This window comes from Pseudomonas sp. HMSC066A08 (assembly GCF_001813025.1).
Taxonomy (GTDB): domain Bacteria; phylum Pseudomonadota; class Gammaproteobacteria; order Pseudomonadales; family Pseudomonadaceae; genus Pseudomonas; species Pseudomonas aeruginosa.
In genome coordinates this window covers 1-115343 of the sequence record NZ_KV811178.1, presented here as the reverse complement: position 1 = coordinate 115343, position 115343 = coordinate 1, and the positions used below count along the sequence as shown (strand labels likewise).

The following is a 115343-nucleotide window of genomic DNA, read 5'->3' as shown; positions in this document are numbered from 1 at the left end:
CCAGCGGCGCCGCCTGGCTGATCTCCAGCTACGCGTTCTCCTATGCGATCGCCGCGCCGTTGCTGGGCTACTTCTCCGACCGCATGCAACGCAGGAAGCTGCTGCTGCTCGCCCTGGTCCTCTTCGCGGTCGATACTCTGGCCATCGTCATCGCCCCGACCCTGGAAATTGCCGTCGTCCTGCGGGTGATCGGGGGCATCGCCTCGGCAATCATCATCCCGACCACCTTCGCCCTGGTCGCGGAGGTGGTCGCCCCGCAAAGACAGGCCGGTGCCATGGGCCAGGTGATGCTCGGCATGACCCTCGGCATTGCCGCCGGCCCGGCACTGGCCGGCCTCCTCTCGGATTTCTTCGGCTGGGCGGCGCCCTTCCTGATGGTCTCGTGCGGTTGCGTGCTGGTCTTCCTGATGGCACGCCAGCGCCTTCCCGTGCAAGCCGTGGCACCGCGCGCCGAGGGCCATGCGCTGGGCTGGTGCAGGCAATGGAGCATCCTCAGGCCACTGATCGCCAAGGGTGCCTGGAACGGCACCGGGGTCGCCGGCCTGCTTCTCTCGGGAGAGGTGCTGCGCCAGCGCTACGGCTTCAGCACCGCGCAGATAGGCGTCAGCATCGCCGCCTTCGGCGTGGGCCTGGCCGTGGGCAACCTCGCCGCGGGTTACCTGCGACGTTATCTGAAGCGCGACGAAGACATGCTCCTGCTGGTGCTGGCGCTCCTGGTGCTATCGATGTCGACCTTCATGCTCCTGCCGCTACCGTTGCCCGTGGCGCTCTGCTGCCTGGGCGCCTGGGGCGCCGCGCTGGGCCTGGGCGCGCCGGCGGGCACGGTGGTACTCGCCTCGCGCTCCGGGCCGGACAAGGGCATGGTGCTGTCGTTCGCCGAGACGTTCAACAACATCGCCATTCTCGCCAGCGTGCCCCTGGCTGTGCGACTGCTGGAGCTGAAGGGGCCGCCCGCCACCCTGTGGGTATTGGGCATCGGCCTGGGGATCGGCGCCTGGCTCACCGTGCTGGACTGGTTCGCCAGCCGCAGGAGCGACGAGGCGCTGCCGTTGCGCGATTGACGGCGAGCGCCGCGAGCGCCGGGGCCGCATGCCTGCCCCGGCTTCTCGGGCACGCGGCCGGCGTTACTCGACGGTGACCGACTTGGCCAGGTTGCGCGGCTGGTCGACGTCGGTGCCCTTGAGCACGGCGACATGGTACGAGAGCAATTGCAACGGGATGGTGTAGAGGATCGGCGAGAGCACGTCGCCGATGTGCGGCATGCCCACCACATGGGTGCCCTCGCCAGCCTCGATGCCCGCGCCTTCGTCGGCGAACACCACCAGTTCGCCGCCGCGGGCGCGGACTTCCTGCAGGTTCGACTTGAGCTTCTCCACCAGCTCGTTGTTCGGCGCCACGGTAACCACCGGCATGTCGCTGTCCACCAGCGCCAGCGGGCCATGCTTGAGTTCGCCGGCCGGGTAGGCTTCGGCATGGATATAGGAAATTTCCTTGAGCTTCAGCGCGCCTTCCAGGGCCACCGGGAACTGCGCGCCACGGCCGAGGAACAGGGTGTGGTGCTTCTCGGCGAACAGCTCGGAAACCTTCTCCACCGTCCGGTTCATCGCCAGCGCCTCGCCCAGCCGGGTCGGCAGGCGACGCAGTTCGTCCACCAGCTCGGCTTCGACGCCATCGGCCAGGCGCTTCTGCACCTGGCCGATGCCCAGGGTCAGCAGCAGCAGGGCGACCAACTGGGTGGTGAAGGCCTTGGTCGAGGCCACGCCGATTTCCGGGCCGGCCTGGGTCAGCAGGGTCAGGTCGGATTCGCGCACCAGCGAACTGGTGGCAACGTTGCAGATCGCCACGCTGGAGAGGAAGCCCAGCTCCTTGGCGTTGCGCAGGGCAGCCAGGGTGTCGGCGGTCTCACCGGACTGGGAGATGGTGACGAACAGGCAATCCGGCTGCACCGCGACCTTGCGGTAGCGGAACTCGCTGGCGACCTCCACCTGGCAGGGAATCCCGGTCAGGCTTTCCAGCCAGTAACGGGCGACCATGCCGGCGTGGTAACTGGTGCCGCAGGCGACGATCTGCACGTTGCGGACCTTGGCGAACAGCTCCGCCGCCTGCGGACCGAAGCTTTCAACCATTACCTGGTTCTGCCCGAGGCGGCCTTCCAGGGTACGCTGCACGACGCTGGGCTGCTCGTGGATTTCCTTGAGCATGAAATGCCGGTACTCGCCCTTGTCGGCGGCTTCGGCGCCTTCGTGGTACTGCACGGTCTCGCGCTGCACGTCGTTGCCCTGGACATCCCACAGGCGCACGCTGTCGCGACGGATCTCGGCGATATCGCCTTCTTCCAGGTAGATGAAGCGGTCGGTCACCTGGCGCAGCGCCAGTTGGTCGGAAGCGAGGAAGTTCTCGCCAAGCCCGAGGCCGATCACCAGCGGGCTGCCGCTGCGAGCGGCGACGATGCGGTCCGGCTGCGCCGCGCTGATCACTGCCAGGCCATAGGCCCCGTGCAATTCCTTGACCGCGTCCTTCAGCGCCAGGGTCAGGTCGCCGATGGACTGCAGCTTGTGGTGCAGCAGGTGGACGATGACCTCGGTGTCGGTCTGCGAGGTGAACACGTAGCCCAGCCCCTTGAGCCGCTCACGGAGAGGTTCGTGGTTCTCGATGATGCCGTTGTGCACCACCGCCAGTTCGTCGCTGGAGAAATGCGGGTGGGCGTTGCCTTCGGTTGGCGCGCCGTGGGTCGCCCAGCGGGTATGGGCGATGCCCAGGCGGCCGAGCAGCGGAGTACCGGCCAGGCCTTCCTCCAGGCTGGCGACCTTGCCGACCCGGCGGCAGCGCTGCAGCCTGCCTTCGTTATCGAAGACCGCCACGCCGGCGCTGTCGTAGCCGCGATACTCGAGGCGCTTGAGGCCTTCGATAAGGATGGGGGTGATGTTGCGCTCGGCGATCGCGCCTACGATTCCACACATGGGGTCTTTCTCCTTTCAGGCCTCGACCGGGGTGCAGATCAGCGTGACGCCCCGGGCGGTTATCTGTTCGCGCGCGGAAGATTCCAGGCGCTCGTCGGTAATCAGGGTATGGATGCTGCTCCAGGGCAATTCCTGGTTGGGAATGCGCCGACCGACCTTGTCGGCCTCGGCCATGACGATCACCTCGCGGGCGACCTCGGCCATCACCCGGCTCAGGCCCAGCAATTCGTTGAACGTGGTCGTCCCGCGTTCGAGATCGATGCCGTCGGCACCGATGAATAGTTGGTCGAAGTCATAGGAACGCAGCACCTGCTCGGCAACCTGCCCCTGGAACGACTCGGAATGCGGATCCCAGGTCCCCCCGGTCATCAGCAGCACCGGCTCGTGCTCCAGTTCGCGCAGGGCGTTGACCACGTTCAGCGAGTTGGTCATCACCACCAGGCCCGGCTTGTGCCCGAGTTCGGGGATCATCGCCGCGGTGGTGCTGCCACTGTCGATGATGATCCGCGCATGCTCGCGGATGCGCGCCGCGGCGGCGCGACCGATAGCCTGCTTGTAGGGCGAGACGGGCTGCGCAGCTTCACCGATCAGTTCCTGCGGCATCGGCACCGCACCGCCGTAGCGACGCAACAGCAGGCCGTGGCTTTCCATGGCGGCGAGGTCCTTGCGGATGGTCACTTCCGAGGTGGAAAAGCGCTTGGCGAGTGCGTCCACGCTGACCTCGCCCTGCTCGGAAAGCAGCGCGAGGATGGCATGGCGACGTTGCGGCGTATTACGTTTCGAGATCACTTAAGTTTCGTTTCGAAAGAAAAGTGTGCGAATCAAAACTTATCCGGCGCTTCCCGTCAATGACTTTTCATCGGCTCGGCAGCACCGTATCGGGATCGAGGTAGAACATCTTCTTCCAACCCTGGGTGCTGTCGTCGGCCAGCCAGGGATAGGGCAGCAAGGTGATGATCGCGTAGTGCAGGTGGGCCGGCTTGCCGCGCGCGTTGCCGGTGGTGCCGACCGTACCCAGGCGGGAACCGGCAAGGACCGGCTGGCCCGGATAGGCGTCGAGGCTATCGAGATGGGCGTAGTAATGCAGGCGCCACTTGGGCGCCAGCACCAGGACGACCTTGCCGCCGAGGGCGATCTCCCCGCGATAGAGCACCAGGCCGTAGCTGGCGGAGCGTACGGGGGTGCCGCTGCGGGCGAAGATGTCGATGCCCTTGTGCACTCCGGAGCGCCCCCAGGGCTCGAACCAGAAGGTTCGCGGATTCCAGTCGCGGGCACTGGCGCCTTCGACGGGTATCCGCGGCCATTCGGGCAGCACCGCCCAGGCTATGAGCAGCCCCAGCACGATCCGTTTCGCAGGCTTCGGCATCCGTGCCGCTCCGTTACTTCTTGATTTTTTCCGGGCGCTTCCAGTTTTCCAGGTTCTTCTGCCGGGCGCGGCCGAAGGCCAGGTTCTTCGCCGGAACCTCATGGGTGATGGTGGAGCCGGCCGCGGTCGTCGCGCCATCGCCGATCTTCAGCGGCGCCACCAGCGAGTTGTTCGAGCCGATGAACACATCGTCGCCCAGCTCGGTGCGGAACTTGTTCGCGCCATCGTAGTTGCAGGTGATGGTGCCGGCGCCGATGTTGCAGTTGGCGCCCAACTCGGCATCGCCCAGGTAGCTCAGGTGGCCGGCCTTGCTGCCCTCGCCCAGGCGGGCATTCTTCAGTTCGACGAAGTTGCCGACATGGGCCCGAGCGCCGAGCACGCTGCCCGGACGCAGGCGGGCGAACGGACCGGCATCGCTACCCTCGCCCAGCTCCGCGCCTTCCAGGTGGCTGTTGGCCTTGATCACCGCGCCACGCCGCAGGACGCTGTCGCGAATCACGCAGTTCGGTCCGATGCGCACGTCGTCCTCGATCACCACGCGGCCTTCCAGCACCACGTTGACGTCGATCAGCACGTCGCGGCCGACCGAGATTTCGCCGCGGACATCCAGGCGCTGCGGATCGAGCAGGGTCACGCCCTGGCGCATCAGCTCCTCCGCGCGCAGGCGCTGGTAGTGACGCTCCAGCTGGGCCTGTTGCATGCGGTCATTGACGCCCTGCACTTCCATCGCGTCCAGCGGTTGGGCGCTGGCCACCACCAGGCCGTCGCCGACCGCCATGGCGATCACATCGGTCAGGTAGTACTCGCCCTGGGCGTTGTCGTTGGACAGGCGGCCGAGCCAGTCGGCAAGGCGCTTGCCCGGCACCGCGAGGATGCCGGTGTTGATCTCGCCGATCTGGCGCTGCGCCGGGGTCGCGTCCTTGTGCTCGACGATGGCCTGCACCGCGCCCTGGTCGTCACGGACGATGCGGCCGTAGCCGGTGGGGTCGAGCATGTCGACGGTGAGCAGCGACAACTGGTCCGGGGTGACTTGCGCCAGCAGGCGCTGCAAGGTGTCCAGCTGGATCAGCGGCACGTCGCCGTAGAGGATCAGCACCTGGTCTGCACTGAGGAACGGCAGGGCCTGGGCCACCGCATGGCCCGTACCGAGCTGTTCGGCCTGGAGCACGAAATTCAGGTCGTCGGCGGCCATCCGCTCACGCACCAGATCCGCGCCGTGGCCGATCACCACGTGGATCCGTTCCGGCTGCAACTGGCGCGCGCAGTCGATGACGTGGCCGAGCATCGGCTTGCCGGCAATGGGATGGAGGACCTTGGGCAGGGCCGAACGCATGCGGGTGCCCTGGCCGGCGGCGAGAATCACGATTTCAAGGGACATGGACTGGACTACCGTTCCTGGTGGTCACAGGCAAAACCTGTGAGTGAAGATGCAAAACGAAAAAAGGGTAGCCCACAGGCTACCCTTTTCCCTGACACCGCTAGAAGTACCGGCTGGAAATCAGCCGCCGAACTTCTTGCGCAGTTGCTGGACGGTGCGCAGCTGGGCTGCGGCTTCGGCCAGACGCGCGGCAGCGGCGCTGTAGTCGAACTCGGCGCCCTTGCCCTGCAGCGCCTTTTCGGCAGCCTTCAGGGCTTCCTGGGCGGCCGCTTCGTCGAGGTCGCCGGCACGAACCACGGTGTCGGCGAGGACCTTGACCATGTTCGGCTGGACTTCGAGGAAACCGCCGGAGATGTAGTACACCTCCTGCTCGCCGCCCTGCTTGACCAGGCGGATGGGGCCCGGTTTCAGGTCGGTGATCAGCGGCGCGTGGCCCGGGGCGATACCCAGGTCACCCAGAGCGCCGTGCGCGATAACCATCTCGACCAGGCCGGAGAAGATCTCCGCCTCGGCGCTGACGATGTCGCAATGGACTGTTATGGCCATACGCTTGCCTCACATGAGCGCCCGTCGCCGGGCGCACAGGATTACAGTTTTTTGGCTTTCTCGACCGCTTCTTCGATACCGCCGACCATGTAGAACGCCTGCTCCGGCAGGTGATCGTAGTCGCCGTTGAGAATGCCCTTGAAGCCAGCGATGGTGTCCTTCAGGGAAACGTACTTGCCCGGCGAGCCGGTGAAGACTTCCGCTACGAAGAACGGCTGGGACAGGAAGCGCTGGATCTTACGAGCGCGCGCCACCAGCAGCTTGTCGGCTTCGGACAGTTCGTCCATGCCCAGGATCGCGATGATGTCCTTCAGCTCCTTGTAGCGCTGCAGAACATACTGGACGCCGCGAGCGGTGTCGTAGTGATCCTGGCCGATCACCAGCGGATCGAGCTGGCGAGAGGTGGAGTCCAGCGGGTCGACCGCGGGGTAGATACCCAGCGAGGCGATGTCACGGGACAGCACGACGGTTGCGTCCAGGTGGGCGAAGGTGGTCGCCGGGGACGGGTCGGTGAGGTCGTCCGCGGGAACGTATACGGCCTGGATCGAGGTGATCGAGCCTTTCTTGGTGGAGGTGATGCGCTCCTGCAGAACGCCCATCTCTTCGGCCAGGGTCGGCTGATAACCCACCGCGGACGGCATACGGCCCAGCAGTGCGGACACTTCGGTACCGGCGAGGGTGTAACGGTAGATGTTGTCGATGAACAACAGAACGTCACGGCCTTCGTCACGGAACTTCTCGGCCATGGTCAGGCCGGTCAGTGCGACGCGCAGACGGTTGCCCGGCGGCTCGTTCATCTGGCCGTATACCAGGGCTACCTTGTCCAGTACGTTGGAGTCCTTCATCTCGTGGTAGAAGTCGTTACCCTCACGAGTACGCTCGCCCACACCCGCGAACACGGAATAACCGCTGTGCTCGATGGCGATGTTGCGGATCAGTTCCATCATGTTGACGGTCTTGCCCACGCCGGCGCCGCCGAACAGGCCTACCTTGCCGCCCTTGGCGAACGGGCAGACCAGGTCGATCACCTTGATGCCGGTTTCCAGCAGCTCGTTGCCGCCAGCCTGGTCGGCATAGGACGGAGCTTCGCGGTGGATGCCCCAGCGCTCTTCTTCGCCGATGGGACCGGCTTCGTCGATCGGGTTGCCCAGTACGTCCATGATCCGGCCCAGGGTCGCTTTACCGACCGGCACGGAGATGGCAGCACCAGTGCTGTCCACGTTCAGGCCACGCTTGAGGCCTTCGGTGGAACCCATCGCAATGGAACGAACCACGCCGTCGCCCAGCTGCTGCTGGACTTCCAGGGTGGTTTCAACGCCCTGAACCTTCAGGGCTTCATAGATGCTCGGCACGGCATCGCGCGGGAATTCCACGTCGATCACGGCGCCGATGATTTGAACGATACGTCCGCTACTCATGTCTGGTTCCTCTGAATTTTGAACCTGTTCTTACACCGCGGCAGCGCCGCCGACGATTTCCGAGATTTCCTGGGTGATCGCCGCCTGACGCGCCTTGTTGTAGATCAGCTGCAAATCGCTGATCAGCTCGCCGGCGTTGTCGGTAGCGTTCTTCATTGCAATCATCCGGGCCGCCTGCTCACAGGCGTTGTTCTCAACCACGGCCTGGTACACCTGGGATTCCACGTAACGCACCAGCAGCCCGTCGAGGAGCGACTTGGCGTCGGGTTCGTAGAGATAGTCCCAGTGGTGCTTCAGCTCCTGATCGTCATCGGCCACCAGCGGAATCAGCTGTTCCACGGTCGGCTTCTGGGTCATGGTGTTGACGAACTTGTTGGAGACCACGAACAGGCGATCGATACGGCCTTCGAGGTATGCGTCGAGCATCACCTTGACACTGCCGATCAGGTCGTTGATCGAAGGCTCTTCGCCGAGGTGGCTGATAGCTGCCACGACGTTGCCGCCGAAACTGCGGAAGAACGAAGCGCCCTTGCTACCGATCACGCAAAGGTCGATTTCCGCCCCTTGCTCGCGGTAGCCGCTCATGTCCTTGACGAGGGACTTGAACAGGTTGATGTTCAGACCGCCGCACAGACCACGGTCACTGCTCACCACGATGTAGCCGACGCGCTTGACTTCACGCTCGACCATGAACGGGTGACGGTATTCCGGGTTGGCGTTGGCCAGATGGCCGATCACCTGGCGAATACGCTCCGCGTAGGGACGGCCGGCCGCCATGCGCATTTGTGCCTTGCGCATCTTGCTCACCGCCACTTTTTCCATGGCATTGGTGATCTTTTGCGTGCTTTTGATGCTCGCAATCTTGCTGCGAATCTCTTTTGCGCCTGCCATTTGACACCTATCGGGTTAGCAGGCGGGAGCCTTGCGGCTCCCGCTGCGGCTTACCAGGTTTGGGTGGCCTTGAACTTCTCGATGCCGGCCTTGATACCTGCGTCGATTTCGTCGTTGAAGTCACCTTTCTCGTTGATCTTCGCCAGCAGAGCGGCATGCTCGCGCTGGAAGTAGGAGATCAACGCCTGCTCGAAGCTACCGACCTTGGCGATTTCGACGTCCTGCAGGAAGCCACGCTCGGCGGCATACAGGGACAGCGACATCTCGGCGATCGACATCGGCGCGTACTGCTTCTGCTTCATCAGCTCGGTAACGCGCTGACCATGCTCCAGCTGCTTGCGGGTCGCTTCGTCCAGGTCCGAGGCGAACTGGGCGAAGGCCGCCAGTTCACGGTACTGGGCCAGAGCGGTACGGATGCCGCCGGACAGCTTCTTGATGATCTTGGTCTGGGCCGCGCCACCTACACGGGATACCGAGATACCGGCGTTGACGGCCGGACGGATACCCGAGTTGAACATGGCGGATTCCAGGAAGATCTGGCCGTCGGTGATCGAGATCACGTTGGTCGGAACGAACGCGGAAACGTCGCCGGCCTGGGTCTCGATGATCGGCAGAGCGGTCAGCGAGCCGGTCTTGCCGGTCACGGCGCCGTTGGTGAACTTCTCGACATACTCTTCGGAAACGCGGGAAGCGCGCTCCAGCAGACGGCTGTGGAGATAGAACACGTCGCCCGGATAGGCTTCGCGGCCCGGCGGACGGCGCAGCAGCAGGGAGATCTGGCGATAGGCCACGGCCTGCTTGGACAGGTCATCGTAGACGATCAGGGCGTCTTCACCGCGATCGCGGAAGTATTCGCCCATGGTGCAACCGGAGTACGGCGCCAGGTATTGCAGGGCGGCGGACTCGGAAGCGCTGGCGGCGACCACGATGGTGTTGGCCAGGGCGCCGTTCTCTTCCAGCTTGCGTACGACGTTGGCGATAGTGGACTGCTTCTGGCCGATGGCCACGTAGACGCACTTAATGCCGCTGTCTTTCTGGTTGATGATGGCGTCGACCGCGAGGGCGGTCTTGCCGATCTGGCGGTCGCCGATGATCAGCTCGCGCTGGCCACGGCCCACCGGGATCATGGCATCGACCGACTTGTAGCCGGTCTGTACCGGCTGGTCTACCGACTTACGCCAGATCACGCCCGGAGCGACCTTCTCGACCGCGTCGGTGGCCTTGGCGTCGATCGGGCCCTTGCCGTCGATCGGGTTGCCCAGCGCGTCGACTACGCGACCCAGCAGTTCCGGACCGACCGGAACCTCCAGGATGCGGCCGGTGCACTTGGCGTTCATGCCTTCGGCGAGGCCCTGGTATTCACCCAGGACCACGGCACCCACGGAATCCTGCTCCAGGTTCAGCGCCATACCGTAGACGCCGCCCGGGAACTCGATCATCTCGCCGTACATGACGTCGGCCAGACCGTAGATGCGCACGATACCGTCGGACACGCTGACGATGGTGCCTTCGTTTCGTGCTTGGGAGGCGACGTCGAGTTTCTCGATGCGCCCCTTGATGATTTCACTAATTTCGGAAGGATTGAGTTGCTGCATGCCGCTGCCCCTTCAAACTCAAGATTTCAACGCTTCGGCCAGTTTCGCGAGCTTGCCGCGCACCGAGCCATCGATTACCAAGTCACCGGCGCGAATGATCACGCCGCCGATCAGGCTCGCGTCTTCCGACGCATGTAGCCGCACTTCGCGACTGAGCCGGGCGCTGAGAGCCTTGGCGAGTTTGTCCTGCTGTTCTTTGCTCAAGGTGAAGGCACTGGTGACTTCTACCTCGACCGACTTTTCCTGCTCGGCCTTCAACTGCTCGTACATCTCAGCGATGGTCGGCAGCAGTTCGAGCCGCTTGTTCTCAGCCACAGTCCGGACGAAGTTCTGGGCTGGTGCATTCAGCTTGTCGCCGCACACATCGATCAGGCTCTGGGCCTTGGCCGAAGAGGTCAGCTGAGGCTCTTTGAGCAGCTGGCGCACGGTGTCGTCCTGCGACACTGCGGCCAGCACACCCAGCGCAGCCGACCAATCGGCCAGTTGCTGATGAGCCTGGGCGTACTCGAAAGCCGCCTTTGCGTAGGGACGAGCCAACGTGGTCAGTTCTGCCATAGCGCCCTCGCTTAGATCTCGGCTGCCAGTTTGGAAACCAGCTGCTCGTGCGCGTTTGCGTCGATCGAAGCACCCAGGATTTTCTCAGCGCCGGTGACGGCCAGGGCACCCACTTGGGCACGCAGGGCGTCCTTGACGCTGTTCAGTTCCTGTTCGATTTCCGCTTGGGCCTGGGCCTTCAGGCGTTCGCCTTCGGTACGGGCCTGGTCGCGGGCTTCATCGACGATCTGGTTAGCGCGTTTCTTCGCCTGTTCGACGATTTCGGCTGCCTGAGCCTTGGCTTCGCGCAGTTGCTGGCCCGCTTTCTCGTGAGCCAGCTCCAGATCACGAGCCGCGCGGTTGGCAGCGTCCAGGCCGTCAGCGATCTTCTTCTGACGCTCTTGCAGAGCCGCGATGACCGGAGGCCACACGAACTTCATGCAGAACAGCACAAAGATGAAGAACGCAACGGACTGGCCAATCAGGGTTGCATTAATGTTCACGCCAACACCTCGCTCGTTCGTTGTCCGTCAAACACTCAAATCGAATGATTCGAGTGATTAGCCGGCGATTTGACCAACGAAGGGATTCGCGAAGGTGAAGAACAGGGCGATACCCACACCGATCATGGTCACGGCGTCCAGCAGACCGGCGACGATGAACATTTTCACCTGCAGCATCGGAACCATTTCAGGCTGACGAGCTGCGCCTTCCAGGAACTTGCCACCCAGCAGACCGAAACCGATGGCGGTACCCAGGGCACCCAGGCCAATCAGCAGAGCAACGGCGATAGCAGTCAGTCCAACTACAGTTTCCATTTTTCCTCCCGACTTTTTGTCGTGTTGGTTAAAGGTTGAAGCGAATCGATTAATGGTTGTCTTCGTGCGCCATCGACAGGTAGACGATGGTCAGCATCATGAAGATGAAGGCCTGCAGGGTGATGATCAGGATGTGGAACACGGCCCACGCCCAGTTCAGGGCTACGCCCAGGGCACTCAGCAGGAACATTCCGCTACCGAACATGACGGCGATCAGAATGAAGATCAGTTCGCCGGCATACATGTTGCCGAACAGACGCAGCGCCAGCGAAACCGGCTTGGCGATAAGGGTCACGAACTCGAGCAGGAAGTTCACCGGAATCAGCAGGATCTGAACGACGATGTTCTTGCTGCTGAAGGGGTGCAGGGTCAGTTCACCGAGGAAGCCGCCGATGCCCTTGACCTTGATGCTGTAGAAGACGATCAGGGCGAACACCGAGATCGACAGGCCGAGGGTGGCGTTCGGGTCGGTGGTGGCCACCGCGCGGAAGAACAGGTGCTCGTCGCCGGTGATCTTCGCGGCCAGCATCGGCAGGTAGTCCACCGGTACCAGGTCGATCAGGTTGAGCAGGAATATCCAGACGAACACGGTCAGGGCCAGGGGCGCAATCAACGGGTTGCGCCCGTGGAAGGTGTCCTTGACGCTGGTGTCGACGAACTCGACCATCACCTCGACGAAGTTCTGCAGTCCACCCGGCTGGCCGCTGGTGGCCTTCTTGGCCGCCAGGCGGAAGATGAACAGGAACACCACGCCGAGCAGTACCGACCAGCCCAGGGTGTCTACGTGGAATGCCCAGAAGCCCATTTCCTTGGCTTGCTCGGCGGTGTGGGCGAACCCCCAATCACCATTAGGCAGACGCCCGAAGGTCAGGTTCTGCAAGTGGTGCTGGATGTAACCCGAAGCGGTTTCTGCTGCCATGTTTGCCTCAATCGCTCTAAGGTCTTGTAAATGTTTTTCCCATCAGCAGGGGTGCACACCAGCTGACCATCAGGGTCAGCAGATAGACACCGAACAGAGCCGGCGCCATCAGTGGCTTCACGCCTGCGAACGCCAGTGCGAAGAGCACCGCCGTCAGAATCAGTTTCCCGGCTTCGCCCGCATAGAAAGAGCGAACGATTTCCCGGGCAGCCCGCGCTCCGCTGAAACGGAACGCCTTGTAGGCGAAATAACAATTCGGCAACCAGGCGATCATCCCTCCCAGCAGTCCGGAATATCCGGCTACCGGTCCCCAAGAAATCCACAGGGAGATCGCAGCAACAAGCACTACTACCAGTTGGACGAGCAGCAATCTGAATGCCGGCAGGCGACTTGGCATGCGGGACTCCATCGCGCTCTCAGTCTTCTGGTGTCGGCACTGCCAAATCAACGACTTGGCATAAAAAGTGCCCACAAAATAGCGCGCAGAGTATAGGGGGGGAGTCCCCCCTGTTCAACTGGCTGGTAGTGATTTCCGACTACCCGCTACAACCCAAAGTGTGTCAACGGATGTGGGCGAGAACGCCCTGCAGTTCATCCAGGGAGCTGTAGCGGATGACCAGCTGTCCCTTGCCCTTCTGACCATGCCGGATCTGCACCGAAGCGCCCAGGCGCTCGGCCAGGCGCTGTTCCAGGCGGGCGATGTCCGGGTCGCTCTTGACCGGTCCCGCAGGCTTGCCCGGGGCATGTGTCCACTGCCGAACCAGGGCTTCGGTCTGACGTACGGTCAGCCCATGTGCGACAACATGTCGCGCCCCTTCCACCTGCCGTTCTGCCGGCAGACCGAGGAGCGCACGGGCATGGCCCATTTCCAGGTCGCCATGGGAAAGCAAGGTCTTGATCTCTTCCGGCAGGCCGATCAGGCGCAGCAGGTTGGTAATGGTCGCGCGCGACTTGCCGACCGCTTCCGCGACCTGCTGCTGGGTCAGTTGGAACTCCTGCTGCAGGCGCTGCAGGGCGGCGGCTTCCTCGATCGGGTTGAGGTCCTCGCGCTGGATATTCTCGATCAGCGCCATGGCGATGGCCGCTTCGTCTGGCACGTCGCGCACCAGCGCCGGGATCTTCTCCAGTCCGGCCTGCTGGCTGGCCCGCCAGCGCCGCTCGCCGGCGATGATCTCGTAGCGGCCATTGGCGATCGGCCGCACCACGATGGGCTGCATCACGCCCTGGGCCTTGATCGACTGCGCCAGTTCCTCCAGCGCCTGCGGGTCCATGTCGCGACGCGGCTGGTACTTGCCGCGCTGCATCAGGTCGAGGGGGATCTGCTGCAACTCGCGGCGGTCGGCCTGTACGGCTTCTTCCTGCAGTTTGGCGGGACTCGAGCCGCCCAGCAGGGCATCGAGCCCGCGTCCCAGTCCACGTTTCTTGGCTGCCATGCGGGTTCCTTATGCGGTTGCGGCGCGGCCTTTGGCGCGCTGGCGGCGGACCAGCTCGCCGGCCAGCGCCAGGTAGGCGATGGCGCCGCGGGATTGCTTGTCGTAAACCAGCGCCGGCATGCCGAAGCTGGGGGCTTCGGCCAGGCGCACGTTACGCGGGATGACGGTGCTGTAGAGGGTGTCGCCGAAATGCTCCTGCAACTGCGCGGAAACATCGTTGGTCAGGCTGATGCGCGGATCGTACATGGTCCGCAACAGGCCCTCGATCTTCAGCGTCGGGTTGAGCAACTGGCCGATGCGCTGGATGCTGTTCATCAGGTCGGTCAGTCCCTCCAGCGCGTAGTACTCGCACTGCATGGGGATGATCACGCCGTCGGCGGCGGTCAGCGCGTTGACGGTGAGCATCGACAGCGACGGCGGGCAGTCGATGAGGATGTAGTCGTAGTTCTCGCGGATCGGCGCCAGCGCATTGCGCAGGCGATTTTCCTTCATGTCCATTTCCAGCAGCACCACTTCCGCGGCGGTCAGGTCGCGGTTGGCCGGCAGCAACTGGTAGCCGCCGTGTTCGGAGAACTGCATGGCCTCGGCGAGGTTGCACTCGCCGGTGAGCACGTCGTAGATGGAGTGCTCCAGGTTGTGCTTGTCGATGCCGCTGCCGGTGGTGGCGTTGCCCTGGGGGTCGAGATCCAGCAGGAGGACGCGGCGCTTGGTCGCCACGAGGGAGGCCGCGAGGTTGATACAGGTCGTGGTCTTGCCGACACCGCCTTTCTGGTTGGCGATCGCGAATACCTTAGCCATGGTTATCCCTGTTCCCCCTCATGCTGTGCGCCGCAGTATCAGCAGATGCCGCTGACCTTGGCAACCGGGTACCGCCAGCGCGTGCTCGGCTTCGACCCGGAAATCCTCCGGGAGTGCCGCCAGCTCTTCGTTCGGATGCACGCCCTTCATCGCCAGCCAGCGGGTTTCCTGGCCACCGAGGTGGCGGGTCCAGTTGGCGAAGTCCTCAAGGCTGCTGAAAGCGCGGGAAACGATGCCATCGAAGGGGCTCTCGGGACGGAAGGCTTCCACCCGGCTGTGCACGACTCCGAGGTTGGCCAGCTTCAGCTCGAGCTTCACCTGGGTCAGGAAGCGGGTCTTCTTGCCGTTGCTGTCGAGCAGGGTCAGGCGCTTTTCCGGGAACAGGATGGCCAGCGGCACGCCGGGCATGCCGCCGCCGCTACCGACATCCAGCCAGTTATCCCCAGCCTCGGCGTAAGGCACGATGCTCAGGCTGTCGAGCAGGTGGCGCGAAACCATCTCGTCCGGGTCGCGTACGGCGGTCAGGTTGTAGGCCTTGTTCCATTTGATCAGCAGGGCCAGGTAGGCCAGCAGCTGGCGTTGCTTGTCGGCGTCAAGGGTGACGCCGAGCTCGTCAGCACCGCGCGCGAGTTCGTCGGCGTGGTGTTGGGTTACCGCAGACATCAAGCGCTCTGCTCCAGTTGGCGGCCAGAGGCACGCTTCTTCAGGTGGATCAACAACAGCGAAATCGCAGCCGGCGTGACGCCGGGGATTCGCGAAGCCTGTCCGAGGGTTTCCGGACGGGCCTGGTTCAGCTTGTTCTGGATTTCCTTCGACAGGCCGGAAATTCCCAGGTAATCGATATCCACAGGCAGCCGGGTGTCTTCGCTGGCGCGCAGCCGGGCGATCTCCTCCTGCTGGCGGTCTATGTAGCCGGCGTACTTGGTGCGGATCTCCACCTGCTCGGCCACCTGGGGGTTATCCACAGCATCGCCGGTGATTTCCACCAGGCCGGCATAATCGATCTCGGGGCGGCTCAGCAGGTTGAGCAGGTTGTATTCATGGGTCAGCGGCGTACCGAAGCGCTCGGCGATGGCGTCGCCCTGCGGGGTATTCGGCCGCACCCAGGTGCTCTTCAGCCGCTGTTCCTCGCGCTCGATACCTTCGCGCTTGGCTTCGAAGGCAGCCCAGCGCCGATCGTCGACAAGGCCCAGCTCGCGCCCCTTCTCGGTGAGACGCAGGTCGGCGTTGTCCTCGCGAAGTATCAGACGGTATTCCGCCCGCGAGGTGAACATGCGGTACGGCTCCTGGGTGCCGAGCGTGATCAGGTCGTCCACCAGCACGCCGATGTAGGCCTCGTCGCGACGCGGGCACCAGCTGTCCTTGCCCTGCGAACGCAATGCAGCATTGGCACCGGCCAGCAGGCCCTGGGCGCCAGCTTCCTCGTAGCCGGTGGTGCCGTTGATCTGGCCGGCGAAGAACAGGCCGCCGATGACCTTGGTCTCCAGGCTGTACCTGAGATCGCGGGGATCGAAGAAGTCGTACTCGATCGCATAGCCCGGCCGCACGATGTGGGCGTTTTCCATGCCACGGATGGAACGCACGATCTGCAGTTGCACGTCGAACGGCAGGGACGTTGAAATACCGTTGGGATACAGCTCGTGGGTCGTCAGGCCTTCCGGCTCGAGGAAGACCTGGTGGCTTTCCTTGTCGGCGAAGCGATGGATCTTGTCTTCGATCGACGGGCAGTAGCGCGGGCCGATGCCTTCGATCACACCGGAATACATCGGTGAACGATCGAGGTTGGCGGCGATGATCTCGTGGGTCCGTGCGTTGGTATGGGTGATCCAGCAACTGACCTGCTCGGGATGCTGTTCCTTCGAACCGAGGAAGGACATCACCGGGATCGGCGTGTCGCCCGGCTGCTCGGTCATCACCGAGAAGTCCACGCTGCGTCCGTCGATCCGCGGTGGCGTGCCGGTCTTCAGCCGGCCGACCCGCAGCGGCAATTCACGCAAACGACGCGCCAGTGCGATGGACGGCGGGTCGCCGGCGCGTCCGCCGGAGTAGTTCTCCAGGCCGATGTGGATAAGTCCGCCGAGGAAGGTGCCGGTAGTCAGGACCACGTTGTCGGCATGGAAGCGCAGTCCCATCTGGGTCACTACGCCGCGGACCTGATCCTGCTCGACGATCAGGTCGTCGCAGGCCTGCTGGAATATCCACAGGTTCGGCTGGTTTTCCAGTGTATGGCGGATAGCGGCCTTATAGAGCACGCGATCGGCTTGTGCACGAGTGGCGCGCACTGCCGGCCCCTTGCGGCTGTTAAGGATGCGGAACTGGATACCGCCCTTGTCGGTGGCTTCGGCCATGGCGCCGCCAAGAGCGTCGATTTCCTTGACCAGATGGCTCTTGCCGATGCCGCCGATGGCGGGGTTGCAGCTCATCTGCCCCAGGGTTTCCACATTGTGGGTCAACAGCAGGGTTTTCACACCCATGCGCGCAGCCGCGAGTGCGGCTTCGGTGCCTGCATGGCCACCGCCGATCACGATTACGTCAAAACGGGTAGGGAAATCCACCACGCACCTCGGCCTGTTCAGAAGCAGGAATTCAGGAAAGCCGGACAGTATAAGGATTTAGCGAACCTGAATGAAGACTCCTGGACAAAAAATAGCCAATTCAGATGGAGGGAGCAAAACGGCTCGGCGGGCTTACAAAAAATAAAAGGAAAGGAATGTTTATATCTTTTTAGAACTTGTGTTTATTACTTGGCAGCGCCTTTTCTGTTGATAAGTACGTCAAGCCCAGTAAATACATAGCCTGTAGCGAATGATAAAGCTGTCCCAAACCCTATCTGGGCCCTGTTGATAAGCGATTTTTAGCTGTGGATGGAATGGATCGTTATCAACATGTGGACTTATGCACAGAGCTTCGGTGGGTTTATCTACCCTCCTGTCCCTGGGGTTTTCCACAGGTTTCAGGCGGGCATATCCTGGCCGCGGCAAGACCGCAGCCAGGTACGAAGAAGAAGATGGAAAGGTGTGGGAAAGGCTCAGTCGTTGCTGCTTTCCAGCGTATCGATGGACGACGACAGGCGCTCGAAGCGGCGCTTGGCGGATACCTGGAAATCCCGCTCGGAGCCCTCGCCAGCGGGTTTGCGCAGCAGTAGCCGAGCACTGAGCCCGCTAGTGCGGTCGTAACTGCCGAACCAGTCGATCATCTGTCCGACATGGCATTCGCCGCCGAGCCATACCGCCAGGTTGGCTACGATCTCCATGCTGTAGTGTCCGGGACCGAAGCCATGGTACTCGCCGCGGGACGCCTCGGGAGCCGAAGGCGGGATAGGACAGAGCGGCTCGCTGGAGGGCCCCGTGTCGTGAGCCTGGCCGGTATCGACGGAGTCCAGTGCCTGCAACAGCTCCTTTCGCAGAGTCTCTTCCAGGCTTGTGGATAAACCGCTTTCAGGGTTCTCTTGCGTGCGCGGGACGTCCAGCGTGTAGCGATAGCGCAGCGCCAGACGAGGCAACAGGACACGCCGTTCGAGAGGGTCGAGCAGATAGAGGTTGTCCACAGCGTAGCGGCTATCGCGGTAGAGCACGTAGATCCGACCGCGGATCGTCAGCCAGTAAGCATCCTGGTTCGCTCCCCGGCCGTTCAGCGAATACAGGTAGCTGTCCTCTTCCCAGGAGGGCTGATTGCCGACGAAATGTCCGCCCTGGCGGCGGCGTACGCCTACATGGGAGTACAGGCCAGTACCGCCGCTGTAGGCGTCGATGACGAGATCCCTAAGGCCGTCGCCATCGAGGTCGAGTAGACGGTAGGAGACGTTGCCGTTCTCCCCTTCAGTCTCGATCTCCGAGTGTAGCAGCGCGCTCCACTCATCCGTGCTGACGCCGTCGGGGCGCTGGCTGGGGAAGCGGGCTCCGCCTCCGTCCTCGTCGCGATTGGCGAAGTCGGTGGCCGCGGGAGGCTGTGGAAAAGCCGCAAGAGTCCTTTCCAGGGGAAACTCCGGATTCTCCCGCGCCGCCACTTCGAGGGTTCGTTGCAACTCGCCCATTGCGGCAACCGCTTCTTTCGCGGCCGGCGTCTGGATAGCGAGCAAAGCGTCGATGCGTTGCCGTTGGGAGTGCTCCAGGCATGCGCGCTCTTCGCCGCAGTCGTTACGTCGCTGCAGCCACTGCCGCTGGCTGTCGCGCAGCGCCTTCGCGGATGCCGGATCGTAGCGCAGTGCTTGTGCATAAACCTTCCCCAGGTGGGCATCCAACCCACGCAGACCGTCATCGGTGCAGATGGCTTTTTCCGGGACCGAAGCGGCGCGCCGGCAATCCATGCCTGCGCCGTGGAGCACCGGGGGCAAGAGGGACAGAGAAAGGAAAAGTACGGAAAACGGATGTTTCATCGAGCGATCCTTGCTCTGGTTTATCCACAACCCGGCTTGGGCCGAACCTCATTATTTGCCGATGCAGAAACTCGAGAAGATCCGGCCCAGCAGGTCGTCGGGGGTGAATGCGCCGGTGATTTCGCCCAGGTGCTGCTGGGCCTGGCGTAGATCCTCGGCCAGCAGTTCGCCGGCGCCATTGTGGATAAGTTGGCTGTGGCCATGCTCCAGCGCCTGCCCTGCCAGGCGTAGCGCTTCCAAGTGGCGCCGGCGGGCGCTGAAACCGCTTTCCGCGGTCTGTTCGAAACCCATGCAAGCCTTCAGGTGTTCGCGCAGCAGCTCCAGGCCGGCGCCGGTGCGCGCCGAGAGGGTGATGGTGACGTGGCCGTCCGCGCTTTCCTCGAGGCCAATGGACTCTGTGGACAAATCCGCCTTGTTGCGGATCAGGGTGACCTTGCCCGGTTCCGGTCGCTGGTCGAGAAACTCTGGCCATAGGGAAAACGGATCCGCTGCTTCCGGGGCGGTGGCATCCACCACCAGCAGCACGCGATCGGCTTCGCCGATGGCTTTCAGCGCACGTTCCACGCCGATCTTTTCCACATGGTCCTCGGTATCCCGCAGGCCTGCGGTGTCCACCACATGCAGGGGCATGCCATCGATGTGGATATGTTCGCGCAGTACATCGCGGGTGGTGCCGGCTATGTCCGTGACGATGGCCGCCTCGCGACCGGCCAGGGCATTCAGCAGGCTGGACTTGCCGGCATTCGGTCGTCCGGCGATGACCACGGTCATGCCGTCGCGCAGCAGGGCGCCCTGGGAAGCTTCGCGCTGCACTGTGGATAACTCTGTGCGTACTTTTTCCAGAAGCCCCAGTACGTGGCCATCGGCGAGGAAGTCGATTTCTTCTTCGGGGAAGTCGATGGCGGCTTCGACATAGATGCGCAGGGAAATCAGTTGCTCGGTCAATGCATGTACCCGGCGCGAGAATTCGCCCTGCAGGGAACGCAATGCATTGCGCGCGGCCTGCTCCGAGCTGGCCTCGATCAGATCGGCGATGGCTTCGGCCTGGGCCAGGTCGAGCTTGTCGTTGAGGAACGCACGCTCGCTGAACTCGCCCGGTCGCGCCTGGCGGGCGCCCAGTTCCAGACACCGCTGCACCAGCAGGTCGAGTACCACGGGGCCGCCGTGCCCCTGCAATTCGAGTACGTCTTCGCCGGTGAACGAGTTCGGGCCGGGGAAATACAGTGAAAGGCCTTCGTCGATCACCTGCCCACCGGCATCGAGGAACGGGCCGTAATGCGCATGCCGGGCTTTCAGCTGGCGTCCGCTCACGGCCACGGCCATATGTCCGGCGAGGGGTCCGGAGACGCGGACGATTCCCACGCCGCCGCGGCCCTGGGCGGTAGCGATCGCGACGATGGTTTCGGTGGCGGCTTGCATGTGGATATCTCCGGATAGCAAGACGCCCCTCGAGGGGGCGTCTTGTTGTGGACAGTTTTCGCGATAGACGTCAGGCGGACTTCGCGGCTGCCTCGATCTTGCGGGTAATGTACCACTGCTGCGCGATCGACAGGCAGTTGTTGACCACCCAGTACAGCACCAGACCGGCTGGGAACCAGAGGAAGAAGAAGGTGAAGATGATCGGCATCAGCTTCATTACCTTGGCCTGCATCGGGTCCGGCGGGGTCGGGTTGAGCATCTGCTGGATCAGCATGGTGCCGCCCATGACGATCGGCAGGATGAAGAACGGATCCTTCACCGACAGGTCGGTGATCCAGCCGAGCCACGGCGCCTGGCGCATTTCCACGCTTTCCAGGAGCACCCAGTAGAGGGAGAGGAAGACCGGCATCTGGACCAGGATCGGCAGGCAGCCGCCCAGCGGATTGATCTTCTCCTTCTTGTACAGTTCCATCATCGCCTGGGACATCTTCTGCCGATCGTCGCCGTGCTGTTCCTTGATCGCCTGCATCTTCGGCGACACCGCGCGCATGCGCGCCATCGAACGGTAGCTGGCGGCGGACAACGGGAAGAAGGCCAGCTTGATCAGGATGGTCAGGGCGATGATCGACCAGCCCCAGTTGCCGATCAGGCTGTGGATATGTTGCAGCAGCCAGAAGATCGGTTGGGCGATGAACCAGAGGAAACCGTAGTCGACGGTCAGTTCCAGGCCCGGGGAGAGTTCCTTCAGGTGCTTCTGAAGTTTCGGGCCGGCATACAGGGTCAGGTCGGTTTCCACCTTGCTACCCGCCGGAACGCTCAGGGTCGGCCCGGTGAAACCGACGATGTAGTTGCCCTGGCCGTCCTTGCGGGTCATGACCTGGTGCTGCTCGCCCTTGGTCGGAACCCAGGCGGTCACGAAGTAGTGTTGCAGCCAGGCGACCCAGCCACCCTGCACGGACTCCTTGAACTGTTCCTTGTCCATGTCCTTGGTGGAGATCTTCTTGTACGGCGAATCCGGGGTCCAGACCGCGGCGCCGAGGTAGGTGGACACCCCGGTGGCAGTGGTCGAGGACGGGTCGGCGCTGCCGTCGCGCTTGAGCTGGGCGAACAGGTTGCCGCTCCAGGTCTTGCCGCTCTGGTTGTCGATCAGGTAGCTGACGCCGACCTGATAGGCGTTTTCATTGATGCACTCGATCTTCTTCTGGGCCTTTTCCTTGTCCGAGCAATCGGCTTTCAGGCCACGGTGGAAGGTGAAGCGCTTGATGTAGTTGACACCGTCGTGGCTGAAGCTCAGGTCCACGACCAGTTCGTTCTGGCCGTCGGCCAACTGGTAGCTGCTCTGCGCACTGTGGAACAGCGGGCGTCCGGCGCTGCTGGCGTCCGGGCCGTCGGCACCGGTGAGGCCGCTCTGCGCCAGGTAGGTACGTTCGCGACCGTTGTCGAACAGCGGGAACGGCACGTCCGGACGGTCCAGGCGACGCGGATACTGCAACAGGCCAAGCTGGACGATATCGCCGCCACGGGGATCGATGGCCAGGTCGAGGACGTCGGTCTTCACCTGGATCAGCTTGTCGCTGACCGCAACCGGCTTGTCGGCGGCTTCGCTGCCGGCCGCGCTGCTCTGGGCAGTGGGAACGTCACTGCTGGTGCCCGAGACGGACGGAGTGTCCGGCAGGCCTTGCGTGGTGTTCATCGAAGCGCTGGCGGCGGGCAGCTCAGGCTGACCGTAATCCTTGTTCCACTGGAGAACCAGCAGGTAGGACACGACTGCAAGGGCGACGATGAGAATCGAGCGTTGAATGTCCATGGTTACTCGGCCATCGAGAAAGAGCGGGGCTTGAAGGAAACTGACAGTAGCAGATCGCGGCTACGGGATTGCCAGTGATGGAGCCGAGTGGAGGAAACCGCACTCGGGCGACCATTGCGTCGCGGGCCATGCTGCGCGATAGCCTCGTACGCTAGGGAAGTACAACTTGGCTGGGAACGACGGTGCCAGGTCATCGAAGGGGGGATGACACTACAGGGATCGGGATGCGCGGGCATCGACCTATGCATGAGTACCGTCGGCCACGCCAGGGGCGTCAGCAGGGTTTTCCGTGCGAGGTCGATTGCGCAACAGGCGTTTCCAGAGCTTGCCGAACTGCTGGTGCAGCTCCGGATTTTCCAATTCGCCCAGGCCTTTGCGCGCGATCACCACGATATCCCAGCCAGCCAGGGCTTCCTGGTTATGGCGGAACGATTCGCGGATCAGGCGTTTGAGGCGATTGCGCTGGACGGCGAGCTTGACGTTCTTCTTGCCGATCACCAGACCCAAGCGAGGGTGATCGAGACCGTTCTCGCGCGCCAGCAGCAGGACGTGCTTGCCGGGGACCTTGCCGGTCGGAGAGTCGAAGACTGCGCTGAATTGCCGGGCTGTCAGTAGACGCTTGTCCCGGTCGAAGTCCCGACTCACCACCCGTACCGGATAAATCAGACGGTCAGACGCTTACGGCCTTTGGCGCGACGACGCGACAGAACCTGACGGCCGTTCTTGGTGGCCATACGGGCGCGGAAACCGTGGACGCGAGCGCGCTTGAGGGTGCTGGGTTGGAAAGTACGTTTCATGATTCGGTACCTGGGTTGACGACTTGAGGTCGCAGTGACCCCGTTTAAAGAGACCGGCGATTCTAGTGAAATCGAACGGGCAGGTCAATTTCCAACCAGCGATGACGTAATAGATAGATACAAGGAAGTCATTTTTCTTTTAAAGGATAGAAACGGTTAATGCTCTTGGGACGGCACTCTTCTGTGCATAACTCGACGAAGCCCAGCAACTGCCTGTTTCTCCGGCAGGCAAAAGGTTGTCGAGAACCGGTGTCGAGGCTGTTTCCTTCCTGAGCGAAGCCTGGGGATGAACGAGATGGTTATCCACAGCGATTTTTTCCACACGGCTGTGCGCAGGGATGTACCCCCTTCAAAGCAAGGGTTATCCACAAAGTCCAGGACGACCGTCCGTCGGCCGGCCTGCTTTTATTAAGGTCTTGATTTGCTTGGGGCCTCAGCGCATCGGCATGTGGATAAGTACGGCCCGTCCGGCTACAATAGGCGCTTATTTTCGTTGTGCCGCCTTTCCAATCTTTGGGGGATATCCGTGTCCGTGGAACTTTGGCAGCAGTGCGTGGATCTTCTCCGCGATGAGCTGCCGTCCCAACAATTCAACACCTGGATCCGTCCCTTGCAGGTCGAAGCCGAAGGCGACGAATTGCGTGTGTATGCACCCAACCGTTTCGTCCTCGATTGGGTGAACGAGAAATACCTCGGTCGGCTTCTGGAACTGCTCGGTGAACGCGGCGAGGGCCAGTTGCCCGCGCTTTCCTTATTAATAGGCAGCAAGCGTAGCCGCACGCCGCGCGCCGCCATCGTCCCATCGCAGACCCACGTAGCTCCCCCGCCTCCGGTTGCTCCGCCGCCGGCGCCAGTGCAGCCGGTATCGGCCGCGCCCGTGGTGGTGCCACGTGAAGAGCTGCCGCCAGTGACGACGGCTCCCAGCGTGTCGAGCGACCCCTACGAGCCGGAAGAACCCAGCATCGATCCGCTGGCCGCCGCCATGCCGGCAGGAGCCGCACCCGCGGTACGCACCGAGCGCAACGTCCAGGTCGAAGGCGCGCTGAAGCACACCAGCTATCTCAACCGTACCTTCACCTTCGAGAACTTCGTCGAGGGCAAGTCCAACCAGTTGGCCCGCGCCGCCGCCTGGCAGGTGGCGGACAACCTCAAGCACGGCTACAACCCGCTGTTCCTCTACGGTGGTGTCGGTCTGGGCAAGACCCACCTGATGCATGCGGTGGGCAACCACCTGCTGAAGAAGAACCCGAACGCCAAGGTGGTCTACCTGCATTCGGAACGTTTCGTCGCGGACATGGTGAAGGCCTTGCAGCTCAACGCCATCAACGAATTCAAGCGCTTCTACCGCTCGGTGGACGCGCTGTTGATCGACGACATCCAGTTCTTCGCCCGTAAGGAGCGCTCCCAGGAGGAGTTCTTCCACACCTTCAACGCCCTTCTCGAAGGCGGCCAGCAGGTGATCCTCACCAGCGACCGCTATCCGAAGGAAATCGAAGGCCTGGAAGAGCGGCTGAAGTCCCGCTTCGGCTGGGGCCTGACGGTGGCCGTCGAGCCGCCGGAACTGGAAACCCGGGTGGCGATCCTGATGAAGAAGGCCGAGCAGGCGAAGATCGAGCTGCCGCACGATGCGGCCTTCTTCATCGCCCAGCGCATCCGTTCCAACGTGCGCGAACTGGAAGGTGCGCTGAAGCGGGTGATCGCCCACTCGCACTTCATGGGCCGGCCGATCACCATCGAGCTGATTCGCGAGTCGCTGAAGGACCTGTTGGCCCTTCAGGACAAGCTGGTCAGCATCGACAACATCCAGCGCACCGTCGCCGAGTACTACAAGATCAAGATATCCGATCTGTTGTCCAAGCGGCGTTCACGCTCGGTGGCGCGCCCGCGCCAGGTGGCCATGGCGCTCTCCAAGGAGCTGACCAACCACAGCCTGCCGGAGATCGGCGTGGCCTTCGGCGGTCGGGATCACACCACGGTGTTGCACGCCTGTCGTAAGATCGCTCAACTTAGGGAATCCGACGCGGATATCCGCGAGGACTACAAGAACCTGCTGCGTACCCTGACAACCTGACGCAGCCCACGAGGCAAGGGACTAGACCATGCATTTCACCATTCAACGCGAAGCCCTGTTGAAACCGCTGCAACTGGTCGCCGGCGTCGTGGAACGCCGCCAGACATTGCCGGTTCTCTCCAACGTCCTGCTGGTGGTCGAAGGCCAGCAACTGTCGCTGACCGGCACCGACCTCGAGGTCGAGCTGGTTGGTCGCGTGGTACTGGAAGATGCCGCCGAACCCGGCGAGATCACCGTACCGGCGCGCAAGCTGATGGACATCTGCAAGAGCCTGCCGAACGACGTGCTGATCGACATCCGTGTCGAAGAGCAGAAACTCCTGGTAAAGGCCGGGCGTAGCCGCTTCACCCTGTCCACCCTGCCGGCCAACGATTTCCCCACCGTGGAGGAAGGTCCCGGCTCGCTGAACTTCAGCATCGCCCAGAGCAAGCTGCGTCGCCTGATCGACCGCACCAGCTTCGCCATGGCCCAGCAGGACGTGCGTTACTACCTCAACGGCATGCTGCTTGAAGTGAACGGCGGCACCCTGCGCTCCGTCGCCACCGACGGCCACCGACTGGCCATGTGCTCGCTGGATGCGCAGATCCCGTCGCAGGACCGCCATCAGGTGATCGTGCCGCGCAAAGGCATCCTCGAACTGGCTCGTCTGCTCACCGATCAGGATGGCGAAGTCGGCATCGTCCTGGGCCAGCACCATATCCGTGCCACCACTGGCGAATTCACCTTCACTTCGAAGCTGGTGGACGGCAAGTTCCCGGACTACGAGCGCGTACTGCCGCGCGGTGGCGACAAGCTGGTGGTCGGCGACCGCCAGCAACTGCGCGAAGCCTTCAGCCGTACCGCGATCCTCTCCAACGAGAAGTACCGCGGCATTCGCCTGCAGCTTTCCAACGGTTTGCTGAAAATCCAGGCGAACAACCCGGAGCAGGAAGAGGCCGAGGAAGAAGTGCAGGTCGAGTACAACGGCGGCAACCTGGAGATCGGCTTCAACGTCAGCTACCTGCTCGACGTGCTGGGTGTGATCGGTACCGAGCAGGTCCGCTTCATCCTTTCCGATTCCAACAGCAGCGCCCTGGTCCACGAGGCCGACAATGACGATTCTGCCTATGTCGTCATGCCGATGCGCCTCTAATCACACTGAATGTCCCTGACCCGCGTTTCGGTCACCGCGGTGCGCAACCTGCACCCGGTGACCCTCTCCCCCTCCCCCCGCATCAACATCCTCTACGGCGACAACGGCAGCGGCAAAACCAGCGTGCTCGAAGCCATTCACCTGCTCGGCCTGGCACGTTCATTCCGCAGCGCGCGCTTACAGCCGGTGATCCAGTATGAGGAAGCGGCCTGCACCGTATTCGGCCAGGTGATGTTGGCCAATGGCATCGCCAGCAACCTGGGGATTTCCCGTGAGCGCCAGGGCGAGTTCACCATCCGCATCGATGGGCAGAACGCTCGAAGTGCGGCTCAATTGGCGGAAACTCTTCCACTGCAACTGATCAACCCGGATAGCTTTCGGCTGCTCGAGGGAGCGCCGAAGATCCGACGGCAGTTCCTCGATTGGGGAGTGTTCCACGTGGAACCTCGGTTTCTACCCGTCTGGCAGCGCCTGCAGAAGGCGCTGCGCCAGCGGAACTCCTGGCTCCGGCATGGTAAACTGGACCCCGCGTCGCAAGCGGCCTGGGACCGGGAATTGAGCCTGGCCAGCGATGAGATCGATGCCTATCGCAGAAGCTATATCCAGGCGTTGAAACCGGTATTCGAGGAAACCCTCGCCGAATTGGTTTCACTGGATGACCTGACCCTTAGCTACTACCGAGGCTGGGACAAGGACCGGGACCTCCTGGAGGTCCTGGCTTCCAGCCTGTTGCGCGACCAGCAGATGGGCCACACCCAGGCGGGACCGCAGCGTGCGGATCTTCGCATACGGTTGGCAGGTCATAACGCTGCGGAGATTCTCTCGCGCGGTCAGCAGAAGCTGGTGGTATGCGCCCTGCGCATCGCCCAAGGCCATCTGATCAATCGCGCCAAGCGCGGACAGTGCGTCTACCTGGTGGACGACCTGCCCTCGGAACTGGATGAGCAGCATCGAATGGCTCTTTGCCGCTTGCTTGAAGATTTGGGTTGCCAGGTATTCATCACCTGCGTGGACCCGCAACTATTGAAAGACGGCTGGCGCACGGATACGCCGGTATCCATGTTCCACGTGGAACATGGAAAAGTCTCTCAGACCACGACCATCGGGAGTGAAGCATGAGCGAGAACAACACGTACGACTCTTCCAGCATCAAGGTGCTGAAGGGGCTGGATGCCGTACGCAAGCGCCCCGGCATGTACATCGGCGACACCGACGATGGCACCGGTCTGCACCACATGGTGTTCGAGGTGGTGGATAACTCCATCGACGAAGCGCTGGCCGGTTACTGCAGCGAAATCAGCATCACCATCCATACGGATGAGTCGATCACTGTCCGCGACAATGGACGCGGTATTCCGGTGGATATCCACAAGGAAGAAGGGGTTTCTGCGGCGGAAGTGATCATGACCGTCCTCCACGCCGGCGGCAAGTTCGATGACAACACCTACAAGGTGTCCGGCGGCTTGCACGGTGTGGGCGTCTCGGTGGTGAACGCGCTGTCCCATGAACTGCGCCTGACCATCCGGCGCCACAACAAGGTCTGGGAGCAGGTCTACCACCACGGCGTTCCGCAGTTCCCACTGCGCGAAGTGGGCGAGACCGATGGCTCCGGTACCGAAGTTCACTTCAAGCCATCCCCGGAGACCTTTAGCAACATCCACTTCAGTTGGGACATCCTGGCCAAGCGCATCCGCGAGCTGTCCTTCCTCAACTCCGGCGTCGGCATCCTGCTGCGCGACGAGCGTACCGGCAAGGAGGAGCTGTTCAAGTACGAAGGCGGTCTGAAGGCCTTCGTCGAATACCTGAACACCAACAAGACCGCGGTGAACGAGGTATTCCACTTCAACGTCCAGCGTGAAGAGGACGGCGTGGGTGTGGAAGTCGCCTTGCAGTGGAACGACAGCTTCAACGAGAACCTGCTCTGCTTCACCAACAACATCCCGCAGCGTGACGGCGGTACCCACCTGGCCGGTTTCCGTTCGGCGCTGACGCGTAACCTGAACAACTACATCGAGGCCGAAGGCCTGGCGAAGAAATTCAAGATCGCCACCACCGGCGACGATGCCCGCGAAGGCCTCACCGCGATCATCTCGGTGAAGGTGCCGGACCCGAAGTTCAGTTCGCAGACCAAGGACAAGCTGGTCTCCTCCGAGGTGAAGACCGCGGTGGAACAGGAGATGGGCAAGTACTTCGCCGACTTCCTGCTGGAGAACCCCAACGAGGCCAAGGCCGTGGTCGGCAAGATGATCGACGCCGCCCGTGCCCGCGAGGCCGCGCGCAAGGCGCGCGAGATGACCCGCCGCAAGGGTGCGCTGGACATCGCCGGCCTGCCCGGCAAGCTGGCCGATTGCCAGGAAAAGGACCCGGCGCTTTCCGAACTGTACATCGTGGAGGGTGACTCCGCGGGCGGTTCCGCCAAGCAGGGCCGCAATCGCCGGACCCAGGCGATCCTGCCGCTCAAGGGCAAGATCCTCAACGTCGAGAAGGCGCGCTTCGACAAGATGCTCTCCTCCCAGGAGGTCGGTACGCTGATCACCGCCCTGGGCTGTGGCATCGGCCGCGAGGAGTACAACATCGACAAGCTGCGCTACCACAACATCATCATCATGACCGATGCTGACGTCGACGGTTCGCACATCCGCACCCTGCTGTTGACCTTCTTCTTCCGCCAGATGCCCGAGCTGATCGAACGTGGCTACATCTACATCGCCCAGCCACCGTTGTACAAGGTCAAGCGCGGCAAGCAGGAGCAGTACATCAAGGACGACCAGGCCATGGAAGAGTACATGACCCAGTCGGCCCTGGAAGATGCCAGCCTGCACGTCAACGAGCACGCTCCGGGCCTGTCCGGGGCGGCGCTGGAGAAACTGGTCAACGAGTATCGCGGGGTGATCGCCACCCTCAAGCGCCTGTCGCGCCTGTACCCCCAGGAGCTGACCGAGCACTTCATCTACCTGCCTACCGTGTCGGTGGACGACCTGGCTAACGAGTCGGCCATGCAGGGCTGGTTGGAGAAGTTCCAGGCGCGCCTGACCGCCGCCGAGAAGTCCGGCCTGACCTACAAGGCCAGCCTGCGCGAAGACCGCGAGCGCCACCTGTGGCTGCCGGAGGTGGAACTGGTGGCCCACGGCCTGTCCAGCTACGTCACCTTCAACCGTGACTTCTTCGCCAGCAATGACTACCGCTCGGTGTCGCTGCTCGGCGACCAGCTGAACAGCCTGCTGGAAGACGGCGCCTACGTGCAGAAGGGTGAGCGCAAGCGCCCGATCAGCGCCTTCAAGGACGGCCTGGACTGGCTGATGGCCGAAGGGACCAAGCGCCACAGCATCCAGCGATACAAGGGGTTGGGCGAGATGAACCCTGAGCAGCTGTGGGAAACCACCATGGATCCGAACGTCCGGCGCATGCTCAAGGTGACCATCGAGGACGCCATCGCCGCCGACCAGATCTTCAACACCCTGATGGGCGATGCCGTGGAGCCGCGCCGCGACTTCATCGAAAGCAACGCGCTGGCGGTGTCGAACCTGGACGTGTGACAGGTCGGCAAGACCGACCCTCATGGCAACCCCGGCCTGGCGCCGGGGTTTTCTTTTTGGGCCAGGTAGCCTGGATACGGCACCAGGGGTGCCTTGCCAAGGTGTGACCGAGCCCCCGGTTATTCTTAATCGCTGGCATTGACGCCCTGGACCCAGGTGCCCTGGCGGCGTTCCACCGCTCCTGTGGGCAGCGGACGCCAGCCGGTTCGGTCGATCGTTGCCAGCCGGCCTTGCTTTGCGCCACGCGTGAAAACAAGAAGCCCCGCTACGGCGGGGCTTCTTTTATCGAATCGGCGCACAGTGCGCCTTGCAGGGGGCTTTGCGGTCCTTCACGACACCACCGACGGCTCCGGATGGCTGACCCGCTGCTGGATGGGGCTGATCTCGGCCATGGTCTCGCTGACCCAGGCTTCGGCGCGCTGGTTTAGCTCGGCTATGGCGCGCGGGCCTTCGCCTTCGGCGTGCATCGCCGGGCCGATCACCACCTGGATGGTGCCCGGGTACTTCGCCCAGCCGGCCTTGGGCCAATACTGCCCGGCGTTGTGGGCGATCGGCAGTACCGGTAGCCCGGCGTTGACCGCCAGGGCGGTGCCGCCGCGGGAGAACTTGCCCATCTGCCCCACCGGAATACGCGTGCCTTCCGGGAAGATCAGTACCCAGGCGCCTTTCTTCAGGCACTCGTCGCCCTGCCTGGCCAGTTGCTTGAGGGCCAGCTTGGGCTGGCTGCGGTCGATGGCGATGGGCTTGAGCAGGGCCAGGGCCCAGCCGAAGAACGGCACGTAGAGCAGCTCGCGCTTGAGTACCTGGCTGAGTGGCTCGAAGAAGCCGGAGAGGAAGAAGGTTTCCCAGGTGCTCTGGTGCTTGGAGAGGATCACGCAGGGCTTTTCCGGGATGTTCTCCAGCCCGCGCACCTCGTAGCGGATGCCGGCGACCACGCGGGTCAGCCAGATCGCGAAACGGCACCAGTTCTGTACCACGAAGCGGTAGCGGGCGCGGAACGGCAGGATCGGCGCGATGAAGAAGCTGAGGGTGCCCCAGACGAATGCGCTGGCGGACAGCAGCAGGTAAAAGAGGACGGTTCTGATGGCCTGCACTGTCGACATGTATTCTGACCTTACTGAAGTAATGCGCTGGCGACTGCCGCCAGATCGTCGAATATCAGGGTGCCCTCTGGCAAGGGCTTGCCCAGCGTACGTACGCCTTTTCCGGTCTTTACCAACACCGGCTGACAATCGACGGCCCGCGCCGCCTCCAGGTCACCGATGCTGTCGCCGACGAACCAGATACCCGACAGATCGACCCCGTAGTGCTCGCCGATCTGCCGCAGCATACCCGGCTTCGGCTTGCGGCAGTCGCAGCCGTCGTCCGGTCCATGCGGACAATAGACGATGAGGCCGACCTCGCCGCCCTGCTCCGCAACCAGTTCGCGCAAGCGCGCATGCATGGCCTCGAGCACTGCCAGGTCGTAATAGCCACGGGCGATGCCGGACTGGTTGGTAGCCACCGCGACGGTCCAGCCGGCCTTGCTCAGGCGGGCGATGGCCTCGATCGAGCTGGGGATGGGGATCCACTCGTCGAGGGTCTTGATGTAATCGTCGGAGTCGAGGTTGATGACTCCATCGCGGTCGAGAATCAGCAGGGAACGGGACATCGATGCGCAGTTGGCCATGCATGAACGGAAAGGATCGATTCTACCTCAGTCAGCCGGAGCATCGCGGATGGATCGACGAGCCCCCTACGCTGGATATCTGTACTAGATTCAATAATGGCAATGGAATGGCAATCCCAGGCCAGGGAGTCATTTGGCACGCAGCAGTGGGTGTCTCGGAGTACGTGCGAACCCCTTGGCGGGTGGATCACCGGAGTAACGCAGTAAGCGCCTATCGCATGCCAGCACGGCCGACCGGCCGTGTTTCCACCACAGGTGGAGCGGGCATGACGACGGGGAGTTCCGGGGCGTCTGCTCGTTCCCAAGGACGGTAACCGTGAAACGCCTGAAAAAGATACTGCACCTTTCAAGCTTGTCCCTCGCTTCCCTGGCACTTTCTTCCGCCGCCCTGGCGGCCGCTCCGGTCATGCTCGACCAGGGCAAGGAATGGACCGAAAGCCACCGCCAGGACTTCTACAGCCGCGACCAGGGCTCGCAGGTGATGTCGCTGCCCTGGCTCAAGGCGTTGCGACAGCCGGATGGCACGCCTTTCCTCGCCGACAGCCTGGCCCGCTACGGCTATTTGCCCAACCCCAAGGCGCCCGCGGAAGGCCTGCCGGTGGGCTTCACCGTAGCCGGCACGGGCGCCCGGCAGATGGTCGGCATGACCTGTTCGGCCTGCCATACCCGGCAGATCGAGGTGAAGGGCACTGCCTATCGGATCGACGGCGGTCCGGCGATCGTCGACTTCCAGGCATTCCTCGCCGACCTCGATCGGGCCGTGGGACCGCTGACCAGCGATGACGCCGCCTTCGACGCCTTCGCCCAGCAGATCCTCGGGGCCAATCCGCCTCCCGGTGCGCGCGACGCCCTGCTCGCGGCGGTGAAGGAATGGTACGAGCCCTATCACACGCTGATCGAGCGCGCGCTGCCCAAGGACACCTGGGGACCGGCGCGGCTGGACGCGGTATCGATGATCTTCAACCGCCTTACCGGGCTGGATATCGGCAGCGCGCCGCCCTATCTGATTCCCGACAACATCAAGGCGGCGGATGCGCCGGTGCGCTACCCGTTCCTGTGGAACGCGGCGCGGCAGAACAAGACCCAGTGGCCCGGTTTCGCCGCCAACGGCAACGACCTGCTCGGCCTGGCGCGCAATGTCGGCGAGGTCTACGGGGTGTTCGCCACCTTCCACCCGCAGAAGAGCAAGTTCCACCTGCTGGGCATGGACTACCTGAAGATCAACTCGGCCAACTTCCACGGGCTGGGCAAGCTGGAGGACCTGATCAAGAAGATCGGCCCGCCGAAGTGGCCCTGGGCGGTGGACAAGCACCTGGCCAGAAAAGGCGCGCTGATCTTCGCCCGCAAGACCGACGAAGGTGGCTGCGTGGAGTGCCACGGCATCCGGATCAAGGACCTGGTGCTTTGGGACACTCCGCTGAGGGACGTCGGCAGCGACAGCCGCCAGCACGCCATCCTCGATGGCCAGGTGCAGACCGGCGTGATGGAGGGCGCGCGGATGCCGTTCGGCCAGCCGCTGAAGGCGACCGACGGAGCCTTCGACGTACTCGCCGTAGCGGTGGCCGGTTCGATCCTGCAGCACTTCGTGCCGATCCTCGGTGAGAAGCACGATGCCAAGGCGGCGGCGGTCAAGCCGGAAAGCGTGATGACCGACGAAACCCGGCAACTGCTGACCGCCTTCCAGAAGCCGGTGCGTACCCAGGCCGACCCCTACCCCTACGAGTCGCGGGTCCTGCAGGGGATCTGGGCGGCGGCGCCCTACCTGCACAACGGCTCGGTGCCGACCCTGGAAGAGTTGCTGAAGCCGGCCGCGGAGCGGGTGGAATCCTTCCCGGTGGGCTCGGCCTACGACGTGGACAAGGTCGGCCTCGCCGCCCAGCAGACCCAATTCGGCAGCTATGTGTTGAAGACCACCGGCTGCGACCGGCGTGATTCCGGCAACAGCCGCTGCGGCCATGAGTACGGCACCAGCCTGTCGGCCGAGGAGAAGCGCGCGCTGCTGGAGTACCTGAAGGTCCTGTAGTGAAAGGCCCGGTGTCGCGAGGACGCCGGGCCTTTTCTTCGAGGCGGGACTGGCTCAGCCGAGCAGCGAGATGTCCGCCACCCCGAGGAACAACCCGCGCAGCTTGGCCAGCAGCGCATAGCGGTTGGCGCGTACCGCCGCGTCGTCGACATTGACCATCACATCGGCGAAGAACGTATCCACCGGCTCGCGCAAGGCCGCCAGGCGGGCCAGCGCGGCGCGATAGTCGCGTGTCGCTGCCAGCGGCGCGACTTCGCTTTCGGCGTTCGCCACGGCGCTGCCCAGGGCCTTCTCGGCGGCTTCCACCAGCAGGCTGGCAACCACGCTCGGCGGAACCTCGTCCTCGGACTTGGCGAGAATATTCGACACCCGTTTGTTCGCCGCGGCCAGGGCCTCGGCTTCAGGCAATTGGCGGAAGGCCTGGACGGCCTGTACGCGCTGGTCGAAGTCCAGCGGCGAGCTTGGCTTGAGCGCGCGCACCGACTGGTACACGGCCACGTCCACGCCTTCGTCCTCGTAGCGCGCGCGCAGGCGGTCGAACACGAAGTCCAGCACCTGCTCGGCCAGGCCGGCGGCCTTGACCTTGTCGCCGTATTGCTCGACGGCGGCGTTGACCGCGGCTACCAGGTCCAGGTCGAGCTGCTTCTCGATGAGGATGCGCAGCACGCCCAGCGCGGCGCGACGCAGCGCGTAGGGGTCCTTGCTGCCGGTGGGAAGCATGCCGATGCCGAAGATACCGACCAGGGTATCGAGCTTGTCGGCCACCGCCACGGCGGCGCCGGTCAGGGTCGAGGGTAGCTCGGCACCGGCGCCGCGCGGCATGTACTGCTCGTTGAGGGCCAGGGCGACGTCTTCCGCTTCGCCGCCGTGGGTGGCGTAGTAGTAGCCGGCGATGCCCTGCATCTCGGGGAACTCGCCGACCATCTCGGTTGCCAGGTCGCACTTGGACAGGATGCCGGCGCGCGCGGCGTTCTGCGCATTGCCGCCTATACGTTCGGCGATGTAGGCGGCCAGGCCGGAGACGCGCTGGGCCTTCTCGAACACGGTGCCGAGCTGGGCCTGGAACACTACGTTGCGCAGGCGCTCATTGAAGCTTTCGAGCGGCTGCTTCTTGTCCTGCTTGAAGAAGAACTCGGCGTCGGTGAGGCGCGGGCGAACCACCTTCTCGTTACCGCTGACGATGTTCTCCGGTGCCTTGCTCTCGACGTTGGCGACGGTGATGAAGCGCGGCAGCAGCTTGCCGTTGGCGTCCAGCAGGCAGAAGTATTTCTGGTTGTCCTGCATGGTGGTGATCAGGGCTTCCTGCGGGACCTCGAGGAAGCGCTCCTCGAAGGAGCAGACCAGCGGCACCGGCCATTCGACCAGCGCAGTCACTTCGTCGAGCAGGCTCGGCGGCACGATGGCGCTGCCCTGCTGCTCGGCGGCCAGCTCGGCCACGCGCTTGGCGATCAGTTCGCGGCGCTCGGCGAAATCGGCCAGCACATGAGCGCCGCGCAGGTCTTCCAGGTACGCTGCCGGGCTGGAAATACGCACATTGTCCGGATTGTGGAAGCGGTGGCCGCGGGATTCGCGCCCGGCTTTCTGGGCGAGGATCTCGCACTCGACCACGTCGTCGCCGAACAGCATCACCAGCCATTGGGTCGGACGCACGAACTCCTCGCGGCGAGCTGCCCAGCGCATCCGCTTGGGAATCGGCAGTTCGTTCAACGAGGTCTCGACGATGCCCGGCAGCAGGCCGGCGGCCGGTTGGCCGGCGATGGTCTGGCTGAAGCGCAGCTTCGGACCGCTCTTGTCGATCTGCTGCAGATCCACGCCGCACTTCTTGGCGAACCCCAGGGCGGCCTGGGTCGGGTTACCGCTGGCGTCGAAGGCGGCCTGTAGCGGCGGACCGTCTAGGTTGACGGTACGGTCGGGCTGCTGCACGGCGAGTTGCTCGACCAGCACGGCGAGACGGCGCGGCGCCGCATAGAAACGCGCAGCGGCGTAGCCCAGACCGGCAGCCTTGAGGCCCTTCTCTATACCGCTGAGGAAGGCTTCGCCGAGGCTGTTGAGGGCTTTTGGCGGCAGCTCTTCGGTGCCCAGTTCGACCAGGAAATCCTTGGCGCTCATCATTCGGCCTCCTTCAGCTTGGCCAGTACTTCATCACGCAATTCGGGGGTGGCCATGGGGAAGCCGAGGCGCGCGCGGGCCTGCAGGTAGCTCTGCGCCACGGCGCGGGCCAGGGTACGCACGCGAAGGATGTAGCGCTGGCGCTCGGTGACCGAGATGGCGCGCCGCGCATCCAGCAGGTTGAAGGTATGCGAAGCCTTGAGGACCATCTCGTAGGTCGGCAACGGCAGCTCCAGCGCGATCAGGCGGTTGGCTTCGCTCTCGTAGAAGTCGAACAGTTCGAACAGCTTCGGCACGTTGGCGTGCTCGAAGTTGAAGGTGGATTGTTCCACCTCGTTCTGGTGGAACACGTCGCCATAGGTGACCTTGCCGAACGGGCCGTCGGTCCAGACCAGGTCGTAGACCGAGTCCACGCCCTGCAGATACATGGCCAGGCGCTCCAGGCCGTAGGTGATCTCGCCGGTGACCGGATAGCACTCGATGCCGCCGACCTGCTGGAAGTAGGTGAACTGGGTGACTTCCATTCCGTTCAGCCAGATTTCCCAACCCAGGCCCCAGGCGCCGAGGGTCGGCGATTCCCAGTTGTCCTCGACGAAGCGGATGTCGTGGACCAGCGGGTCGATACCGATGGCTTTCAGCGAGCCGAGGTACAGCTCCTGGAAGTTCTCCGGGTTCGGCTTCAGGACCACCTGGAACTGGTAGTAGTGCTGCAGGCGGTTGGGGTTCTCGCCGTAACGGCCGTCGGTGGGGCGGCGGCTCGGCTGGACGTAGGCGGCGTTCCAGGTCTCCGGGCCGATGGCGCGGAGGAAGGTGGCGGTGTGGAAGGTGCCGGCGCCCACTTCCATGTCGTAGGGCTGCAGCACCACGCAGCCCTGCTCGGCCCAGTAGTTCTGCAGGGCGAGAATCAGGTCTTGGAAGGTGCGCACGGCGGGCGTAGTCTGGCTCACGAAATTCACCTGTGCTGAGGCTTCGATACAAAACATGGAAGTATACCCGATTCCCGCGCCGCCTCGCCCGTCCCCCCGATCCCTGGAAAACCACGGAAAGCCTTATGCCACGCTGCTTCTGGTGCAACGACGATCCTCTCTACATGGCCTACCACGACGAGGAGTGGGGCGTGCCGCAGCGCGATCCCGACGCGCTGTTCGAACTTCTGCTGCTGGAGGGCTTCCAGGCCGGGTTGTCCTGGATCACCGTGCTGAAGAAGCGCGAGCGCTACCGCGAGGTGCTGTTTGGCTTTGACGTGCAACGGGTGGCACAGATGAGCGACGCGGAGATCGACGAACTGATGCTCGACCCCGGCATCATTCGCAATCGGGCCAAGCTCAACGCTGCGCGGCAGAACGCCCAGGCCTGGCTGGAGCTGGACGACCCGGCTGGGTTCCTCTGGTCCTTCGTCGGCGGCCAGCCGAAGATCAACCATTTCGCCGGTCGCGCCGAGGTGCCGGCGATTACCCCGGAAGCCGAGGCCATGAGCAAGGCGCTGCGCAAGGCCGGCTTCAACTTCGTCGGGCCGACCATCTGCTACGCCTTCATGCAGGCCAGCGGCATGGTCATGGACCATACCCAGGACTGCGACCGTTACGCCCAACTCGTCGGCTAGCCGGGCGCTCCCTGACGGATGCGTTCGGATGTTCCACGTGGAACATCGGCGCGCAGCATAGCTGGTCGCCCCGCTTCCTTGGCTGCCGCCCTCGCCTTCTTCCTGGCGTACAATGCGCGTTCGAGTCGAGCGAGGAGTGTTTCGTGGAGAAATTCAAAGGTGCCCTGGTGGTGGGGGCCCTACGCCTGTTCGCGTTATTGCCCTGGCGTGCCGTGCAAGGCGTCGGGGCCGGCATAGGCTGGCTGATGTGGAAATTGCCGAATCGATCCCGCGAGGTAGTGCGGATCAACCTGTCCAAGTGCTTCCCCGAGTTGTCTGAAACCGAACTGGAAAAGCTGGTCGGACAAAGCCTGATGGATATTGGCCGGACCCTCACCGAAAGTGCCTGCGCCTGGATCTGGCCGCCTGAAAAGTCGCTGAGATACATCCGCGAGGTCGAAGGCATGGAGGTGCTGGAGGAAGCGCTGGCTTCCGGCGATGGCCTGGTCGGCATTACCAGTCACCTGGGAAACTGGGAAGTACTCAACCACTTCTATTGCTCCTACGCCAAGCCGATCATCTTCTATCGTCCGCCCAAGCTGAAGGCAGTCGACGAATTGCTGAAGAAGCAACGCGTGCAATTGGGCAACCGCGTCGCACCTTCCACTCCTGAGGGTATCCTCAGCGTCATCAAGGAAGTGAAGAAAGGCGGTTGCGTAGGGATTCCCGCCGACCCCGAGCCCGCGCGTACCGCTGGGCTCTTCGTGCCCTACCTGGGCACCACTGCCTTGATCAGCAAGTTCGTCCCGCAGTTGCTTTCACGCGGCAAGGCGCGTGGAGTGTTCTTCCATGCGGTGCGCCTGCCCGATGGTAGCGGTTACAAGGTGATCCTCGAAGCGGCTCCGGCGGACATGTACGACAAGGACCTGGAAGTGTCTGTAGCAGCCATGAGCCGCGAGTTGGCGAAGTATGTACGAGCCTATCCCAGCCAGTACATGTGGAGCATGAAACGCTTCAAGAACCGCCCGGATGGCGAGAAAAAATGGTACTGAGGAAAGGGCGTCGGAAGACGCCTTTTTCATATCCGGGTACTATGCTCAGCCACCTCCTCCGCAGGTCCCGAGGGACTCGATGGATAATCAACGACAATACCCACGAACCCCGCTCAAGTGCCGAATCCGTATCAGTCACCCGCTATTTGGCGAGCTGATGGCGCAGACACGCGACCTGTCCGACACCGGGGTCTATGTCAAACACCCGGAGCTGACCCAGCTCCCAACAGGCAGTGTCGTTACTGGCCAGGTACAGGACTTGCCGATCGACGCGCCGATCCTGCAGATGGAAGTCGTGCGAGTCGATGCGGAAGGCGTCGGCCTGCGCTTTCTCAGCGAAGCCTGAACGGTGGTGTTCCACGTGGAACCCCAGGCATGAGCCACTGATCACAGCGTGGGCGAAACCGCTGCCGGTTATCGGCTAGAATGCGCGCCGCTCGGCATGGTGCCGGGCATGGGTTCCCTCACCCCATCGCGCAAAAAGGACAGCACATGTCAGCCTCTTCTCCGGCGGCCTGGCGCGGCACCCTGGCCGGCCTGATCGCCTTCCACATCTTCATCATCATCGCCAGCAACTACCTGGTGCAGTTGCCGATCACCCTGTTTGGCTGGCACACCACCTGGGGCGCCTTCAGCTTTCCGTTCATCTTCCTGGCTACCGACCTCACCGTGCGCCTGCTGGGCAAGGGCCCTGCCCGGCTGGTCATCGCCCGGGTCATGATCCCGGCGTTGATCGCCTCCTACGTGGTCTCGGTGTTGTTCCAGGAAGCGGCGTTCCGTGGTTTCTCCGCGCTGCTCGAGTTCAACACCTTCGTCGCCCGGATCTCCCTGGCAAGCTTCCTCGCCTATGTGCTCGGACAGATCCTCGATATCCAGGTATTCGACCGCCTCCGTCGTTCCCGGCACTGGTGGACCGCGCCAGTCGCCTCGACCATCCTCGGCAACCTGCTGGACACCTTCACCTTCTTCTTCGTGGCGTTCTGGCGTAGCGACAATCCGTTCATGGCGCAGCACTGGGTGGAAATCGCCACGGTGGACTACGGAGTGAAGCTGAGTATCAGTCTTCTACTGTTCGTGCCGCTCTACGGCATGCTACTCAACGGCATCCTGAAGATGCTGCCGGGGCGGCCGCAGAGCAACGCTTGAGGCTCATCGAGGCAATCTGGAGGAAGGGCGCAACAGGCCGTGATGACCGTTGCGCCCTTCTTCGTTCAGGAGGTGGTAGCCCGGTGCGCGGCCGTGAGCAGCGTCAGGGCATCGCCGCCGAGCGTGACCAGGATGTGCGCCACGCGCTGAATGGGAACGCCCTGCCCCGTCCGCACTTCGATCCTTTCCAAGGCATGGAGGAGGCCGAGGAGAGCCCTGAGGCGCTCCTGTACGGATTCGAGCATCTCATTGGCGGAGGCGTTCCGGTGAACGTAGAGAATCGCTTGCTCGTATGGGTATTCGACATAGGACGGGACTGAACGCTCTTGCTTCGACATGTTGGCTCCGGAAAAGTAGTTGAAGTCAGGTGTCGCGTTCGGGCTTGGACCGAAGCGATGAGTCGAAGCTAGAGGGCCGGCAGCGGTCGCTCAATGGGGTTTTGGGCGTTCGGGATGCAGGCTACATCGTTGACAGAAGTTGCCTACGAATGTGTGGAACAGGTCTTTGTAAAAGTGTCGTCGGGGCGTGCTCGAACCGTTCTGCCAGCGCTCGATGAGCACGCCCGACCCGTCTGCCGGAACTCCGGCCGGCGGGTGGCGAGAACGCGCTGCGCGAGCCTCGACCGGACGCTCAGGTTCTCGCCCTGTCGAGCTTGCGCAGGAACACCGTCATTTCCTTTTCGGCCTGCTTGTCGCCATGCGTCGCGGCAGTTTCCAGGCCCTGCTCCCAGGCCTGCCGGGCGCCCGCCAGATCGCCGGCAGCCTGGCGTGCCTTGCCCAGCAGTTTCCAGCCGGCAGAGTACTTCGGATCCTGCTCCACGCAGCGCTGCAGATGTTCTGCGGCGCGTTCGGCCTCTCCCGCATCCAGATAACCCTTGCCCAGGCCGAAGCGCAGCAGCGCATTGTCCATGCCCTTGGCGAGCATCTTTTCCAGACCTTCGATCATCGCCCTGCCCTCTTCCGTCGATGCCGGCCATTCTGCCTGTCTCGCCCAGGTTCGTCAGTAACGCCAGAACGCCGGGGTCAGCAGGATCAGCAGCGAGAACACCTCCAGGCGCCCCAGCATCATGGCGAAGGCCAGCACCAGCTTGGCGCTGTCCGGTAGCCCGCCGTAGTGCGCGGCGGCTTCGCCGAGGGCCGGGCCGAGGTTGTTCAGGCACGACGAGAGACTGGAGAAGGCGGTCAGCAGGTCCACGCCCAGGGCCAGCAGGACCAGCATCAGCACGACAAAGGTGACCAGGTAGATCGAGCAGAATCCCCACACCGATTCCACCACCCGGTCGGGGATCGGCCGCCGTCCGAGCTTGACCAGGAACACCCCGCTGGGATGCAGCAGGCGCATGAATTCGCGCATGCCCTGGCGGTACACCAGGAGAATCCGCATCACCTTCATGCCGCCGCCGGTGGAGCCGGCGCAGGCGCCGATGAAGGTGGTGTAGAGCAGCAGGTGCGGGAGGAAGGTCGGCCAGGTGGCGAAGTCGGCCAGGCCGAAGCCGGTGGTGGTGCCGATGGAAACCACCATGAAGGCCGCGTAGCGGATCGACTGCAGCGGCTGTTCATAGTGGCGCTGGGCGACCAGCACCAGCGCCGTGACCAGGAACACCGCGAGCAGGATCAGCAGGTAGGCGCGGCACTCCGGGTCGCGCAGGTAGTGGCTCAGGCTGCGCCGGCGCCAGGCGAGGAAGTGCAGGCCGAAATTGATCCCCGAGATGACCAGGAAGAACATGCAGATCGTCTCTACCAGCGGGCTGTCGAAGTAGCCGATGCTGGCGTCGTGGGTGGAGAAGCCGCCGATGGCAATGGTCGAGAAGCTGTGGCCGATGGCGTCGAACAGGCTCATCCCCGCCGCCCAGTAGGCCGCCGCGCAGGCCAGGGTCAGGCCGCAGTAGATCAGCCAGAGGGTCTTGGCGGTGTCGGCGATGCGCGGCGAGAGCTTCTGTTCCTTCAGGGGCCCGGGCATCTCCGCGCGATACAACTGCATGCCGCCGATACCGAGCATCGGCATGATCGCCACCGCCAGCACCACGATGCCCATCCCGCCGAACCATTGCAGTTGCTGGCGGTAGTAAAGGATCGCCCGCGGTAACTGGTCGAGTCCGATAAGCACGGTGGCGCCGGTGGTGCTGATGCCGGAGATGGCCTCGAACAGGGCGTCGGTGAGGCTCATGTGCGGGGTTTCGGAGAACATGAAAGGGATCGCGCCGAAGCTGCCGAGGACGATCCAGAACAGCGCGGTGATCAGGTAGCCCTCGCGGATACGCAGTTCCTCCTGTACGCCGCGCACTGGCCACCAGATGCAGGCGCCGGTGACGAGGGTGATCAGGAAGGCCAGCAGGAACGGTTGCCAGACCGGCTCGGCGTAGAACAGGGCGACCAGCAGCGGTGGAATCTGCGTGCTGCTGAAGAGCATCAGCAGGACGCCGAGGATGCGGAAAATGGAGGCGTAGTGCATGGGGTCCGGAGGCTTCGGGTAAAACCGTCCAGAGTGGCGAGAGGGCTCGCCAAAGGCATTCGGATTTATCTGAAAATTACGAGGGAAAAGGCCTAAAAATTCCGCCGACGCCAATCAGGGCGTCGGCGGAAATCCCTCAGAAGAACGTCAGACCAGCCTGGAACAGACGCTCGACATCGCGGATGTATTTCTTGTCGACCAGGAACAGCAGCACGTGGTCGCCGCTCTCGATGCGGGTGTCGCCATGGGCGATCAGCACTTCCTCGTCGCGCACCAGCGCGCCGATGGTGGTGCCCGGCGGCAGCTTGATCTCGTTGATCGAGCGACCGATCACCTTGCTCGACTTGGCGTCGCCATGGGCCACAACTTCGATCGCTTCGGCTGCGCCGCGGCGCAGCGAGTGTACGCTCTCGATGTCGCCGCGGCGAACGTGGGCCAGCAGGGTGCCGATGGTCGCCAGTTGCGGGCTGATGGCGATGTCGATCTCGCCGCCTTGCACTAGGTCGACATAGGCCGGGTTGTTGATCAGGGTCATCACCTTGCTCGCGCCGAGCCGCTTGGCCAGCAGCGAGGACATGATGTTGGCCTCGTCGTCGTTGGTCAGGGCGAGGAACACGTCGGTCTCGCCGATGTTCTCCTCCAGCAGCAGGTCGCGGTCGGAAGCGCTGCCGTTGAGCACGATGGTGCTGTCCAGGGTATCCGAGAGGTGCCGGCAGCGCAGCGGGCTGCGCTCGATGATCTTCACCTGGTAGCGGCTCTCGATGGCCTCGGCCAGGCGCTCGCCGACATTGCCGCCGCCGGCGATGATGATCCGCTTGTAGCTGTCGTCGAGCCTGCGCATCTCGCCCATTACCGCGCGGATATGGGCCTTGGCGGCGATGAAGAAGACTTCGTCGTCGGCCTCGATCACCGTGTCGCCCTGGGGAATGATCGGCCGGTTGCGGCGGTAGATCGCGGCGACACGGGTATCCACGTTCGGCATGTGCTCGCGCAGCTGGCGCAGCTCCTGCCCTACCAGAGGGCCGCCGTAGTAGGCCTTGATCCCGACCAGCTGCGCCTTGCCCTCGGCGAAGTCGATGACTTGCAGCGCGCCGGGGTGTTCGATCAGGCGCTTGATGTAGTTGGTGACCACCTGCTCCGGGCTGATCAGCACGTCCACCGGAATCGCCTCGTTGTCGAACAGGCCGGTACGGGTCAGGTAGGCCGGCTCGCGGACGCGGGCGATCTTGGTCGGGGTGTTGAACAGGGTGTAGGCGACCTGGCAGGCGACCATGTTGGTCTCGTCGCTATTGGTCACCGCCACCAGCATGTCGGCGTCGTCGGCGCCGGCCTGGCGCAGCACCGTGGGGAACGAGGCCTTGCCTTGCACGGTGCGGATGTCGAGGCGGTCGCCGAGGTCGCGCAGGCGGTCGCTGTCGGTGTCGACCACGGTGATGTCGTTGGCTTCGCTGGCCAGGTGCTCGGCCAGTGTGCCGCCGACCTGGCCGGCACCGAGGATGATGATTTTCATGGCAGGAAACGGCTCGTCAGGTTTCGATCAACGGGCGGATATCTTGATCAGCTTGGCATAGTAGAAGCCATCGTGGCCCTCCACCTGCGGCAGCAACTGGCGGCCGTGGGGCTGTTTCATGCCCCAGGGGCCGGGAAGGTCCAGTTCGCGGGCGCCGGGCGTGCGGGCGAGGAAGGCGGCGATGCTGTCGCTGTTTTCCGCCGGCATCACCGAACAGGTGGCGTAGAGCAGTACGCCACCGACTTCCAGGGTAGGCCACAGTGCGTCGAGCAATTCACCCTGCAGGTGCGCCAGGGCGGCGATGTCTTCCGGCTTGCGCGCCAGCTTGATGTCCGGGTGGCGGCGGATCACCCCGGTGGCCGAGCACGGCGCGTCGAGGAGGATGCGCTGGAACGGCTTGCCGTCCCACCACTCCCCGGTGGCCCTGGCGTCGGCGGCGACCAGGCTGGCTTGCAGGCCGAGCCGCTGGAGGTTTTCCCGGACCCTTACCAGGCGGCTCTCCTCGAGGTCGACGGCGACCACTTCAGCCAATCCCGGCTGGGTTTCCAGCAGGTGGCAGGTCTTGCCGCCAGGCGCGCAGCAGGCGTCGAGGACGCGTTGGCCGGGTGCGCTCTCGAGCAGCTCGGCGGCCAGTTGCGCGGCTTCGTCCTGGACGCTGATGCGGCCCTCCGCGAAGCCTGGCAGCTCGCGCACGTCGCACGGCACGGCGAGCTGGATGCCGTCGCGGCTGTAGTCGCAGGCGCGGGCCTCGATTCCGGCTTCGGCGAGTTCGGCCAGGTAGGCATCGCGCTCGCCGTGGCGCCGATTGACCCGCAAGGTCATCGGCGGGTGTGCGTTGTTCGCCGCGCAGAGCGCGTCGAGTTGCTCCGGCCAGGCCTGCTTGAACGCTTTCAGCAGCCAGCGCGGATGGCCCAGGCGCGCCGAGGGATCGCGGTCGACCTCGGCCAGCAGCGTCTCGCCTTCGCGCTGCGCGCGGCGCAGCACGGCGTTGAGCACGCCCTTGGCCCAGCCCTTCTTCAGCTTGTCGGCGCAGCCGACGGTCTCGCCGATCGCGGCGTGCGGCGGAATCCGCGTGTAGAGCAACTGGTAGAGGCCGATCAGCAGCAGGGCGTGGATATCGGTGTCGGCGGCCTTGAACGGCTTCTGCAACAGGCGCGCGGCCAGGGCCTGCAGGCGCGGTTGCCAGCGCGCCGCGCCGAAGGCCAGCTCCTGGGTCAGACCACGATCGCGCGGGGCGACCTTGTCCAGTTGCGGCGGCAACGCGCCAGACAGCGAGGCGCGTCCGGCGAGCACCGCGGCCAGCGCCTGGCAGGCGGCGAGACGCGGGTTCATTGGCCGAGCACCTGGCCGGCGGCGAATTGCTCGCGACGGCTGTTGTAGAGGTCGGCGAAGGCCAGTGGCTTGCCGCCCGGCAATTGCAGGCGGGTCAGGCGCAGGGCGCCTTCGCCGCAGGCGACCAGCAGGCCGTCGCGGCTGGCCTCGAGGACGGTTCCGGGCGCCCCGCTGCCCTGCCCCAGGCTGGAGCCGAGGACTTTCAGCGGAGCATCGGCGAGGCTGGTGTGGCAGACCGGCCAGGGGGTGAAGGCGCGGACCTGGCGCTCCAGTTCGACGGCCGGACGGCTCCAGTCGAGGCGCGCCTCGTCCTTGTTCAACTTGTGCGCGTAGGTGGCCAGGGCGTCGTCCTGGACCTCGCCATGCAGGGTGCCGGCGGCCAGGCCGGCGATGGCTTCGACCACCGCTTTCGGGCCGAGCGCGGCGAGCCGGTCGTGCAGGCTGCCGCCGGTGTCCGCGGCGGAAATCGGCGTGCTCACCTTGAGCAGCATCGGGCCGGTGTCGAGCCCGGCTTCCATCTGCATCACGGTGACGCCGCTCTCCGCGTCGCCGGCTTCCACCGCGCGCTGGATCGGCGCCGCGCCGCGCCAGCGCGGCAGCAGCGAGGCGTGGCTGTTGATGCAGCCCAGGCGCGGGGTATCGAGTACCGCCTGGGGCAGGATCAGGCCATAGGCGACCACCACCATCAGGTCCGCGCGCAGCGCCGCCAGCTCCGCCTGGGCCTCGGCATTGCGCAGGCTCTGCGGCTGCATGACCGGCAGGCCATGCTCCAGGGCCAGGCTCTTCACCGCGCTGGGCATCAGTTTCTGCCCGCGGCCGGCTGGTCGGTCGGGCTGGGTGTAGACGGCGACGATGCGGTGTGGGGTGTCGAGCAGGGCCTTGAGATGCTCGGCGGCGAATTCCGGGGTTCCGGCGAAGACGATGCGCAATGCTTGGCTCATGCGGGGCTCGCTAAAAGAAAAAGGCTTGCCGGGGCAAGCCTTTGGGGGATGGGGTCACGCCTGCTGTCGATGCTGCTTTTCCAGCTTCTTGCGGATGCGGTCGCGCTTGAGGGTGGACAGGTAGTCGACGAACAGCTTGCCGTTGAGGTGGTCGCATTCGTGCTGGATGCATACCGCCAACAGACCTTCGGCGACTTCCTCGAAGGGGTTGCCATCGCGGTCGAGTGCCTTGATCCGGACCTTCTGCGGTCGGTCCACGTTCTCGTAGAAGCCGGGCACCGACAGGCAGCCTTCCTGGTACTGGTCCATTTCCTCGGTCAGCGGTTCGAACTCGGGGTTGATGAATACCCTCGGCTCGGACTTGTCTTCGCTGAGGTCCATGACCACGATGCGCTTGTGCACGTTCACCTGGGTCGCGGCGAGGCCGATGCCCGGGGCTTCGTACATGGTTTCGAACATGTCGTCGATCAACTGGCGCACCGCGTCGTCGACCACCTCCACCGGTTTGGCGATGGTCCGCAGGCGCGGATCGGGGAATTCGAGAATGTTCAGGATGGCCATATGCGTTTGTGATGCACTTGTGGAATCGATTGAAAATCCGCTGCTAAGATGGCGCGCAGCTTGAAAACGGCTTCAGACCGCGTCTCTCGCGGGCTTCGGGCGTTTCGCGTATGTCGACATGATAAAGGGATTCACTGCATGAGGAAATCACTAGTCGCCCTTCTGCTCCTTGCCGCGAGCGGTCTGGCGCAGGCCCAGGTCGACCTCAGGGAAGGGCATCCGGACCGCTACACGGTGGTCAGGGGCGATACCCTGTGGGACATCTCGGGGAAATTCCTCCGTCAGCCATGGAAGTGGCCGGAACTCTGGCACGCCAACCCGCAGATCCAGAATCCCCACCTGATCTACCCCGGCGACACCCTCAGCCTGGTCTACGTCGATGGCCAGCCGCGCCTGGTGTTGAACCGTGGCGAATCACGCGGGACCATCAAGCTGTCGCCGAAGATCCGCAGCACGCCGATCGCCGAGGCCATCCCGACCATCCCGCTGGACAAGATCAACAGCTTCCTGCTGGCCAACCGCATCGTCGATGACGAGAAGACCTTCACCAGCGCGCCGTACATCGTCGCCGGCAACGCCGAGCGGATCGTCAGCGGCACCGGCGACCGCATCTATGCCCGCGGCAAGTTCGCCGACGGCCAGCCGGCCTATGGCATCTTCCGCCAGGGCAAGGTCTACATCGATCCGAAGACCAAGGAAGTCCTCGGCATCAACGCCGACGACATCGGCGGCGGCGAGGTGGTGGCCACCGAAGGCGACGTCGCGACCCTGGCGCTGACCCGCACCACCCAGGAAGTGCGCCTGGGCGACCGTCTGTTTCCCACCGAGGAGCGTGCGGTGAATTCCACCTTCATGCCCGGCGAGCCGAGCCGCGAGGTGAAGGGCGAAATCATCGACGTACCGCGCGGCGTTACCCAGATCGGCCAGTTCGACGTGGTCACCCTGAACCGTGGCCAGCGCGACGGGCTGGCCGAGGGCAACGTGCTGGCGATCTACAAGGTCGGCGAGACGGTGCGCGACCGCGTTACCGGTGAGTCGGTGAAGATTCCCGACGAACGCGCCGGCCTGCTGATGGTGTTCCGTACCTACAAGAAGCTGAGCTACGCCCTGGTTCTGATGGCCAGCAGGCCGCTCTCGGTAACCGACAGGGTGCAGAATCCCTGACTCGAAACCCCCGCCTCGGCGGGGGTTTCGCGTTTCTGGGGGGAAGGAAATTTCATACGACGGTTTCCAGGATGGAAGCCGGACCCTTCCCCTCTTCCTGTCAGCGATGGACCTGCCTGCTATGGATGAGTCGCGATGAAGAACCATTCTCCAGCCGAACTGGAAGCACGGCTGCGCCTGCATGGCCTGCCCGAACTGGGACCCATGCGCTTCCTGCGCTTGATCGAGGCCTTCGGTTCGGCCTCTTCCGCGCTTGCCGCGCCAGCCGGCGCCTGGCGCACCCTGGGAGTGCCTGCCGAGGCCGCCGCCGCGCGGCGCAGCCCGGCGGTGCGGGAGGCTGCGGGTGAAGCCCTGCGCTGGCTGGAAGGTCCGCGCAGACACCTGCTGATGTGGGACGACCCGGGATACCCGGCACTGCTCGCCGAAGTCGCCGATGCCCCGCCGCTGCTGTACGTCGAAGGCGCCCCGGAGACTCTGGAACGGCCGCAACTGGCGATGGTCGGCAGCCGCCGCGCCAGCCCCGCCGGGCTGGGCACCGCCCGGAGCTTTGCGCGCAGCCTGGCGCAGGGCGGCTTCGCCATCACCAGCGGGCTGGCCCTGGGCATCGATGGCGCCGCCCACGAGGGCGCGCTGGAGGCGGGCGGCGCGACCGTGGCAGTCCTCGGCACCGGCCTGCGCAGGCTCTATCCGCGCCGCCACGAGGCGCTGGCACGGCGCATCGTCGAGGGTGGCGGCGCGCTGGTCTCGGAACTGCCGCTGGACAGCCCGCCGCTGCCGGCAAACTTTCCCCGGCGCAACCGCATCATCAGTGGACTCTCGCTGGGTGTGCTGGTGGTCGAGGCAAGTCCCGCCAGCGGCTCGCTGATCACCGCGCGGCTGGCGGCGGAACAGGGTCGCGAGGTGTACGCCATTCCGGGTTCCATCCACCATCCCGGCGCACGTGGCTGCCACCAACTGATTCGCGATGGCGCGCTGCTGGTGGAAAGCGTCGGGCACGTGCTCGAAGCACTGCGCGGCTGGGCGCAGGCGGAGCCAGCGGAAGCGCCTGCGCAGCCCCTGCCCCACCCTTTGCTGGCGCTGCTGCGCGCCGCGCCCTACACCAGCGAAGGCCTGGCCGCCGCCAGCGGCATGACGCTGCCCGACGTGCTGGCGACGCTCAGCGAACTGGAACTCGACGGCCGGGTCGCCTGCGAGGCCGGCACCTGGGTGCATCGCTCCGGCTGAAACCGTACACTTCGCGCACCCTGTCCGCTGGAGTGAGTCGATGATCAGCAGCTTTCGTGCGCAATGCGCCGCCCGGGTCGTCCGCGAGGGCGGCGTGATCGCCTATCCCACCGAGGCGGTATGGGGGCTCGGCTGCGACCCGTGGAACGAGGATGCGGTGTATCGCCTGCTGGCGCTGAAGGCGCGGCCGGTGGAAAAGGGTCTGATCGTGGTGGCGGCGAACATCCACCAGCTCGACTTCCTTCTCGAAGACCTGCCGGACGCCTGGCTGGACCGCCTGGCCGCTACCTGGCCGGGGCCGAACACCTGGCTGGTGCCGCACCAGGAGCGCCTGCCGGAGTGGGTCACCGGCGTCCACGACAGCGTCGCCGTGCGGGTCACCGACCACCCCCTGGTACAGGAACTGTGCCATCTCACCGGTCCGCTGATCTCCACCTCGGCCAATCCGGCCGGGCGCCCGGCGGCGCGCACGCGGTTGCGGGTGGAGCAGTACTTCCACGACGAGCTGGACGCTATCCTCGGCGGCGCCCTTGGCGGGCGCCGCAACCCCAGCCTGATCCGCGACCTGGTGACCGGACAGGTCATCCGCCCGGCCTGAGTACGCGCTTCAGGGCAACAGCACGGTCGAGCCGGTGGTTCGCCGCGCGGCCAGTTCGGTATGCGCCCTGGCTGCTTCGGCCAGGGCGAAGCGCTGGTTGATCTCGATGCGGATGTCACCGCGCTCGATCAGGCCGAACAGCTCGTCGGCCATCGCCTGGAGTTTTTCCGGGGTATCGGCGTAGCTGCCCAGGGTCGGCCGGGTCACGTACAGCGAACCCTTCTGCGAGAGGATGCCCAGGTTGACCCCGGTCACCGGCCCCGAGGCGTTGCCGAAGCTGACCAGCAAGCCGCGCGGCGCCACGCAGTCCAGCGAGGTTTCCCAGGTATCCTTGCCCACCGAGTCGTAGACCACCGGGCACTTCTTCCCGTCGGTCAGTTCGAGCACCCGCCGCGCCACGTTCTCATGGCTATAGTCGATGGTCTCCCAGGCACCGTGCTGCCTGGCCAGGCGTGCCTTTTCCGGCGAGCTGACGGTGCCGATCAGCTGCACTCCAAGGGCCTTGGCCCATTGGCAGGCGAACAGGCCCACGCCGCCCGCGGCGGCATGGAAGAGAATGGTTTCGCCGCCCCGCAGTTCGTAGGTCTGGCGCAGCAGGTACTGGGTGGTGAGCCCCTTGAGCATCACCGCGGCGGCCTGTTCGAAGTCGATGCCGTCGGGCAGGTGGACCAGCTTCTCCTCCGCCAGCACATGCAGTTCGCTGTAGGCGCCCAGCGGGCCGGTGGCGTAGGCGACGCGGTCGCCGACCTTGAAGCGGCTCACTTCGCTGCCCACCGCCTCGACCTCGCCGGCACCTTCGCTACCCAGTCCCGAGGGTAAGCCGGGGGCCGGATAGAGGCCGCTGCGGTAGTAGGTGTCGATGAAGTTCAGGCCAATGGCGCGATTGCGCACGCGGACTTCCCGGGGGCCCGGCTCGGCGGGTTGGTAGTCGCGGTATTCGAGGACTTCGGGGCCGCCGTAGGTAGCGAACTGGATGCGCTTGGCCATGCTGGAACTCCTGCTTCGTTAGGTTCTCGGACAGTCGCGCCGGATGGGCGACCACGGGCGAAGGCCTTCATCCAAGCCTTCCCCTTGACGGCCGTCAAGCGCCGGCTACCCATCCAGGGTGGTATGCTTGCGCCCTCGTTTCGTCGCCAGCCCGCGCCCCGCGCGGCCTCCCCGCTCCAAGGTGAACTCCGTGACCGACCGTATCGCCGCTGTCAAAACCTACCTGCTCGACCTGCAAGACCGCATCTGCGCCGCCCTCGAGGCGGAGGACGGCAAGGCCCGCTTCGCCGAGGACGCCTGGGAGCGTCCGGCCGGTGGCGGCGGACGGACACGGGTAATCGGCGACGGCGCATTGATCGAGAAGGGCGGGGTAAATTTTTCCCACGTCTTCGGCGATAGCCTGCCGCCCTCGGCCAGCGCCCATCGGCCGGAACTGGCTGGGCGCGGTTTCCAGGCGCTCGGCGTGTCGCTGGTAATCCATCCGGAAAACCCCCACGTGCCGACTTCCCATGCCAACGTGCGTTTCTTCTGCGCCGAGAAGGAAGGCGAGGAGCCGGTCTGGTGGTTCGGCGGCGGCTTCGACCTGACCCCCTACTACGCCCACGAGGAAGACTGCGTGCATTGGCACCGGGTCGCTCGCGACGCCTGCGCGCCGTTCGGCGCGGACGTCTACCCGCGCTACAAGGAATGGTGCGACCGCTACTTCCACCTCAAGCACCGCAACGAGCCGCGCGGCATCGGCGGCCTGTTCTTCGACGACCTCAACCAGTGGGACTTCGACACCTGCTTCGCCTTCATCCGCGCCATCGGCGACGCCTATATCGATGCCTACCTGCCGATTGTCCAGCGCCGCAAGCACACGCCGTTCGATGAACGGCAGCGAGAGTTCCAGGCCTATCGTCGCGGTCGCTACGTGGAGTTCAACCTGGTCTTCGATCGTGGCACCCTGTTCGGCCTGCAGTCCGGCGGCCGTACCGAATCGATCCTGATGTCGTTGCCGCCGCAGGTGCGCTGGGGCTATGACTGGAAACCCGAGCCGGGCAGCGAGGAAGCGCGCCTGACCGAGTATTTCCTCGCCGACCGCGATTGGCTCGCCGGCCAGCCCTGACCCGCCCGCAGGGGACGAGTCCGCTCGTCCCGTCCCACTCCGGCAAAGGAACGATCCATGGACCGCTATTGCGTATTCGGCAACCCCATCGGCCACAGCAAGTCGCCGCTGATCCACCGCCTGTTCGCCGAGCAGACCGGCGAGGCGCTGGTCTATGACGCGCAACTGGCGCCGCTGGACGATTTCCCCGGGTTCGCCCGGCGCTTCTTCGAGCAGGGCAAGGGCGCCAATGTCACCGTGCCGTTCAAGGAAGAGGCCTATCGTCTGGTGGACGAATTGAGCGAGCGGGCCACCCGGGCCGGGGCGGTGAACACCCTGATCCGCCTCGCCGACGGTCGCCTGCGCGGCGACAACACCGACGGCGCCGGCCTGCTGCGGGACCTGACGGCGAACGCCGGGGTCGAGCTGCGCGGCAAGCGGGTTCTCCTGCTCGGCGCCGGCGGTGCGGTGCGCGGGGTGCTCGAACCCTTCCTCGGCGAGTGCCCGGCACAGCTGCTGATCGCCAACCGCACGGCGCGGAAGGCCGTGGACCTGGCCGAGCGGTTCGCCGACCTCGGCGTGGTGCGCGGCTGCGGTTTCGCCGAGGTCGAAGGGCCTTTCGACCTGATCGTCAACGGCACCTCGGCCAGTCTTGCCGGCGACGTGCCTCCGCTGGCGCAGGGCGTGATCGAACCCGGCCGTACCGTCTGCTACGACATGATGTATGCCAAGGAACCGACCGCTTTCAACCGCTGGGCCGCAGAACGCGGTGCGGCGCGTACCCTGGATGGCCTGGGCATGCTGGTGGAGCAGGCCGCCGAGGCATTCTTCCTCTGGCGCGGCGTGCGTCCTGCCTCGGCGCCGGTGTTGGAGACGCTGCGCCGGCAATTGGCAACTGTCTGAGTTGTCAGCCGGCATTTGAGACGTGCGTCTCAAATTGGCTTCCATCTGACATGTAGGAATCACAAAACCGGGTTAAGACTTCAGGCTTCACTCACTCTCGAGCGCTGCCGATGAAAACCTTCGCCCGCCTGGCCGCCGGTCTCTGCATCTGCGCCATCGCCAGCCAGGCCAACGCCTGGTCGCAACCGACCCACAAGAATATCGTCAAGGACGCCCTGGCCTTCATGAACTCCTCCTACGCCACCGAGGAGATGCGCCAGGCCTACCGGTTCTACGTGAGCGCCGCCGGCAGCGAGGCGCAGGCCGGGGAGATCCTCGGCCAGGCGGCCTTCGACGTGGACGACTTCAAGGACACCCGTCTCGGGGGCTGGTGGGTCGGCTACGAACACGCGCCGCTGTGGGGCGCGGCTTCGGGCATCGTCAACTACACCTCGTACTGGCACTTCCTCAACCTGGCCCGCGACGGCGACTCCCATGGCAACCCCCACGGCGGCTACGACTACCGCTACCACAAGGTCGACGGCGGCATCGCCGACGTCGACTGGTACGCCATGGTCTATCTCTACAACCGCGAGCTGAAGCGCGAGGACTTCGACACCACCGAGGCGCACTACCGCCAGGGCACACGCTCGGACTGGCAGGAACACTACGGCGACTTCCAGACCGCCGCCTTCCAGCCGATCGACAACCTCGCCACCTACTGGTTCGAGCAGTTCCGCGCCGCGCCTTCGCTGCAAACCATCGGCTATGCACTGCACGCCACCGGCGACGTGGCCCAGCCGCACCATGTGTGGATCACCTCGGCCAACGGCCATTCCAGCTGGGAAGGCTGGGTCGACGATCACTACGCCAGCGAGAATCTCAACGACCCGGCGGCGGTGGCCAACCTGGTGGGGCGCTACGACCCGAGCAAGAGCATCCGTGACTTGCTCACCCAGACTGGCCAGGTCGCCTACGCACGCCCCGAACCGCTCTACGACACCAGCTACGAGACGCGCCTGCGGGTGGCGAAGGAGCTGATTCCCGAGTCCATCGCCCTGACCGTCACCGTACTGACCAAGGGCGCCAGCAGCTTCGATGCACCGACTGCTCTCTGATCGCGCCCGGGGCTGGCGTCGCGCACTGTGCGGGGTCGCTCTCGGGCTGCTGGCGTGGAGCGCCCATGGCGTTCCCGCCAAGGCGCCGCAGGATCTGCGGATCGACGGCGAGGTGCTGCCGGGGAGAAGCGTCGACCTGCTCGAGCAGGCTCTGTCGCGGGTCAAGTTCAACACCGACCCGCAGCAGTTGCGCCGTGGCCTGGTGGAAAACCGCCTGCTGGCGCGCGCGGTGGAAGACCAGCTCACCGCGCAGAGCCGCGCCGATCTCGAGGCCAGCGTGGAGATCGAGGCCGGCAACCTGCTCGAACAGGTATACGGCAGGCGCTACCGCGAGGACCTCGGGCCATACCTGCGCAAGCCCCGGGCCCTGAGCGCGGAGCGTTTGCGCGAGGTGCTGGCGCCGAGGAGTCGCGGCCTGGTGGAAAACAGCCTGCTGCTGGACGAGACGCAGCGCCACGAGGCGGCCGGGGTCGAGCTGATCGGCTGGCAGTTTCCCGGCCAGCCGGCACAGGTCCTCGACCTGCTATCGCTGTACGAAGGCGACAACGTCCAGGGCCAGGTGGAATTGCAACAGGGCAACCTCGCCTACCTGGCGCGCCAGGTCCAGACCCGCATCCGCCGCGACTACCTCTGGTACCGCCTGGCCCGGGACGGCTTCGGCCCGGCAGAGCGGCAGGGCGTGAGGACCCTGGTGCGGGACAAGCTGGTGCGCCATCGCTATCTGCACCAGATCGGCCTCTACAGTGATTTCCACCATGAGTCCGATGCGCTGCGGGAACTCGCCGGCAAGGTCAGCGACAAGGACGCCGAGGCCTACTATCGGCGCAACCTGGAGCGTTACCGCAACGTCGCGCAGGTGCAGGCGGCGCATATCCGCCTGGCCGACCAGGCGAGCGCGGACAAGGTCTACGCCGAGTTGCGCAGCGGCCTGGCCTTCGACGAGGCGGTACGCCGCTATTCCCTGGCCGACGACAGGGACCGCGACCCGCCCGGCGACCTAGGCCTGATACGGCCCCAGGACAGCCGGCTCGACCTGCTGCGCAAGACTGCGCTGATCCAGAAGGCCGATACGGTTTCCCAGCCGATGCGCATCGACGGCGCGTTCGAGATCGTCCGGGTGCGTAGCCGCGAGGATCGCCAGTTGCCCCTCGACGACCGTAGCGTGCGCTTCGAGGTGAACCAGGCGGTGGCGCGCGAGCAACTGGCAGCGCAGTTCGAGACGCGCCTGCGCAACCTGCTGGCCGGCGCCAAGGTGGAAGGCTTGTGAAGCGCTGGCTCGGCGTTGCCCTCGGCTGCAGCGGGCTGGCGATCGCCCTGGCCTGCGCCGGCGTGTTGCTGGCGCCCGCCGAAATGGCCGCTTCCTCGTCTTCTCCACCGCCAGCCAGGACGCTTGCGGCGCTGCCCGCGGTCGACGACCGTCCGCCGCCGCTGGCGCCGGTGCGATCGCAAGCGGCGGCACCGGCGTACGAGACGGAGCCGCCGGCGGCGGAGCTGGATCGCGAGCAGGCGATCCAGTTCATGCAGATGCTGCGCGACGAGGGCGACCCGCGCAGCCCGCCGCTCGGCGGCCTGCAACCGCGCCGGGGCGCGACGGCGCAGGAGCTGGCCGATCCGAAGCAGTACCAGGCGTTCGAGGAACGCCAGACCCGCGAACTGGTACAGGCCTACACCAGCGGCGTACAGCAGATCCCGGAAATCCGCGCGCGGATCGAGGCGGCCGAACAGGGTGGCGAGCGCAGCGCCGAGGAAATCGACGAGGCTCGCGCCGCCCTTGGACAGTTGGAGATGATGCGCGACAAGCTGCAGCGGGAATCGCCGCAACTGCTGCCCGGCGAGAGCGCACCGACATCGCCGGCCGCGCCCTGAGCGTCAGCCTTCGTAGTGCAGGCGGCAGCCTTCGTCGGCCTGCCGGCCCAGCGCTTCGCGGACCTGCGGGCGAGCGTGGCGCAATACCAGGCGGCGGCCCTCGGCGTGCAGGCGGCGGGCTTCCTGCTGCAGCAGCACTGCGCCGGCGAAGTCGATGAAGTTCACCTGGCGGGCGTCCAGCACCAGCCGTGGCCTGTCGCATTGGCGCATGAGGCGTTGCAGGTAGTCGCAGGCGCCGAAGAAGATCGAGCCTTCGATGCGCAGCACTTCTTCCTCGTCGTTGCGCTGGTGCAGTACGCGTGGTGTCGAGGTGCGCCGCAGGTAGAAGAACAGCGACGCCAGCACTCCCGCGTAGATGGCGTTCTGCAGCGGCAACAGCAGCGTGGCCAGGGCGGTAAGGCCGGCCACCAGGCATTCGGCGCGGCCGCTGCGGTAGAGCGCGCGGAGCGCCGGGCGGTCGATCAGGCCCCAGGCGATCAGCAGGATGCCTGCGGCCATCGCCGGCAACGGTACATGCTCGATCAGGCGCGCACCGAGCACGGCCAGCAGTGCCACCCAGAGCGCTGAAAACGCACCCGCCAGCGGGGAGCGCGCCCCGGCTTCCAGATTGAGCCCGGAGCGGGTGAAGGAACCCGCCGACAGGCTCGCCGACAGCCAAGGCCCGAGCAGGTTCGACAGGCCCTGGGCGCGGACCTCCTGGTTGGCATCGAACGCGTCTCCCTGGCGCGCGGCCAGGGCGCGGGCGATCGACAGGCTGGTGACCAGCCCGAGCATGCCGCAGGCCACCGCCGCAGGTAGCAGGTCGAGGATCGATCGGGAATCGAAGACCAGCGGAGCCCAGCCCGGCAGTGCGCTCGATAAGGCCTGCACATGGGCTACCGAGGCGAAGGTCCCGGGTAGCGCCCAGACCAGCGTGGCACCGCCCAGCAAGCCAAGCAGCAGGGCCGGCCAGCGTGGTCGCAGGCGCCTGACCAGCAGGCTGAGCGCGAAGCTGAAGCCGCCCACCAGCAGCGACGGGCCGTCGAACTCGGCGAACCGCGCCAGCAGCCGCCAGCCGTTTCCCGGCCCTGCGCCCTCCCCGCTCGCGGCCAGGCCGAGAAGATAGGGCAGTTGGCCGAGGACGATCAGCAGCGCCGCGCCAAGGCTGAAGCCGAGCATTACCGAATGCGAGACGAAATTGACCAGCGAACCGACGCGCAGGACGCCGAGCAGCCACTGGAAGGCGCCGGCGAGAAAGGTCAGCAGCAGCACGGCCTGGACGTATTGCGGGCTGCCCAGCGGCGCCAGCGGGGCCACCGAACTGAACAGCAGCACCGAGATCGCCGCGGTGGGACCGCTCACCAGATAGCGCGACGAGCCCCACAGGCAGGCGATCGCCACTGGTAGCATCGCCGCATACAGGCCGTACTCCGCTGGTAGGCCGGCGATCAGCGCATAGGCCATCGATTGCGGCAGCGCCAGGATCGCGCCATTCAGGCCGACCCAGGCCTCGCGCCCGAGCGTGCCCCGGCGCAGCCCCGGTAGCCAGGCGAGGAACGGCAGCAGACGCGTCCACATGGCGCTATGGCTGGCCGCGAACCGCGGCCAGGGCGTCGCCGCCGTCGCGGCTGGTCACCCCTTGCAGCCAGGCCTCGAGCACCCGCGGGTTGGCCTTGAGCCAGGCGCGGGCCGCCGAGGCCGGAGTCGCCGTGCCTTCCAGCGCGTCGCTCATCAGGCGGTTCTCCATGTCCAGGTCGAAGCGCAGGTTGGCCAGCAGCCGCGCCGGGTTCGGGCACTGCGCGGCGTAGCCCTTGCGTGCCAGGGTGTAGACTTGGCCGCGGTCGCCGAAGTACTGCTCGCCGCCTTCCAGGTAGCGCAGGTCATGGCGGATGTTCATCGGGTGCGGCGTCCAGCCGAGGAACACCAGCCAGCGCTGGCGCTTCTCGGCCCGGCCGAGTTCGGCGAGCATCGCCTGCTCGCTGGACTCCACCAGCTTCCAGTCGCCGAGGCCGAACTGGTTGGCGTCGATCATCTTCTGGATCGACTGATTGGCCGGCGAGCCGGAGCCGATCCCGTACAGCTTGCGGTTGAAGCGTTGCCCTTGCGTGGCGAGGTCTTCGAAGCGGTGTACGCCGGCGTCCCAGACATAGCGCGGCACCGCCAGGGTGAAGCGGGTGCCGTCGAGGTTGCGGCCGAGGCGTTCGACCCGGCCGCTGGCGACGAACTTGTCGTGATAGTCCTGGTGCGCGGGCATCCAGCCGCCGAGGAAGGCGTCCACCTGGCCGTCGCGCAGGCCGCCATAGATGATCGGCACCGACAGGGTATCGATCTTCACCTGGTAGCCGAGGCTTTCCAGGAGAAACGCGGCGATGGCGTTGGTCACCGCGATATCGCTCCAGCCTGGATCGGCCAGCCTGACGCGGGCACAGGCGGGGTCTTCGGCGTATAGCGAGGCGCTGCCCAGGAACAGGGTGGCGGCCAGCAGGCAGGTGGGAAGCCGGTTCATGGAAGTGCCCTCGTGCTCAGGGTTGCGGGAAGCGCGCGCGGCGCTCGAGATCGTCCAGGTCGATATGGTTGCGCATGTACTGCTGGCTGGCGTCGACCCATGGCTGGTGGTCCCAGCTGGCCAGCCGTCCTCGCGCCAGCGCGGCGGCCACCAGGCGTCGGCGGCGCTGGCTGTCGAGTACGGCGCGGGTGATCGCGGGGATGTCCCAGCGTCGCCGGGCCTCGTCGAGGAACGCCTCGAACGTTCCGCGGTGGGCCGGACTGGCGGCGAGGTTCTCGCGCTCCTGCGGGTCGTTGCGCAGGTCGTAGAGCAGGCAGGGGTCCTGCTCGGAGTAGATGAACTTGTAGTCGCCGCGGCGGATCATCATCAGCGGGCTGAGGGTGCCCTCGGCGGTGTATTCGCCGATCACCTCGTCATGCCCGCTGCCGTCGTGCAGGTGCGGCAGCAGCGAGCGGCCTTCCAGCGGCAGGCGTGGATCGACCTGGCCGCCGGCCAGCTCCACCAGGGTCGGCAGCAGGTCCACGGTGGATACCGAAGCGCCGATGCGGCGCGGCGCGAAGCGCGCCGGCGCATGGACCAGCAGCGGCACGCGCGCGGCCATCTCGAACCAGTGCATCTTGTACCAGAGGCCGCGCTCGCCAAGCATGTCGCCATGGTCGCCGGAGAACACCACGATGGTGTCGTCGGCGAGCCCGCATTCCTCCAGGGTCGCCAGCAGCGCACCGATCTGCGCGTCGACGTAGCTGCAGGCGCCGAAGTAGGCACGCCGGGCGGTGCGGATGCGCTCCTCGGGCAACGGCTTGTCCCACAGGTCGATGACCTTCAGCAGGCGTTGCGAATGAGGGTCCTGCTCCTCCTGGGCGAAGCGCTGGCGCGGCAGAGGGATGTCCTCGTCGCGGTAGAGATTCCAGTAGCTCGCCGGGATGCTGTAGGGGTCGTGCGGATGGGTCATCGACACGGTCAGGCAGAATGGCTGGCCGGCGTGCTGGCGAACGTGGTCGTAGAGGTACTGGCGGGCCTTGAACACCACCTCCTCGTCGAAGTCCAGCTGGTTGGTGCGCACGCAGGGACCGGCCTGCAAAACCGAGGACATGTTGTGGTACCAGCTCGGGCGCACCTCCGGCTCGTCCCAGTTCACCGCCCAGCCATAGTCCGCCGGATAGATGTCGCTGGTCAGGCGTTCCTCGTAGCCGTGCAACTGGTCGGGACCGCAGAAGTGCATCTTGCCCGACAGCGCCGTGCGATAGCCGAGGTTGCGCAGGTAGTGGGCATAGGTGGGGGTATCGGCGGCGAAGTCGGCGGCGTTGTCCCAGGCGCCGATGCGGGTAGGTAAGCGGCCGCTGACCAGGGTGAAGCGCGACGGCGCGCAGAGCGGGCTGTTGCAGTATGCCGAGTCGAACACCACGGCCCGTTCGGCGAGGCGCGAGAGGTGAGGCATGCGCAGCACCGAGCGCGGATCGTGAAGCGGCAGCAGCGGCGCGGCCATCTGGTCGGCCATGATGAACAGGATGTTCAGCGAGGTTTTCATCGGGCGGCTTATCCCATGCGATTGGGTTATGCGATAGTGCTACGTCGATCATCAGTGCATCGAAATCCCTGGTAAACCGCATGGGGCTGGATGCGTTGGATAAGCCTGGCTTATGGGAGAACGCCTCATGCCGCCGTCCCTCGACCTGCTCCGGGTATTCGAATCCGCCGCCCGCCAACTCAGCTTCACCGCTGCCGCCGAGGAACTGGGGACCACCCAGCCTGCGGTCAGCCAGCAGATCAAACGCCTGGAGAAAGAGCTGGCGACCCCTCTGTTCCAGCGCGTCCATCGAGGCATCGTGCTCACCGACGCCGGCCAGCTCCTGCTCCGCCACGTGGCCGCCGGCCTCGAGACGATCGATGCCGGCATCGCCGCGTTGGGCGCGCGCCAGCGCCATGAGGTGCTCCAGGTGGCCACCGACTACGCCTTCGCCGCCTACTGGCTGATGCCGCGCCTTCCGCGCTTCCACCAAGCCCATCCGCACCTGGACGTGAGCCTGGTGACCAGCGAGCGCGGCCTGGCCGGCCAGCGCGGCGATATCGATGTGGCGATCCTGTTCGGCGACGGTCGTTCCAAGCACGGCGAAGCGCACCGGCTGTTTCGCGAGGAGGTGTTCCCAGTCTGTAGCCCGCGGCTGGTCGAGGGATTGCAGTTGCCGCTGGCCAAGGCGCACCTGGCGCGCCTGCCGATGCTGCATCTGAAGCCGGCGCAGCACGCCCGCTGGTTCGACTGGCCGGCGTTGTTCGAAGCGTTGGCCATCGATCGGCAGCCGATTCCGGCGGTGCTCAGCTTCGACAACTACACCTTGCTGATCCAGGCGGCCATCGCCGGCCAGGGCGTGGCCATCGGCTGGCGCCACTTGGTCGACGACCTGCTCGAACAGGGGCTGCTTTGCCGGCCCATAGGCGAGAGCTGCCTGTCGCGATGCGGGTACTATGCGGTATTGCCGGAGCGCAAGCGGCGCCAGCGGCTGGTCGACGGTTTCGTCGACTGGCTGCAGGCCGAGTTGCAGGCCGGCGGCGCTTGAAGAGGTGACGATGAACGAGTATTCCACCCCCCGCATCCAGGGCTTCCATGCTCACGTCTATTTCGATGCGCAGAGCATCGAGCGAGCCCGCGCCCTTTGCGAAGAGGCGGCGCGGCGCTTTCCGCTGAAGATGGGGCGGGTCCATGAGCGGCCGGTAGGGCCACATCCGGACTGGAGCTGCCAGCTGGCATTCGCTCCCGAGGTGTTCGGCGAGCTGGTGCCCTGGCTGGCCATCCATCGGCAGGACCTGGTGGTGTTCATCCACCCGGTCACCGGCAACGATCTGGTCGACCATCGCGACCGAGCCATCTGGATGGGAGCCATTCGCCCACTGGACCTGTCGATCCTGGACGAAGGCCCGCAACGCTATGACTTCGCCGTGCCTTGAGGCGCGGTCATCGTCATCCAGTCGTGCAGTTCGCATTGCAGCTCGCCCAGTGCCGTCACCAGGTCGTCGACGGCATCGGCGCGCTTGCGCACGGAGCTTTCGCCGCAGGCGATCTCCAGTTGGTGGCAGGCGCGTTCAACGGCGTGGGCGTGGATCAGCGAGGCCATGCCCGCCAGGCGGTGTGCCAGCTCGTTGAGTTCCTGGGTCTGCTCGCGCTCCTGGGCGCGCCGCAGCTTGCGGGTATCTTCGTTGTTGCTGGTCATCAGCTGCGCGACGAGCAGGCGGCTGATCTCCGGTTGATTGGCGCGGTCGCCCAGGGCGGCGGTCAGGTCGAACGTTCGCATGGGATCCTCAGATCAGCTCGTGGCGGCGGGCGAAATCGATCAGGCCGGCCAGGGAGTGGGCGTTGAGTTTCAGCATGATGCGTGACTTGTAGGTGCTCACGGTTTTCTCGCTGAGGAACAGCTGCTGGGCGATGGCCTTGTTGGTATTGCCGTTGGCCAGGTACTGCAGCACGGTCATCTCGCGGTCGGAAAGGCTTTCCAGCATGCGGGCCTCGTTGTCGCGGCTCTGCTGGTTGATGCTACGCAACGCCCCGGTGGGGAAGTGGATGTAGCCGGCCAGCACGGCCTTGGCGGCGAGCAGCAGCTCGGAGAGGTTTTCCCTTTTGCTGACGAAGCCCATGGCGCCGGCCTGCAGGCAGCGCGGGGCGAACTGCGCCGGATTCTGCCGGGTCAGGACCAGGACCTTGGTGTCCAGCTTCAGGGACTTCAGGCGGGCTATCACTTCGAGACCGTCGATCTTGGGGATGCCGATGTCCAGGATGGCCAGGTCGGGAGACTTCTTGCGGGCTACCTGCAGGGCTTCGGCACCGTTGTCGGCCTCGCCGACGATGGTGAAACCGTCGCGCTCGAACAGCAAGCGCACGGCCAGGCGGATAGCGGGATGATCATCGACGATCAGCACCTTACTCATGCGAACCTTCTTTGAATGCGTTGGCTATTTGGGTAAGGCGCTATTCAAGGCTTCGGCAGAGTCGGCGGACAATAAGACATTTCTGAAAATTACCGTGAAATTTTCCTCACGGTTCTGGCAGCGTGCAACGCAAGGCCAGGCGCAGCGGGTTACCTGCGCCTGGCGAATGCCGCTGTCAGGGTCTGTCAGCGTGCGTTGCGCACGCCTTCGGCCAGCTCGCCGCACAGGGCGAGGACGTCCTTGACCGCCTGGGCATTGTCGCGGGCCTTGGCGATCCGGTCGATCAGCGCCGAGCCGACCACCACGCCGTCGGCCAACCGCGCGACCGCGGCGGCGTGTTCGGCGCTGCGGATGCCGAAGCCGATACCGATCGGCAGGTCGGTATGTCGGCGCAAGCGCGCCACCGCTTCCTCGACGTGCTCCAGGGTCGCCGCGTTGGCGCCGGTGACGCCCGCCACCGACACGTAGTAGACGAACCCGGAACTGCCTTCGAGCACCGTCGGCAGGCGTTGGTCGCCGGTGGTCGGGGTGGTCAGGCGGATGAAGTCGAGGCCGGCGGCCTGGGCCGGGTGGCAGAGGTCTTCGTTGTGCTCCGGCGGCAGGTCGACCACGATCAGGCCGTCCACTCCCACCTCCTTCGCCTCGGCGATGAAGCGCTCGACGCCGTAGTGGTGGATCGGGTTGAAGTAGCCCATCAGCACCAGGGGCGTCTCGCTGTCGCCGCTGCGGAATTCGCGGACCATCTGCAACGTCCTGGCCAGGGTCTGGCCGCCTTCGAGGGCGCGGATGTTGGCCAACTGGATGGCCGGGCCGTCCGCCATCGGATCGGTGAACGGCATGCCCAGTTCGATCACGTCGGCTCCGGCCGCCGGCAGGCCTTTGAGGATTTCCAGGGAAGACGCGTAGTCCGGGTCGCCGGCGGTGACGAAGGTCACCAGGGCGGCGCGGTTTTCCTGCTTGAGCTGGGCGAAGCGGGTCTGCAGGCGGCTCATGCTTTCGACTCCTGTTGCATGTGGTGCATGACGGTCTGCATGTCCTTGTCGCCGCGACCGGACAGGTTCACCACCATGATGTGCTCCTTGGGCAGGCTGGGCGCACGCTTGAAGACCTCGGCCAGGGCATGGGAGCTTTCCAGTGCCGGGATGATGCCTTCGAGGCGGCAGCAGGTGTGGAAGGCCTCCAGGGCTTCGTCGTCGGTGATCGAGGTGTACTCGACGCGGCCGGTGTCGTGCAGCCAGGCGTGTTCCGGGCCGATGCCGGGATAGTCGAGGCCGGCGGAGATGGAGTGTGCGTCGATGATCTGGCCATCCGCGTCCTGCAGCAGGAAGGTGCGGTTGCCGTGCAGCACGCCGGGAACCCCGCCGTTCAGGCTGGCCGCGTGCTTGCCGGTGTCGATGCCGTGGCCGGCGGCTTCCACGCCGACGATCTGCACCCCGGCGTCGTCGAGGAACGGGTGGAACAGGCCCATGGCGTTGGAGCCGCCGCCGATGCAGGCGACCAGCGAATCGGGCAGGCGCCCTTCCTTCTCGGCCAGTTGCTCGCGGGTTTCCTTGCCGATCACCGCCTGGAAGTCGCGGACCATCGCCGGGTACGGATGCGGGCCGGCGACCGTGCCGATCAGGTAGAAGGTGCTGTCGACGTTGGTCACCCAGTCGCGCAGCGCCTCGTTCATGGCGTCCTTCAGGGTACCGGTGCCGGCGGTCACCGGGATCACCTCGGCGCCCAGCAGCTTCATGCGGAAGACGTTGGCCTGCTGCCGGTCGATGTCGGTAGTGCCCATGTAGATCACGCACTGCAGGCCGAAGCGCGCGGCGACGGTGGCGGTGGCCACGCCGTGCATGCCGGCGCCGGTCTCGGCGATGATGCGTTTCTTGCCCATGCGCCGGGCCAGGAGGATCTGGCCGATGCAGTTGTTGATCTTGTGCGCGCCGGTATGGTTCAGCTCCTCGCGCTTGAGGTAGATCTTCGCCCCGCCGCAGTGCTCGGTCAGGCGCTCGGCGAAGTAAAGCGGGCTCGGCCGGCCGACGTAGTCGCGCTGGAAGTAGGCCAGTTCCTCCTGGAACGCCGGGTCGTCCTTGGCCTTCTCGTACTCGCGGGCGAGGTCGAGGATCAGCGGCATCAGGGTCTCGGCGACGTACTGGCCGCCGAAGCGGCCGAACAGGCCCTTGGCGTCGGGGCCGTTGCGATAGGAAGTCATGGAGGGCTCCAGGAAATGACGTATGGGCAGAATCTAATCCCCCCGCCGGGTAAAAGAAACCGATAAGATTGCTCAAACCTGTCAGGAAAACTCACGAATAGCCATGAGCCGCGACCTCCCTTCCCTGAATGCCCTGCGCGCTTTCGAAGCCGCTGCCCGGTTGCACAGCATCAGCCTGGCGGCTGAGGAACTGCACGTTACCCATGGCGCCGTGAGCCGGCAGGTGCGGTTGCTCGAGGACGATCTCGGGGTGGCCCTGTTCGGCAAGGATGGACGCGGCGTAAAACTCACCGATTCCGGCGTTCGCCTGCGTGACGCCTGCGGCGATGCGTTCGAGCGACTGCGTGGCGTCTGTGCCGAGCTGCGCCGGCAGACCGCCGAGGCCCCGTTCGTCCTCGGCGTACCCGGCAGCCTGCTGGCGCGCTGGTTCATCCCGCGGCTGGACCAGCTCAACCGTGCCCTCCCCGACCTGCGCCTGCAACTGTCCACCAGCGAGGGCGAGTTCGATCCGCGTCGTCCCGGCCTGGACGCCATGCTCTGGTTCGCCGAGCCGCCCTGGCCGGCGGACATGCAGGTCTTCGAGCTGGCGCCCGAGCGCATGGGCCCGGTGCTCAGCCCGCGCCTGGCGCGGGAAACCGGCCTGTCCCAGGCGCCCGCCGCGCGGCTGTTGCAGGAGCCGCTGCTGCATACCGCCTCGCGGCCCCAGGCCTGGCCGGCCTGGGCCGCGAGCCAGGGGCTGGCGGCGGAGGCGCTGCGCTATGGCCAGGGGTTCGAGCATCTCTACTACCTGCTGGAAGCGGCGGTGGCGGGCCTCGGCGTGGCCATCGCCCCGGAGCCACTGGTCCGCGACGATCTCGTCGCGGGCCGCCTGGCGGCGCCCTGGGGCTTCATCGAGACCGACGCGCGCCTGGCCCTGTGGGTACCGGCGCGCCTGCACGATCCGCGTGCCGGGCGTCTGGCGCAATGGTTGCGGGAGCAGTTGGCAGGCTGAGCGCTGGCGATTTGCTGCACTTTTCCGGCTCGGCTAGTGTCCATTGAACAGAGGCGCCCGTCGGGCGCGAAGAACCAGGCATCGTCCGGGGAGAGAGTTCATGTCCAATCACCACACCTACAAGAAGATCGAACTGGTCGGCTCGTCCAAGACCAGCATCGAGGACGCCATCAACAACGCCCTCGCCGAAGCGGCGAAGAGCATCCAGCATCTGGAATGGTTCGAGGTGGTGGATACCCGCGGGCACATCGAGAACGGCGCCGTCGGCCATTACCAGGTGACCCTGAAAGTAGGGTTCCGTATCGCCAATAGCTGATGGCACCCTGGAAACCTGTCCACGATCGCCTGCGCCCTGGAAAGGCCGCCGCGTCTTTCCGCTTCGCCGGATCATGCACAGGCTATGAGGGCGGCGTGCCTCCATGGGCGGCGCGCTCGTCTCAACCTTGCCGAATTTGGCAAGCCTGACCCGTTCGGGTCTTCATCCATGCAACGAGGGAATGTGTTCATGAAGAAGTTGATGTTGGCAGTCGGCCTGTTTGCCGTGGCGGGCAGCGCATTCGCCGCCAAGCCCTGTGAGGAACTGAAAGCCGAGATCGATGCGAAGATCAAGGCCAACGGCGTTCCTGCCTACACCCTGGAAATCGTCGACAAGGGCAGCGTCACCGACAAGAAGGTAGTCGGCACCTGCGACGGCGGCACCAAGGAAATCGTCTACCAGCGCGGCTGATGCAGCGCCTGCGACGAGCAGTATCCGGGGCCGGCTTTCCCATGGGAGCCGGCCCTTTCTTTTTGCCGCGGTGAGTACCTTACCAACGATGGGTCTTGTTGCAGTTCGTCGAGAAAGCGTGCCATCTAACGGATTAATCCAAAAGTCTGTGTTAGGTTTTTCGGCGCGCCCAGATGGCCTTGTGCCTTACTCCCGGATTGTCCGACTCATGGAAGACGGATTTCGGAATATGCCTGATTACCCGCTGTAGCCGCTGGGCCAGTATCGCGCCTCTCTGAATTCAAGGAATGAAATCGTGGCTCTCCATCGCCTGGCCTTTATCTTCCTGTGCCTGCCGCTCATGGCCAGCGCCGCCCCCTTCACCTCCCCCGGCGACCGCGACCTGATCCGCGACCGCCAGCAACGCCTGCTGGACGAACAGCGCAAGCGCCTGGAGGAACTCCAGCAACTGCCCGGCAAGGAAGCGCCCGCCGCTGCGGATGCCTCCGGCGACGACGAGCGCTGCTTCGAGATCCGTCGCATCGAGCTGGAAGGCGCCGGGCACCTCGGCGAAAGCGCCCGTCGCCAGTTGCTGGCGCCCTACCAGGGGCGCTGCCTGGGCGTCGGCCAGCTCAATGCGCTGCTCAAGGCCGTCACCGACCATTACCTGGATCGCGGCTACGTCACCACCCGCGCCTACCTGCCACAGCAGGACCTGGCCTCCGGGACCCTGCGCATCATCGTCGTCGAAGGCCGCCTGGAGGGCCTGGACAGCTCCGCGCTGGCCAGCCCGCGCGAACTGACGATGAGCTTTCCGGGCAGGACCGGCGAGTTGCTCGACCTGCGCGAGCTGGAGCAACTGGTCGACCAGTTGAGCCGCCTGCCGTCGCGCCAGGCGCAACTGGAGCTGGTGCCCGGCAGCGAGGTCGGCGGCAGCCGGGTGCGTCTCAAGGGCGAGCGCGACAAGCCCTGGCGGGTCTCCGCCACGCGCAACAACGACGGCGACGTCAGCACCGGCGAGCAGCAGATGGGCCTGGGCCTGGACTGGGACAGCCCGCTGGGCCTGGCCGACCAGCTCAACCTGCGCGCCAACCGCGACGCGGTGACCGACCGCTGGCGCCATTCCGACAGCCAGAGCCTGTTCTACAGCCTGCCCTGGGGCTGGTGGACCTTCACCTACGGCTACAGCCAGAGCGACTACCGCACGCGCAACGAGGCCAGCGGCTTCCCCTTCAAGCTCGATGGCGACAGCCGCAGCCACCAGTTCCGCGCCGAACGCGTGCTGCACCGCGACGGTGTGAGCAAGACCGCCATGAGCCTGGGGCTCAGCCACCAGCGCACCAACAACTATGTCGAAGACACCCGCCTGGAAGACCAGAGCACGCGGATCACCGAGACCCAGCTCGGCTTCAACCATGGCCGGCGGATCGGCAGCGGCTTCGTCAACCTCGACCTCGGCTGGCAGCAGGGCATCGGCGCCCTTGGCGCGCAGGGTCGCGGCCACCCGCAGGCGGGCGATCCGAATGCGCGCTACGACAAGTACAGCCTGACCCTCAGCTACCTGCAGCCGTTCCAGCTATGGGGCGAGCGCTTCAGCTTCGACAGCCTGGCCACCGGGCAGAGGAGCGAGGACGTGCTGTTCAGCCCGCAGCGCATCAGCCTCGGCGGCAACAGCTCGGTGCGCGGCTTCAAGGACCAGACCCTGACCGGCGACAGCGGCGGCTACTGGCGCAACCAGTTGCGCTGGCGGCGCGCGGTGGAGTGGGCGCCGCTGCGGCCCTGGCTGCAGGAATACGGCGTGGCCTTCGCCTACGACGTCGGCGTGATCCGCCACGACCGCTACAACGACGGCGCCAGCGGGCGCATGAGCGGCAACGCCATCGAACTGGATGCCCGCGGCCGCTATTTCGCCGCCAGCGTCGGCTTCGCCCGCTCGCTGGAGCGGCCCAGCGCCATCGAGCGGCGCGAGCACCCGATCTATTTCCGGGTCGACGCGTTCTTCTGAAGACGCGGCGACCTCCTGAACGCTTTAGGAAAGCGCCTACCTGCATCGAGGCCCTTTCCTTGGAAAACCTTGCTTAACCTCGCCGGGCCCCTACCCGCCAAGGAGTAACGATATGGACATCCGCAGCCCGCTGAACCAGTGCATCGCCCTGTCCCTGGCCGGCATCTTGTTCCTCAACCCGATCGTCGCCGCGGCGGCGGGGCTGGCGCTGGACAAGGCCGCCGGCGGCAACACCGGCCTGGGCCAGGCGGGCAACGGCGTGCCCATCGTCAATATCGCCACGCCCAACGGCGCCGGGCTGTCGAACAACCATTTCCGCGACTACAACGTCGGCGCCAACGGGCTGATCCTCAACAACGCTACCGGCAAGACCCAGGGTACCCAGCTCGGCGGGATCATCCTCGGCAACCCCAACCTCAAGGGCCAGGCGGCGCAGGTGATCCTCAACCAGGTCACCGGCGGCAACCGCAGCACCCTGGCCGGCTACACCGAGGTGGCCGGGCAGTCGGCGCGGGTGATCGTCGCCAACCCGCACGGCATCACCTGCCAGGGCTGCGGCTTCATCAACACGCCGCGCGCGACCCTCACCACCGGCAAGCCGATCATGGACGGCCAGCGCCTGGAGCGCTTCCAGGTGGACGGCGGCGACATCGTCGTCGAAGGCGCCGAACTGAACGTCGGCAACCTCGAACAGTTCGACCTGATCACCCGCAGCGCCAAGCTCAACGCCAAGCTCTACGCGAAGAACCTCAACATCGTCACCGGCCGCAACGACGTCCAGGCCGACAGCCTGCAGGCCACGCCGCGCGCCGCCGATGGCAGCGAGAAGCCGCAGCTGGCGATCGACAGCTCGGCGCTGGGCGGGATGTACGCCGGGGCGATCCGCCTGGTCGGCACCGAGCAGGGCGTGGGGGTGCGGCTGGCCGGCGACATGGCCGCCAGCGGCGGCGACATCCGCATCGACGCCAGCGGCAAGCTGAGTCTGGCCCAGGCCTCCAGCCAGGGCGACCTGAAGATCGCGGCCCAGGCCGTGGAGCTGAATGGCAAGACCTACGCCGGCGGCAGCGCCGAGATCCGCAGCGCGGAGGAACTGGTCAACCGGCAGAGCCTGGCGGCGCGCGAACGCATCGTGCTGGAGGCGGCGCATATCGACAACGCCGGGGTGATCGAAGCCGGCGTCGAGCCAGACGAGCGACGCAACGCGCGCGGCGACCTCGAGCTGCGCAGCGGCACCCTGCGCAACGCCGGCAGCCTGGTGGCCAGCCGCGCGCTGGAAGCGAAGGCGAGCCAGGCGCTGGACAATCAGGGCGGCAGCCTGAAGGGGGCGACCGTCCGGGTCGACGCCGGGCACCTGGACAACCGTGGCGGCAAGCTGCTCGCCGAGGGCGAACTGCGGGTCGAGGCGAGCAGCCTGGACAACCGCCAGGACGGCCTGTTGCAGAGCCGGGACCGCGCCGTGGTCAAGACCCGTGGCGATCTCGACAACCGTGGCGGCCAGGTGATCGGCCTGAACGATCTGGAGGTCGGCGCGGCGACGCTCGACAACGGCCAGCAAGGCCTGCTCGGCAGCCAGCAGTCCACCCGCGTCAGCGCCCAGGCGCTGGTCAACCGGGGGGACGGCGAAGTCTCCGGCAAGCGCGTCGAGGCTCGCGTCGGTAGCCTCGACAATCGCGGCGGCAAGCTGATCGGCGACGACCTGCTGGTGGTCGCCAGCGGTGCCATCGACAACCGCCTCGGCTTGTTCTCCGCAGCCAACCGCCTCGACCTGCGGGCGCGCAGCCTGGACAACAGCGGCAAGGGCACGCTGAGCAGCCGGGGCGGCCTGGAGGTCAGCCTCGGCGGCCTGCTGGACAACCGCGATGAAGGCAACCTGCTCAGCCAGGGCGCGCAGCGCGTGACGGTGGGGCAACTGGACAACCGCGCTGGCGGCCTGCTGTCGAGCCGCAGCGAGTTGAACGTCCACGGCGCCAGCCTGGACAACCGTGGCGGCGTGCTGGTGGCCGACGCCGGCCTGAGCGCCACGGGAGGCGCCTTCGACAACCGCGACGGCGGCAGCGCCAGCGGCAAGGCTGGCGTGCGCGTGGAGGTCGCCAGCCTGCGCAACGACCAGGGTGGCAAGCTGCTCAGCGATGGCCGCCTGGACCTCGCAGCGAACGCCGTCGGCAACGCCGGAGGGCGTATCGCCGCCAAGGGCGACCTGCAGGCGACGCTTGGCAGCCTGGCCCAGCAAGGTGGCGAACTGGTCAGCGAAAAGACCCTGAAGGTCGCGGCCGACACGCTCGACAACAGCCAGTCCGGGCTGATCGCCGCGAATGGCGGCATCGCTATCGAGGCGCGGCAGGTCGACAACCGCGCCGGCGAGATTTCCAGCACCTCGAAGGTCGCCGTGAACGCCCGCGAGCAACTGGACAACCGCGGCGGCAAGGTCATCGGCGACAGCGGCCTGCGCCTCACCGTGCAGCGCCTGCTGAACCAGGCCAAGGGGGTGCTGGCCGGGCGCGACGGCCTGAGCCTGGACGGCAGCGAACTGTTCAACGGCGACGGCGGGCGGCTCGACAGCCAGAACAGCCTGAGCGTGAGCCTCGGCGGCGTGCTGGACAACCAGGGCGGCGCGCTGGTCAGCGAAGGCAGCCTGACGGCGCGCGCCGCGCGCCTGGACAACCGTGGCGGGACCTTCTCCAGCGCCGGTGCGCTGGCGCTGACCAGCCAGGCCGCGCTGGACAACCAGGGCGGCAGGCTGCTCAGCGATGCCGGTGTGACGCTGAAGGGCGCCAGCCTCGACAACAGCCGTTCCGGCGTGATCAGCGCCAAGGGCGCGGTGGATATCCGCACCGGCGTACTGGACAACAGCCGCAACGGCGGCATCGGCAGCAACGCCGGCATCACCCTGGTGGCCGCCCGGCTGGACAACGGCCAGCAGGGCCGGGTCAGCGCCAAGGGCCTGCTCGACGCCAACCTGAAAGGCCTCGACCAGCGCGGAGGCGGCGTCCTGGTCAGCGAAACCGGCGTCACCCTCGACCTCAATGGCGGCACGCTGGTCAACCGCGACGGCGGCCTGATCGCCACGCCCGGCGCGCTGCTGCTGCGCCAGCTCGGCGCGGTGGACAACGGCGCCGGCGGGGAAATCTCCAGCGACCGCGCCTTCACCCTCGCCGCCGCCAGCCTGGACAACCGCGGCGGGCGCCTGATCGGCGCCGCCAGCCTGACCCTGCGCATCGCCCAGGCCCTGGACAACAGCCTGGCCGGGGTGATCTCCGGCGCCGCCGGCCTGGACATCGCGGCCGCTCGCCTGGACAACAGCGCCAAGGGCACCCTGGCCAGCCGCGCCGGCATCGACCTGCGCGTCGACGGCGCGCTGGACAACCACGCCGAAGGCACCGTTTCCGGCGCCCGCCTGACGCTCGCCAGCGCCTCGCTGGACAACAGCGGCAAGGGCCTGCTCTCCGGCAACGCCGGCCTGAGCGTCGCCACTGGCGCGCTGGACAACGCCGAGGGTGGCCAACTGATCAGCCAGGGCGTGCTGGACGTCAGCAGCGCCGACCTCGACAACCGTGGCGGCGCCCTCAGTGGCAAGCAGTCGCTGCGCCTGAGCGCCGCCAACCTGGACAACCGTGGCGGCCTGCTCACCAGCGACGGCGAACTGGAACTGACGGCAGGGCGCGTCGACTCCGCCGACGGCGGCGAAATCTCCGCCCGGGGCGACCTGCGCCTGACGGTCGAGCGCCTGGTGCAACGCCAGGGCCGGCTGATCGGCGAGCGCGGCGTCAGTCTCGACCTGCGGGGCGGCGATCTGGACAACCAGGGCGGCCTGATCAGTGCCCGCGGCCCGCTGAGCATCGAGCGGCTGAACGTCCTCGACAACCGCCAGGGCGGCGAGATTTCCAGCCAGCAGGGCTTCGAGCTGCTGGCCAGGCGCATCGACAACGGCCAGCAGGGGCGCATCATCAGCGCCGGGAAACTGCGCCTGGACGCCGACGCGCTGGGCAACGCCGGCGCCGGCCTGCTCTCCGGATGGCAGGGCCTGACGGTGACAGGCGGGAGCCTGGACAACAGCGCCGGCGGCACCCTTTCGAGCAAGGACGGCGAGCTGGCCATCAGCCTCGGCGGCGCGCTGGACAACCACGGCCAGGGCGCGCTGGTCAGCAAGGGCGCGCAACGGATCGACGCCGCCAGCCTGGATAACGCCCAGGGCATCGTCTCCGGCGAAAGCGACGTGACCCTGAGCATCGCCGGGACGCTGGACAACGGCCAGGGCGGCCTGGTCTCGGCGCAGCGCGCGCTGAGCTTCGAGCGCGACGATACGCTGCTGAACAACGCCGGCGGCCGGATCAACGGCGGCAGCCTGCTGCTCAAGGGCGCCAGCCTGGATAACAGCGACGGCCAGTTGATCAGCCAGGGCCGGCTCGACGCCATCCTCGGCGGCGCCCTGGTCAACACCGGCGCGGCGCGCCTGGCCAGCGGCGGCGACCTGCTGCTGCGCAGCGCCAGCGTCGACAACCGCGGCGGCAAGCTGGTCAGCCAGGGGCTGCTGGAGATCACCACCGGCAGCCTCGACAACAGCGCCTCCGGCACCCTCGCCAGCCAGGCCGGCATGAGCCTGCGCCTGGGCGGCGGCGCCCTGCGCAACCAGCAGGACGGCCTGATCTTCAGCCAGGCCGGCGCCCTCGACGTGCAGGCTGGCAGCCTGGACAACCGCCAGGGCACGCTCCAGGCCCAGGGCGACAACCGGCTGCGTATCGGCGGCGCGCTGGACAACCAGGGCGGCCGCCTGGACAGCCGGGCCGGCAACCTCGACCTGCAGAGCGGCAGCCTCGACAACGGCGCCGGCGGCGTGCTCAACAGCGCCAAGGGTTGGCTGAAGCTGGTCACCGGGCTGTTCGACAACAGCGCCGGCGTCACCCAGGCGCAGTCGCTGGAAATCCGCGCCGGGCAAGGCGTGCGCAACCAGCAGGGCCATCTCTCGGCGCTGGGCGGCGACAACCGCATCGTCACCGCCGACTTCGACAACCAGGGTGGCGGCCTCTACGCCAGCGGCCTGCTCAGCCTCGACGGCCAGCGCTTCCTCAACCAGGGCGCGGCGGCGGGCCAGGGCGGCAAGGTCGGCGCCGGGCGCATCGACTTCAGCCTGGCCGGCGCGCTGGCCAACCGCTTCGGCCAGTTAGAAAGCGAAAGCGAGCTGCACCTGCGCGCCGCCGCGATCGACAACAGCGGCGGCAGCCTGCGCGCCCTCGGCCGCAGCGGCAGCACGCGGTTGGTCGCTGGCGGCCTGAACAACGCCTACGGCGTGCTGGAAAGCGCCAACCAGGACCTCGACCTGCAACTGGGCAGCCTGGCCAACGCCGGCGGGCGCATCCTCCATACCGGCAACGGCACCTTCGGCCTGGATTCCGCGCAGGTGATCCGCGCCGGCGGCGAACTGACCACCAATGGCCTGCTGGACATCCGCGCCAGCGAATGGACCAACAGCAGCGTGCTGCAAGCCGGACGCCTGAACCTGGACATCGGCACCTTCCGCCAGACGGCCGAGGGCAAGCTGCTGGCGGTGCAGTCCTTCACTGGCCGCGGCGGCGACTGGAGCAACGACGGCCTGCTGGCCAGCGACGGCAGCTTGCGCCTCGACCTGAGCGGCGGCTACCGTGGCAACGGCCGCGCCACCAGCCTCGGCGACTTCGCCCTGAACGCCGCCAGCCTCGACCTCGGCAACGCCGCCAGCCTCGCCGGCGGTGCCAATGTCACGCTCGGCGCCGGCAACCTGCTGGTCAACCGTGGGCGGATCACCGCCGCCGGCGACCTCGTGGCCAGCGCCGCGAGCCTGAACAACTACGGCACCCTGGGCGGCGGCGGCAACCTGCGATTGAACGCGCCCGCCCTGCTCAACGAGCGCGGGTTGCTGTTCAGTGGCGCCGACATGACCCTGCGCGCCGGCGACATCACCAACCTCTACGGGGATGTGTACAGCCTCGGCAGGCTGGATATCGCCCGCGACGATGCCGGCAACCGTGCCGCCAGCCTGCGCAACCTTTCCGGGGTGATCGAGAGCGGCAAGGACTTCAGCCTGCGTGCCAGCCTGATCGAGAACCGTCGCGCCGTGCTGGAAAGCAAGTCGGGCCTGTACACCGCGAAGATGGAGCAGACCGCCTGCATCGAAGGCATCAACGCGGGCGACTGCAGCGGCAAGCGCAACGCCATCTGGACCATCACCCAGCGCGACAAGACCGAGGTCACCGCCAGCAGCGCCATGGGGCAACTGCTGGCCGGAGGCGACTTCGCCATCGACGGCGGCACCCTGAACAACCTTTCCAGTCTGATCGGCAGCGGCGGCAACCTCACCGCCAACCTCGAAGTCCTCGACAACCAGGGCCTGGAAACCGGCGAGCTGGAAACCATCCGCGTGCTGCGTACCGCTCGCGGCGGCGATATCGGCGGCATCGACCAGAAGTCGCGCAACTTCACCAACCTCTACTGGTACCAGAGCGCCAATTTCGACCCGGCGCGCGCGGGCGAGATCCCCGCCGCGCTCAACGCGATCCTCAGCGACTGGTCCTTCGAGTACGAATTCCCGAGCAAGGGGCCGACCCCGATCAGCAGTGGCGACCAGTCCTACGCAGCGGTGATCCAGGCCGCCGGCGACGTCACGGTCAATGCCAGCACGCGCATCGACAACGGCGTCACCCGCCCCGGCTACACCTTCGTCGGCAGCGGCCGCCAGGTGGGCGACAGCGCGGTGGGCGGCAGCGGGGTTTCGGTGGTCGTGCCGCTGACCTCGCAACTGCCGCCCGACCTGGCGCGGCGCCAGGTCAACCCGGTTACCCTGCCCGGCTTCAGCCTGCCCCAGGGTGACAACGGCCTGTTCCGTCTCAGCTCGCGCTTCGCCGAGGACGGCAACGGCAGCGCCGCGCTCGGTGCCGGCGCCGACCGCACCCAGGGCGGCAGCGGCGTCTCGGTCGGCCAGCAGGGCGCCGGCAACGCCGCCGGTACCTGGCAGGGCCAGGGCGTGCGAGTCGACGGCCTGGCTGGCGCGGCCAACGTCCAGGGTCAGGGCGGCAGCGCGCTCGGCGGTAGCCTGCCGGGCGTCGCCCGGGTCCAGGGCGTGCCCGGCAACGCCACGCCGAGCGCCAGCCACAAGTACCTGATCGAGACCAACCCGGCGCTCACCGAGCTGAAGCAGTTCCTCAACTCGGACTACTTGCTCAGCGGCCTGGGCATGAACCCGGACGCTAGCAAGAAGCGTCTCGGCGACGGTCTCTACGAGCAGCGGCTGATCCGCGACGCGGTGGTGGCGCGCACCGGCCAGCGCTACATCGACGGGCTGAGCAGCGACGAGGCACTGTTCCGCTACCTGATGGACAACGCCATCGCTTACAAGGACAAGCTCCAGCTGCAACTGGGTGTGGGTTTGAGCGCGGAGCAGATGGCGGCGCTGACCCACGACATCGTGTGGCTGGAAGAGGTCGAGGTGAACGGCGAGAAGGTCCTCGCGCCGGTGGTCTACCTGGCCCAGGCGGAGGGTCGGCTGGCACCCAACGGTGCGCTGATCCAGGGCCGCGACGTGAAGCTGGTGAGCGGCGGCGACCTGCATAACGTCGGCACCCTGCGCGCGCGGAACGACCTCTCGGCGACGGCCGACAACCTCGACAACAGCGGCCTGATCGAGGCCGGCAAGCGCCTCGACCTGCTCGCCGGCGACTCGATCCGCAACCGCCAGGGCGGGGTCATCGCCGGGCGCGATGTGAGCCTCACCGCACTGACCGGCGACGTGATCAACGAACGCAGCGTGACCCGCTACGACAGCGCGCTCGACGGCCGCACCTGGGAGCGCAGCTTCGCCGACAGCGCCGCGCGGGTGGAGGCGGCGAACAGCCTGAACGTCCAGGCCGGACGCGACATCGCCAACCTCGGCGGGGTGCTGCAGAGTCGCGGCGACCTCAGCCTCGACGCCGGACGCGACGTCACCGTCGCCGCCGTCGAGGACCGCCAGGGCCAGACCCGCTGGAGCACGTCGCGGCTACAGAGCGTGACCCAGCTCGGCGCCGAAGTCAGTGCCGGGCGGGACCTGAACGTCAGCGCCGGGCGCGACCTCAGCGCAGTGGCCAGCGCCCTCGAAGCGCGCCGCGACATCGCCCTCTCCGCCGGGCGCGACGTGACCCTGGCGGCGGCGGCGAACGAGGAGCATGCCTACAGCAAGACCAGGAAGGTCACCTACCAGGAAGACAAGGTCGCCCAGCAAGGCACCCGCGTGGACGCCGGCGGCGACCTGGCGATCAATGCCGGACAGGACCTGCGCCTGATCGCGAGCCAGGCCAGCGCCGGCGACGAGGCCTACCTGGTGGCCGGCGACAAGCTGGAACTGCTGGCCGCCAACGACAGCAACTACTACCTGTACGACAAGAAGAAGAAAGGCGACTTCGGCCGCAAGGAAACCCGGCGCGACGAAGTCACCGACGTCAAGGCGGTGGGCAGCCAGATCAGCAGCGGCGGCGACCTCACCCTGCTCAGCGGCGGCGACCAGACCTACCAGGGCGCGAAGCTGGAATCGGGCAACGACCTGGCCATCGTCAGCGGCGGCGCGGTGACCTTCGAGGCGGTGAAGGACCTGCACCAGGAAAGCCACGAGAAGAGCAAGGGCGACCTGGCGTGGAACAGCGCCAAGGGGAAAGGGCAGACCGATGAAACGCTTCGGCAGACCCAGATCGTCGCTCAGGGAAATCTGGCGATCAAAGCAGCGGACGGGCTGAAGATCGATGTGAAGCATATCGACCAGAAGACCGTTTCCGAGACCATCGATGTCATGGTCAAGGCCGATCCGAGCCTCGCCTGGTTGCGGGAGGCCGAAAAACAGGGTGACGTCGATTGGCGCAAAGTCCGGGAAGTACATGACAGCTTCAAGTACAGCCATTCGGGGTTGGGCGCTGGCGCGGCATTGGCCATCGCCATTGTGGTTACCTACCTGACCTGGGGTGCGGGTAGTTCGATGGCAGGCGTCGCGGCCAAAAGCGCAACAGGCGTCGCTGCCAACTCCGTCGCCAGTGCCGTAGCCACCAACGCGGCGATCAGCACGGTGAATAACCGCGGCAACCTTGGCGCGGTGGCGAAAGACGTGACCTCCAGCGACAGCCTGAAGGGCTACGCGGTCGCCGGTATCAGCGGCGGCTTCATGCCCAGCAGTCTGGGTGCCCAGCTTGCCGTTCGCTCCGCGCTGAACACCGTGGTGAACGGTGGCAAGTTCAGGGACAACGTCGCGCAAGCTGCCATCAGTATGGCGGCGGACGCGCTAAGCGGCGCGATCTTCGACAAGGTCGGAGATGCGTTGGTCGGCAGCGGCCTTCCCAAGAAGGTAGCGGTCCATGCGATTGTCGGCGGGTTGATCGGCGAGGCTGCCGGCGGCGATTTCCGTACCGCAGCCCTGGCTGCTGGCGCCAACGAGGCATTGGTAAGCCTCGTCGGTGAAAAGATCTTCCCTGGCGAGGCTCATGAGCGCGTGCTGGCGATGACCTCGCAGTTGATAGGGATGACAGTGGCTGCGGCGGCCGGAGGCGATACCAAGGCCCAAGAGAAAGCCGCTTGGGTGGCTCAGCAGGCCACGGTGTACAACAACCTGAATCACGCGGCGGCGGAGAGCCTGCTCAAGGAAATCAAGGATTGTCGCGCGGCAGGCGGCTGTGGCGAGGAGAAGTTGCAAGGCATCCTCGGCAAGTACGAAAAGCTGTCGGCCGAGCGTTCAAACGCTATCGGCCAGTGTGCTTCGCGCCAGTGTGTGGACGACATCGTCGACAGTTCGATCCGGATGGACGATCCGGTTTCCAAAGAGCTGCTCAGCCTACTGCGGCAAACCACCTACGATACACCCGGCTTGTTGCAGGGCAATCCCGACGCGGTCGTGTCGCAGACGCCGAATCCAAGTGGCTGGGGAGATCTCTTTGCCCTGGACAAGCAACTGGCGTTCGCCAAGAACCTCAAGGAAGGCTGGCTGACACCGGAGGAAACGGCTGATCTGGATCGCTGGAATGCGTCCACTTCCTGGCTGGATCGCACTGCTGGCCGACAACTGGATCCCAAGGAGAAGGCTTACCTGCTCTCGGAGCTGGGGGGCGCGGCGGCTATGGCGCTTCTTGGGGGGAGGGGGAGTGTTGGAGCGGGTGCAAAGGGAGCGACTCCTGTTGTAACTGCTGAGGGGCGAATCGGTAACTCAGTATTTACGGATGTTAACCAGACGGCTAGACCAGCAGCCCAGGCGAATCCCAACCAACCGACCTTGATTGCCGATCGAGTGGACGCAAAGATAGCGGCTAAGGGGACGCCTCACCCGAATGGGAATATGGCGGATGCTCATGCAGAGATTGGCGTTATTCAGAAGGCATTTAATGAAGGTAAAACGGTAGGCTCCGATATGACCATGAACGTAGTAGGTAAGGATGTTTGTGGATACTGCAGAGGTGATATTGCTGCGGCAGCTAGCAAGTCTGGTTTGAAATCTTTAACTATTCAAGCCAAGGATGATATTACAGGTTTGCCGAAGACGTATTACTGGGAGGTAGGAATGAAGTCAATTAGAGAGAAAAAAATATGATTGTTCTTGGTGGGTATTTGATTGCTCCTGAGGCTAAAAGAACTCAATTTCCGGTGGTGTCTGATCCTGACGAAGAAGAAGTTCTGGCAGCGCTTTCTAAGCTTCGCCACAGTTCGGGGGTGTTGGTTCTAAGAGTTAAGCCGGAACCTGAGGTTGGCGCTTATGAAGTGGCGCTTCATGCAGAGAGTGGACGATTTATAGTTATGCTTAGCCAGCATGCTGAAGATGGTGAGCATGAGGTTTTCACGTTAAGAGGGGCTGGTGAAGGTAATGGATTTACTTATATTTTAGGCGAGGCATATCCTATGGCGGCAGTGACAGAAAATTTTGGGTTGATATGTAATTGTTTCAAAAAATTTTTGCTAGAGAGGGAAGTGTCTTCTGATGTGTGGGTTTAATGTTTCAACGTAAATGAAATAATAAAGGGAATAAAGGGAATAAAGGGAGCAGGTTTATTTTCCCTACTCTAATCTTCTGAGCAAAGGCTCCAGCGCAGATGCCGTAAAGGAACTTCGCGATGCCTAGGTAAGGGCGCATGGTTTAGCGAATTATTTGCTTTGAGCGTTTCAGAGTGGGCGCAGTCGCCGAAATTAGAGTAGTAAAAATAAATATGTCCCCTTTTTTAGGTCCTTTTTTAGTCAAAGGTAATCCACAATGATCGTGGTATCCGAAGCATTTAAATCTTGGTTGGTTGGTTGCATAGGGCTGCGATTGCTCCTTGTTCGGGGGTTGTTTCATGTATTTGAATCGAAAAAAAATGGCAATCCGCAAGCGGTAGCTATTTTATTTGATGGAAAAGATTTTGGGACTTTTAAGTGTGCTCCTGATAGCTCGTCTATAGCATATAGCTCTGATGTTGTTGCTGAGTGCGACTTAGGGGAGTTTGGGGCGGAAAAGATTTTCCCACTAGAGAGTGACGAGGCTTTTTCGTCAGTTGTAGGGGAGGAATTGAATTCGGTCTCATTGATTTTATCCTCTGTTGAAGACTCGGTTGCTGGGGTGCTGCTCTGCTTTGGTAATTCTGAGTGTTTAAGTTTTATTAATCTGGGAGATGAGCTTTTTGTTTATAAGGAAATACCCGCCGAAATTATTAAATGTGAAGGGTTGGAGTTTTTGAAGCTCTCGTAATGTAACGCTGTTTCTTCGCTGCAAAAGCGACAGGTGCAGCCGACGAAACGGCTGGTTCGATCAGGGGACCATAAAGGGGACAGATTTATTTTCCCTACTCTAATTTTCTAAGCAGGGAGGCTCCAGCGCAGACGCCGTAAGGAGGCTCCGCGATGCCTAGGCAAGGGCGAGTGGTTTTACCGAATTATCCGCTTCACGTGGTCCAGCGGGGACACAATCGGCAAGTGGTATTCGCCGAGGACGAGGACTACCAGCGTTACCTCTCCGATCTACGGGACCTCAAGGATGCCTTTGGTATCAAGGTCTACGCATTTTGCCTGATGACCAACCATGTCCATCTGCTCTTGGCGCCTGGTGATTCGCTGTCTGGCTTGGCGCAACTGATGAAAACGCTGGCGGCGCGCACGACACGATATCGGAATCGCTTGGAGGGCCGTTCCGGAACGTTGTGGGAAAGTCGCTATAAATCGAGTGTCGTACAGAGCGATGCCTACCTGCTGGCGTGTTGCCGGTACATCGAACTGAACCCTGTTCGGGCGCGGATGGTGGACGATGTGGCGGCCTATCCCTGGTCAAGTTATGGGCTGCGGGCGGATTGGTTGAAGGAGCCAAACTGGTTGGATATGGATCCCTGCTTCATTGAGCTAGGTCAGACGGCCGAAGAGAGATATCGGCGATACGTAACGTTCATGAAAGAGGCGATACCGGCCGAGGAATTGAGGCTGATTCGCGAGGCGGTTCAGCGTGGACAACTGACGGGCAATCAACGGTTCGTGGACGAGATAGAGCGGGTAGCCGGGGTGAGAATAGAGCGGCGTGGGCAAGGGCGGCCGAGATTAGAGTAGGGAAAATAAATCTGTCCCCTTTTTTCTGTCCTTTTTTCTGTCCCCTTTTTTCTTCTTCAGATTAATGAGCTTGCTGGAAAGGCAATAAATGAAATACTTCAGAGTGGAGTGAAGAGTAATGGCGCCGGGGGAAGATACCCGGGAGGCTGGATAACTTATACATTACCAGACGGACGGGCTGCTAGTTGGGGTGGGGATGGTAAATTTATTGGCTTTAGAGGCGTGCAAAAATGAAGGTAAATTTGATTTTTGAAAAAGTTGGAGATATTAATAGTGATTATCCATATCTTTGTGTATATAGGGAGGGGGAGAGAGAGCCTTTTATGGAGATATCAGTGAGTAAAGAAAGAAAGATTGAGTTTGTTTTTTATTCTAGAACTGATAATTTTTCCCTAAGCTCTGAAGAGTTCTATGAGATATATGGTAGGGCGGAAGCTTTTTTGCCTCAAGCTTTAGAGAATGAAGATTCGCTGTAATATTTAAATAAAGAGACTGGTTATAATGGGAATTTTTATTTTCCTGACTCTAGTGTTATCCGACGGAAAATATGAATTCGATACTTTGATTTCAGCAGCATAAAGGGGACAAGCATAAAGGGGACAGATTTATTTTCCCTACTCTAATTTTCTAAGCAGGGAGGCTCCAGCGCAGACGCCGTAAGGAGGCTCCGCGATGCCTAGGCAAGGGCGAGTGGTTTTACCGAATTATCCGCTTCACGTGGTCCAGCGGGGACACAATCGGCAAGTGGTATTCGCCGAGGACGAGGACTACCAGCGTTACCTCTCCGATCTACGGGACCTCGAGGATGCCTTCGATAACAAGCTCCATGCATTTTGCTGAATAACCACCCATATCCATCTGCTCCTGGCGGCTTGCCGACCCTCCTTTCTACTGCCCCGTCGCACAGCGCCCCAATGTACTAGTACACCGGAAACCGCCGTCTCCCGTTGAACGGGCGGGCCCCGGCCCCCTACCATTCGCAGCACACCGACCCGCGCAAAGGGAGCGGGATGCCGCGTAGGCAGGCCGCCATGGAAGGAGAAGCAAATATGCCGGTACTGGCTCTGAGACTCACCGCCCTGGCGGCCCTTGTGATCAGCGTGTCGGGGTGCGTCATGGAGGCCTATGGCAGTCGCGCGCGTAGCGATGCGCAGTCCTGGATCGGCTTGCCGATCCAGGATGTGATCAAGCGCTTCGGCGAGCCGGAACGTGTGACGGGGGATGCCGCCAGGCAGAAGTACGTGTGGAAGGAGTACGAGAACTATAGCCACGACTACGACTACACCTACTACGAGCAGGGCCATGGCAATACGCCCAACAGCTCGGTCCTGAACCAGAAGACCGGCACGGCCAACCAGAGCGGCTATTACACCTGCATCTACGAGTTCTTTGCCGACGCCTCGGGCAGGGTGGTCGATGCGACCGCGCGGGGTGAGTGCCGCTAGTTCCGGGCGCCCTTCACGCCGCAAAGGGCGATTGGCTCAGCCAGCCACCGCCTTGTCTCCGACGTCGCAGAGACGCCTCAGTCCAACGCGGAGGCGTCCCCTCCCCTCGCTCCGCCGTGATCGCCAGGCCGCCCTGCCTCACCCGGGTCCTGGTCCGGTCCTTGGCCTTGAAACCCGGCCGTTGCAGCCAGTAGCCGCGCAGGTTGATGCGGGACGCCAGGCGGTTGTCGTCGCGTTCGTCCAGCGGCGCTCCGAGGTTTCCCCGGCGCCTCACAGCAGGATCAGCAGCGCTCCTACCAGCAGCCCCGCCAGGCTGAAGGGTAGCGTTTGCAGGGCCAGCCGCTTGCCGCCCACCAGCACGACCAGGCCGGCCTTGACCAGGCTGTTGCTCAGGGCGGCAAGGGCGATGCCGCGGCTGGCCACGCCTGGATCGAGCTCGCCCTGCGCCGCGCGGGCCAGGGACAGGGTGATCGCGTCGACGTCGGCGAGGCCGGAGAGCAGCGCGACCGCGTAGATGCCGGCATCGCCGAACAGCCGCCGGCCGACCTCCACCAACAGCAGGATCGCGCTCAGCACGGCGGCGAAACGCAGGGCCGGGAGCAGTTCGAAGGGGTTGCGCAGGCCTGGCTCGTCGGGCGCCTCCTGGCTGGCGCGGCCGCCGCGCAGGGCGTGGAACAGCGTGCCGCCAAGGTAGACGAGGGTGGTGGCGGCGAATGGCAGGGCCAGCTCCTTCAGCAAGGCCGGGTGGATCGCGCCGATCTCGACGAGGATGCGCGGGAACATCAGCGCCGAGGTCGCCAGCAGGGCGCACGCCAACAGGGCGTCGGGCATGCGCTCGCGCAGGCGCGCCAGGGTCAGGGTCATCACCGTGGAGGACACCAGGCCGCCGAGCACCGCGGTCAGCAACAGGCCCTTGCGCGAGCCGATCAGGCGGATGGCCAGGTAGGCGGAGAAACCGAGGGCGGCGATCAGCACCACCATCCACCAGGTCAGGTAGGGATTGAAGAACGCCCAGGGACCATAGCCCTGGTTGGGCAGCACCGGCAGCAGGACCACGGAAATGAACAGCAGCTTGAGGGTGCCCGATAGCTCCTCGGCGGTCAGGCGCTTCAGCAGGGCGTGGAGCTTGTCCTTGAGGCTCAGCAGCAGGGTCAGCACGATGCCGCCGGCGGCAGCCAGCAGGCGCTGTTCGGTGAGGGCGAGGCTGCCGAGGAGGAAGGTCATCAACAGGGCGATCTCGGTGGTCATGCCCTGGTCGCCGCCACGCCTGACATCGCTCACGTAGCCGGCCACGGCCAGCGCCGCGAGGGCCAGCAGCAAGGCTACCCAGACTGCGCTGCCCAGTTCGCCCGCGAGCAGGGTGGCGAAGCCGCCGAGCAGGCCGGCCAGGCTGAAGGTGCGGATTCCGGCGATCTGCCGCGCATCTTCGTGGTCGCGCTCCTGCCAGCCGCGCTCGGCGCCGATCAGGAGGCCGATGGCCAGGGCCGTGCACAGGCTCAACAACAGATCCAGGGAAAGCGTCATGCTCGATTCCATTCGCCGGGAGAGAGGATGGCGACGTGCCTGTGCGCACCATAGCAGCAGACGACCCCGAGGCGCCCGCACGGCGGTGCGCCGTCCACCAAGAGCCCGTCGCTGCCGCCGATATCCATCGGGTTCTCCGCCCCGGTGTAGGCGCACGGGAGCTGGCGTAGGGAAAGTCCGCTGTTTTTCGGCCGCTGACGGTTCTCTTTCCGCGTGCTCCGACGGCCGCCAACAGTAAAAAAACCACGGCCAATCCTGATAGGCGGAGGGGCGCCTCGTTCCTAGACTGGCGGGGAAACATCAGGAGACGTCAATCATCATGCATATTCAATCATCTCAGCAGAACCCGTCTTTCGTGGCTGAGTTGAGCCAGGCCGTGGCCGGGCGCCTGGGACAGGTCGAGGCCCGCCAGGTGGCCACTCCCCGGGAGGCGCAACAACTGGCCCAGCGCCAGGAAGCACCGAAGGGCGAGGGCCTGCTCTCCCGCCTGGGGGCCGCCCTCGCGCGTCCCTTCGTGGCGATCATCGAGTGGCTGGGCAAACTGCTGGGGAGCCGTGCCCACGCCTCCACCCAGGCGCCGCTCTCCCGTCAGGACGCGCCGCCTGCCGCCAGTCTCTCGGCCGCCGAGATCAAGCAGATGATGCTGCAAAAGGCACTGCCCCTGACCTTGGGCGGACTTGGCAAGGCGAGCGAGCTGGCGACTTTGACAGCGGAGAGGCTGGCGAAGGATCACACGCGCCTGGCCAGCGGCGACGGCGCCCTGCGCTCGCTGGCCACCGCCCTGGTCGGGATTCGCGATGGCAGCCGGATCGAGGCTTCCCGTACCCAGGCTGCCCGCCTGCTCGAACAGAGCGTTGGGGGGATCGCGCTGCAACAGTGGGGGACCGCGGGCGGTGCCGCCAGCCAGCATGTACTCAGCGCAAGCCCGGAGCAACTGCGCGAAATCGCCGTCCAACTGCATGCGGTAATGGACAAGGTCGCCCTGTTGCGCCACGCGGTAGAGAGCGAGGTAAAGGGCGAGCCTGTCGACAAGGCGCTGGCGGATGGCCTGGTGGAGCACTTCGGGCTGGAGGCGGAGCAGTACCTAGGCGAACACCCGGACGGGCCGTACAGCGATGCCGAGGTGATGGCGCTCGGTCTTTATACCAACGGCGAGTACCAGCACCTGAATCGTTCCCTGCGTCAGGGGCGAGAGCTGGATGCGGGCCAGGCGTTGATCGACCGGGGCATGTCTGCCGCGTTCGAAAAGAGCGGACCGGCTGAACAGGTCGTGAAGACCTTCCGCGGCACTCAGGGCAGGGATGCCTTCGAGGCGGTGAAAGAGGGCCAGGTCGGCCACGACGCCGGCTATCTCTCCACCTCCCGGGACCCCAGCGTTGCCAGGAGCTTCGCGGGCCTGGGCACGATAACCACCCTGTTCGGCAGATCCGGGATCGATGTCAGCGAGATATCGATCGAGGGCGATGAGCAGGAGATCCTCTACGACAAGGGGACCGACATGCGCGTGCTTCTCAGCGCCAAGGATGGGCAGGGTGTGACCCGTCGGGTGCTCGAAGAGGCCACGCTGGGGGAACGGAGCGGCCACGGCGAGGGACTGCTCGATGCCCTGGACCTGGCAACCGGGACGGATCGTTCAGGCAAGCCCCAGGAACAGGACCTGCGCCTGAGAATGCGCGGCCTCGACCTGGCCTGACCGGTCGACGGCAGAGACGGACACTCCCAAGGGGTGTCCGTTTTCGTTTGCGCCGTACAGCGTCGGGCGCAATGGGCGGCAAGGATGTCTGGCTGGCTGCCACCGGTGGGTGGCGGACACCGGTGCCCGGCGTCCCACCTCGATCCTGCGAACGAGACGCAGTCAGAATTCTCCGAGTATGCTTCCTGCATAACGAAACGATCGGAATAACTGTGGTAACTTTGCCGCCCACCGAGATGGCCTATTGATGGCTCATACGGTTCGTGCATCGCTTCCCGCACGATTGTTTCGGATTTCCAAGGCCGGCCGGGAGCGCCGGTTGATCGACGCATTCGTATTTCAAGGAAAGAAATCGTGGCCACCCCATTTCGCCCCTCGCCTTGGCGCGCCGCCGTGCCGCCTGGCCTTCCTCGATTTTCACTACGCCCTCTTTTCCGCACACGGGTCGGCTAGAAGCCGCTCCGCGTCGATAGCGTTTTTTTCCAGGAGAACCCCATGAGTCACAGCGCCAAGAAAACACTACTGCCGCTCCTCGCCGTTGCCACCCTGGCCGGCCTGGCGGGCTGCGCCACCGAGACCTCCACCGCGTTGCCGGTACAGCAGGTCGAGAGCGTCAACCGACCCTACAGCGGCGTGCGTTCGCCGATTGCGGTAGGCAAGTTCGACAACCGCTCCAGCTACATGCGCGGGATCTTTTCCGATGGCGTCGACCGCCTCGGCGGCCAGGCCAAGACCATTCTCATCACCCACCTGCAGCAGACCAATCGCTTCAACGTGCTGGACCGCGACAACATGAGCGAGATCCAGCAGGAAGCGGCGATCAAGGGCCAGGCCCAGCGCCTGAAGGGTGCCGACTACGTGGTGACCGGCGACGTCACCGAGTTCGGCCGCAAGGAAGTCGGCGACCGCCAGCTGTTCGGCATCCTTGGCCGCGGCAAGTCGCAGATCGCCTACGCCAAGGTGGCGCTGAACATCGTCAACATCTCTACCTCGGAGGTCGTCTATTCGACCCAGGGCGCTGGCGAGTACGCCCTGTCCAACCGCGAGGTGATCGGCTTCGGCGGCACCGCCAGCTACGACTCGACCCTCAACGGCAAGGTTCTCGACCTGGCCATGCGCGAGGCGGTGAACAAGTTGGTCAACGCGGTCGATAGCGGCGCCTGGAAGCCACAGAACCAATAATCCACCAGAAACCAGGGAATCACGGCACACATGAGCAAGACGATCACATGGACGGCGGCGCTGCTGGGGAGCATGGCGCTGGCCGGGTGCAGCGGACCGAAGACGCTGTACCAGTGGGAGGGCTACCAGGCCCAGGTCCACGAATACTTCAAGGGTGAATCCAAGGAGGCCCAGGCGCAGGCGCTGGAAGCCGACCTCGAGAAGATCCGGGCGAAGAACGGCGCGGTGCCACCGGGCTACCACGCCCAGCTGGGGCTGCTCTATTCCAGCATCGGCAAGGACGACCAGATGGTCCGCGAGTTCGAGACCGAGAAGGCGCTGTTTCCCGAGTCGGCGACCTACATGGACTTCCTCCTGAACAACGCCCGTGGAGGTGCCCGTTGAAACTCGCCCGACTGTCCGGCCTGGTGGCCGGTTTCACCCTGCTGGCCCTGCTCGGCGGCTGCGCGCCGACCAAGAGCGTCGACTACTCGGCGTTCAAGCAGGCCAAGCCGCGCTCGATCCTGGTCCTGCCGCCGCTGAACGAGTCGCCCGACGTGAAGGCGACCTACAGCATGCTCTCGCAGGTCACCTTCCCGCTGGCCGAGGCCGGCTACTACGTGGTGCCGGTGGCGCTGGCCGACGAGACCTTCCGCCAGAACGGCCTGACCAGCGCCGGCGACGTGCACCAGGTGTCCCCGGCCAAGCTGCGCGAGATCTATGGCGCCGACGCGGCGCTGTACGTCACGGTGAGCGACTACGGCACGCGCTACATGGTGATCAGCAGCGCGACCATCGTCACCGCCAGCGCCAAGCTGGTCGACCTGCGTTCCGGCACCACCCTGTGGACCGGCTCGGCGACCGCCTCCAGCGAGGAAGGCAACGGCGGCAACAACGGCGGCCTGGTGGGCATGCTGATCACCGCGGCGGTCAAGCAGATCATCAACAGTTCGGTGGAGGACGCCGGTTATCCGATCGCCGGGATGACCAGCGCGCGCCTGCTCTCGGCCGGCCAGCCGGGCGGACTGTTGTACGGCCCGCGCTCGCCGAGGTACGGCAGCGACTGAGCCGTGCGCCGGGGCTACGGGGACGTCTCCGTGGCCTCGGCGCAAGCCGCCGGGAGGGGCTTGGCCGCTGCGTTGCGCTTGGCCATGTACTGGCGGATCAGGTCGTCGAGCAACGCCCGGATGGCGCGCCGCTCGTCCAGCCGCAGGCGGCCGATGGCCTCGAACTGCAGGCGCAGGTCTTCCGGCAGCGCCTGCCGCTCGCTGCGCTCGCAGACCAGCCAGTCGAGCGGTACCGCGAAACGTCCGGCGATGGTTTGCAGCACCGCCAGCGACGGGTGCCCGCCCTTGGTTTCGAAGTGCCGCAACTGGCTCACGGTGACGCCCAGTCGCTCGGCCATCTGCCGTTGGGTCAGGGCATTCTGTTGGCGTAGGCGTAGGAGATTCTGCGCGAAGCTCATGGAAAACTCTCCAAGTCAGGAAATCCTTGCCACCGCCCCGGTGATGCGGGCGATGGCGGTTGTCTCCATCATCGGCGTTCGCACTCTTCGACTCTGCCCTACCGTTCCGGCGTGGGCCTGGGAAAGCTCCGGGTCGTGAGTCCGAGGTTTCCCCGCGTGCCGCCTGACTCAGTAGAGGCTGAAGCGACGGGCTACGGTCCAGTTGGCCTGCGTCGGCGGCAGTTCGGCTTCGCGGCGAAGCGATAGGTCGCGAGGGCCTTGCGCCTGGCGAGGACTAGTCCGCTTGCTGCCCCTGCGCCAGGGCGTTGCCGACGCTCACCAGCAGCGCCCGGGTCTGCGCCACGATGGCGCTGCGGTAGGCCTCGTAGCGGGCGTCGCTGATGGCGTTGTCGTTGCGCGCGCCGCCGCCGCTCGCCGGTACACCGGTGTAGTAGTTGTTCATCACCGGGACATGGATGTGCCCGGCGGGAATCTCCAGGCGGAACGCGTCGCGCAGCACGGTGTTGCGGTAGGCGCTCTCGTTGGACAGGTAGTCGCCGCCACCGCCGTTGCGCGCGCAGATCCGTCGGTTCGGCGGGAGCACCAGGGAGGGATCGGGCATGGCGTTCATCACCCCGTTGGTCGGCACGTTTTCGGTGCGCGGGTTGGCGCAATCGGGGAAGAAGTCGTAGTTGGTGTGCCAGGTGACGTCGAAGCCTTCCGCGGCCTGGCTGGTAGCGCCCGGCGGCCGCTCGATGCCGCGCCAGGTATCGGCGGCGAGCAACTGGCGGACCGGCAGCGAGGCCTTGGAGAACTGTGCCGGCAGGTTCTGCCGCCAGCGGCTGGCACTGTCGTAGCCGAGCCAGCGGCGCGGCGGGTTGATATTGCAGCCGGAGCCCCGCAGGGAAATCGGCGTGGTACCGGGATTGGTCACGCTGCCCAGGGGGAGCACGTAGTTGGGCAAAGCGCTGTCGGCGGGGCAGTAGACGATGCCGTCGTTGCCGGCGGAGGAGCCGTGGAAACGGCCGTTCCAGGCTTCCAGCCAGAACTGGTTGGCGCCGCCCTGGCTGATGGTGATGGAGGCGTCGACCCGGCGCGGGCCGGGGCGGAACCAGGGGCCCAGGGTGTCTTCCTGCATGCCGCGGTTGAACGGGTCGTAGCTGACCGGCAACAGGTAGGCCTCGATACGCAGCAGGCTGCCGTCGGCCAGCCTGAACTCGCGGCCGTCCAGCGCAAGGGCGGTGGCGCCCGAGGGGTTGCCGTTGCGCAGGCCGGTGTTCGCCGTCCCGGGAGTGCCCAGGGTGAAGACGTCGAAGCCGCTGATGATCATCCGCCGGTAGCGCGAGCCGTCGGCGGCGTAGCGGCGTGGCAGGTCGATGTCCAGCTGTCCGCGCGAGGCGCGTTCGAAGCGCCATTGCAGCGCCTGGGCCTGGGCCTTGCCGAGGTGGAAGGATGGCGCCCACTGGCGCAGGGTGCGGGTCATGTAGAGGCGCGTCCAGTAGAGCATGCGGTCATCGCTGGCCGGCAGCGCGCCGGCGGGAATGGCGCGGCGACCCTGGGCCCGGTCGACGGCGGCGCGCCACAGCGCGCGGCCCTCTTCGGTGACCAGCTTCAGTGCCTTGGCGTAGCTGGTGACCGGGGTGCGGCCGTCGGCGGCGCACAGGCGCTTGGCGAAGGCCGGTTCGAAGCCGTCGAAGCCGGCGCCCTTGACGATGCGCTCGGCCAGCGGCGTCTGGTCATGGGTGACGACGTTGGCGCCGCTGAACGGCAGCGGCGTGTCGAGCCGGCGCTCCTCGTAGGGCAACGCTGCCTCGCGGTTCCAGGAGCAGGCGACGCTGGGCGGCTTGCGGGCGCCGGCGAGGTCGCCGTTGGCGGCCCAGCCGGCGCCGGGCAGCAGGGCTGCCGAGACGGCCAGGGTGAAGAGGGAGTATCGGCTTGCGTGACGGGCGTAGCGCATCGGGTGGACTCCTGTTCTTGTTCGGTTCATGGGTCGATCGGTGCGGCGGGCGGAGCGCGGGCGAGCGGCGCCCGCCGGCGGCGGGGGCCGGGACCGACGCAAGGTGCGTCGCGGGTTGCTGCGGTGGCGGACGGGAGGGCGGTGCTAGAGGGCGCGTGTCGCCGGTAGACGGAGGCGCGCGGAGGGAGGGTTGCGGGACGACGCGGAGGCGTCTGGGAAAGTCAGATCCTTTGCCATGGATGCACCGATCGTTGTTCTTGCTGTTGTGGGGCGTCGGTGGGTGCACGGCCGGACTTCGCACCCGTGCGGCATTCTTGGAGGCGCCGGCGCGGTGCGTCCAACGAATTTATGTGGCCGCCGGGGATAGGAAAAGTTGATGGCGAACCGGTGCCGAAGCCCCCTGCCCCGGTACTTTCGCTGGCGCTGCGGCAATCCACCGCACTGGCGCGTTCGCTCGGGCTGGTCTTTGCTCTCCGGGGTCCGGCGGCTCGCCGGCGAGTCTTGCGGTGCGCCGCGAGCGGACGGGCGTTCGGTCCTTCTGCAGGCAAATGCCCTTGTTTTCGGAGAAGGACACGGATCGTTGATCGCTGTTTCGACCAAGGAGGTCAGATGAAAAGGAAGATGCTGGCGGCTTCGCTGCTGCTGTGGATGTTCTCGCTGACGGCGCAGGCGGACTGCGCGGTGCTCGGGCCGGGGGAAGATCCCTGCGCGGGCCCGGTGCTGGGACCGACCGTCTGCGAGTGCCCGTGATGACCGACTGTACCCTCGACCAGGGACAGGGAGCGTTCGATTACCAACCAGGAGGTTGCAAATGAAGAAAGTACTGTTGGCTGTGTTCCTGCTCTGTGGCTTCTCTCTTACCGCCCAGGCCGCGTGCCCGGTTTTCGGCCCGTCCGAGGACCCGTGCAGCGGGCCGGTGTTCGGTCCGTCGACCTGCGAATGCCCTTGAGGTAGGTCGTCTGGCGGGCCCGGTGCAGCGGGCCCGCTTCCGGATGTATCGCTCGCTCGAAGTTGCCTTCTTTAATTCTCCATTCCCCGCGCCGCCCTACTTTTCCCGCTCGTCCATCGTCGCGTCGAACGTTGCCACGAAATCAGCGTCGATGGACAACTCTTATATTCAATAGTTGTACGATCTGAGTTTGTTGTAGTCATTTGCTTAGTTGGCTATTCATATGATTGCCGTAAAGCAATTATAAGTTTAATTGGATTAGCCTTCTAAGTCTTTGGAAAGATCCGTGAACGACCCTGTAATATCTGGTTGTAGAGCCGCGTAATGATGTTTCAGGATATTTCATTAATTTTGTAGATTATTGTTTTTCCTTTGTTTTTTTAAAAACAGCTACCAGATTTAGATAGATATTAATTAACTCGGCCACGTTTTTTCCTGTTCTATCATTGGCCTTCCTTGGGCGCAGGCCTGCCGAAACTGCTTATCTTCAGGTCCTCGAAAAGTTCATACATCGACCGCCTTGGGCGAAGCATTCGTACGCCGGAAATCGTCCGGCCGCACGGATGTTTTCAGCATGTTCTCTGGATGAGTTTCCCGATAAACATCAATTAGAGGAGTTTCCCTATGTGCGGTCTCGCGGGTTGGGTGGATTACACGCGCAAGCTCGACGACGAATTTCCGGCGATCTTCGCCATGACCGATACGCTCGCCTTGCGCGGGCCGGATGCCGAGGGCATCTGGAAGCACCGCAACGCCCTGCTGGGTCACCGGCGGCTGGCGGTCATCGACCTCAGCGGCGGCGTGCAGCCGATGTCCTATCGCTTTCCCACCGGCCAGGAGGTCACCCTCGTCTACACCGGCGAGGTGTACAACCACGATGCCCTGCGCGAGCGGTTGCGCCGGGCCGGACATGAGTTCCGCACCCGCAGCGATACCGAGGTGGTCCTGCACGCCTATCTGCAATGGGGCGAGCGTTGTTGCGAGTACCTGACCGGGATGTTCGCCTTCGCCGTCTTCGATGGCCGCGACGGCCACCTGCTGCTGGTGCGCGACCGCCTGGGCATCAAGCCGCTGTATTACGCGCGGCACCGCGAGGGACTGCTGTTCGGCTCGGAGATCAAGTCCATCCTGGCGCATCCGGAATTCGCCGCCAGGCTCGACGCGGTCGGCCTGGTCGACCTCCTGACGCTGTCCCGGGGCACTTCGCAGACGCCGTTCCGCGAGGTCCAGGAACTGCTGCCCGGCCACCTGCTGTCCTGGCGTCCCAATTCCCAGGCGAAGTTGCGCCGCTACTGGGAGGTGCGCCGCCAGGAGCATGCCGACGACCTGCAGAGCACCGTGCAGCGCACCCGCGAACTGGTCACCCGCGCCCTGGGGGCGCAATTGCACGCCGACGTTCCGGTGTGTTCGCTGCTATCGGGTGGGCTCGATTCGACCGCCCTGACCGGCATCGCCCAGCGCATCGCGAAGGCGGAGCACGGCGGCGACATCAATTCGTTCTCGGTGGACTTCGTCGGCCAGGCCGAGCAGTTCCGCAGCGACGACCTGCGTCCCGACCAGGACCAGCCGTTCGCCCTGCTGGCCGCGCAGTACATCGGCAGCCGTCATCGCACCGTGCTCATCGACAATGCCGAACTGGTCTGCGAACGAGCGCGCGAAGAGGTATTCCGGGCCAAGGACGTACCTTTCACCTTCGGCGACATGGATACCTCGCTGCACCTGATGTTCGGCGAGATCCGCCGGCATTCCACGGTGGCCATCTCCGGTGAAGGCGCCGACGAGCTGTTCGGTGGCTACGGCTGGTTCCGCGATCCGCAGGCGGTGGCTGCGGCGCGCTTCCCCTGGGCCTCCAGGGTGCGCCTGCCGGCCGGCTTCATCGACGCCGGTTTCAACCGCCGCTGCGATCTCCTCCAGTACCAGCAGGCCAGCTACGACGATGGGCTGCGCCAGGTCGAACACCTGGCCGGCGACAGCCCGGAGGAGCGGCGGATGCGCGAGTTCAGCCATCTGCATCTGAAGCGCTGGATGGTGCTGCTGCTCGAACGCAAGGATCGCCTGAGCATGTGCAACGGCCTGGAGGTGCGGGTGCCCTACACCGACCATGAGCTGGTGGAGTACGTCTACAACGTGCCCTGGTCGATCAAGAGCCGGGACGGCGAGGAGAAGTGGCTGCTCAAGCGGGCCTGCGCCGACTATGTCCCGGAAGCCGTGCTCAAGCGCCGCAAGAGCCCTTATCCGACTTCTGCCAACCTCGGCTACGAGGGTTTCCTGCGCGGGAGCGTGCGGCGTCTGCTGGAGGACGCGGCGAACCCGGTGTTCGGCATCGTTTCGCGAGAGTTCCTGGCCGCCGAACTGGAGCATCCGGAGGGGTACTTCAACACCCAGGTGAGCCGCCACAACCTGGAGACCGCGCTGGCGCTGGAAGGCTGGCTCAGGTTGTACGGGCTCTCCGCCTGAGCGTGACGCGGGGCGTGGCGGGTTCGGGCTGCTGTCCGGCCCGCCGGCGTCTTCAGGCGTCGGGCATTTCGCCGCGTTCGCCGAGCCCCACCGGCATGCCTTCCACGCCGGCATGGAACAGCAGGGCTTCCACCGGTTCGGCCCCGGCTATCAGGCGATGGATGATGTTCATCAGGCAACCCGCCGCCTCGCCTTCCAGCACCCGCGTGCTCTGGGCTCCGTCGCGGGTCTCCAGGCGCAGTTCGCCCTTGAGCACGTAAAGCGCGCTGGGCATCGGATGGACCTGCCAGTCCAGGCGTTCGTGGGCGGCCAGGCTCAGGCGCTGCACGGTGAGCTGCGGCTGGCCAAGGGGATAGCCGAGGTAGAGCGAGCCGTTCCAGGCGCAGCCGCTGCGCAGCAGGGTTTCGCGGTGCGGACTGGTTGCGGCCGGGAGGTCGCGGCTGGGTGGGAACACATGCACGTGGCTGGGGCGAAGGTCCATCGGGCGTCCTGCGCTTGTCGGTGTTTTTCCTCAGTCAAGCCGGCTTTCACCGCCTGCTCCACTGCCGCTTCTGCTAGGCGGCAGCGGGCCATCAAGGAGGCGGTTGGTTCATCGCAGGCGGCGGCTTTCTCCTTTAGCCTCGGCGCATCGGCGGATAACGCTGCGCGTTATGCGCCCTACGACTTCCCGATGAGAGGCGATGCCTTCTCAAGCCTCGCGGATGAACCGCACGGGTACCCGCTCGGTCAGCCAGACGCCGTTCTCCGCCTGGTGGAATAGGTGCCCGGCCAGGTGCATGTCGCGCGCGTCGATTTCCAGCAGAACCGGGCTGCCGTAGCGGCGGCCGACTTCCAGGGCGATGGCGCGGCGGGCGGAGAGATGGACGTGGTGGCGGCTGCCGGGAACCAGGCCGTGCTCGCGGATGGAGTCGAGGAAACGGCTGGCGGTGCCGTGGTAGAGCACTGCGGGCGGGACCGCGGGGGCGTAGGCGATGGCCACCGCGGCATGCGAGTGGCCTTGTACGGCGCGGATGCGCTGGCCATCGGCGGAGAGGGCGAAGCGCTTCTTGTCGTTGTTCTCGACCACCGCGCCGAGCAGCGCGCGGTCGAGGGCGCGGCCGTCCCGCGCCGCGCCGGCGATCAGGGCGTCGATGTCGGCCCAGCCTTCGCCGTCCAGCGTAAGTCCGATGGCCTCGGGCTGGTGGCGAAGGACATAGCTGAGGAACTTGCTGGTGTCTTCGAGGGTTTTCCGATCCATTCCATGGTCCTTGTGCGTGCCATCCCGGCGCGGGAACCTCAGGCGCCGCCGAGGAAGTCCATCTTGCCCAGCTCGACGCCGTTGTGGCGGAGGATGGCGTAGGCGGTGGTGACGTGGAAGAAGAAGTTGGGCAGGGCGAAGCCGAAGAGGAAGTCGCGGCCGTTGAAGCTGATCTCCTGGCCGCGCACCTTGAGGGTCACGTTGCGCTCTTCGGCGCCGTCCAGTTGTTCCTCGCGGATGCCCTCGAGGAACTCGACGGTGCGGGCGATGCGTGCCTGGAGTTCGTCGAAGGTGGTTTCCGTATCCGCGTAGCTCGGCACTTCCAGCCCGGCCAGCCGCGCGCCGGCGCCCTTGGCGGCGTCGCTGGCGATCTGCACCTGGCGTGCCAGGGGGAACATGTCCGGCGCCAGCCGGGCGTCGATGAAGATGCGCGGATCGATGTTCTTCGCTTCGGCGTGGGCGGCGGCTTTCTTCAGGATCGCCGAGAGGTTGCCGAGGGTGCGCAGGAAGGTCGGGATCGAAGCCTGGTAGATCGACAGGGACATGGACGTGCTCCAGACAGGGGATAAAGGTGCGCCGAAGGCGGCGCGTCCAGCAGTCTACCCGGCTTTCACGCCAGCGCCAGGGGGCCCGCCTCGTCCCAGTGCGGATCGGCCGCCATCCGTTCGACCAGGAAGTCCAGCAGCGCCCGCAGCGCCGGCGGCATCTGCCGGCGCGAGGCGTACACCGCGTGGATGCCGAGCACCTGCGGCGACCACTCCGGCAGCAGCGCCACCAGGCGTCCGCTACGGATCAGCGGGGCTGCCGAGTACAGCGGCTGCTGGCTGATCCCGGCACCGGCGGCGGCGGCCTCCAGCAGCACGGTGGATTCGTTGGCGCTGAGACTGCCACCCACCGGCACGCTGGTCGGCTCGCCGTCGCGCTCGAACTGCCAGAGACTACGGCCGAAGTAGGAGTAGGTCAGGCAGTTGTGCAGCGCCAGGTCCTCCGGGCGCCGCGGGGTGCCGTGGCGGCGCAGGTAGTCCGGCGCGGCGCAGATCACCGAGCGGCATTCGCCGAGGCGGCGGGCGATCAGGTTGGGGTCGAGTTGGTTGGCGATGCGCAGGGCCAGGTCGATGCGCTCCTCCACCAGGTTGACCACCTGGCTGTTGACCTGCAGGTCGATGGCGGTGCCCGGGTAGCGCTCGACGAAGGCGGCGGCGGCACGGGTCAGCCAGGCCTGGGCGAAGGACAGGCTGCTGGTGATGCGCAGGGTGCCGCGCGGGCTGTCGCGGCGGGTTTGGCCGGTGGCCTGCATGGCGTCGGCCACGGCGAGCATCTCGCGGCACTGCGGCAACAGTTCCGCGCCGGCGTCGGTCAGGCTCAGGCGGCGGGTGCTGCGGTGCAGCAGGCGTGCGCCGACCCACTCCTCTAGCTCGGCGAGGTAGCGCGAGACCATCGCCCGGGACATGTCCAGGCGCTCGGCGGCGGCGGTCTGGCTGCCGCTGTCGATGACCTCGACGAAGACGCGAGTGGCGATCAGGCGGTCCATGATTCGCTCGATCCATGCAACAAAGCTGTGATTATTGCGGGGCTTTTTGCGCGCTTTCAAGCAACTAACATGGCAAGCCTCTGATCCCACTGCCTGGAGAACCGCTCATGTCGCGCCATGGATTGCTTCGTACCCTGTTCGCCGCCGCCGCCCTGCTGGGTGCCGCCGGCGTCTTCGCCGCCAGCGCCGAACCGCTGCGGCTGGAGGTCTACAACCCCGGCGAGAAGGCGATCTTCGCCGTGTCCTCGGAACTGCTGCTGGGCCAGCGCGAGGCGATGCTGATCGACGCGCAGTTCTCCCGCGCCGACGCCGAGCAACTGGTCAAGCGTATCCAGGCCAGCGGCAAGACCCTCAGCACTATCTACATCAGCCACGGCGACCCGGACTTCTACTTCGGCCTCGACGTGCTGAAGGCCGCCTTCCCCGAGGCGAAGATCCTCGCGACGGCGCAGACCGTCGCACACATCCAGGCGACCAAGGACGCCAAGCTGGCCTACTGGGGGCCGATCCTCAAGGACAACGCGCCGACGTCGCTGGTGGTGCCGGAGCCGCTGAAGGGCGACCAGTTGAAGCTGGAAGGCCATGCCCTGAAGGTGGTCGACCTGAAGGGGCCGAGCCCGGACCGCACGGTGCTGTGGATTCCGTCGCTGAAGACGGTGGTCGGTGGCGTGCTGGTGGAATCCGGTTCGCACGTCTGGACCGCCGATACCCAGACCAAGGCCTCGCGCCAGGCCTGGGTGGCGATGCTCGACCGGATCGAGGCGCTGCAACCGCGGCGCGTGGTACCCGGCCATTTCACCGGCGAGGAGCCGAAGGGCCTGGACGGCGTGCGCTTCACCCGTGACTACCTGAGGGCCCTGGAAGCCGAACTGCCCAAGGCCAGGGATTCCGCCGCGCTGGTCGAGGCGATGAAGCGCCGCTACCCGAACCTGCCGGGCGAGGAAGGCCTGGAGCTGAGCGCCAAGGTGCTCAAGGGCGAGATGCAGTGGCCCTGAGCCGCGCCCGCCGATAGCCGCTGATCGAGGCGTCCCCTGCGGGGCGTCTCGTGGAGACCGAGATGAACGACCTCACCCTGCATTACCTCTACGATCCGCTCTGCGGCTGGTGCTACGGCGCCTCGCCGCTGCTCGCCGCCGCCCGCGAGGTGACGGGTCTGGACGTACGCCTGCATGGCGGCGGCATGATGACCGATGCCAACCGCCAGCCGGTCGGCGCCGGCCTGCGCCACTACGTGATGCCCCACGACCTGCGGATCGCCCAGCTGACCGGTCAGCCGTTCGGCAAGGACTACTTCGACGGCCTGCTGCGCGACACCAGCGCGGTATTCGACTCGGCCCCGCCGACCGCCGCCGTGCTTGCCGCCGAAGCGCTCGACGGCCTCGGCGCGGAGATGCTGGCGCGGATCCAGCGTGCCCACTACGTCGAGGGCCGGCGTATCGCCGAGCGTCCGATACTGCTCGAGCTGGCTGCCGAACTGGGGCTTGGCGAGGGCTTCGCCGAGGCGTTCGACGCCTGCTCCGGCGAGCCGCTGCGCGCGCACTTCGCCGACAGTCGGCGGCTGATGAACCGCCTCGGCGCCGCTGGCTTCCCGACCTTCGCCCTGGAGCGCGACGGCCGCCTGCAGGTGCTCGACACCGGGCGCTACCTCGGCCAGCCGGACGACTGGAGGACTCTCCTCGAAACGCAGCTGTGCCTTGCCGGCGGCAGCGGTGCCGTGGGCGGGGCCGCGGCGCCGCTCTGCCGCATCGACGGTTGCGCCTGAATCCCGCCGCCGCGCAGGCGGACTGAACTTGTCCGGCTGCGTCGTCCTCCCATGTAGACATGCCCGCTCGCCGACGCGAGCGGATGTCCATCCACAGCTCCGGAGGAGTCGACATGAAGAAGACGGCATCGGCGGTCTGGCAAGGCGGCCTGAAAGACGGCAAGGGCACCCTTTCCACCGAAAGCGGCGCGCTCAAGGACAACCCCTATGGCTTCAATACCCGCTTCGAGGGCGCACCGGGAACCAACCCGGAAGAGCTGATCGGCGCGGCCCACGCCGGCTGCTTCAGCATGGCCCTGTCGATGATGCTCGGCGAGGCCGGCCTGACCGCCGAACGTATCGAGACCCGCGCCGAGGTCACCCTCGACAAGCAGTCCGACGGTTTCGCCATCACTGCCGTGCACCTGGTGCTCAGGGCGCGCGTGCCGGGGGCGGACGCGCAGACCTTCGAGCAGATCGCCAACAAGGCCAAGGCCGGTTGCCCGGTATCCAAGGTGCTCAACGCGAAGATCAGCCTGGACGCCAGCCTCGACGGCTGAGCGGAACGCTTCCCCAGCCCGGCGAACTGGCCCTGGCCTGCCGCAGTCGAATGCGGCAGGATGCGCTGCGCAGCACTCGGCTGCCAGGCATCGACGAGGAGTGACGGGTCATGAAAACCATCGGGCTGGGGATTGCCGCCTTGCTGTTCAGCGCCACGGCGCTGTCCGCGCCGAAGCCTTGCGAGGAACTCAAGGCGGAGATCGAGACCAAGATCCAGTCGGCCGGGGTGACCTCCTACACCCTGGAGATCGTGCGCAACGACGAAGTCAGCGACCCGAACATGGTGGTCGGCAGTTGCGAGAACGGCACCAAGAAGATCATCTACCAGAAGAACGACGACTGAGCCGCTGCGTTTCAGTACGGCGGGCAGCGGCTGGTCTGGAAGTTCGAACGGGCGACCACCTCGCCGCGCTCGTCGCTCAGTAGCGCCAGCGCCCTGCGCAATTGCGGGCGCACCTCCAGGCGATAGCGCCGGCCTGCCTCGAAGCCGTCATAGACCACCTGCTGGTAGCAGTTGATCTGCACCGGCTCGCCGAAGCCGCCGCCCCCGCCGCCGGAACCGCCATAGAGTTCGTACTGGAAGCGCACCTCCAGCACATGGCGTCCCGGAGTGACCTGGAAGTAGCGCCCGTCGCTCAACCGCTCGCCGTCCAGGCGCTCGGCCAGCAGGGTATTGGCCGGCGCGCTGCGCAGCTCGACCCAGGCCATCTGCGGGTCCGGCTGCGGCAGCGGTCCGGCGCAGCCGGCGAGGAGCAGCAGCGCGAGCGGGACGAGGCGGGTGAGTGGATGCATGGGGCGGGCTCCGGAGGGCGTTCAGCTCCTAGCATAGCGCCCTCGCCTTGCGCCGTTCAGACCTTCGCGCAGCGCCCCTCGCGGCCGCGCGCCAGTTCCCTGTTGTCCTGGTCGTAGAGCTTCGCCCAGGGACGGAAGCCGATGTGCCCGGCCTCCAGGCGGTAGCGCTGGCCGGCGCTGAAGTCCTTGAACTTGAGGTTGAGCTGGCAATCGCGCCAGAGCGGGCTGTCCACGGGGCCGATGTTGGTCGGGTCGACGGTGAACTGGTAGCGCACCGTGAGTTCGCGGGTGCCGGGATCGACCTCGAAGTAGCGCGTGCGGTCCCAGCTCTTGTCGTCGACTTCCACGGCGGCGAGATCGGCGTCGGGCTGGGTATCGAGGTCGACCCAGGCGCGGTTCGGGTCGGGGGTGGGCATCAGCAGTGAGCAGCCGCTCAGGACGAGCAGGCCACCGGCAAGCAGCAGCGTACGCATAGAAGACTCCGAAGCTCCTTTAACCCGGCCGCCATCCGTCGCGCCTTGGAAAAACGCCTTGCGTTCCTCCGCCTCGCCGGATTGCGGACCGGTGCTGGTAGGGCGGCGGGCGGTCCGCGTGCTGTGCTATGTTCCGCCCATGCCACGCCGCCTTCGCCATCCGCTTGCTGACCTTCGACTGCCCCGTTGGGTTCCCTGCCTGGCGCTGTTGGCGCTGAGCGGTTGCTCGACCGTCTCCTACTACGGGCAACTGGCCAGCGGCCAGTTCGCCCTGCTGCGCGCCCGCGAGCCGGCCGCCGCGGTGATCGCCGACCCGCAGCGTGACGCGCGCTTGCGCGAACGCCTGGCGCGGGCGGAAAAGGCCCGGCAATTCGCCAGCGAACGCCTCGGCCTGCCGGACAACCGCAGCTATCGCCTGTACGCCGATATCGGCCGGCCCTACGTGGTATGGAACGTGTTCACCACCCCGGAGCTGTCGCTGCAGCCGGTCACCCACTGCTTCCCCATCGCCGGCTGCGTGGCCTACCGCGGCTACTACAGCGAGGCCGCCGCGCGCGCCGAGGCGGCGCGCCAGCGGGCGCTCGGCGACGACGTCTACGTCGGCGGGGTGCAGGCCTACTCGACCCTCGGCTGGTTCGACGATCCGATCCTCAGCAGCATGCTGCGCTGGGATGACGAACGGCTGGCGACCTTGATCTTCCACGAACTGGCGCACCAGAAGTTCTACCTGCGCGACGACACCGCCTTCAACGAATCCTTCGCCACCTTCGTCGAACAGGAAGGTACCCGCCAGTGGCGCGAGTACCGTGGACTGCCGCCGGCGGACGGCCGCGAGGAGAAGCGCCGCGAGCAGTTCACCGCGCTGGTCCTGGCCAGTCGTGCGCGCCTCGAAGCACTCTATGCCGGTCCGTTGGACGATGCCGCCAAGCGTGCCGGCAAGGCTGCCGAATTCCAGCGCCTGCGCCGCGAGTACGCGGCGCTGAGCCAGCGCGAATGGGGCGGCGAGTCGCCGTTCAAGGCCTGGATCGACTCGCCGTTCAACAATGCCAAGCTGCTTCCCTTCGGCCTCTACGACCAATGGGTGGCGGCGTTCGCCGTGCTGTTCCGCCAGGTCGGCGGCAACTGGCCGGCGTTCTATGCGCGGGTCCGTGCCCTTGGCCAGCTCCCCCTGGCGGAGCGCCAGGCGGCCTTGCAGCGGCTGGCCACCGCAGCGCCCTGACGCCTGCTCAGGCGGCGAGCTGATCGGCGTAGCACCAGCGCGTGGCCAGCCGGCCGATCGGCCAGAGCAGCGCCAGCAGGCCGACGCCGAGCAGCGCCACCAGCAGCGTATAGCCGATGCCAGCGGGCGCCAGGCCGAGGATCATCAGCAGCGCCAGCCCCCCGCCGACCGCCAGCAGCGCCACGCTCCAGAGCAGCATGGCGACCACCGCGAGCAGCAGCGCGCGGCCGGCGGCGAAGCGTTGCAGGCGCGCCGGCAGGCGCGTGCAGACGGCGCCGAAGAGCAGCGCCGCGGGCAGCGCCACGCCGCTCAGGTACAGGCCGTACAGCCAAGGCTCGTCGTAGCGCAGCAGGGCGTAGGGAAGGAACTGCATCAGCTTGAAGCACAGCGTGGCGAAACACAGCGCGGCGCCCAGGGCGACCTGCCAGGCAGCGACGCGGGCTTCTTCCCCTTCGGCCAGGCGCGGCGAGTTCACCCGGCTGCCGAGCAGCACCAGCCCCAACGGCAGCAGGCTGCCCAGGAGCAGGTAGACCCAGCTCATCGCTTCGTTGAACGCCATCAGCCAGGCGCCGTAGCTGGATTGCGCCGTCACCCACTGGTAGAACGGCAGCGTCAGCGGTGCCAGGCCGATCCCGGCGAGCATGCCGCAGACCAGGTTGAGCAGGCCGTAGCCGATCAGCAGCAGCGCCAGCGGGCGGAACTCGACGAGCCGCCGCTTCTCGCGGTAGGCATGCAGCACCAGCAGGTTGGCCGCCGCGTAGAACACCAGGCCGGTGAACCAGTGCGGCGCCATCAGTTGCAGGTGTTCGGAGAAACGCTGGCGGATCTCACCGATGTCGTTGTACCACTGGATGCCCAGGCTCACGGCGAAGGACAGGCAGGTGACCAGCGCCAGCACCGCGATGAACGCATAGGGCTGGGTGGTGGCGGGCACCTCTCTGGCCGGCGGCTGCACCGGGGCGGTGGGGGTGGCGAAGGGGTTGTCGGTCATGTCAGGCGTCCTTGTCTGAAACGGAGCATGGGTCAGTGGGATTCCAATACCTGCCGCAGGGCGGCGAGGTCGGCGCAGTAATGGGTCGGCTGGTGCGCGCGCAGTTCGTCTTCGCTGCCGAAGCCGTAGCCGACGCCGATGCAGGCGACACCGTTGCGGCTGGCGCCGAGCAGGTCGTGCATGCGGTCGCCGATCATCAGGCAATGCTCCGCTGCCAGGCCTTCGCTGTCGAGCAGATGGCGGATCAGTTCGTCCTTGTGCGTGCGCGTGCCGTCCAGCTCGCTGCCGTAGATCGCCTTGAAGTGACGGTCGAAGGCGAAGTGGCGGGCGATCTCGCGGGCGAACACGCCGGGCTTGCTGGTCGCGACGTAGAGCGTGTGGCCGCGTCCGACCAGGGCTTCGAGCAGCTCGGGAATGCCGTCGAACACGCGGTTCTCGTAGAGACCGGTGACCCTGAAGCGCTCGCGGTAGTGGTTCACCGCCTCCCAGGCGCGCGCTTCGTCGAAGCCGTAGGTCTGCGTGAAGCACTGCAACAGCGGGGGGCCGATGAAGTGTTCCAGGCGCGCCAGGTCCGGCTCGTCGATGCCCAGGCGGGCAAGGGCGAACTGCACCGAGCGGGTGATGCCCTCGCGCGGGTCGGTGAGGGTGCCGTCGAGATCGAAGAGGATGTTCGGGTAGCGCAGCGCGGCGTCACGCATGGTAGTCCTCGGCGATGTGCAGGTCCTTGAGCTTCACGTAGTTGCCGGCGGTGTAGGCGAAGAAGCCGCGCTCCTTGTCGCTCAGCGGACGGGCCTTCTTCGCCGGGCTGCCGACGTAGAGGAAGCCGCTCTCCAGCACCTTGCCCGGCGGCACCAGGCTGCCGGCGCCGAGGATCACCTCGTCCTCGATCACCGCGCCGTCCATGACGATCGAGCCCATCCCCACCAGCACCCGGTTGCCGATGCTGCAACCGTGCAGCAGGACCTTGTGCCCGACGGTCACTTCGTCGCCGATGCTCAGCGGAAAACCGTCCGGGTTGAAGGGGCCGGCGTGGGTGATGTGCAGCACGCTGCCGTCCTGGATGCTGCTGCGCTGGCCGATGCGGATGCGGTGCATGTCGCCGCGGATCACCACCAGCGGCCAGACCGAGCTGTCGGCGCCGATCTCGATGTCGCCGACGAGCACGGCCGAGGGATCGACGAAGACCCGCTCGCCGAGCAGTGGCGTTTTGCCCTGGTAGGAACGAATGGTCACGATAGTTTTCCTCAGGCTGCGGATGCCGCCGATTGTATTTAAGATGGTCGGGTATTTCCTTAGCCAAGGTTGCCAACGTGAGCGCGAATCCTCTTCTGCAGGCCTACGACCTGCCGCCTTTCTCCTCCATTCGCCCGGAACACGTGAAGCCGGCCATCGAGCGGATCCTCGCCGATAACCGCGCCGCCATCGCCCGCCTGCTGGAAACCCAGCGCGGGCAGCCGACCTGGAAGGGCCTGGTGCTGGCGATGGACGAACTCAACGACCGCCTGGGCGCCGCCTGGAGTCCGGTCAGCCACCTCAACGCGGTGTGCAACAGCGCCGAGCTGCGCGAGGCCTACGAGGCCTGCCTGCCGGAGCTGTCGGCCTACTCCACCGAGCTGGGGCAGAACCGCGCCCTGTTCGAGGCCTACGAGGCGCTGGCGAAGAGCCCCGAGGCGGCCGGCTTCGACGTGGCCCAGAAAACCATCCTCGAACATGCCCTGCGCGACTTCCGCCTGTCCGGCATCGACTTGCCGGCGGACAAGCAGAAGCGCTATGCCGAGGTGCAGTCGCGGCTGTCCGAGCTGGGTAGCCGTTTCTCCAACCAACTGCTCGACGCCACCCAGGCCTGGACCAAGCATGTCACCGACGAAGCCGCGCTGGCCGGCCTGACCGATTCGGCCAAGGCCCAGATGAAGCAGGCCGCCGAGGCCAAGGGCCTGGACGGCTGGCTGATCAGCCTGGAGTTCCCCAGCTACTACGCGGTGATGACCTATGCCGATGACCGCGCCCTGCGCGAAGAGGTATACGCCGCCTATTGCACCCGCGCCTCCGACCAGGGCCCGAACGCCGGGCAGAACGACAACGGTCCGGTGATGGAAGAGATCCTCGACCTGCGCCAGGAGCTGGCCGGCCTGCTCGGCTTCGCCAACTACGCCGAGCTGTCGCTGGCGACCAAGATGGCCGAGTCCAGCGACCAGGTGCTCAGCTTCCTCCGCGACCTGGCGGTGCGCAGCAAGCCGTTCGCCGCCCGCGACCTGGAGCAGCTGCGCGCCTACGCCGCCGAGCAGGGCTGCGCCGAATTGCAGAGCTGGGACGCCGGCTACTACGCCGAGAAACTCCGCGAGGCGCGCTACAGCGTGTCCCAGGAGGCGCTGCGTGCCTACTTCCCGGTGGACAAGGTGCTTTCCGGCCTGTTCGCCATCGTCGAGCGCCTCTACGGCATCCAGATCCGCGAACTGCACGATTTCGAGCGCTGGCACGCCGACGTACGCCTGTTCGAGATCCTCGAGAACGGCGAGCACGTCGGCCGCTTCTACTTCGACCTCTATGCCCGCGCCAACAAGCGCGGCGGTGCCTGGATGGACGGCGCCCGCGACCGTCGGCGCGACGCCCAGGGCCGGCTGATCGACCCGGTGGCCTACCTGGTGTGCAACTTCACCCCGGCGGTGAACGGCAAGCCGGCGCTGCTGACCCACGACGAGGTCACCACCCTGTTCCACGAGTTCGGCCATGGCCTGCACCACCTGCTGACCCGCGTCGAGCATGCCGCCGCCTCCGGGATCAACGGGGTGGCCTGGGACGCCGTCGAGCTGCCCAGCCAGTTCATGGAGAACTGGTGCTGGGAGCCGGAAGGCCTGGCGCTGATCTCCGCCCACTACGAGACCGGCGAGGCGCTGCCGCAGGACCTGCTGGAGAAGATGCTGGCGGCGAAGAACTTCCAGTCCGGGATGATGATGGTCCGCCAGCTGGAGTTCTCCCTCTTCGACTTCGAGCTGCACGCCACCCACGGCGACGGCCGCAGCGTGCTGCAGGTGCTCGAGGGCATCCGCGACGAAGTGGCGGTGATGCGTCCGCCGGCGTACAACCGCTTCGCCAACAGCTTCGCGCACATCTTCGCCGGTGGCTACGCGGCCGGTTACTACAGCTACAAGTGGGCCGAGGTGCTGTCCGCCGATGCCTTCTCGCGTTTCGAGGAAGAAGGCGTGTTCAACCCCGATACCGGTCGCGCCTTCCGCGAGGCGATCCTGGCCCGCGGCGGCTCCCGCGAGCCGATGCTGTTGTTCGTCGATTTCCGCGGGCGCGAGCCGTCCATCGATGCCCTGCTGCGTCACTCCGGGCTGGTCGGGGAGGCCGCATGAGCCCGGCGATCACCAGGAAGCGCTTCATCGCCGGGGCGGTCTGCCCGGCGTGCAGCGAACAGGACAAGATCCAGATGTGGGAAGAGGACGGCGTGCCGCACCGCGAATGCGTGGCCTGCGGCTACGCCGACACGCTCAACGCCCAGGGCCAGTCGATCCCGAAGGAGCTGGGTACGCGGGTCAACCAGAACGCGCCGAAGCCGGCCAACCCGAAGGTGCAGTCGGTGCAGTTCTTCCCCAATCCCAAGCTGAAGAAGAAGCCCGACGCCTGAGCGCTCGCCGCCGACCGGCGGCGATGGCTGTGGGCCGGGGCCCGGTGCGATACTGTATCTATATACAGTATTTCGCCGGGTTCCCCTCATGAGCGCTCCCCTGCCCCCGCGCGGTCGCGGTACCGCCAGCAACCCCCTCAACCGTTTCGCCCCGACCCACAGCGAGGCCTTCGACGATGGCTGGGAGCAGGACGTGCCGCCGATCCAGCTCACCGAGGTGCGCGAGGAGATCGCCCGCACGGTGATCTCCCGCAACCAGTCGCCGGACCTTCCTTTCGATCGCTCGATCAATCCCTACCGTGGTTGCGAGCACGTTATCGTTGACAAAGAAATGTATGGCCAGAGTGTCTAGCTATCCTTGATACTGCTGGCTAGAGACCCATCCAAATGGACGTCAGATGCCTCGCAAGCCTTTCTCCAAGTCTGCACTTGAGTCGCGAGAACGACCGACCCTCCAGCGAAAGCTCCCAGAAAACACCCCCCAAGCGATTCAAGAAAGAAGCACTGCTAGGGGACAAGTCGATGTTTCAGCTCAAGGGTTGCTTGTCCGAAACAAGACTACTGGCACAAGGGAATACGTCCGTGACTTCACAGATCTTGTCACTGAGTATCCGCACCATAAATTAATTGTCCAGCAGTTACTTATAGGTGCGCAGCTCCATTCCGCAAAGAGATTGATCACATATCAATCCCATCAAGACATCTATTACTCAATTCAAGAGTTTGTGCTGTTTCTTAACAGCGCTGAGCCGATCAATAAATCAGTCAAAGGTGTTGCTGATGTCGATGGGCAGGTATGCGTGAATTTTAGGTCATTTCTAATTCGTTCGTATCCAGGTCGCACCGTAAATAGAAAAAGATACGGCGCATTAAAAAATATCTTCCTTTCGTTGAAAAATAAATATAAAGGGCAGGGCTGGGTCGGCAAAGGGTTTGAATGGCCGACTGGACCGGGGATGAACGAGCAAATAACAGAAGGATACAGCAGGGAGATTCATAATAAGCTTGTGGAGGGATGCCTGATCGATATTAAGTTTATTATGAAGTGGATGGAGAGTTACAACAGTGTAGTGGAAGGCGAGAAGCCAATTCTGGCATACGATCTTTCATTAGAAAACTTGATGTTTGATCTGGTTGTAAAAGAGCAAACTAAAAGATCCAACGGGTCAATCAAGGCGACACACATTAAAGGGTTTGAGTGGGTTATACGCTCCACTGGAGATGTTAAAGAATACATACGGGCAAATGGAATAAGTATAGAGAGGTTTCTGGGCATTTACCGAGCCCGCGCCCATGAACTGGCGGCTAAAGGTCGCCCTGTAGTTGGTACTGAGGTCAGTGAACGGGGGATGGTGTATGGCTGTGATCGAGAAGAATCTGGGCGAATTGCAACTGCAAATGTAGGAAGACTTTATCCTGATTGGCCTATGCAAGTGAGCTTCGAGGAAGCTGGACATCTCTTTTCCACTGAGTGGAGTAAAAACACCGCTCACGGAACAAACAAAAAATATTCTACGCTGGAAAAAAGATTACGGTCGGCCTTGATGTATATGAAGGTTGGGCCAGAGCACCTACCCTATGAAGTAGGTCAAATGGCATACTTCAGCAGAGTAGCCTTCACAATGGGAACTATATTCCCATTCTTTCTCTTCGTGATGTTGCAGACGGGCTGGAACTTTGAGGTCGTGGTATCGATAAGCGATAACCTAGACGACCACATTGAGGAGGACCTTCTGGATGATGACTATGTGATTATTTATGGGTACAAGGGACGGTCCAACAAAAGCCAAATGCATAGATCAAACAAGCGAGATAAGTTTGGCACGTATCAGATCTTGCGCTTTGTTGCCGCTGAAGTAACCAAGCATTTCTCGTCGCCTCATTATTTAAAGGGTAAATTATTTCAGTGTGTCATTTCGAAGAATCTGTGGAATAAGTTTGGCCGCTTATGCACGCCGGTGACCACTACGAATTTTGGGCACGCATCAACGGAGTTTCTACATCGCCACCGCATAAAATTGGATACGGATACCAAATCCCCCAGAATTGAAACGAAACGTCTTCGAACTACTTACGAAACTCGACGGAGAGAACAGGGTTTAGATATAGACGAAGTTTCGACAATGATGGGGCATTCGGATATCGATACCACAGTGAATCATTATGATAGTGACTGGGGGTCGGCAGAAATATTAAATGGGCGTCTAAGAAAGATTCAGAGAAAGCATGAAGAAGATTTTAGGCGTTACTCAGCAAATCTTCTTACAGATGTGTCTTTGGTTGAGCTGCGTGAAGCCACTCTACGCTGCGGTAGCAAAGAAAAACTACGGTCAGTTGTTGCACCATTAGTCGGCAGGCTGAATTCTTCTGAAGATTCGGTAATACAGTTGCTTTCTCCGGAAGGTCAGACATTCATTGCAAGTTGTCTAAATTCAAGACGACCAGATTGGCCAGGCGCTGAAAGTTTTCTTAGGACGGATACGCCTTGCAACTACTTCAATCGTTGCCCGTTATGCTCACAGTGTGTGATCTTCAAAGAAGCATTACCTTTTATTGCAAGAAGAATTTCCGACCTTGACGGTCTGAGGGAGCGGTTAAATCCCTTAGAATGGGAGAAAAGCTATCGCGCTGAGTATTTAGCGTGGAAGGGGGTTCTAGAGGGCTGGGGGGATCCGATTGAGGTTGCTGAGGCAATAGATCGATCAGTACATAACGATTTTGCACTGCCATTGACAATGATAGGGCTCTCATGACAACTCCAACACGTGACCAAATAAAAGCCGTTTTAGAAGAAATAAGGAATGGACTGGGTTGTCACGAGGAAGAGTCAGAGCCTATCGCTACTGAAGAAGATGATGAGATTCTGAGTGGCGACTCTTCACTTGGGATCATTTGCGATAGTATAAATTTACTCAATCTTTCCAGAATTGATAAGAACGAGTGGAGTTATATTAGGGTAAGTCCTAGAAGCTCTTTCGGCGATCCGGTTTGGGATTTTGGGGATTACCCCTCCCCTAATGGATTTCCCATACGTATCAATTTTGATTATGTGAATATGTATGGCGTGAATGTTTGTGGAGTAGGTCACGAACATTGGGTGAATATTGCTAGGGCGCTACTATTTTACCGTGTACCGCACTTCGGAATTCATGGTCGCATTAATGCTTATACATCTCTTGAGTCAGATAAAACAAAAGTATTAAGACTTGTCGGGTTGTTTCAAGCCGAAGGTCTATATTTAGGTTCGGAAAATTCACCAGATTTTAGGACGGTGAATGATTTGGCCAAGTCGAGTGTGGAGCACTATATAGAGTCGCTGCCCACATCTGGGATTAAGTGGGAATTCTGTTACTTAATGTCCTTCTGGCAGGGCGTGTCATCGATGGGTATGCTTCCGTCAGAGTACTCACTATACGATTCATACGTAACTAAAGAGCTTGTCGCCAAATATAGAAGAGAATACGACGAGTCCTCTCGACCTTTCGAACCCATTCCGCTCGATGACTATGCAGAAATATTTAGATACTGTGTGGGGTTTGTTGAAAACTATAGTGATGACGTCCTTTGGCTGTATAAAAATTTTGCGCCAACCATAGTAGGTGCTTTTGAGAACCCCGGAAAGCTTGCCGCGATGAATATTGGTGTGTCAACGGCGTCCGTTGAGGGAGTTAAAAGATTTAGGGCTTATAAACCTAAGTTACTAGATAGCGGTATTCCCTGGTGGGGAATAGAAATCAAGGAAAGAACGCATGAGAATGATGAGGGGGAGTATATAAATCAAACTGCTGTGATTAGCGTTGTTGTCTCTCTGATCGATGCGTGTATCGTGCTTCTTCTATGTCTTACTGGGATGCGCCGATCAGAGGTCATTGGTCTTAAGGTGGATTGTCTTTCGTTTAAGTCTGAGGGTTATTGGCTTACTTATACTGTTTTCAAAACCTCCATTTCGTCACAGGGCGACATTAAAACAATACCTATCCCAAAAATTGCTGCTGACGCAATTGAAGTAATAATTGAAATAGGGCGGGATGCTCGTGCTTACGGTAATCACGACTATCTGTTTGTCAAGATACCAAAGTTAAGTTTTGGAAACACTCCGCAGTCCACTGTGGTAGAGCGAGCTTGCAATCGAGTGGCAAACAACCTGGGTATTGATTATAGAGTACACCCACATCGTTTTCGGAAGTCACTTGCCCTTTATATAATTCATCAAGATTCGCGGAATCTTGAAATTATTAAACGCCTCTTTTCTCACCGCAGCTTAAAAATGACGTTAAGGTACATCCTTTCTTTACCAGGCATGAACGATGAAGTCAAAGCTACGTTGATTGAAGAAAATACGGAAATTCTCGTCGAGGTTTTGCAAGGTGTAATTTCTGGTCAAATTGGGGGCATTGGCGGCAAAAGGTTGGCCAAGACTGCTAATTCGTCTCCAATACTCAGGGCTAAATTGCAAAACGCGGGAAAAGAGAGTTTAAGTCAGTATGTCGCCTCTTTGCTTGATGAAGGTGTGAAGCTTCTGCATAGAACGAATCTTGCAATCTGTATGCGAACGCCGGGTCTTTCCAGCGAGTCACCTTGTGATGCTAAGAATGATAGCCCTGGGTCGAGGCTTCATCCAAACTTGTTTGCGTGTGACCCATATAATTGTAGATATGCTGCATTTGTCGAGGCCAATGTTCCATCATTAAAAAATGAGATAATTTTCCACGATAATATGATTAAGCATAGGTACTGTGGAGCGACTCAGAAGGAATATTCGCAGAGGCGTATCGCTGAAGCCTTTAAGCGACTTCACGAGGTTGTAGGGGATGAAGCACATAATTTCCTAAAGCAGGTAGCGCATGGCTAAGCAGGATCTCCTCAATCGGGTGTATGCGACTATTTCAGCGCTCCAAAGCGACGGCCGAAAAAAGTTATCAGTGATGGAAGTTTCTAAATTATCTGGTGTCGGTCGTGCAACAATCAATCAAAAGCATGATCCTGACTGGGTGAAGGTCAGAGAAGTCATAAAAGGAACAACTCATTCTGGGGTTTATACAAAGGATTCAAGTGAGGATGTCAAAAAGCCACTCAAAAATACTCAAGAAATACATCATCGACTGAAAGAGTTGGAGGAGCAGTTAGCCCTACTAAGGGAGCGCGCTAGCACCACATATAATCAGTTGATCGACAGGGTACAATATTACTTTGCGTTGGCTAGTGAAAAGCCTGCTAAGCAAGTTGAGAAGGCTAAGCTCCTTCAAGAGCTAACTCATCAGAAGAATCAGAACGCAATCCTACGTGCAGATCTCAAGGCGGCTCTTGCTGAATCATTAACTCCTGCGGTATCAGGATTTATCACTTCAAAGATTATTTTGGAAGTGCCTAATGCAGGCTCAGATTCTGAGGCCATTCTGAGTTTTTTGGAGAAACTGGATTCGTTATCTAGTCAGAATCGATCTTCACTTGTTACCGCAGTCTACATAATGTGTGGTCTTCCAATGTGCGGCAAGTCATCTTGGATTGATAATCACAAGCCACCTACTCCAGGCGTATCCTTATATGTCAGTGGGGCAAGTGATACAGTTTCAACTCGGAATTTGTTAGTTTCTAGGGTTAGGAAAGAATTTAACGCGCCTGTGCACTGTGTTCGATTTAGTCTAGGCCTTGATGCCTGTATCTCTAGGGCCGAAAAACAGTTCAATGGTGCGGCTCTTGAATTGAATATTTCATCCATCAAAGTTGTGGCTGCGCGGTTCGAAGAAATACAATTCAGCGAAAATTTCGACTCAATCATCTTGGCTTGAAATCAGTGAATGGTCTAAAGCGTTTCCAATCGTTTGTTGAAGAGCGACGTCGCATGGGAGACTGGGCTGATTTCGTTTCAGCAGATATGACTAGGCTTTCAAGAGTAAAGCTGGTTGAAGCGTGTGGGATTCAGCGAAGCATAATTTATCAAAACTCACAGGTAGTAACTCTGCTTCGTGATCTTGAGTCCGAATTAAGAGCGCATGGTGTTCTTTATGGGCGCAGTGCGGATGCCAATTGTGCTCACCAAAATGGTTTAACTCATGATGAAGAATTAGAGCAGCGGTTAGGAGATTTGTCTGCTTCGCTTTGTAAGTTTAATGACTATTTAAATGAAGTTTCTAATTCGCTTGTGGTGTACCCCTTGTCGAGGCCAAAATAGTTATGTGTATCCTTCATTTTGGAAACGGTTTGGCCAGCCACTCTGGCTATATGCGAGAGCGCGTAGGGATTTATTTTGATGATAATCATAACGTCCTTGAAGCACCGACCATGTGGGCGATGGCTGTCTCGAAGATACGTTCAAGGAGTGATGAAACGACAAGAAACTATGCGAATATCCTGAGAAGGTTTTTGCAGTGGTTGGACGATAGCCCAATCGAAGGGGCTGAAGTTGTATTTGGCGCGCAGAACTGGCAGTTGGTGGATGAGGATGTTTTTGATGCCTTCCTTGTTCACATAGCATCTCCAACGGATGCGCTTCCTGATGGTCCGTCTCACAAAACCATGTATCACATTGCGGCAAGGGTCTGGAGCTTCTATCAGTGGGCCGAAAAGCAGGGCTATAAACACTATTTGGATATCAGTAGGACTGATATCCGATACATGCTGAAAGACCAGAAACTCCTGGCCCATATCAACCCAGTGGTTAAAGTTACTACCTTGGGATTTAATCTGCCCAGTGGTAGACCAGCAATGCATCAACGAGAAATGCAGAAATTTGTAAGGCAAACTGATTATGAAATAGCTCTCAGCGTGTTGAATGATCCTGTTTATCAAATTATCGCAGCGATCATACGAATTACCGGGCTTAGACCGATTGATCTTTTTCAATTGCCTTACCGAGGGAGAAATGAAAATTATGGATTCATTCCTTATGATGAGGGTGAGTACCCAGAAGGGTTAGATAATGGCGCGATCTATTATTATTTTAGGTCCAAGGGAAAATGGCGCTCCATAGACTTTCCAGGGAAGCTGTGGAGAGTTATTTGCGAGTATTATTTACCCTTAAGGCGGCAACGAGCGAAGCTATATGAGGCTAAGCATGGCATTCCACCAAGGAATAGCGACTTGTTTCTTTCCGCTCGTGGTGATGTTGTTACTCATGGAATGCTTGGTTATAACTTTAGCAAGGTGGTTTCTGCAGCGAAGAACTCCGAGAGCGCTACTGATTTTAAAGCCATACGATTCAATGCACGAATGCTCAGGCACACCTGTGCGACATATTTTGTTTATGAGGCGTTGAAAGCCCAGAATAGACTTGGAAGGAGTTTTGTTTACGATGCAGCGCTCGACGAAGATCTCAGGAAAATGCTGGGCCACACTGATGTTAGAACTACACTTGAATACTATGTTCATCTAGTCAACCGATATGTGCACGACAATCTTCTGACTGATCTTCATCGTTCGCGCGTTGATGCTGGTTTGTCCGCTATTTTAGACCGACATAATTACTCTGAGATTGTGGTATAGAACAGGCACTAGACATGCTGCCTTCTTGGTGAGCAGCTCTGGACACGTCGATATGGGAGTGCATACGGTCAGGACAAATCGGGAAGGTGCCGCCGGCTGACTTGCCTCTGTAGATAGGTCTGGACGCATCAGCGCTTTAAACGCCAACGGCTTTGGGTTCGAAGTGATTTCGCCTGCCCCTCTTCAGTTACACTCGGCGCTTTGCACGCCTTTCAAGGAGCAGCTGCGTGAACACGGAAAACCATTCCCAGACCGCCGCCTTTCTCTGGTCGATTGCCGACCTGCTGCGCGGTGACTTCAAGCAGTCGCAGTACGGCCGCATCATCCTGCCGTTCACCCTGCTGCGCCGCATGGAATGTGTGCTGGAGCCGACCAGGGAAGCGGTGATCCGTGAGTCCTATGCGCAGGAAGGCCGGCCTGACCTGGTGCGTGAGCGCCTGTTGCTGCGCGCTGCCGGGCAGCAGTTCTTCAATGCCTCCAAGCTGACCCTGGGCACGCTGTCCGACACCCAGACCGCAGCCGACCTGATGAGCTACGTGCAGTCCTTCAGCAAGGACGCCCGCGAGATCTTCGAGCACTTCCACTTTGAAGACTTCGTGCAGCAGCTCGCCGCCGCCAACCTGCTGTATCAGGTGGTGCAGCGCTTTGCCGCCACCGACCTGAGCCCCGAGCGCATCAGCAACTTCGGCATGGGCATCATCTTCGAAGAGCTGATCCGCAAGTTCGCGGAAAGCTCCAACGAAACCGCCGGGGAGCACTTCACCCCGCGCGATATCGTGCACCTGACCACCTCGCTGGTGATCACCGGGCAGGACGACAAGCTCAAGCCCAACAGCATCGTCACCATCTACGACCCGACTGCCGGCACCGGTGGCTTTCTCTCCGAGGGCGACGAGTACATCCAGTCCATCAGCCAGCAGGTCACCGTGTCGCTGCATGGCCAGGAGCTCAATCCCGAGTCCTATGCCATCTGCAAGGCGGACATGCTGATCAAGGGCCAGGACGTCACCAGCATCAAGCTGGGCAACACCCTGTCCGACGACCAACTGGCCGACAGCCGCTTCGACTTCATGCTCAGCAACCCGCCGTTCGGTGTGGAGTGGAAGAAGGTACAGAAGCAGATCACCGACGAGCACAGCGAAAAGGGCTTCAACGGCCGCTTCGGCCCCGGCCTGCCGCGCGTGTCCGATGGCTCGCTGCTGTTCCTCCTGCACCTGGTCAGCAAGATGCGTGACCCGCGTGAAGGCGGCTCGCGCATCGGCATCATCCTCAACGGCTCGCCGCTGTTTACCGGTGGCGCCGGTTCGGGCGAGTCGGAGATTCGCCGCTACCTGCTGCAGAACGATCTGGTCGAAGCCATCATCGCCCTGCCCACCGACATGTTCTACAACACCGGCATCGCCACCTATGTGTGGGTGCTGAGCAATCACAAAGCCGCCGCCCGCCAGGGCAAGGTGCAGTTGATTGATGGCAGCCAGCACTTTGCCAAGATGCGCAAGTCGCTGGGCAGCAAGCGCCAGTACCTCACCGAAGACCAAATCGATGAACTGGTGCGCCTGTATGGCCGCTTCGAGGAAACCCCACAGAGCAAGATCTTCCCTGTCGAAGCCTTCGGCTACCGGCGCATCACTGTCGAGCGTCCGCTGCGCCTGAACTTCCAGACCAGCCCCGAACGCATTGAAAAGGTGCTGGAAGAAAAAGCCATCGAGAAGATGGAAGCCCCGGCCCGCCAGCGCCTGATTGAAGCCCTGCAATCCATGGACGCCAGCGTGCTGCACCGCAACCGCGAGCAGTTCAGCAAGCTGCTGAAGAAGGCGCTCAACGCTCACGACGTATCCCCCAGCACGCCGGAGCTGAAGGCCATCCTCAACGCCCTGAGTGAGCGTGACCCGGAAGCGGATATCTGCCTGGTCAGAGGCCAGCCGGAAGCCGATGCCGGGCTGCGCGACAACGAGAACGTGCCGCTGGGCGAGTCGGTGTATGACTACTTCGAGCGCGAAGTGAAACCCCATGTGCCGGATGCCTGGATCGACGAGAGCAAGACGGATGCGCAGGACGGCGAAGTCGGTGTGGTCGGCTTCGAGATCCCCTTTAACCGCCACTTCTACGTGTTCCAGCCACCGCGTCCGCTGGCCGAGATCGACCGCGACCTGAAAGCCTGCACTGACCGCATAAAGCTGATGATCGAGGGGCTGTCAGCATGACAAATTTGTCTGGAACAAATTTGAACAACGGCGCAGCCGTTGGCCCGCAGGGAGAGGGCAGGGAAAGCCCGAGTACGTTTCCAAAGTATCCGGCGTACAAGGACTCAAGGGTGCCTTGGATCGGTGAAGTCCCAGCAGCCTGGGAGGTTAAACCGTTCAAGTGGTTGCTCGACAGTAACGACGGCGGTGTTTGGGGAGATGACCCCACGGGCGAAGGTGACACTTTAGTTTTGCGTTCTACGGATCAAACCGTAGACGGAAACTGGAAGCTTACCGACCCCGCTCCACGGAACCTTAGCGCCAAGGAAAGAGCTAGTGCGCTTCTTATTGAGGGCGATTTGGTAGTAACGAAGTCCAGTGGAAGCTCTTTGCACATTGGCAAAACGACTTTGGTAACGGCTGATATAGCTAAACAGGGCTGCTGCTATGGAAATTTCATGCAGAGGCTGAGGGTCAATTCAAGCTTTACTCCGAAACTGGCTTGGTATGTCATGAACAATGAGCTGGCTAGAGCTCAACTGGACTTGCTTTCAAACTCGACAACTGGGCTTGCCAATTTAAACGGAACCTTGATTGGCGAAATCCTTTTACCTGTTTCAACTGTTGCCGAACAAACCCAAATCGCCCGCTTCCTCGACCACGAAACCGCCCGCATCGACGCGCTGATCGAAGAGCAGCAGCGCCTGATCGAGCTGCTCAAGGAAAAGCGCCAGGCCGTGATCTCCCACGCCGTCACCAAAGGCCTCGACCCCACTGCACCGATGAAAGACTCCGGCGTGGAGTGGCTGGGTGAGGTGCCGGCGCATTGGGTGGTGGCTGGCCTGAAAAGGTTCTGGTCAGTAACAGACTGTAAGCACATCACTGCTGAGTTTGTGGACGAAGGTACACGCTCGTTCGGCTCCTTGGGCGGCGTGCCG

The 115343-nt window shown here is 63.9% G+C and carries 102 protein-coding genes and 4 pseudogenes (1 of these 106 running past the window's edge); 53 read left to right on the top strand and 53 right to left on the bottom strand.

Annotated elements, in window-relative coordinates; translation table 11 throughout:
• Positions 1-1061: the 3' portion of an MFS transporter gene (locus HMPREF2886_RS00495; RefSeq protein ID WP_003122302.1), read on the top strand. It extends 145 nt beyond the left edge of the window; the window shows 1061 of its 1206 coding nt (coding positions 146-1206); the start codon falls outside the window, past its left edge; it ends in the stop codon at positions 1059-1061.
• 63 nt (positions 1062-1124) lie between these two features.
• Here the strand turns inward: HMPREF2886_RS00495 and glmS are convergent, their stop codons facing one another.
• The 22 genes from glmS to rpmH all read right to left on the bottom strand — a co-directional run bounded on the left by glmS (position 1125) and on the right by rpmH (position 23054).
• The gene (gene glmS / locus HMPREF2886_RS00490) at positions 1125-2960 is read right to left on the bottom strand and encodes a glutamine--fructose-6-phosphate transaminase (isomerizing) (protein ID WP_003097120.1); all 1836 of its coding nucleotides are present in this window, start codon (positions 2958-2960) and stop codon (positions 1125-1127) included.
• A 15-nt stretch (positions 2961-2975) separates the two neighbouring features.
• A complete protein-coding gene (locus tag HMPREF2886_RS00485; protein WP_003114653.1) occupies positions 2976-3749 on the bottom strand; it encodes a DeoR/GlpR family DNA-binding transcription regulator in 774 nt (257 codons plus the stop codon).
• Between the two features lie 67 nt (positions 3750-3816).
• Positions 3817-4326, bottom strand: coding sequence for a M23 family metallopeptidase (locus HMPREF2886_RS00480; protein ID WP_003114652.1), 510 nt, complete (start codon positions 4324-4326; stop codon positions 3817-3819).
• Between the two features lie 13 nt (positions 4327-4339).
• Positions 4340-5704: a bifunctional UDP-N-acetylglucosamine diphosphorylase/glucosamine-1-phosphate N-acetyltransferase GlmU gene (glmU, locus tag HMPREF2886_RS00475; protein ID WP_003114651.1), complete on the bottom strand. Its 1365-nt coding sequence runs from the start codon at positions 5702-5704 to the stop codon at positions 4340-4342.
• Between the two features lie 120 nt (positions 5705-5824).
• Positions 5825-6250: a F0F1 ATP synthase subunit epsilon gene (locus HMPREF2886_RS00470; protein ID WP_003097128.1), complete on the bottom strand. Its 426-nt coding sequence runs from the start codon at positions 6248-6250 to the stop codon at positions 5825-5827.
• Between the two features lie 41 nt (positions 6251-6291).
• Positions 6292-7668 (bottom strand): F0F1 ATP synthase subunit beta, encoded by a 1377-nt coding sequence (gene atpD, locus HMPREF2886_RS00465; protein ID WP_003097130.1) that lies wholly within the window; start codon positions 7666-7668, stop codon positions 6292-6294.
• Positions 7669-7698: 30 nt separating this feature from the next.
• Positions 7699-8559: a F0F1 ATP synthase subunit gamma gene (atpG, locus tag HMPREF2886_RS00460; protein ID WP_003097132.1), complete on the bottom strand. Its 861-nt coding sequence runs from the start codon at positions 8557-8559 to the stop codon at positions 7699-7701.
• Positions 8560-8609: 50 nt separating this feature from the next.
• On the bottom strand, positions 8610-10154 hold the full coding sequence (atpA, locus tag HMPREF2886_RS00455) for a F0F1 ATP synthase subunit alpha (RefSeq protein WP_003097134.1): 1545 nt from the start codon (positions 10152-10154) through the stop codon (positions 8610-8612).
• Between the two features lie 18 nt (positions 10155-10172).
• Positions 10173-10709, bottom strand: a complete 537-nt coding sequence (locus HMPREF2886_RS00450) for a F0F1 ATP synthase subunit delta (RefSeq protein ID WP_003097135.1) — start codon at positions 10707-10709, stop codon at positions 10173-10175.
• An 11-nt stretch (positions 10710-10720) separates the two neighbouring features.
• Positions 10721-11191, bottom strand: a complete 471-nt coding sequence (locus HMPREF2886_RS00445; RefSeq protein ID WP_003100235.1) for a F0F1 ATP synthase subunit B — start codon at positions 11189-11191, stop codon at positions 10721-10723.
• 57 nt (positions 11192-11248) lie between these two features.
• Entirely contained in the window at positions 11249-11506 is a 258-nt protein-coding gene (atpE, locus tag HMPREF2886_RS00440; protein WP_003097235.1) for a F0F1 ATP synthase subunit C, read from the bottom strand.
• 49 nt (positions 11507-11555) lie between these two features.
• Complete coding sequence (gene atpB, locus HMPREF2886_RS00435) at positions 11556-12425, bottom strand: F0F1 ATP synthase subunit A (RefSeq protein WP_003100237.1); 870 nt, start codon at positions 12423-12425, stop codon at positions 11556-11558.
• A gap of 16 nt (positions 12426-12441) precedes the next feature.
• Entirely contained in the window at positions 12442-12822 is a 381-nt protein-coding gene (locus HMPREF2886_RS00430; protein ID WP_003097239.1) for a F0F1 ATP synthase subunit I, read from the bottom strand.
• Positions 12823-12985: 163 nt separating this feature from the next.
• The gene (locus tag HMPREF2886_RS00425) at positions 12986-13858 is read right to left on the bottom strand and encodes a ParB/RepB/Spo0J family partition protein (RefSeq protein ID WP_003100240.1); all 873 of its coding nucleotides are present in this window, start codon (positions 13856-13858) and stop codon (positions 12986-12988) included.
• Between the two features lie 9 nt (positions 13859-13867).
• Positions 13868-14656: a chromosome partitioning protein Soj gene (gene soj / locus HMPREF2886_RS00420; protein ID WP_003097243.1), complete on the bottom strand. Its 789-nt coding sequence runs from the start codon at positions 14654-14656 to the stop codon at positions 13868-13870.
• Positions 14657-14674: 18 nt separating this feature from the next.
• Positions 14675-15319: a 16S rRNA (guanine(527)-N(7))-methyltransferase RsmG gene (gene rsmG, locus HMPREF2886_RS00415; protein WP_033978602.1), complete on the bottom strand. Its 645-nt coding sequence runs from the start codon at positions 15317-15319 to the stop codon at positions 14675-14677.
• Positions 15319-17211, bottom strand: a complete 1893-nt coding sequence (mnmG, locus tag HMPREF2886_RS00410) for a tRNA uridine-5-carboxymethylaminomethyl(34) synthesis enzyme MnmG (protein ID WP_003100244.1) — start codon at positions 17209-17211, stop codon at positions 15319-15321. Before mnmG ends, rsmG begins: the two co-directional genes overlap by 1 nt.
• Before the next feature lie 473 nt (positions 17212-17684).
• Positions 17685-19031 (bottom strand): lysozyme inhibitor LprI family protein, encoded by a 1347-nt coding sequence (locus HMPREF2886_RS34680; RefSeq protein WP_177344434.1) that lies wholly within the window; start codon positions 19029-19031, stop codon positions 17685-17687.
• Between the two features lie 51 nt (positions 19032-19082).
• Positions 19083-20450 (bottom strand): tRNA uridine-5-carboxymethylaminomethyl(34) synthesis GTPase MnmE, encoded by a 1368-nt coding sequence (gene mnmE, locus HMPREF2886_RS00400; RefSeq protein WP_070746586.1) that lies wholly within the window; start codon positions 20448-20450, stop codon positions 19083-19085.
• A gap of 70 nt (positions 20451-20520) precedes the next feature.
• Positions 20521-22257, bottom strand: a complete 1737-nt coding sequence (gene yidC / locus HMPREF2886_RS00395; protein WP_033978600.1) for a membrane protein insertase YidC — start codon at positions 22255-22257, stop codon at positions 20521-20523.
• 240 nt (positions 22258-22497) lie between these two features.
• On the bottom strand, positions 22498-22905 hold the full coding sequence (gene rnpA / locus HMPREF2886_RS00390; protein WP_033968219.1) for a ribonuclease P protein component: 408 nt from the start codon (positions 22903-22905) through the stop codon (positions 22498-22500).
• Between the two features lie 14 nt (positions 22906-22919).
• On the bottom strand, positions 22920-23054 hold the full coding sequence (rpmH, locus tag HMPREF2886_RS00385) for a 50S ribosomal protein L34 (RefSeq protein ID WP_003100258.1): 135 nt from the start codon (positions 23052-23054) through the stop codon (positions 22920-22922).
• A gap of 526 nt (positions 23055-23580) precedes the next feature.
• Here rpmH and dnaA point away from each other — a divergent pair.
• The 4 genes and pseudogenes from dnaA (at position 23581) to gyrB (ending at position 29793) form a co-directional block, all read left to right on the top strand.
• The gene (gene dnaA / locus HMPREF2886_RS00380; RefSeq protein ID WP_003109151.1) at positions 23581-25125 is read left to right on the top strand and encodes a chromosomal replication initiator protein DnaA; all 1545 of its coding nucleotides are present in this window, start codon (positions 23581-23583) and stop codon (positions 25123-25125) included.
• A 28-nt stretch (positions 25126-25153) separates the two neighbouring features.
• Positions 25154-26257 carry a DNA polymerase III subunit beta gene (gene dnaN / locus HMPREF2886_RS00375; protein ID WP_033968218.1) on the top strand — a complete coding sequence of 368 codons (1104 nt, stop codon included), beginning with the start codon at positions 25154-25156 and terminating at the stop codon, positions 26255-26257.
• 9 nt (positions 26258-26266) lie between these two features.
• Positions 26267-27369, top strand: a pseudogene (gene recF / locus HMPREF2886_RS00370) (DNA replication/repair protein RecF).
• A gap of 3 nt (positions 27370-27372) precedes the next feature.
• Positions 27373-29793 carry a DNA topoisomerase (ATP-hydrolyzing) subunit B gene (gene gyrB, locus HMPREF2886_RS00365; RefSeq protein ID WP_003097268.1) on the top strand — a complete coding sequence of 807 codons (2421 nt, stop codon included), beginning with the start codon at positions 27373-27375 and terminating at the stop codon, positions 29791-29793.
• A 329-nt stretch (positions 29794-30122) separates the two neighbouring features.
• Here the strand turns inward: gyrB and HMPREF2886_RS00360 are convergent, their stop codons facing one another.
• Complete coding sequence (locus tag HMPREF2886_RS00360; protein WP_033968216.1) at positions 30123-30896, bottom strand: lysophospholipid acyltransferase family protein; 774 nt, start codon at positions 30894-30896, stop codon at positions 30123-30125.
• A gap of 11 nt (positions 30897-30907) precedes the next feature.
• Complete coding sequence (gmhB, locus tag HMPREF2886_RS00355; protein WP_023092222.1) at positions 30908-31444, bottom strand: D-glycero-beta-D-manno-heptose 1,7-bisphosphate 7-phosphatase; 537 nt, start codon at positions 31442-31444, stop codon at positions 30908-30910.
• A gap of 334 nt (positions 31445-31778) precedes the next feature.
• Here gmhB and HMPREF2886_RS00350 point away from each other — a divergent pair, with 334 nt between their 5' ends.
• A complete protein-coding gene (locus HMPREF2886_RS00350; protein WP_070746583.1) occupies positions 31779-33485 on the top strand; it encodes a di-heme-cytochrome C peroxidase in 1707 nt (568 codons plus the stop codon).
• A 54-nt stretch (positions 33486-33539) separates the two neighbouring features.
• On the opposite strand, the gene glyS is transcribed toward HMPREF2886_RS00350, so the two are convergent.
• The gene (gene glyS / locus HMPREF2886_RS00345) at positions 33540-35594 is read right to left on the bottom strand and encodes a glycine--tRNA ligase subunit beta (RefSeq protein ID WP_033968214.1); all 2055 of its coding nucleotides are present in this window, start codon (positions 35592-35594) and stop codon (positions 33540-33542) included.
• Positions 35594-36541, bottom strand: a complete 948-nt coding sequence (gene glyQ / locus HMPREF2886_RS00340; RefSeq protein WP_003097276.1) for a glycine--tRNA ligase subunit alpha — start codon at positions 36539-36541, stop codon at positions 35594-35596. The genes glyS and glyQ overlap by 1 nt, the downstream gene beginning before the upstream one ends.
• A 104-nt stretch (positions 36542-36645) precedes the next feature.
• Between glyQ and HMPREF2886_RS00335 the strand changes: the two genes are divergently transcribed.
• The 4 genes from HMPREF2886_RS00335 to HMPREF2886_RS00320 all read left to right on the top strand — a co-directional run bounded on the left by HMPREF2886_RS00335 (position 36646) and on the right by HMPREF2886_RS00320 (position 39374).
• Complete coding sequence (locus HMPREF2886_RS00335) at positions 36646-37197, top strand: DNA-3-methyladenine glycosylase I (RefSeq protein ID WP_003097280.1); 552 nt, start codon at positions 36646-36648, stop codon at positions 37195-37197.
• A 143-nt stretch (positions 37198-37340) separates the two neighbouring features.
• A complete protein-coding gene (locus HMPREF2886_RS00330) occupies positions 37341-38228 on the top strand; it encodes a lysophospholipid acyltransferase (protein ID WP_003097282.1) in 888 nt (295 codons plus the stop codon).
• A 79-nt stretch (positions 38229-38307) separates the two neighbouring features.
• Positions 38308-38574, top strand: a complete 267-nt coding sequence (locus HMPREF2886_RS00325) for a PilZ domain-containing protein (protein ID WP_003100272.1) — start codon at positions 38308-38310, stop codon at positions 38572-38574.
• Between the two features lie 146 nt (positions 38575-38720).
• Positions 38721-39374 (top strand): 7-cyano-7-deazaguanine/7-aminomethyl-7-deazaguanine transporter, encoded by a 654-nt coding sequence (locus HMPREF2886_RS00320; protein ID WP_003097286.1) that lies wholly within the window; start codon positions 38721-38723, stop codon positions 39372-39374.
• Between the two features lie 65 nt (positions 39375-39439).
• Here HMPREF2886_RS00320 and HMPREF2886_RS00315 read toward each other — a convergent pair whose 3' ends face one another.
• From HMPREF2886_RS00315 to def, 7 genes are all read right to left on the bottom strand, one after another.
• Positions 39440-39712, bottom strand: coding sequence for a hypothetical protein (locus tag HMPREF2886_RS00315; RefSeq protein WP_003107049.1), 273 nt, complete (start codon positions 39710-39712; stop codon positions 39440-39442).
• Positions 39713-40004: 292 nt separating this feature from the next.
• Entirely contained in the window at positions 40005-40319 is a 315-nt protein-coding gene (locus HMPREF2886_RS00310; protein ID WP_033968210.1) for a tetratricopeptide repeat protein, read from the bottom strand.
• 54 nt (positions 40320-40373) lie between these two features.
• A complete protein-coding gene (locus HMPREF2886_RS00305) occupies positions 40374-41825 on the bottom strand; it encodes a TrkH family potassium uptake protein (RefSeq protein ID WP_039027017.1) in 1452 nt (483 codons plus the stop codon).
• Between the two features lie 136 nt (positions 41826-41961).
• Positions 41962-43335: a Trk system potassium transporter TrkA gene (trkA, locus tag HMPREF2886_RS00300; RefSeq protein WP_070746580.1), complete on the bottom strand. Its 1374-nt coding sequence runs from the start codon at positions 43333-43335 to the stop codon at positions 41962-41964.
• Between the two features lie 27 nt (positions 43336-43362).
• Positions 43363-44667 carry a 16S rRNA (cytosine(967)-C(5))-methyltransferase RsmB gene (gene rsmB / locus HMPREF2886_RS00295; RefSeq protein ID WP_070746578.1) on the bottom strand — a complete coding sequence of 435 codons (1305 nt, stop codon included), beginning with the start codon at positions 44665-44667 and terminating at the stop codon, positions 43363-43365.
• Entirely contained in the window at positions 44664-45608 is a 945-nt protein-coding gene (fmt, locus tag HMPREF2886_RS00290) for a methionyl-tRNA formyltransferase (RefSeq protein WP_070746575.1), read from the bottom strand. Before fmt ends, rsmB begins: the two co-directional genes overlap by 4 nt.
• Positions 45609-45662: 54 nt before the next feature.
• The gene (gene def, locus HMPREF2886_RS00285) at positions 45663-46169 is read right to left on the bottom strand and encodes a peptide deformylase (RefSeq protein WP_003097293.1); all 507 of its coding nucleotides are present in this window, start codon (positions 46167-46169) and stop codon (positions 45663-45665) included.
• A 138-nt stretch (positions 46170-46307) separates the two neighbouring features.
• Between def and HMPREF2886_RS00280 the strand changes: the two genes are divergently transcribed.
• The 3 genes from HMPREF2886_RS00280 to HMPREF2886_RS00270 all read left to right on the top strand — a co-directional run bounded on the left by HMPREF2886_RS00280 (position 46308) and on the right by HMPREF2886_RS00270 (position 49155).
• The gene (locus HMPREF2886_RS00280) at positions 46308-47333 is read left to right on the top strand and encodes a LysM peptidoglycan-binding domain-containing protein (RefSeq protein ID WP_003097294.1); all 1026 of its coding nucleotides are present in this window, start codon (positions 46308-46310) and stop codon (positions 47331-47333) included.
• 135 nt (positions 47334-47468) lie between these two features.
• A complete protein-coding gene (dprA, locus tag HMPREF2886_RS00275; protein WP_003123764.1) occupies positions 47469-48557 on the top strand; it encodes a DNA-processing protein DprA in 1089 nt (362 codons plus the stop codon).
• A 40-nt stretch (positions 48558-48597) separates the two neighbouring features.
• Entirely contained in the window at positions 48598-49155 is a 558-nt protein-coding gene (locus HMPREF2886_RS00270) for an L-threonylcarbamoyladenylate synthase type 1 TsaC (RefSeq protein WP_033968205.1), read from the top strand.
• Between the two features lie 9 nt (positions 49156-49164).
• Here HMPREF2886_RS00270 and HMPREF2886_RS00265 read toward each other — a convergent pair whose 3' ends face one another.
• Positions 49165-50142, bottom strand: a complete 978-nt coding sequence (locus HMPREF2886_RS00265; RefSeq protein WP_039027020.1) for an NADPH:quinone reductase — start codon at positions 50140-50142, stop codon at positions 49165-49167.
• 190 nt (positions 50143-50332) lie between these two features.
• Here HMPREF2886_RS00265 and hemF point away from each other — a divergent pair, with 190 nt between their 5' ends.
• From hemF to HMPREF2886_RS00240, 5 genes are all read left to right on the top strand, one after another.
• Positions 50333-51250: an oxygen-dependent coproporphyrinogen oxidase gene (gene hemF / locus HMPREF2886_RS00260; protein WP_003097311.1), complete on the top strand. Its 918-nt coding sequence runs from the start codon at positions 50333-50335 to the stop codon at positions 51248-51250.
• A 57-nt stretch (positions 51251-51307) separates the two neighbouring features.
• The gene (aroE, locus tag HMPREF2886_RS00255; RefSeq protein WP_033978595.1) at positions 51308-52132 is read left to right on the top strand and encodes a shikimate dehydrogenase; all 825 of its coding nucleotides are present in this window, start codon (positions 51308-51310) and stop codon (positions 52130-52132) included.
• Between the two features lie 110 nt (positions 52133-52242).
• Positions 52243-53229 (top strand): phospholipase C/P1 nuclease family protein, encoded by a 987-nt coding sequence (locus HMPREF2886_RS00250; protein ID WP_033978594.1) that lies wholly within the window; start codon positions 52243-52245, stop codon positions 53227-53229.
• A complete protein-coding gene (locus tag HMPREF2886_RS00245) occupies positions 53210-54496 on the top strand; it encodes a peptidylprolyl isomerase (RefSeq protein ID WP_033978593.1) in 1287 nt (428 codons plus the stop codon). Before HMPREF2886_RS00250 ends, HMPREF2886_RS00245 begins: the two co-directional genes overlap by 20 nt.
• Positions 54493-55095 (top strand): hypothetical protein, encoded by a 603-nt coding sequence (locus tag HMPREF2886_RS00240; protein ID WP_058018493.1) that lies wholly within the window; start codon positions 54493-54495, stop codon positions 55093-55095. Before HMPREF2886_RS00245 ends, HMPREF2886_RS00240 begins: the two co-directional genes overlap by 4 nt.
• Before the next feature lie 3 nt (positions 55096-55098).
• On the opposite strand, the gene HMPREF2886_RS00235 is transcribed toward HMPREF2886_RS00240, so the two are convergent.
• The 3 genes from HMPREF2886_RS00235 to betC are packed head-to-tail and all read right to left on the bottom strand — an operon-like array spanning position 55099 to position 59108.
• Entirely contained in the window at positions 55099-56652 is a 1554-nt protein-coding gene (locus HMPREF2886_RS00235) for a SulP family inorganic anion transporter (protein ID WP_058018494.1), read from the bottom strand.
• A 4-nt stretch (positions 56653-56656) separates the two neighbouring features.
• Positions 56657-57580 carry a choline ABC transporter substrate-binding protein gene (locus HMPREF2886_RS00230; protein WP_039027024.1) on the bottom strand — a complete coding sequence of 308 codons (924 nt, stop codon included), beginning with the start codon at positions 57578-57580 and terminating at the stop codon, positions 56657-56659.
• Positions 57581-57596: 16 nt separating this feature from the next.
• Positions 57597-59108, bottom strand: coding sequence for a choline-sulfatase (betC, locus tag HMPREF2886_RS00225; RefSeq protein ID WP_070746573.1), 1512 nt, complete (start codon positions 59106-59108; stop codon positions 57597-57599).
• Positions 59109-59220: 112 nt separating this feature from the next.
• Between betC and HMPREF2886_RS00220 the strand changes: the two genes are divergently transcribed.
• Together HMPREF2886_RS00220 and HMPREF2886_RS00215 are read left to right on the top strand one after the other, a co-directional pair.
• Positions 59221-60135 carry a choline sulfate utilization transcriptional regulator gene (locus HMPREF2886_RS00220; RefSeq protein WP_033968196.1) on the top strand — a complete coding sequence of 305 codons (915 nt, stop codon included), beginning with the start codon at positions 59221-59223 and terminating at the stop codon, positions 60133-60135.
• A gap of 10 nt (positions 60136-60145) precedes the next feature.
• A complete protein-coding gene (locus tag HMPREF2886_RS00215) occupies positions 60146-60523 on the top strand; it encodes a DOPA 4,5-dioxygenase family protein (protein ID WP_024918132.1) in 378 nt (125 codons plus the stop codon).
• Here HMPREF2886_RS00215 and HMPREF2886_RS00210 read toward each other — a convergent pair.
• The 4 genes from HMPREF2886_RS00210 to trpB form a co-directional block, all read right to left on the bottom strand.
• The gene (locus HMPREF2886_RS00210) at positions 60502-60867 is read right to left on the bottom strand and encodes an Hpt domain-containing protein (RefSeq protein ID WP_033968195.1); all 366 of its coding nucleotides are present in this window, start codon (positions 60865-60867) and stop codon (positions 60502-60504) included. The two genes, HMPREF2886_RS00215 and HMPREF2886_RS00210, sit on opposite strands and share 22 nt — an antisense overlap.
• Positions 60868-60874: 7 nt before the next feature.
• The gene (locus HMPREF2886_RS00205; protein WP_003111192.1) at positions 60875-61498 is read right to left on the bottom strand and encodes a response regulator transcription factor; all 624 of its coding nucleotides are present in this window, start codon (positions 61496-61498) and stop codon (positions 60875-60877) included.
• A gap of 185 nt (positions 61499-61683) precedes the next feature.
• A complete protein-coding gene (trpA, locus tag HMPREF2886_RS00200) occupies positions 61684-62490 on the bottom strand; it encodes a tryptophan synthase subunit alpha (RefSeq protein WP_003120671.1) in 807 nt (268 codons plus the stop codon).
• Entirely contained in the window at positions 62487-63695 is a 1209-nt protein-coding gene (gene trpB, locus HMPREF2886_RS00195) for a tryptophan synthase subunit beta (RefSeq protein WP_003097340.1), read from the bottom strand. The genes trpA and trpB overlap by 4 nt, the downstream gene beginning before the upstream one ends.
• Positions 63696-63798: 103 nt before the next feature.
• Between trpB and trpI the strand changes: the two genes are divergently transcribed.
• The 11 genes and pseudogenes from trpI to HMPREF2886_RS00155 all read left to right on the top strand — a co-directional run bounded on the left by trpI (position 63799) and on the right by HMPREF2886_RS00155 (position 81382).
• Entirely contained in the window at positions 63799-64686 is an 888-nt protein-coding gene (gene trpI, locus HMPREF2886_RS00190; protein ID WP_042169879.1) for a trpBA operon transcriptional activator TrpI, read from the top strand.
• Positions 64687-64786: 100 nt separating this feature from the next.
• Positions 64787-65002: a dodecin gene (locus HMPREF2886_RS00185; protein ID WP_003097345.1), complete on the top strand. Its 216-nt coding sequence runs from the start codon at positions 64787-64789 to the stop codon at positions 65000-65002.
• A gap of 183 nt (positions 65003-65185) precedes the next feature.
• Complete coding sequence (locus HMPREF2886_RS00180; protein ID WP_003097347.1) at positions 65186-65413, top strand: DUF1161 domain-containing protein; 228 nt, start codon at positions 65186-65188, stop codon at positions 65411-65413.
• Between the two features lie 295 nt (positions 65414-65708).
• Positions 65709-67397: a two-partner secretion system transporter TpsB2 gene (gene tpsB2 / locus HMPREF2886_RS00175; protein WP_083318495.1), complete on the top strand. Its 1689-nt coding sequence runs from the start codon at positions 65709-65711 to the stop codon at positions 67395-67397.
• 112 nt (positions 67398-67509) lie between these two features.
• Positions 67510-77964, top strand: a complete 10455-nt coding sequence (tpsA2, locus tag HMPREF2886_RS00170) for a two-partner secretion system putative hemagglutinin TpsA2 (protein ID WP_083318494.1) — start codon at positions 67510-67512, stop codon at positions 77962-77964.
• Positions 77961-78362 (top strand): DUF6911 family protein, encoded by a 402-nt coding sequence (locus HMPREF2886_RS34130; protein WP_128688692.1) that lies wholly within the window; start codon positions 77961-77963, stop codon positions 78360-78362. The genes tpsA2 and HMPREF2886_RS34130 overlap by 4 nt, the downstream gene beginning before the upstream one ends.
• A 256-nt stretch (positions 78363-78618) precedes the next feature.
• On the top strand, positions 78619-79092 hold the full coding sequence (locus tag HMPREF2886_RS34125; RefSeq protein ID WP_071533981.1) for a hypothetical protein: 474 nt from the start codon (positions 78619-78621) through the stop codon (positions 79090-79092).
• 152 nt (positions 79093-79244) lie between these two features.
• On the top strand, positions 79245-79937 hold the full coding sequence (locus HMPREF2886_RS00165) for a transposase (protein WP_016252823.1): 693 nt from the start codon (positions 79245-79247) through the stop codon (positions 79935-79937).
• Between the two features lie 230 nt (positions 79938-80167).
• Positions 80168-80413, top strand: coding sequence for a hypothetical protein (locus tag HMPREF2886_RS34120; protein WP_126558269.1), 246 nt, complete (start codon positions 80168-80170; stop codon positions 80411-80413).
• Between the two features lie 196 nt (positions 80414-80609).
• Positions 80610-80774: pseudogene (locus HMPREF2886_RS34675) on the top strand (transposase); the annotation flags it as partial.
• A gap of 212 nt (positions 80775-80986) precedes the next feature.
• Positions 80987-81382, top strand: coding sequence for a hypothetical protein (locus tag HMPREF2886_RS00155; RefSeq protein WP_003114584.1), 396 nt, complete (start codon positions 80987-80989; stop codon positions 81380-81382).
• Between the two features lie 270 nt (positions 81383-81652).
• Here HMPREF2886_RS00155 and HMPREF2886_RS00150 read toward each other — a convergent pair whose 3' ends face one another.
• The gene (locus HMPREF2886_RS00150) at positions 81653-83062 is read right to left on the bottom strand and encodes an MgtC/SapB family protein (RefSeq protein ID WP_004347041.1); all 1410 of its coding nucleotides are present in this window, start codon (positions 83060-83062) and stop codon (positions 81653-81655) included.
• Between the two features lie 163 nt (positions 83063-83225).
• Between HMPREF2886_RS00150 and exoT the strand changes: the two genes are divergently transcribed.
• From exoT to HMPREF2886_RS00130, 4 genes are all read left to right on the top strand, one after another.
• Positions 83226-84599, top strand: coding sequence for a T3SS effector bifunctional cytotoxin exoenzyme T (exoT, locus tag HMPREF2886_RS00145; RefSeq protein ID WP_003118491.1), 1374 nt, complete (start codon positions 83226-83228; stop codon positions 84597-84599).
• Between the two features lie 495 nt (positions 84600-85094).
• Positions 85095-85781: a CsgG/HfaB family protein gene (locus tag HMPREF2886_RS00140; RefSeq protein ID WP_003104306.1), complete on the top strand. Its 687-nt coding sequence runs from the start codon at positions 85095-85097 to the stop codon at positions 85779-85781.
• Between the two features lie 30 nt (positions 85782-85811).
• Entirely contained in the window at positions 85812-86165 is a 354-nt protein-coding gene (locus HMPREF2886_RS00135; protein WP_003083569.1) for a DUF4810 domain-containing protein, read from the top strand.
• Complete coding sequence (locus HMPREF2886_RS00130; RefSeq protein ID WP_003083573.1) at positions 86162-86827, top strand: DUF799 domain-containing protein; 666 nt, start codon at positions 86162-86164, stop codon at positions 86825-86827. Before HMPREF2886_RS00135 ends, HMPREF2886_RS00130 begins: the two co-directional genes overlap by 4 nt.
• Positions 86828-86841: 14 nt before the next feature.
• Here HMPREF2886_RS00130 and HMPREF2886_RS00125 read toward each other — a convergent pair whose 3' ends face one another.
• On the bottom strand, positions 86842-87225 hold the full coding sequence (locus HMPREF2886_RS00125) for a helix-turn-helix domain-containing protein (protein WP_042169871.1): 384 nt from the start codon (positions 87223-87225) through the stop codon (positions 86842-86844).
• A 274-nt stretch (positions 87226-87499) separates the two neighbouring features.
• Positions 87500-89161: a hypothetical protein gene (locus HMPREF2886_RS00120; protein ID WP_070746570.1), complete on the bottom strand. Its 1662-nt coding sequence runs from the start codon at positions 89159-89161 to the stop codon at positions 87500-87502.
• 609 nt (positions 89162-89770) lie between these two features.
• Between HMPREF2886_RS00120 and HMPREF2886_RS00115 the strand changes: the two genes are divergently transcribed.
• From HMPREF2886_RS00115 to asnB, 3 genes are all read left to right on the top strand, one after another.
• Complete coding sequence (locus tag HMPREF2886_RS00115) at positions 89771-89911, top strand: PA0050 family protein (RefSeq protein ID WP_003083582.1); 141 nt, start codon at positions 89771-89773, stop codon at positions 89909-89911.
• 61 nt (positions 89912-89972) lie between these two features.
• Positions 89973-90110, top strand: a complete 138-nt coding sequence (locus HMPREF2886_RS34505; RefSeq protein ID WP_003083584.1) for a PA0050 family protein — start codon at positions 89973-89975, stop codon at positions 90108-90110.
• Between the two features lie 624 nt (positions 90111-90734).
• Positions 90735-92567: an asparagine synthase (glutamine-hydrolyzing) gene (gene asnB, locus HMPREF2886_RS00110; protein WP_023122905.1), complete on the top strand. Its 1833-nt coding sequence runs from the start codon at positions 90735-90737 to the stop codon at positions 92565-92567.
• A gap of 52 nt (positions 92568-92619) precedes the next feature.
• Here the strand turns inward: asnB and HMPREF2886_RS00105 are convergent, their stop codons facing one another.
• The 4 genes from HMPREF2886_RS00105 to osaR form a co-directional block, all read right to left on the bottom strand.
• Positions 92620-93048: a cupin domain-containing protein gene (locus HMPREF2886_RS00105; RefSeq protein ID WP_003083588.1), complete on the bottom strand. Its 429-nt coding sequence runs from the start codon at positions 93046-93048 to the stop codon at positions 92620-92622.
• A 207-nt stretch (positions 93049-93255) separates the two neighbouring features.
• Positions 93256-93804: an RNA 2'-phosphotransferase gene (locus HMPREF2886_RS00100; RefSeq protein WP_042169865.1), complete on the bottom strand. Its 549-nt coding sequence runs from the start codon at positions 93802-93804 to the stop codon at positions 93256-93258.
• A gap of 38 nt (positions 93805-93842) precedes the next feature.
• Positions 93843-94349 carry a DUF1993 domain-containing protein gene (locus tag HMPREF2886_RS00095; RefSeq protein WP_003083593.1) on the bottom strand — a complete coding sequence of 169 codons (507 nt, stop codon included), beginning with the start codon at positions 94347-94349 and terminating at the stop codon, positions 93843-93845.
• 65 nt (positions 94350-94414) lie between these two features.
• A complete protein-coding gene (osaR, locus tag HMPREF2886_RS00090) occupies positions 94415-95335 on the bottom strand; it encodes an oxidative stress response transcriptional regulator OsaR (protein WP_042169859.1) in 921 nt (306 codons plus the stop codon).
• A gap of 107 nt (positions 95336-95442) precedes the next feature.
• Between osaR and HMPREF2886_RS00085 the strand changes: the two genes are divergently transcribed.
• From HMPREF2886_RS00085 to HMPREF2886_RS00070, 4 genes are all read left to right on the top strand, one after another.
• Complete coding sequence (locus HMPREF2886_RS00085; protein WP_033968181.1) at positions 95443-96330, top strand: MBL fold metallo-hydrolase; 888 nt, start codon at positions 95443-95445, stop codon at positions 96328-96330.
• Positions 96331-96392: 62 nt separating this feature from the next.
• Positions 96393-97097 (top strand): disulfide reductase DsbM, encoded by a 705-nt coding sequence (dsbM, locus tag HMPREF2886_RS00080; RefSeq protein WP_058173339.1) that lies wholly within the window; start codon positions 96393-96395, stop codon positions 97095-97097.
• An 83-nt stretch (positions 97098-97180) separates the two neighbouring features.
• Positions 97181-97636 carry an OsmC family protein gene (locus HMPREF2886_RS00075; protein ID WP_003118563.1) on the top strand — a complete coding sequence of 152 codons (456 nt, stop codon included), beginning with the start codon at positions 97181-97183 and terminating at the stop codon, positions 97634-97636.
• 110 nt (positions 97637-97746) lie between these two features.
• A complete protein-coding gene (locus HMPREF2886_RS00070; RefSeq protein WP_033968179.1) occupies positions 97747-97980 on the top strand; it encodes a DUF1161 domain-containing protein in 234 nt (77 codons plus the stop codon).
• Between the two features lie 11 nt (positions 97981-97991).
• Here the strand turns inward: HMPREF2886_RS00070 and HMPREF2886_RS00065 are convergent, their stop codons facing one another.
• Together HMPREF2886_RS00065 and HMPREF2886_RS00060 are read right to left on the bottom strand one after the other, a co-directional pair.
• The gene (locus HMPREF2886_RS00065; RefSeq protein ID WP_033968178.1) at positions 97992-98429 is read right to left on the bottom strand and encodes a PA0061/PA0062 family lipoprotein; all 438 of its coding nucleotides are present in this window, start codon (positions 98427-98429) and stop codon (positions 97992-97994) included.
• 56 nt (positions 98430-98485) lie between these two features.
• Positions 98486-98902, bottom strand: coding sequence for a PA0061/PA0062 family lipoprotein (locus HMPREF2886_RS00060; RefSeq protein ID WP_003083614.1), 417 nt, complete (start codon positions 98900-98902; stop codon positions 98486-98488).
• 91 nt (positions 98903-98993) lie between these two features.
• Between HMPREF2886_RS00060 and HMPREF2886_RS00055 the strand changes: the two genes are divergently transcribed.
• A complete protein-coding gene (locus HMPREF2886_RS00055) occupies positions 98994-100121 on the top strand; it encodes an aminopeptidase (protein WP_070746567.1) in 1128 nt (375 codons plus the stop codon).
• 7 nt (positions 100122-100128) lie between these two features.
• Here HMPREF2886_RS00055 and HMPREF2886_RS00050 read toward each other — a convergent pair whose 3' ends face one another.
• From HMPREF2886_RS00050 to HMPREF2886_RS00040, 3 genes are read right to left on the bottom strand one after another with little or no spacing between them, the layout of a single operon-like run.
• Complete coding sequence (locus tag HMPREF2886_RS00050) at positions 100129-101112, bottom strand: hypothetical protein (protein ID WP_070746564.1); 984 nt, start codon at positions 101110-101112, stop codon at positions 100129-100131.
• Positions 101113-101144: 32 nt separating this feature from the next.
• Positions 101145-101810: an HAD family hydrolase gene (locus tag HMPREF2886_RS00045; protein WP_070746561.1), complete on the bottom strand. Its 666-nt coding sequence runs from the start codon at positions 101808-101810 to the stop codon at positions 101145-101147.
• Positions 101803-102345 (bottom strand): gamma carbonic anhydrase family protein, encoded by a 543-nt coding sequence (locus HMPREF2886_RS00040; protein ID WP_003083618.1) that lies wholly within the window; start codon positions 102343-102345, stop codon positions 101803-101805. Before HMPREF2886_RS00040 ends, HMPREF2886_RS00045 begins: the two co-directional genes overlap by 8 nt.
• Positions 102346-102422: 77 nt before the next feature.
• Between HMPREF2886_RS00040 and prlC the strand changes: the two genes are divergently transcribed.
• From prlC to HMPREF2886_RS00005, 10 genes and pseudogenes are all read left to right on the top strand, one after another.
• Entirely contained in the window at positions 102423-104468 is a 2046-nt protein-coding gene (gene prlC, locus HMPREF2886_RS00035; protein WP_033978862.1) for an oligopeptidase A, read from the top strand.
• Positions 104465-104740, top strand: coding sequence for a YheV family putative zinc ribbon protein (locus HMPREF2886_RS00030; RefSeq protein WP_003083624.1), 276 nt, complete (start codon positions 104465-104467; stop codon positions 104738-104740). The genes prlC and HMPREF2886_RS00030 overlap by 4 nt, the downstream gene beginning before the upstream one ends.
• A gap of 88 nt (positions 104741-104828) precedes the next feature.
• Positions 104829-105053: pseudogene (locus HMPREF2886_RS00025) on the top strand (radical SAM protein); the annotation flags it as partial.
• 85 nt (positions 105054-105138) lie between these two features.
• Positions 105139-107493, top strand: coding sequence for a site-specific integrase (locus tag HMPREF2886_RS34110; RefSeq protein ID WP_023083571.1), 2355 nt, complete (start codon positions 105139-105141; stop codon positions 107491-107493).
• Positions 107490-109592 (top strand): tyrosine-type recombinase/integrase, encoded by a 2103-nt coding sequence (locus tag HMPREF2886_RS00020; protein WP_023083570.1) that lies wholly within the window; start codon positions 107490-107492, stop codon positions 109590-109592. Before HMPREF2886_RS34110 ends, HMPREF2886_RS00020 begins: the two co-directional genes overlap by 4 nt.
• Positions 109585-110529: a hypothetical protein gene (locus tag HMPREF2886_RS34105; protein ID WP_023083569.1), complete on the top strand. Its 945-nt coding sequence runs from the start codon at positions 109585-109587 to the stop codon at positions 110527-110529. The genes HMPREF2886_RS00020 and HMPREF2886_RS34105 overlap by 8 nt, the downstream gene beginning before the upstream one ends.
• A 53-nt stretch (positions 110530-110582) precedes the next feature.
• Positions 110583-110912 carry a hypothetical protein gene (locus HMPREF2886_RS34100; protein ID WP_123789211.1) on the top strand — a complete coding sequence of 110 codons (330 nt, stop codon included), beginning with the start codon at positions 110583-110585 and terminating at the stop codon, positions 110910-110912.
• 29 nt (positions 110913-110941) lie between these two features.
• Positions 110942-112222 (top strand): tyrosine-type recombinase/integrase, encoded by a 1281-nt coding sequence (locus HMPREF2886_RS00015; RefSeq protein ID WP_169311241.1) that lies wholly within the window; start codon positions 110942-110944, stop codon positions 112220-112222.
• A 227-nt stretch (positions 112223-112449) separates the two neighbouring features.
• Positions 112450-114426 carry a type I restriction-modification system subunit M gene (locus HMPREF2886_RS00010; protein ID WP_070746558.1) on the top strand — a complete coding sequence of 659 codons (1977 nt, stop codon included), beginning with the start codon at positions 112450-112452 and terminating at the stop codon, positions 114424-114426.
• A pseudogene (locus tag HMPREF2886_RS00005) lies at positions 114423-115343 on the top strand (restriction endonuclease subunit S); the annotation flags it as partial. The gene HMPREF2886_RS00010 and the pseudogene HMPREF2886_RS00005, both read left to right, overlap by 4 nt.

Coding starts and splice junctions, on each gene's coding strand:
- HMPREF2886_RS00230 (WP_039027024.1), bottom strand. CDS start 57,580: ATGAACCGGCTTCCCACCTGCCTGCTGGCCGCCACCCTGTTCCTGGGC.
- HMPREF2886_RS00325 (WP_003100272.1), top strand. CDS start 38,308: ATGGATAATCAACGACAATACCCACGAACCCCGCTCAAGTGCCGAATC.
- HMPREF2886_RS00335 (WP_003097280.1), top strand. CDS start 36,646: ATGCCACGCTGCTTCTGGTGCAACGACGATCCTCTCTACATGGCCTAC.
- asnB (WP_023122905.1), top strand. CDS start 90,735: ATGTGCGGTCTCGCGGGTTGGGTGGATTACACGCGCAAGCTCGACGAC.
- atpD (WP_003097130.1), bottom strand. CDS start 7,668: ATGAGTAGCGGACGTATCGTTCAAATCATCGGCGCCGTGATCGACGTG.
- HMPREF2886_RS00360 (WP_033968216.1), bottom strand. CDS start 30,896: ATGTCGACAGTGCAGGCCATCAGAACCGTCCTCTTTTACCTGCTGCTG.
- HMPREF2886_RS00215 (WP_024918132.1), top strand. CDS start 60,146: ATGAACGAGTATTCCACCCCCCGCATCCAGGGCTTCCATGCTCACGTC.
- HMPREF2886_RS00060 (WP_003083614.1), bottom strand. CDS start 98,902: ATGCGTACGCTGCTGCTTGCCGGTGGCCTGCTCGTCCTGAGCGGCTGC.
- rpmH (WP_003100258.1), bottom strand. CDS start 23,054: ATGAAACGTACTTTCCAACCCAGCACCCTCAAGCGCGCTCGCGTCCAC.
- HMPREF2886_RS00480 (WP_003114652.1), bottom strand. CDS start 4,326: ATGCCGAAGCCTGCGAAACGGATCGTGCTGGGGCTGCTCATAGCCTGG.
- rsmG (WP_033978602.1), bottom strand. CDS start 15,319: ATGTCTGCGGTAACCCAACACCACGCCGACGAACTCGCGCGCGGTGCT.
- atpA (WP_003097134.1), bottom strand. CDS start 10,154: ATGCAGCAACTCAATCCTTCCGAAATTAGTGAAATCATCAAGGGGCGC.
- soj (WP_003097243.1), bottom strand. CDS start 14,656: ATGGCTAAGGTATTCGCGATCGCCAACCAGAAAGGCGGTGTCGGCAAG.
- HMPREF2886_RS00065 (WP_033968178.1), bottom strand. CDS start 98,429: ATGCATCCACTCACCCGCCTCGTCCCGCTCGCGCTGCTGCTCCTCGCC.
- HMPREF2886_RS00470 (WP_003097128.1), bottom strand. CDS start 6,250: ATGGCCATAACAGTCCATTGCGACATCGTCAGCGCCGAGGCGGAGATC.
- HMPREF2886_RS00185 (WP_003097345.1), top strand. CDS start 64,787: ATGTCCAATCACCACACCTACAAGAAGATCGAACTGGTCGGCTCGTCC.
- HMPREF2886_RS00085 (WP_033968181.1), top strand. CDS start 95,443: ATGTCGCGCCATGGATTGCTTCGTACCCTGTTCGCCGCCGCCGCCCTG.
- HMPREF2886_RS00270 (WP_033968205.1), top strand. CDS start 48,598: ATGATCAGCAGCTTTCGTGCGCAATGCGCCGCCCGGGTCGTCCGCGAG.
- HMPREF2886_RS00050 (WP_070746564.1), bottom strand. CDS start 101,112: ATGACCGACAACCCCTTCGCCACCCCCACCGCCCCGGTGCAGCCGCCG.
- trpI (WP_042169879.1), top strand. CDS start 63,799: ATGAGCCGCGACCTCCCTTCCCTGAATGCCCTGCGCGCTTTCGAAGCC.
- HMPREF2886_RS34120 (WP_126558269.1), top strand. CDS start 80,168: ATGAAGGTAAATTTGATTTTTGAAAAAGTTGGAGATATTAATAGTGAT.
- gyrB (WP_003097268.1), top strand. CDS start 27,373: ATGAGCGAGAACAACACGTACGACTCTTCCAGCATCAAGGTGCTGAAG.
- HMPREF2886_RS00310 (WP_033968210.1), bottom strand. CDS start 40,319: ATGATCGAAGGTCTGGAAAAGATGCTCGCCAAGGGCATGGACAATGCG.
- HMPREF2886_RS00280 (WP_003097294.1), top strand. CDS start 46,308: ATGAGGAAATCACTAGTCGCCCTTCTGCTCCTTGCCGCGAGCGGTCTG.
- HMPREF2886_RS34680 (WP_177344434.1), bottom strand. CDS start 19,031: ATGAAACATCCGTTTTCCGTACTTTTCCTTTCTCTGTCCCTCTTGCCC.
- HMPREF2886_RS00070 (WP_033968179.1), top strand. CDS start 97,747: ATGAAAACCATCGGGCTGGGGATTGCCGCCTTGCTGTTCAGCGCCACG.
- HMPREF2886_RS34125 (WP_071533981.1), top strand. CDS start 78,619: ATGATCGTGGTATCCGAAGCATTTAAATCTTGGTTGGTTGGTTGCATA.
- HMPREF2886_RS00095 (WP_003083593.1), bottom strand. CDS start 94,349: ATGTCCCTGTCGATCTACCAGGCTTCGATCCCGACCTTCCTGCGCACC.
- yidC (WP_033978600.1), bottom strand. CDS start 22,257: ATGGACATTCAACGCTCGATTCTCATCGTCGCCCTTGCAGTCGTGTCC.
- HMPREF2886_RS00020 (WP_023083570.1), top strand. CDS start 107,490: ATGACAACTCCAACACGTGACCAAATAAAAGCCGTTTTAGAAGAAATA.
- HMPREF2886_RS00320 (WP_003097286.1), top strand. CDS start 38,721: ATGTCAGCCTCTTCTCCGGCGGCCTGGCGCGGCACCCTGGCCGGCCTG.
- HMPREF2886_RS34105 (WP_023083569.1), top strand. CDS start 109,585: ATGGCTAAGCAGGATCTCCTCAATCGGGTGTATGCGACTATTTCAGCG.
- HMPREF2886_RS00105 (WP_003083588.1), bottom strand. CDS start 93,048: ATGGACCTTCGCCCCAGCCACGTGCATGTGTTCCCACCCAGCCGCGAC.
- betC (WP_070746573.1), bottom strand. CDS start 59,108: ATGAAAACCTCGCTGAACATCCTGTTCATCATGGCCGACCAGATGGCC.
- HMPREF2886_RS00045 (WP_070746561.1), bottom strand. CDS start 101,810: ATGCGTGACGCCGCGCTGCGCTACCCGAACATCCTCTTCGATCTCGAC.
- HMPREF2886_RS34110 (WP_023083571.1), top strand. CDS start 105,139: ATGCCTCGCAAGCCTTTCTCCAAGTCTGCACTTGAGTCGCGAGAACGA.
- HMPREF2886_RS00135 (WP_003083569.1), top strand. CDS start 85,812: ATGAGCAAGACGATCACATGGACGGCGGCGCTGCTGGGGAGCATGGCG.
- HMPREF2886_RS00315 (WP_003107049.1), bottom strand. CDS start 39,712: ATGTCGAAGCAAGAGCGTTCAGTCCCGTCCTATGTCGAATACCCATAC.
- HMPREF2886_RS00155 (WP_003114584.1), top strand. CDS start 80,987: ATGCCGGTACTGGCTCTGAGACTCACCGCCCTGGCGGCCCTTGTGATC.
- atpB (WP_003100237.1), bottom strand. CDS start 12,425: ATGGCAGCAGAAACCGCTTCGGGTTACATCCAGCACCACTTGCAGAAC.
- HMPREF2886_RS00140 (WP_003104306.1), top strand. CDS start 85,095: ATGAGTCACAGCGCCAAGAAAACACTACTGCCGCTCCTCGCCGTTGCC.
- def (WP_003097293.1), bottom strand. CDS start 46,169: ATGGCCATCCTGAACATTCTCGAATTCCCCGATCCGCGCCTGCGGACC.
- trkA (WP_070746580.1), bottom strand. CDS start 43,335: ATGAAAATCATCATCCTCGGTGCCGGCCAGGTCGGCGGCACACTGGCC.
- dprA (WP_003123764.1), top strand. CDS start 47,469: ATGAAGAACCATTCTCCAGCCGAACTGGAAGCACGGCTGCGCCTGCAT.
- HMPREF2886_RS00115 (WP_003083582.1), top strand. CDS start 89,771: ATGAAAAGGAAGATGCTGGCGGCTTCGCTGCTGCTGTGGATGTTCTCG.
- HMPREF2886_RS00120 (WP_070746570.1), bottom strand. CDS start 89,161: ATGCGCTACGCCCGTCACGCAAGCCGATACTCCCTCTTCACCCTGGCC.
- rsmB (WP_070746578.1), bottom strand. CDS start 44,667: ATGAACCCGCGTCTCGCCGCCTGCCAGGCGCTGGCCGCGGTGCTCGCC.
- HMPREF2886_RS00205 (WP_003111192.1), bottom strand. CDS start 61,498: ATGAGTAAGGTGCTGATCGTCGATGATCATCCCGCTATCCGCCTGGCC.
- atpG (WP_003097132.1), bottom strand. CDS start 8,559: ATGGCAGGCGCAAAAGAGATTCGCAGCAAGATTGCGAGCATCAAAAGC.
- mnmE (WP_070746586.1), bottom strand. CDS start 20,450: ATGCAAGCCGCCACCGAAACCATCGTCGCGATCGCTACCGCCCAGGGC.
- dnaN (WP_033968218.1), top strand. CDS start 25,154: ATGCATTTCACCATTCAACGCGAAGCCCTGTTGAAACCGCTGCAACTG.
- atpE (WP_003097235.1), bottom strand. CDS start 11,506: ATGGAAACTGTAGTTGGACTGACTGCTATCGCCGTTGCTCTGCTGATT.
- HMPREF2886_RS00220 (WP_033968196.1), top strand. CDS start 59,221: ATGGGAGAACGCCTCATGCCGCCGTCCCTCGACCTGCTCCGGGTATTC.
- HMPREF2886_RS00100 (WP_042169865.1), bottom strand. CDS start 93,804: ATGGATCGGAAAACCCTCGAAGACACCAGCAAGTTCCTCAGCTATGTC.
- HMPREF2886_RS00165 (WP_016252823.1), top strand. CDS start 79,245: ATGCCTAGGCAAGGGCGAGTGGTTTTACCGAATTATCCGCTTCACGTG.
- HMPREF2886_RS00235 (WP_058018494.1), bottom strand. CDS start 56,652: ATGTGGACGCGTCTGCTGCCGTTCCTCGCCTGGCTACCGGGGCTGCGC.
- glmS (WP_003097120.1), bottom strand. CDS start 2,960: ATGTGTGGAATCGTAGGCGCGATCGCCGAGCGCAACATCACCCCCATC.
- tpsA2 (WP_083318494.1), top strand. CDS start 67,510: ATGGACATCCGCAGCCCGCTGAACCAGTGCATCGCCCTGTCCCTGGCC.
- HMPREF2886_RS00245 (WP_033978593.1), top strand. CDS start 53,210: ATGCACCGACTGCTCTCTGATCGCGCCCGGGGCTGGCGTCGCGCACTG.
- HMPREF2886_RS00075 (WP_003118563.1), top strand. CDS start 97,181: ATGTCCATCCACAGCTCCGGAGGAGTCGACATGAAGAAGACGGCATCG.
- gmhB (WP_023092222.1), bottom strand. CDS start 31,444: ATGTCCCGTTCCCTGCTGATTCTCGACCGCGATGGAGTCATCAACCTC.
- exoT (WP_003118491.1), top strand. CDS start 83,226: ATGCATATTCAATCATCTCAGCAGAACCCGTCTTTCGTGGCTGAGTTG.
- HMPREF2886_RS34100 (WP_123789211.1), top strand. CDS start 110,583: ATGGGAGACTGGGCTGATTTCGTTTCAGCAGATATGACTAGGCTTTCA.
- HMPREF2886_RS00210 (WP_033968195.1), bottom strand. CDS start 60,867: ATGCGAACGTTCGACCTGACCGCCGCCCTGGGCGACCGCGCCAATCAA.
- HMPREF2886_RS34505 (WP_003083584.1), top strand. CDS start 89,973: ATGAAGAAAGTACTGTTGGCTGTGTTCCTGCTCTGTGGCTTCTCTCTT.
- HMPREF2886_RS00425 (WP_003100240.1), bottom strand. CDS start 13,858: ATGGCAGCCAAGAAACGTGGACTGGGACGCGGGCTCGATGCCCTGCTG.
- dsbM (WP_058173339.1), top strand. CDS start 96,393: ATGAACGACCTCACCCTGCATTACCTCTACGATCCGCTCTGCGGCTGG.
- HMPREF2886_RS00430 (WP_003097239.1), bottom strand. CDS start 12,822: ATGCCAAGTCGCCTGCCGGCATTCAGATTGCTGCTCGTCCAACTGGTA.
- HMPREF2886_RS00450 (WP_003097135.1), bottom strand. CDS start 10,709: ATGGCAGAACTGACCACGTTGGCTCGTCCCTACGCAAAGGCGGCTTTC.
- HMPREF2886_RS00250 (WP_033978594.1), top strand. CDS start 52,243: ATGAAAACCTTCGCCCGCCTGGCCGCCGGTCTCTGCATCTGCGCCATC.
- fmt (WP_070746575.1), bottom strand. CDS start 45,608: ATGAGCCAAGCATTGCGCATCGTCTTCGCCGGAACCCCGGAATTCGCC.
- glyS (WP_033968214.1), bottom strand. CDS start 35,594: ATGAGCGCCAAGGATTTCCTGGTCGAACTGGGCACCGAAGAGCTGCCG.
- trpB (WP_003097340.1), bottom strand. CDS start 63,695: ATGACTTCCTATCGCAACGGCCCCGACGCCAAGGGCCTGTTCGGCCGC.
- trpA (WP_003120671.1), bottom strand. CDS start 62,490: ATGAGCCGCCTGCAGACCCGCTTCGCCCAGCTCAAGCAGGAAAACCGC.
- HMPREF2886_RS00125 (WP_042169871.1), bottom strand. CDS start 87,225: ATGAGCTTCGCGCAGAATCTCCTACGCCTACGCCAACAGAATGCCCTG.
- glmU (WP_003114651.1), bottom strand. CDS start 5,704: ATGTCCCTTGAAATCGTGATTCTCGCCGCCGGCCAGGGCACCCGCATG.
- HMPREF2886_RS34130 (WP_128688692.1), top strand. CDS start 77,961: ATGATTGTTCTTGGTGGGTATTTGATTGCTCCTGAGGCTAAAAGAACT.
- aroE (WP_033978595.1), top strand. CDS start 51,308: ATGGACCGCTATTGCGTATTCGGCAACCCCATCGGCCACAGCAAGTCG.
- osaR (WP_042169859.1), bottom strand. CDS start 95,335: ATGGACCGCCTGATCGCCACTCGCGTCTTCGTCGAGGTCATCGACAGC.
- HMPREF2886_RS00030 (WP_003083624.1), top strand. CDS start 104,465: ATGAGCCCGGCGATCACCAGGAAGCGCTTCATCGCCGGGGCGGTCTGC.
- HMPREF2886_RS00265 (WP_039027020.1), bottom strand. CDS start 50,142: ATGGCCAAGCGCATCCAGTTCGCTACCTACGGCGGCCCCGAAGTCCTC.
- HMPREF2886_RS00305 (WP_039027017.1), bottom strand. CDS start 41,825: ATGCACTACGCCTCCATTTTCCGCATCCTCGGCGTCCTGCTGATGCTC.